Origin of the sequence: Psychrobacter sp. BF1 (assembly GCF_019279065.1) — a bacterium.
In the GTDB taxonomy this organism is placed as follows: Bacteria; Pseudomonadota; Gammaproteobacteria; order Pseudomonadales; family Moraxellaceae; genus Psychrobacter; species Psychrobacter urativorans.
In genome coordinates, this window is sequence record NZ_JAGYWV010000001.1 from 461372 (window position 1) to 576714 (window position 115343).

Here is a 115343-nt window from a genome sequence, read left to right on the forward strand (position 1 = left end):
CCGCTACTTCCTCAAAGCGGCCGCTGACAGCTGAGTCTGAGGTTGCAGCTTGCGCAGACGATGCAAAGGCGACTAATAGCAGCGCTGATAAGGTATTAGTAGCGAATGATAAATGAGGGTGATAAACCTTAGTTAGCAAAGTTATAGGAGCAAACATAAAGTGGGCCTTACAGAACAATGATCAGTCCAGTATTATAGACTAGGCTCATCGGCTAAGCGATTATTTTTACCCACGACATTACGTTTAAACAATCCTTCATCAAATTTGAAGCGCAACCTAAAGTAAGCCCCTTGCTGAGTACTATCATTATAGGCGATATCTTCATCTTCAAAGCCCATCAAGTTATAGCCAAGCGATAACCATAGATTAGTCATAGGGCTATAGCCAACCTCAGCTCCTAGCATATAAGCCCGATCATCGGCTTTTGCATTCCAATAACTACCTGCTTGTACGCCCAGATCCCAACGTTCGCTAAGATCATAAAGACCGCGAGTATAGACAGCATGAGCAGTGTTGTCGCTAGTGATACCGCTAGCCTGATATGCATTATGTTTACCGGCATAGCGCCCAGACAAAGTTAAAGGCTGTGTTGGATGGTAGTTACCGCTCCAAGACCAAACTATAGCGTCTTTTTGATAAGCATTAGTACCGGTTTGGTTATCATCTAAACGATACTCAAGTTTAGCCAGCATATCAAGCTTATTACTATGATAATCACGGTACGCAGCACCCAGTTGAAAGCGATTAACAGTACGCAGTCCTTGAGTATGATCAGCGCGTGAGTAGATGTCTTTAACTAATAAAGTAATATCATCAGTATAGCGGTAAGCTATACCAGCACTGCCTAGTAAGGTGTCGCTAGCATTACCCCAGCGCTTCTCTAATCGACCTGACGCTTTATAGTTTTCTTTAGCAACATACTCAGCGCCGACCCCGACTGCCGTAGCGCTATTATTAGCATCGCCTTCAATAGATACAATACGCTCAAATAAGGTATTTAAGGTTAAACCCGGTTGTAGATACCATTGGTTTTTTAGACCAATAGCTGCTTCTGCCTCACGGGCGCTGATGGCATCACGCATCCGGTACTCACTATAGACTTTTGCGTTTTTGGTATAATTAGCATCAACCCCGACTACAGTACGTTGACGCTCATCACTATCATCAAGCCCATAACTACCAGATAAACTGCTGATTAGGTCATGACGCGCGTATAAGCGACCTAACTTGCCGATAGGGGTCTCGCCACCGATAGAAGTAGCATTATGCCCGCTATTATCAATGTCTTGCTCATATTCTGCAAATACTAAAGCTTGGTTAAACTTAGGCAGTCGCGCTGTTAGACGAGCACGAGCAGTCGTACCTTCGATACCTTCGACATCTTCATCCACCGCACTCAAACGGTTTAGCGCTGATTGATTGATAATACGATCATTGAATAGCCTATTAGTAGTAACGTTAATGGCCTCAGTGGCCTGTTGCAAATGACGTGAGGCGGCAGTAGCGTCTTGCTGGTAATAACGAAAGCCGACTTCAGCAACGATGTTTTTGCTAAGCTGCTGTTCAATACTAGCTAAAACATCTTGGCGACGGGCTTGAGTAGTATGATCTTTGATAAGTACAGCCTCTAATTTTAACGCTGTTTTTTTGTCATTGAGTAGACGAGTCATCTCTACTCCTGATTCAGTACGCCCAGCGCTAAGTGGTGAGGCCGCAGTGACAAAACCTTTATCAGCATCATTGTAATAAGCTTTGGCGCGAGTGTTCTTCTTATCATCATAGGCAAGCTCAATGCGTAAGGCATTGCCTTTAGTATTACTATTGTTTAATGACTTTGTGCTGATTTGCTTGCTTGGTTGATGGCTTATTTTATCGTTTGGTTGATAATTAGGATTATTGAAATTATCAGCAGTTATTTCTGCATTATTATCAATATATGCAGCTTTACTCATCGCATATTCAGCGACTAATTTGAACTTATCGCTGAAGTTAATGATACTGTTAATACTCGCCAGCGCTTCCTTATTAACAGGGTTATCACTGTTGACATAGCTACCACCGATAGCGATTTTACTGGTTAGCTGCTGCTTAGCAGCGACACCGCCAACCCAATATTTCTCGCCCCCTTCATCCACTTCTACGCTGACCCGTAAGTAGATAGGATTACCTTGTAGGTCTTGGCTAGCAATCGGAGATTTGAGATATAAGCTACGACTAATAGGATCAATCTCATAATCTGCAAAGCGAGTTAAAGTTTTACGTAGGATGATGCGACTAGGATTATTGGCGGCGCGAGTGAGCACTGCAATAGTTTCAGAGTTTTCTAAAACTTGCTCAAAGTTATTAGCAAGAGGGTAGGGACCTGAGATACCTAAGCCGCGAATCTCTTTAACACGCTGTGATGATCTAGTCTCAGCAGCAAAAGCTATAACTTGAGTATTAGCATCTTCATACTGAGCTTTGGCACCCGTTAAAGTGCGGTGGTATTGACCAAGCTTAATACCCTCATCACTGTTTATTTGGGTTTTTAGATCGCCATACATAGCAAATGAGCGACCTTTGTCAACGCGCACGTAGAGCTTACTAGTAGATTGAGCATCAAAGCCTTTGGCTGATGAGTCACCATAGACTGGATAATATTCGCCCGGTTGAATATCACGGAATAAACGCTCGCCTTTATTGTCACTGTCATAAGCCAAGGTCAATAGATAGTCACCGCGCACTTTACCTTTGAGGAACAGCGCTGCACGACCGGTCGTCGAATAGTCATCATGAGCAGCCAACTCATGCAGTTGTTTTTCAAACGCGCCTTGAGCGTCAGTGACTTGACTACCGTCAAAGTCTTTTAACGATAGCGCTCCTTCAACGATACCTACTGCTATTAGTGGACGCAGCTTAGCAATGAACTGTAATGGAACTACTAGTTTGCTAGTCCCTGTATCGATAACTAGCTGGCCTTTGCCTGGTACCTTTGGGGCCACAACTGGTATCAGTAGCTCAGCACCAGAGACAATAAACTGGATTCCCGCTTTATCTTTATTACTATCTTTTAGATTAATGTAACCAATATTAGTATCAATAGTAATAAGTGTAGGGGCCAAATAAGGACGACCATCAACCTCTTTTAGACTAATAACAAGCTGGTATTCGCTGATACCATCCGCTTGTACTAACTGCTCTTGGATACGATAGTCGATGGTTTGTAAGCTATCGGGTGTAGTCACTGTAATAGTTTTTTCAGAGATGGTTTTACCGTTAACGTCAGTGGCAACCCCGCGTAGAGTATTAAGGCCATGTTTTAAATCTACTGCATAAAAATCAAAAGCGCTAACGTTTTGCCTTTCTTGCTCAGCCGTTTTACTAATTTGATCGTTTGATACTGCTGCACCATTTGCATAGAGGGTGAATAATGACCCTAAAGGTGCTTGCACTTGGATGGTCTGCTTATAAGTGCTTAACTGCTGATTTTGGCTTAAATTAATAAAAGCAACGTCATTATTATCTACTTGGTTTAGATGCTCTTCTAGCAATTTTGTTGGTGGTTGCACGACTTTATTGACCGTCAGATTGATACGATCAGCGATAGGGTTGGCCATATTATTAACTATCGCTGAGTCACACTTGATACCTCGATCTAGGCTATCGTTTGATTTACAGCCACTAGCATCAATGTGGTCTCTATAATTACGATTATAAATGGGATGTAGATCCAATTTGCTTTTGACTGCTTGCTCGAGTGCATCGTTGCTAGCACCAATGGTTTTTTTGCGAGTTAGTAACTCAGCGTTGAGGCGCTCAGTACTAGTCCTGTTATCAGCAACGATAGCGAAGTCAGCTCGATGCAATTCACCATATTTTAGATCAACAAAGCGGCTGCCAGCATCGCCAGCATTGCGGTTACTCTGTGACACTAGCTCAGTAGTAATAGGGATAGTAGTGCGGTCTACTTTTAGGACATGGGTCTTAGCGCTAACCCCATAGAAATTATATTTACCTTGTGGATCGGTCACTACAAAGTTACCGTTTTCCATATAGATACGTACCCCAGCTACACCGAGCTCGCCAGCGTCTTTTTGTTGGATGCCATCGCGGTTGATATCGTAGTAGACCTTACCGATGATAATAGCGTCAGTATTAGTCACCCCACGCTCAATTTCAATCTTCCACTGGGCTTCTCTTGAAGTGAGTAACTTACTCGTACTCAGCAGACTGTCACGGCCAACAGCGACAGCACGGTTTATACCATCACCGCTTAATGAGGTAGACCCTATTAGCACTCTATAGGTAAAGGTTTTGCTCTCATTGACAGCAAGATCACCTAAACCTAAAACCTGATATTTGCCTTCGCTCTTAAACTCAGTAGTTCGGGCTTGCTTGATATCTACTCGGTTTTTTTTACTGCTCATACGGACACTATTTTCGACATAGTCAAAGCCCCGTGGCAGAGTATCTTTTAGCTGTACATCATAAGCGGTGGTTTTGCCGCTGTTTGTTACTTGAATAGTGTAATTAACATAATCGCCAAACGATGCTGTTCTGACATCGCCTTTTTTAATGACTTGTAGGTTAGGGTTATTATCAATAATGTTAATCTGGCTACTAATATGATCAATACGGATCGGAAAGTCAGTTTCGACATTAGGTAGATCATTAGGGTCAGTGCCGACCTCAGGTGAGATACAAGCGTCCAAAGTAGCGGTTAGCTTATCACCTTGTAAGGTTTGAATAATGTGATCAGTCAAGATAGCATTAGCGTTATTTTCAGTAGCTACTAACCGCTGATACTTGCCAGAGTTTTCACCAGTCTCCAGTGCTTTTAGCGAGTATTTGTCACCAGTTAACGAGGAGGTGATAGTTATCCACGTTTGATCTTGCTTGTTGAGCTGTACATTACATTGTGCATAGCTGGCTTGGATATAAATATCATTGCTAATTTGCGAGGTTTCTTTACTGTCCTCAAATTCAGCGGTAGTGAATTTGATATCAGGAGCTGCTATCTGTGGACTGGTTAACGTCACCCCATATTCGGCTACAGCAGCTTTGATTTGATCGGTATTAGAGGTGGAGCTTAAAGTAGGGTCAGTTTGGCTATCGATGTTGTAACTAGTGTTATCGCTAGCATTGGCAATATTATGGATAATCTGTAAATCAGAATTTAGGGCAAGGTTTGGTACTCCAACTGCCATTGCCATATTTGATTGCATAAGCAACATTGCTAATGACCGCGCAGAAATCTTCCTTATACGCAATGCGATACGCTTAGAAGGGGTCATTATGGGTTGAGTCATTTGGCGCTTATCCACCAAAACAAGAATGGCTGATTGATATGTTTCCGATAATTCATTGGCATTTGAGTCGTTACCAGAGGTTACATCTGCATTGTTTTAGGGTAAGGGGGCTTGCACTTGCTGTGATACTGCAATAACCAATTCGCTAGACTTTACTGGTGGTGAGTAGTATTACCCACTTTATAATCGGCACCAGTTATGTTGTTTATTTTTACCTCTATTATGATCGAGTTGCTGCTAGCAAGCGCCATAGCGCTAGTCATCCTAGTACTGCTGCGATGCTAACAGACAAAAGGCTTGGGTTAAATAGGTTTATTCTTCTATAGAGGTGTAATATTAGGAGTCTAAGATTAGATGAGTGGCTATAGTCAGAAACTAGAAGGTAATAGAATGGGTAAGGGGTTAAGGTATATGGCTGTCAGCTCTTAAACGGCCGTTAGTTATTCAATAATAGTATTCAAAGCCACGGCAGCAGATTTTTGTGCTGGTAATAATTTGATATCCCAACGTAATGTACGATATTCAGAATAAGGAATCTTCATCAGCTTGCTATCCACTTTGCGCAGCAAGGGCATATCAGCATAGTTTTTGCCATCGATACTGGCTTGGGCGCTGGCAGGTGAAGCTTCTCCAGTAAAAGTCATGTTAGCAGGAATAGGTAGTACTACTGTTAAATCCTTGATATCTTTATTAATAATATTGGAGTAAGTGGCTTTATATTGAATAACAGAGCCTTTAGGCGCAGTACTTACAGGCGTGTAAATAACTTTACCGGCATCATTAATTGTTACTTGGTTGGCTGTCAGCTGCATTCTCAAGGCCTGATCAGCATGAGCTGCGCTGAGTAAAAATGCGCAGCCTAAACTGGCGACTAAAGTGTTCTGCAAAGACTTTACGTATGTCATCCGATATTTCCTATGAGATCATTCTATTGAAATAATACTAACTTTATAGTAGCTGCTAGTGAGTTTAAAACTGAAAAACAGATTAGTTTTGAACTCACTGTTAGGGTGTTTTGAACCTTTATAACTAAGCACTGCTGATAGCCAAAATTATTTTAGTTATCGTCACAATCGACAGTAAGACATAGGCATTGGCTAGATACTTTTAAGTTTCGATCGCCTAAAAAATAGTCTCTGTCAGTGCTGTGGTTAAAGGTTGAATGCGCCCTAGGCATAAATGATGGCATTGGCAGGAATTTATTGATTCTTAAAGATCATTTTTACAAAAGATAAACATAAAGTCACTATAAAATAGACAAGCGGTAGCTAGAATTGTTTTGAAGGTAAAAGGGTGGGCGATAGGTAAAAATTTAGTTCAGGCTCTGAGGTATAAAAAACGGTAGACAATAGAGTAATGATCAGTGTCGGTGCCTGATAATATTAAGCTCTAGTATTATCAATTAGTTAAGTTATACCGGTAGTCCATAGATAGCTTGTCAGAGCAATAAGTCTGCCATGTAGACTCAGAGCATTAGTCTGTAAGATATTGGCTCCAATGAAATGTCGCTTAGCAAGGAGGGTTAGTACTTAGCAGGCAAGGGCTTGCTAAATGGCCTTAGACTAAGCCGAAATAGACCTACTATTCATCTGATAAATACTTATCATAATGGTATTTATTCGCAACTATAACTAATGGCGTAAGGATAGTTTATAATAGTGAGCTGCGATATTTTATAGTTTTAGATTTCACTATATAAAGTTAGAGTTTGCCCACGATATGTTATAGTCAACTAACCAAATAAATACTTTGTTAACTGGTGATAACAGTTGGCATTTTTGTTGATTCGCCGACAAGCTTCTACTTTACCGGATCATCAGTTCTCACCAATGATATTAGCTTAGCTCTAAACCCTTTAGATATAGCCCGCTTATATTGCAGATAACAGTATTTAGTTTTATAGTTAGCCTTTATAGTTATGTTAATACAGCTGCTTTTTTATCGCTGTCTCAGCATGGCTACTTATGTCACCTCTAGTTAGACCTATCACTTTTGACAACAAGCACGCTCATATGGCGTGATTTGTTATTTCGTTGGACAATGGGTTGCTTAAATGTAGCAAGGACGTCGCTAAGCCAACTATTGTCTCATCATACTATTCAATAACACCCTGTTATGATGCAGGGAAGATTGATTTAAAAGGATATTTACCGATGAATTATTATAAGGATGCTGACAGCACCGAAACTCAAGAATGGCTGGATGCTTTTGAGTCCGTGATCAAACATGCTGACAAAGATCGTGCTCAATTCTTACTAAAAGCGTTATACAACATGGCGGTGCAAGAAGATCTACCGTTTAACCGTTTGGACACCGCTTACATCAATACTATCGCTGTTGAAGATGAGCCGATGTATCCAGGCGACTTGTCTATCGAGCGTAAAATTCGCGCTTTGATTCGCTACAATGCTCTAGCTATGGTAATGCGTGCCAATAAAAATGATGACGATTTAGGGGGGCACTTAGCGACATTCGCCTCTAGTGCTACTTTGTATGAGACCGGCTTTAACCACTTTTTCCGTGCAGCCAGTGACCACTTTGGCGGCGATATGATCTATTACCAAGGTCATTCAGCACCTGGTATCTATGCCCGTTCTTATTTAGAAGGTCGTTTAACTGAAGAGCAACTGGATAACTTCCGCCGTGAAGTAGGTGGTAAAGGCTTATCTAGCTATCCGCATCCGTACTTGATGCCTGATTACTGGCAGTTCCCGACTGTATCTATGGGTCTAGGCCCGATCATGTCGATCTATCATGCTCATGTACATCGCTATATGGAAAACCGCGGTTTACTCGAAAAAGAAGGTCGTAAAATCTGGACTTTCTTAGGTGATGGCGAAACTGATGAGCCAGAAAGCTTAGGTGCCATCTCGCTGGCCGGTCGTGAAAAGCTGGATAACCTTATTTGGGTAGTTAACTGTAACTTGCAGCGTCTCGATGGTCCAGTACGTGGTAATGGCAAGATCATCCAAGAGCTAGAGTCGGTATTCCGTGGCGCAGGCTGGCGAGTGATTAAAGTTGTTTGGGGCGGTAAGTGGGATAGCTTACTGGCCAATGATCATACTGGTGTATTGAAACATCGTATGGAAGAAGCGGTCGATGGTGAGTATCAGCTGTATGAAGCCCGTACCCCTGAGTTCACTCGCAAAGAGTTCTTTGGTAAATATCCTGAGTTAGAAGAGATGGCTGATGCGCTATCTGATGATGATATCTCACGCTTAAATCGTGGTGGTCATGATCCGATGAAAGTCTATGCCGCTTTTAGTGAAGCTATGAAAACCAAAGGTCAGCCAACGGTTATTTTAGTTAAAACAGTTAAAGGCTATGGTTTATCTACTCAAACTCAAGCAGTTAACAAATCTCATCAAGTTAAGAAGCTTGATCAAGAAGCCTTAATGTATTTCCGTGATCGCTTCGATTTGCCGTTTACTGATGAGCAGTTAGAGACCCTACCGTTTTATCGTCCTGCTGAAGACTCAGCAGAGATGAAATATCTAAAAGGTCGCCGAGAAGCCTTAGGTGGTCATCTACCTAATCGCCGTAGTGGACATATTCCATTGAATATTCCAGATTTGTCTATCTTTGATCGGGTATTGCAAGGTAGTAAAGGCAAAGAGCAGTCGACTACTATGGTCTTCGTACGTCTGCTATCTGCAATGCTAAAAAATAAAGATATCCAAGATCGCGTAGTGCCTATCGTCCCTGATGAAGCGCGCACCTTTGGTCTAGAAGGTATGTTCCGTCAATTGGGCATTTACTCTGCTGTTGGTCAAAAATATACCCCAGAAGATAGTGAAGCTTTGATGGGTTATAAAGAAGCCATCGACGGTCACATGTTAGAAGAAGGCATCAATGAAGCGGGTGCGATGAGTACTTGGATTGCTTTAGCAACCAGCTATTCTGTGAACGCTCTACCTATGATCCCTATGTATATCTACTACTCAATGTTCGGTTTTCAGCGTGTTGGGGATCTTGCTTGGGCGGCAGGCGACTGTCAAGCACAAGGCTTCTTGTTAGGCGCGACCGCTGGTCGTACTACCTTGAACGGTGAAGGCTTACAGCATCAAGATGGTCATTCACAAATCTTGTTCAACGTTGTGCCTAACTGTGTAACTTATGATCCTTGCTTTGGTTATGAGCTAGCAGTAGTAATGCATGATGGCCTGCGCCGGATGTATGGTGAAGGCGAGCGTGTTTATTATTACTTAACCTTAATGAATGAAAACTACGATCAGCCTGCTATGCCAGAGGGTGCTGAAGAAGGTATCAAGCGTGGTATGTACCTATTAGAAGATAATGGCTCAACACAAGTGCAGCTATTAGGTTCTGGGGTTATCTTACGTGAAGTACAAAAAGCGGCGCAGATATTAAAAGATGAGTTCAATATCACCGCCAACGTTTGGAGTGTGACCAGCTTTAACGAGCTGACTCGTGATGGTATGGCTTGTGATGATTACAACCGTCTGCACCCTATGGAAGAAGAAAAAGTTTCGTGGATCACTGAGCAGTTAGCTCCACATGAAGGTATCGTGGTAGCAGCAACTGATTATATGCGCAACTATTCAGAACAAATCCGTGCATGGTTACCTGATAGTCGTCCTTATACGACTTTGGGTACTGACGGCTATGGTCGCTCTGATACTCGTGAGAACCTACGTAGATTTTTCAACGTTGATGCGGCGCATATTGTTGTCGCCACGCTTAAACGTTTGGCCGACGAAGGTGAAGTGGAAATGCGCTTAGTAAAAGATGCCATTTCAAGCTTGGGTATTGATGTAGATCAGCCACCTGCTTGGCAGCAACAGCCTTATTATGACCATTCTCCAGATGCACCAGCACCAGCAGCTGATAATGTGAATCCGACTCCTGTACCTGAGTTTGTCAGTGAAGACGATGACGAAATCTCTAGTGAAGGCCGTGCTGAAGATCAAGCCGATGCCGAGCTATTAAACGATGATGACGTCAAAGAATAAAACCTATAAGACGAACATAAGACAAGGAGAAATAGGATGGAAATTAAAGCCCCCGATTTGGGTGTCGATAGTGCCGAAGTCAGTGAGATTATGGTGCAAGTCGGTGATGTTATTGCAAAGGACGATAATATCGTCTTATTAGAGTCTGATAAAGCATCGGTCGAAGTACCAAGCTCAGCTGCTGGAAAAATCACTAAGATCAATGTTGCTATTGGCGATCAAGTTACTGAAGGCACTGTACTTATTGAGCTTGATGGCGAAGCTGACAATGCTGACAATGCTGACCAACAGGTAAGTACTGAAGAAGCTGAACAAGTGCCTGAAGAAGCGGCAACCAATAAAGCTGATACTGATACCTCTGCTGCTAACGAAAAAACGGATGATGCTAGTGCGGCTACTAAGCCTAGCACTTCAGAGTCCGCAGCTGAAGAAGCGACGGCGACTACTTATGCGCTACCAGATTTAGGTGTTGATGAGGCAGAAGTGTCTGAGATTATGGTCAGCGAAGGTGATATGGTCACTGCTGATCAGTCAATCTTGTTGATTGAATCTGATAAAGCCTCAGTTGAAGTACCTGCGCCAGTAGCCGGTAGAGTTGAGAAGATATTGGTAAAAGCTGGTGACATGGTAGCTAACGGTCAAGACTTTATCGTTATCGTTAGTAGCGCAGCTGGCGCTAGTAATGAGCAAGCTGAAGCCCCCAAGGCTAAAGAAGCTACAACTTCTAAACAGGCTGCCACGCCGGTAGCGCAAACCACAGGGGAACCAAAGCAGGCCGCTGTTAAACCTGCTCCTGTGGTCAATAGCGCGCCTAACAATACCACGGCTAGTAAATTAACAGAAGCTCAAGTAAATGTTAAGTCAGCCGCAGTATATGCAGGTCCTGCGGTACGTAAGCTTGCTCGTCAATTAGGGGTAGATGTCACTCAAGTTAGTGGCAGTGCGCTCAATGACCGTATCTTAAAAGAAGACTTATTTGCCTATGTCAAAAATAGTCTGACTGCTAAGCCAGCCGCTGCAAGCGCTGTTACTGGTAGCGCATCGCGGGCAAGCTTGCCTACACTGCCAGATATGAGCAATGCTGAGATTTGGGGCGAGACTGAAACTCAAGACCTTACCCGTCTTCAGAAAGTTTCGATACCGCAGCTTAATTACAATACCTATCTGCCACAAGTTACCCAGTTTGATCTCTCAGATATCACCGAGACGGAAAAACTACGTGGTGAGCTTAAAGGTGGTATGAAAGCGCAAGGTATTGGCCTGACTATTTTGGCCTTTATTGTCAAAGCAACGGCTTATGCTTTAACTCAGCATCCACGCTTTAACAGTCATTTAAGTGATGACAATACCCAAGTTATTTTGCGTAAGAGCGTGCATATGGGTATTGCGGTAGCTACAGATGATGGTCTAATCGTACCGGTTATTAAGAATGCTCAAGACAAAGGTATCAAGCAGATCGCTATTGAGATTGGTGAGCTGGCTGTAAAAGCTCGCGATAAGAAACTAAGTACTAAAGATCTACAAGGTGCTAGTTTCACTATCTCAAGCCAAGGTATCTTAGGGGGTACGGCTTTTACTCCTTTAGTGAATTGGCCGCAAGTAGCTATCTTAGGCGCATCAGAGGCGACTATGCAGCCGCATTGGAACGCTAGTAAGCAAGCCTTTGAGCCACGTTTAATGTTGCCGCTCTCTTTATCATATGATCATCGTGTCATTAATGGTGCTGATGCTGCAGTATTTACTCGTTATGTGGCGAGTCTGCTGGCTGATCCACGTCGTATCTTGCTATAGAGCGGCTAGCTTTGTTTAACTAAACAAAATATTTTATTAAGAGACTATCTACGGATGGTCTTTTTTTTGGTGTTTGTTTTATCCGTTTAGCGTTAACGGTCCTTGATAGTAGACACAAAGAAGCCAGCTATTATGCTGGCTTCTTTTACTGCGATTGTTAGTAATTAGATCACTATATTAGACCGTATTAGAACTGTTTTACAAAAGCAACGCCATAGACCCAAGGGCTGATATCAATTTGGCCAATATCATTACCATTTAAAGTAGCATCAGTTTTTATGTCCATATAACGGGCATCGATACGGAAAGCTTCAGTAGCAGCAAACGGGATATCAACACCGATATGACCAGCTACACCGACGCTATCGTCAAGATCTAAGTCACCACCAGTAGAAACTCTTTCTTTAAAGAAAGTAGTGTAGTTAACCCCAACACCAACAAATGGTTTTAGGTTCATAGGCATATTATAGCCATCGAAATGATATTGTAGTGACAAAGTAGGTGGTAAGTGTTGAGTTTTACCAGTCAGTTGATTACCCAGATTATCGGTTAAGGTAAAGTCATGATGAAAAGGAATCGCTGCTAATAGTTCGATACCAACGTTATTAGCGATAAAGTACTCACCACTAATCGTTGGACGTACATCACCGTCAACATCAACCGCGTAATCAGTGCCACCGGCATTGACAGTGCCGTTATCACTTTTAGGGTCAACATAGTGGGCACCAGCCGCCACTGACCAAGTACCAGCAGGTACAGCAAAGGCAGTAGTCATAGTAAGTGCAGTAGCAGCGGCTAAAACTAGGGATTGTAGTTTCATCGGATTAAATCCTTAACAAGATAAATGATTTTCAGTAATTATGGATGAGGGATGACATCGGTTACTGAGAGATAGAGTTACTATAAAACACAACTAGTAGCTCATACTTACTATTATACATTAAATCCCTACAAATAGTAATGATTTAAAAACAAGCCATAAATAAAGCTATGAACAACAAACAAGCCCTAAACAATTCTTTAAAGATTATTTTTACAGGTAGCTGCTTATATAATCTAAAACCATAATTTTTCTAACTTCATAAATACTGTAAAATACTTTAGCTAAATCAATGTTTCTAAATTCGTAACCGCTCTTGACTGCATAACGGTTTAGAAAACCAATAAACAAAGGGTAAGTAATATGACTGGATACTGCAGTAACTCCCCTTTACGCTGCAATAACGCCCGCTTGATGCTAATAATGTCTGAGGACGACAATTGTTGTGCTGATTGTGGCTTGTCTTTAATACCTACTAATAATTTGAGCAGCAGCTCCTATAAAGAACAGCAATTTATAGGTATGGGGCTGGTCATCATTGCAGTGCTGTTATTGGTATTGACCTATATTTACTACGCAAATTTTGTATAATTGACAGACGGGTTAGCGCAAATAAACTAACTAACTAACTAGGTAGGGCGTGTTGACTCTCCCAGTTCAGTCGGCGTTCAACTCAACTGCTAGTTACTAGCTATGGATGCAACCGCATATTAGGTAGCATTGAGAGTTGCTAATCAAATTCATCTTGGTATTATGATTAAAACCTAACTTAGGGTCAGCATGTTATTCCAAGCTATAAAGCGTTCGCGGCATTTTGTTTATAATATTCTGCAAAATGATGAACATGACACTTTGTTTAGTCGTTGTGTTGACTACTTTTTAATTTTATTAATTATGACTAATGTAGCGGCAGTCATTGCTGAGTCAGTCGATCAATGGTATTACCCTTACCAACAGTATTTCACTTGGTTTGAGCGCTTTTCTATCGTGGTTTTCTCCGTTGAATATCTATTGCGGTTATGGAGCGTTGCTGAAGCGAAACCTACCAACACCACTTGGCGCCAACGTTGGCAATGGTTAAAGAGCCCATCAGCTTTAATCGATCTAATCGCTATTGCACCAGCATTCTTAACCTTCTTTGTCAGTATCGATTTAAGGTTTTTACGTATACTACGCCTGTTCCGTATTCTCAAGCTTACCCGCTACTTTGCTTCGATGCGCATTTTATTGGTGGTCATTAGCAAAGAGAAGGGGTCTTTCCAAGCAGTTATTTTTATACTCCTGATTATGATAGTCACTGCTTCTAGTGGTATTTATTTAGTGGAGAATCATGCTCAGCCTGAAGAATTTGAATCGATACCTAAAGCTATGTGGTGGGCGGTAGTCACTTTGACTACAGTAGGCTATGGTGATGTGACACCAATCACTAATGCGGGTAAGTTTTTAGGTGCTGTGATTACTATTTTGGGGGTAGGCTTAGCGGCATTACCAGCAGGTATTCTAGCTACTGGTCTCGCCAATGAGCTGGAGCAACGTCGCGATGAGATTGAGCAACAGTTTCGTGAGTTTTTAGTTGATGGTGATTTTGACTTAGTACAGAATCAGACTATGATTGATAAGATACGTCGTGATTTAGGGTTAGATAAAGAACAAGCGCAGGCAATCGTGCTACAAGTACTACGTGAACAGGCGCTTGAGCAACGCGAAAAAGAAGTACGTAAAAAGAATTTCTGTCCTCACTGTGGCGAGGGCTTAGACTAAGTCTTCTGGTCAGCAAGTAGCCGTTAGCAAGTAGCCGTTAGCATGTAGCGGTTAATAGCTTAGAATAAGTAGCTTAAGGAGCTTAAGTAGCCAGGGATAGGATATATAATAAAAAGGGCTAGCTTCTACTCAATAGAAACTAGCCCTTTTGCTTTTCATAGTCTAATAATTTTCATAGTCCAATAATACGGTAGTCTAACTGATTGCTAACAGCTAATTGATCGATAAGCAAAAGTGATTATCTAGCTGATAGTGGTGAGAGCTGCACAGGTAAGGCACGTGCCAGCTCATGAGCGACTTGTTGTGCAGCGTCAGAGAGGTTTTTGGCTGGTAGGGGCAGGTTTTGTAAGGTTAAATGCCAATCCTCTACTTCACGGCGCAAACTGGCTACCCATAAAGTATGACAGTCGGCAGGCAGCTGCTTTAAATTAACTTCAAAAGCACGATTGCCTTCATCATCGCTCAAATGGATTTCGCCAGCATGAACCCTTTTAAAGGCTTGCCCATAATAGGAGTTGGCAATCATGGCAATATTAGTGATATTAGCTGGTATTTTATCCAAATAAAGACGAATTTGTTCTTGGTCTAATGGAGCATCGTACAGCGCTTGCTGACCGCGATCTTTGCCGTTGAGACTATCGCCTTGATGACGTACTGACTGTGCCTCATCACGCAGCTGTTTGAACCATACTAGATCTTTAATAGTGCACTTATCATCATAGAGTACACAAGCAATATCGAGATCTAACGCCCCTTGATTTTGCTTAAAACGTTTCATTTTATCTTTACCCTCAGGCTTAGGCGCAGAGAAGTCAAAATTCAACGAAAAAAACAAAGTTTTGGCAGTCAGACCAAGCGCAGACAAGCTATCTGATAATAAAGGTGAAGGAGTAGGGGTCGTCATAATATTCCTTGCTAAAGCTGATTTATTTTAGTTGCTATTGATTTTACTGAGTATTGATTTTAGTAGGGACTAGTATAGACAGGCATTTTTATAGAGAAGCTTTTAGTGCGCTGTTATTCTAGATCTATATCAGAGACCGCTTGATAAAGTAGTTGGGGCTTGGCGGCTAATAACCCTTTACCGAATCCACGTAACCACCATACTAGCTGCGAGGTCAAATTGACGGTTGCTGTTATCGTCAGCGTATCGTCATCATTCATTGTCACCGTCTGATCATCGCTCAATTTACTTTCAGTCAGACTTCTACCAGCTTTTTGAGTAAAATGCAGCTCAATGGCGCTGTTCTTTCCGTGATCCGGTAACTGGCTAAGTAGAGGGTGGGTAAAGCCCATGCTGCCTGCATCTAAATAGCTATCTAATTGGAAGTTGTCAGGAGTTTTTGCTGCTGTTTCTAACAGCTCAACACTAGCAAAGCGGTGCAGAGCAAAAGTACGAATAATGGCTTCTGAATCATCAGTACGAGTGGCTAATAAGTAAATAATAACTCCGCGCTGTATAATAGCAATAGGATTGAGGGTATATTCGCTAGCTTGTGATTTATTGCTACGGGTATAACAAGCTTGAATCTGCAATTGGTAAAACAGCGCATGATAGATGTTATCTTTACTGTGCAAGTCTATATTCGGGGCAATCAGCGGTTGAGTAGCTGGTTCAATACGTACTCTATCAATCCAAGAATGGGTGACTTTACTGTTTTTGAGTTGTCGCCGCGCCAGATCAAACCAAGGAAATAGCTCATCTAAAATAGCGGGTGGTAATAACTGGGTAAGATTGGCCTCAACCATATTAAAAGCAACCGCTTGTGATAAGTTCATATGCGGTAGGCTCTGCAATGGAGCATCATCACACCAACGCCACCCTTGCGGATTGGCATTATTTTTTTCGATAGGAAAGCGTTTGGCTAAGGCGTTTAGGTCTCTTTGTACGGTGCGCAAACTGATATCAAAACCTGCCAACATAAGCTGCTCATAAACATGAGTAGTGCCTACCCAACGATTGCGCTGCAGCTGCGATAGCACTTGCCATTGACGGGCAGTAGTAGCGGCGCCATGGCGACTGGCAGCATCCTTGCGGCTATCACTATCTTTACTATTATTGGTATTGTCAGCACTAATAGAATTGCTATCTTGCTCAGTCATAAAAAGATTACCTTTATAGATTAATCTGGCTTAGCGCTAGATGATTTTATCAGCGCAGAAAATCTCAGTAGCGTCTAGGCTAGATTACTGACCTTTTAGCTTAAGCGGAAGTATTATCTGCATGGGGCTGTTTAGAGTGCATATCACCCTCATCATTCTCAGCTTTACCGTGGTTTTTTTGATCTAAGTCAACTGCTTTATCTTCAGGTTTTTTTTTAGACTTTTTCTTGTTTTTATCTTTTTTCTTTGCCGCTTTCTTTTTCTTAGACTTTTTATCTTCTAGATCATCGGCATTAGCGTTGGCTTGATTTTCATCCCATAACATCAAGCGCTGCAATACTTTACCAAATAAAGTCTCTTTACGATAGCGGCCTTTTTTGTTCATAGTATCGATAGGCAGTCCAGTCATTAGCGTCAGTGCTTCGCTAAGAGTATTGACCCCATAGACATAGAATTGTCCGGCTGCGACTGCCTCAATAATATCATCACGTAACATCAAGTGCTTGACGTTGGCCATTGGAATCACTACCCCTTGTTGACCAGTTAAGCTTTGCTCACGACAGGCATCGAAGAAGCCGGCGATCTTAGCATTAATGCCGCCAACCGCTTGAACTTCACCTAGCTGGTTCATCGAGCCAGTAATAGCAAAGGCTTGGTTAATAGGGACGTTGGCCAGTGCTGAGAGTAGGGCACAAGCTTCGCTAACCGTAGCGCTGTCACCATCAATATGAGCGTAACTTTGTTCAAAGGCTAAGGAGGCACTAAAGTTCAGCGCATGATGCTGACTGAACAAGGCACGCAGATAGCTAGTCATAATCAGCATACCTTTGGCATGCAAGCTACCGCCCAGTTCGACATCACGCTCGATATCTAAAATATCACCAGTACCAATATTAGGCTGAATCAAGGCGGTCAAACGTGCGGGCATGCCAAATTCGCTATCAGCATAGCTGACTACGGTCAGCGCATTGACTTGTCCGACAGCTCCGCCATCAGTATTTATAAGTTGCTGACCGTTTTTGAGCTCCTGCCAATACAAGTCACGCAAGTATCCTGAGCGCTCATCCATATCAGCGATGGCTTGGATAACATGGCTAGCGGTGACTATCTCCTGATCTTGTAAGCGGGCATGGCGGTTGGACTCATGCAATAGCTTGATGAGACGATCACTATGTAGGCTCAAGCGGTTTTGGTCTTCAGCTTGTAAGCTTAAGTGCTCTAGTAAAGTAGCTTGTGCCTCACTATCAAAAGGGCAAAGGTCAGCATAATCAATAATATCAGCCATTTTAGCCACTAGCGCTAATTCGTGCTCGCTAGTACGGATGACATCATCATGGAAGTCAGCACGAATCTTAAACACCGCATCAAACTCAGGCTCAAGCTCTAATAACTCATAATATAAATCAGCTTCTCCTAACAGGATTACTTTTATATCAAGCTCAATAGGCGATGGTTCTAGCGATAAGCTACCAGTCAATGCCAGAATTTGTTCAAGGCTTGATAGTTTTATTTTACGAGTCTGCAAAGCACGCTTTAGCCCTTGCCAAGCATAAGGATGCTCAAGAACTTGGCTAGCTTCGAGTAATAAATAACCGCCATTAGCACGATGCAAAGCGCCAGCCCGTATCATACTGACATCAGTAATAACCGTCCCTGATTGTGTGACTTGCTCAACATGACCTAATAGATTGAGATGAGTGGGTAAGTTCTCAAAGATAACCGGTACACCCTCATCAGGCTGGTGACTGACCATAACGTTCACGGTATAACGGCTAGGCGTAGCCCCCAATACTGCTGCGACAAATTTCTCATCATCGGCATTAACGATACGCTCAACATGAGTAATCATATCGGCAAGCATCGTTTTTAAATAGTCTATTACTAGTGGCTGAGCCGAAAACTGCTCATAAAGAGGGGTGAATAGAGGCTCAAGAGCACGCTGCGCTATGTCACGATGTAGCGTTTCAATACTAGCGTTGGCTTCATCTTCTAATTGCTCTAAAGTGATAGTCAGCTGGCTAAGACGCTTTTGCATGTGGTTTTTTTGGACGAAGTTATCCAGCTTACTCTCGTAACTTTGCTCAGTTACTGACTCAGCAGTCATGGCATTGTCAGCTGCCGAGCTATCAGACGAAGTTGCTAGCTGGCTAGGATGGACAAAGACTGCTTTATTATCATAAGGTCGAAAGCTCAGGGTTAAGTCATAAGCTTTGCCTTCAGCATTGAGTGCCTCATAAGCTTGGCTTTCTTGCTGCTGGGAGGTATTGTTAATGGCTTCTATTTTACTTTGATAGTGATCACTACGGAAACGTTGATTCAAGCGCTTGCTGGCTTGTTGCCACAAGGTATTGACTTGCTGCTGTAATAGTAGCCCTTGTCCGGTATGCAGTCGTAAGGCCAAAGGCTTACGTGGGTCAGTGAAGTTATGCACATAGACCCAATCATCAGGCGTTGGTGCATCACTAGCAATGCGTTGTAGCAAACGCGTGATAATAGTGCGCTTACCTAAGCCATTCTCACCAGCAGCGAACACATGATAGCCACTAGCATTAATATCTAAAGCTGTCCGTAAGGCTTTAATAGCACGCTGCTGACCAAAACCCACGTCTAGATCATCTGCCGTACGAGTGTCTGTCGGCAGTTGGCTGGGGTCAGTATAGCGTTTTAGATGCTCCTCTGAGATAAAGCAACGGTCATTGACTTCTGCCAAAATAGGATGCGGTAATGACTCAGCTGCCGAACTCACTTCAGCGACTATAGTTTCTGTTATAGCTGTATCATTAGTGAGCCTATCATTAATATCAGTGTTAGCTGATGTTTGGGTCATCGCGGTGTAAGGCTGTTCAATCATAAGCGGTAAACTATCTCAAAATTTGTAAAGCTTAGTAGATAAAGCTTGCGTTGTTAAAGGTTAAAAGTCGTAGCATTAAACATTGAGTAAGTAAAACTACTATAGAGGCTAAAATCAGTAGGTCTACTAGTACGGTTTTTAGCTTGTAAAGAGGATTAAAACCGAATAAATCGTCAATCTAAGCGTAGATAGTATAAGATGTCGGACATTGAGGCAATCTGCAACTATTCAAGGGGCAGCCTGCATGATAAAATAGTCGGTTCACGTGTCAAAACAGGATAACTCGTTGTATGTCAGCTTCTGCTAATGGCGCTATTAAAAGCCCTTTTACACCCTCGAATAATACTACCAATCAAGCAGCGAGTCAGCAGGCCAACATGGCTATCGACACTACTGGGTTTGTAAAAATTGCTGCACAATTGCCTCATTTAGCTGATATATTAGCGCAAGCAATACAGTCGTTGGGTTTGTCATTAGACCATAATCAACAGCGTCAATTGTTATTGTACTTAGACCAGCTACTATTATGGAACAAAGCTTATAATCTGACGGCTATTACTGAGCCTAAAGAGGCCTTAATTAAGCACGTTATCGATTGCTTGGCTATTATAACGCATTTGCCAGCTGGGGCTTTGTTGGATATCGGTACAGGCGCTGGACTACCAGCAGTTATTATTGCTATTTGTCAGCCTGAACGCCAGTGTAGCGCTCTTGATAGCAATCAAAAAAAGATTCGTTTTATTAAGCAAGTCAGTAGTGAGCTTGGTTTACATAATGTACAGCCAATTGCCACACGTATTGAAGCCCATGAAGGACAATATGATGTAGTAACTTCTAGGGCTTTTGCTAGTTTGACTGATTTTGTATTGGCTGCTGAGCTAAAGCTAGCTGCAAGTGGTCATTTATGTGCTATGAAAGGTAAAGCGCCAACTATTGAAGAGTTGCAAGCGTTAGATCAACAGTGGCAAATTGATACGATTAAGTTAACGGTTCCTGGTTTAGATGACAGTCGGCATTTGATTGAACTATTTAAAATAGGCTAGCGTATGCTACTGCCTGTTTAATAGTTCGACTAACCAGCTTTTGCTGATAGCCCGTTTTATAAGCTGTTTTTAACGTTAAAGTTAGGGTGATACTACTAAGTGCGCCGCTGTAGAGCAAGTATACTGCCGAGTAGAATAAACCTATTAATAATAAAACAGGCGCTAGTGATAAGCGCCAAATTAATCAAATTGAGTGAGTGTATGGAAATCATAGCAATTGCCAATCAAAAAGGCGGCGTTGGTAAGACCACAACGGCGGTAAATTTGACGGCCAGTTTGGCGGCCAAGCGCAAGCGTGTACTGCTGATTGACTTAGACCCACAAGGCAATGCAACCTCAGGGACAGGCTTGGACAAGAACGATTTGGAGCTGACTATAGCTGACGTTCTGCTCGATGGGGTTTCCTTGCAGCAAGCCACCGTCAGAAGTCCAGCAGGTTTCGATGTAATCGGTGCCAATCGTGAGCTGGCGGGTATGGATATTACCTTGATGGGGCAGACCAATAGTCACGAATTATTAAAGACAGCTATGCAGGTATTAGTAGCTGATCAACAGCAAGCGCAAAAAAAGGCCTATGATTATATTGTTATGGACTGTGCGCCCAGCTTGAACTTGTTGACTATTAACGCTTTGATTGCTACTGACAGCGTGATTATTCCGATGCAGTGCGAATATTATGCACTAGAAGGTTTAGCCGATCTATCGCAGACTATCGAGCGTTTGACAGAGCTGAACCCACCTCTATATATACGCGGTGTAGTCAGAACCTTATTTGATGCTCGTAACACTTTAGCCAACGATGTTTCTGCTGAGCTACAAGCCCATTTTGGCGATATCATGTACAAAACCCATATCCCAAGAAATATTCGTTTGGCAGAAGCGCCTGCCCATGGCATGCCGATATTGATGTTTGATAAAAGCTCAAAAGGGGCGATGGCCTATCAACAACTGGCAGCAGAAGTGATTAAGCAAAGCCCAAAAAAACCCGCTAAATAACGGATTAAGTGGCGAACATATTTAGCAGTAACTACTGTAGTCATTAGTAAGCCGTTATTAACCAGCAAGCGGCTTTTATTTTAGTATTAAAGGATAGGTAATCATGGCGAAAAAACGAGGTTTGGCTGCCAATCGAGGTCTAGATGCCCTATTGGGATCAATCAAAAAAGAAAAGCAAATCACCGCCTCTGCTTTACGAGATGATAGGGTTGTGCATCATGACCTAGCAGTAGAAGAAACCTTGCCAGCTACAGCATTAAGTGTCTCGTCAGAGGCTATCGACTCTAAGCCTACTAAAGGTAGTAATGGGAGCGCTGAGCAGTCAGCCGTTGATACACTAAGTACTAAAACCGACAGTAAAACTGCAAAGGCGGCTAATCGCACTCGTACAGTACGTAATAGTGGTGCTAATAGTAAAGCTAGCACTCTTAAAGTACGTAGTCAGATTGATACTGGCGCTAGTGAAGATCAGATCAGTCTGATACAGATTGATGTGATGAAGTTGCAAGCAGGGAAATACCAGCCCCGTCGTGATATGAGTGAGACTGCATTGGCAGAACTAGCTTCTTCTATTGAGCAGCATGGGGTGATGCAGCCTATTGTTATTCGACCATTGCTAGCAACTGAAGATAAAAGCACGGCTATAGTTACTCACGAAATTATTGCTGGTGAGCGGCGTTGGCGTGCAGCAAAAATGGCAGGTAAAGCGGTCATTCCAGCGATTGAACGAGCGTTGTCTGATGAGTTAGCTATTGCCTTAGCGTTGATTGAGAATATTCAGCGTGAAGATCTATCGGTGATTGAGCAAGCCGCTGCTCTACAACGTTTCCATACAGAATTCGGCATGAGTCATGCGATGATTGCCGAAGTGGTTGGTAAAGCCCGCACTACAGTATCCAATCTACTACGCCTAAATCAGCTCCATGACACAGTTAAAGACCATTTAGCCAATAGCGCTTTAGATATGGGTCATGCTCGCACGCTATTGGCCCTATCCTCAGAACAACAACCGATTATTGCTCAGAAAATTATTGATGGTGGTATGACCGTTCGTGAAGCTGAAAAATTGGTTAAATCTATTTTACAACCTCCAGTAAAAGCTGATCCTGTGGCGGCAGTAGTAAGCCACGACGCTCAGCGTATGACTCAGCGTTTAACGGATGCGTTGGGAGCTGAAGTTAAGCTTAAACATAAAAAAGATGGTCAAGGTAGCGTAGAGATATTTTTCCATGATCAACAGCAATTAGTGGCTTTGATTGAACAGTTGGCGGCACAGCATTAAGCTTAATGATAGATGTTTTGGCTAACAGATAGCCATCTCATCAAGCCCTAGTAATGGATGTGGCAGGCAAGCTAGGGTTTTTAAGCTTGAATATTTTAAGCTTAAATAGTAGAGCAGTATTAATTATCGGCACTGATGACTGATCATTGATGACTGTTCAACACCGCGTAGCCTTTATATATAATTGATATATGAATAATAGCTGCCGCTAAATATTGTCAATAACCGTTATATTAAAGCAATATAGCGTAAATAGTGGAATGCTACAATCTAGTGCTTTTGCTAACTTTATGTCTTATGGTTTATTGGGTTAATCCTAGGCTATTAGTCATAATTTATTAATTGTATAAGTCACTCGCTATTGCTGTGGTTTGCATTGGACTAACCACCTTATATAAGTGAAAAACTCACAAAACATTATTTAAACTGAGGCTTCTATGAGCCAATCTTTGCAAGCTGATACAATCAAAACCTCTGCTAATAATCCGCAAGAGTCGGAATTACTGCTACCGTCCCCTCCTAAGCATAAAACTCTATTCCGTCTGCTAGCTTATCTAAAGCCTTACTGGTGGGCGCTAGCATTGACGATCATTGGTTTCGCTATCAATGCTGGTACTGAGATTTGGATTGCTAAACTATTACAATACATCACCGACGCCATTAATCAAAATGACCAAGCAAAACAAAATCTGTTTCCGCTGATTATTGTGCTGTTGTTCTTCGTACGGGGTGTGGGTAGCTTTTTGGGTAACTATTATACGGCTCTAGTGTCGCGTAACTTAGTCTATGAGCTGCGCGTGCAAGTATTTAATAAACTTTTGCGCTTACCTAGCTCATTTTATCTAGCCAATCCTTCTGGTACTATTTCCTCTAAACTTATCTTCGACGTCGAGCAAGTTACCGCAGCTAGTACTGACTCAATGAAGACTCTGCTACGTGATGGCTTGACAGTAGTAGCGTTGATTGGCTTTTTGCTATATAGCAACTGGCGTTTAACTCTAATTTTATTTTTAGTGTTACCGCCTATACTATGGCTTATTCGGGTTGCCTCAAAACGCTATTTAACCCTCTCAAAAGATATTCAACAGACAATGGGGGATGTCAGTCATATTACCAATGAGGTCGTCACGGGTTATCAAGTTGTCAAAAATTATGGCGGTCAAGCCTACGAAGCGCAACGTTTCGATAATACTTCTAAGCGCAACTTGCGCCAAGGTATGAAGATAGTGGTGACCAACAGTATCAACACCCCAGCTGTGCAGCTATTAATGGCGATAGCGATGTCGGTGGTGGTATGGTTAGCTTTGCGCCCTGCAGTGATTGATAATATCTCAGCAGGAGAATTCATCTCTTATATTGCTGCTGCAGGGCTACTTAGTAAGCCAGTACGCTCATTAACCGATATCAATCAAAAGCTGCAAAAAGGCCTCGCCGCTGGTGAGTCTATATTTGCGCTACTAGATGAGCCTGAAGAGCAAAACACTGGTGTACTCAGTCCGGTACTTTCTGGTGAGATTAAGCTGGAAAAAGTCAGTTTGGTCTATCCCGATTCAACTGTTGCCTTACAAGATTTCAGCTTAGATATCCGTGCTGGCGAAACCATCGCGTTGGTGGGCCGAAGTGGTGCTGGCAAGTCCTCATTAGTTAATCTATTGACTCGTACCTTGGACACCACTTCAGGGCAGATCACTATGGATGGTATGGCTATTGAAGACATCACTTTGGAGAGCCTGCGCTCACAGATTGCTATGGTCAATCAACAAGTAGTATTATTTAATACTACGGTATTTAATAATATTGCTTATGGTAGTTTGGCCAGTAAGTCGCAAGCTGAGGTAGAACGAGCTGCCAAAGATGCCTTTGCTCATGACTTTATTACTAAGATGCCACAAGGCTATCAAAGTGAAATAGGTGCTGAAGGCCTACAGTTATCTGGTGGTCAGCGTCAGCGCTTATCTATTGCCCGTGCTTTGCTAAAAGACTCACCTATTCTCATATTAGATGAGGCTACTAGTGCTTTGGACAATGAGTCCGAGCATTATATTCAACAAGCCCTCGATAACGTTATGAAAGATCGTACTACTTTAGTGATTGCCCATCGTCTGACTACTATTGAGTCCGCCGATCGCATTGCCGTACTAGATAACGGTAGGATTGTGGAGATTGGTACTCATGACGAGCTATTACAGAATAAGAGTTACTATGCGCAGATGTATGAGCGTGACTTTAAGTAATGGCATAGTTCAGTAGTGAGTTAAGTAATAAACGCTGGCACAGTTAAAGGTTTATAACCATTAAATAGTGCGACAAAATATTAACTGAGCGACCAACCAACTGGATAATTGAGTGAGAGTTAGTAGATGAGTCTGGAGACGGCGATTACTAAGGCATGGCAACGTCAAGCGCTTTGGCTATGGTTACTATTGCCCCTGAGTTGGCTGTATGGTTTGCTGAGTCTAATACGTCGTCAAGGCTATAAGCTTGGCTGGTTGCAAAGCTACCGTGCGCCTATTCCAGTAATGGTAATTGGTAATATTACTGTTGGCGGTAGTGGTAAGACTCCGCTCATTATGGCATTAGTTGATTATCTACAACAGCACAAGCTACGAGTGGGTGTGATCAGTCGTGGCTATGGTGGTGATAGTGATAAGATGCCAGCTCTAGTGACTAGGACTAGCTTGCCAAATGAAGTAGGGGATGAGCCTAGTTTGATCGTCAGTATGACTGGGGTGCCGATGGCGGTATGCCCGAATCGACAGCAAGCCATTGCTACTTTATTGCAAGCGCATCCTGACTTACAGCTAATAATCGCTGATGACGGTTTGCAGCATTATGCCTTGCAGCGAGATATAGAGTGGATAGTAGTCGATGTGGCTCGCGGCTTTGGCAATCAGCAGCTATTACCTACTGGGTTTTTGCGTGAGCCGCTGGCAAGGCTCAATGGGGCGACGGTTATTGAGCATAAAAAGCTCGATAGTGCTGACTCTGAGTTTGCCGCTCATCATCTAACTATGCAGTTGCAGCCGAATACTTTGCGGGCGTTGCGGGGCAGTTCAGTCGCTAATAATTGCAATGAGCAATCTTCTTCGCTGATAATACAGAGTGATGCGCCTGTAGCAGGTAGCACTGTACATGCGGTTAGTGGTATCGGCTATCCGCAGCGATTCTTTGCTACTGCTGAGAGCTTAGGGTTAGTAGTGATCGCTCACCCTTACCCTGACCACTATGACTTTGAGTTGGCAGATTTATTGCAGTATCAGCAGTATCCTATTATTGTCACTAGTAAGGATGCAGTAAAAATAAGCGTGCTATTGGCCGATCAACTGAGTATGCCCGCCTCAACGGTAAGCAAAACTGACATTGAAGCTTTGCTTGCTAGAATTTGGGTATTACCAGTGACTGCTAAGCTATCGGCTAGTTGCTATGATGAGCTACAGCAGCAATTAAATAGTCTGGGGCTGAAGCTATAGTCAGTATTGATCGAAATGCAATGATTTATAATAGCTTGCTGCCACTATCATCATTTCAAAAAACAGATCTCAAAAAAATAGGATTCAATCATGTCGATCGTCTCACCGCCTGCTAAGACTCATATCGTCATTCCTGCGCGCTTTAAAAGTACTCGTCTACCTGGTAAGCCGTTATTAGCTATTCACGGTAAACCAATGATACTTTGGGTCGCTGAAAAAGCAAAAGCGGCAGATTTCGCTGATGACATGTGCATTGCTACTGATGACTTACGTATCGCTGAGGTTTGTCGTGATGCTGGGTTTGAAGTAGTGATGACTCGTAGTGACCATATATCTGGCACCGATCGTTTGGCAGAAGTGGCCGCTATAAAGGGTTGGGCACAGCAAGATATCGTCATCAACATGCAAGGCGATGAGCCTTTAGTACCCCCATCATTGTTGCAGCAAGTCAAAGATTTACTAGTACGAGATGAAGCTAGTGTTATGGCAACTTTGTATGAGCTTATTGAAGATAACGAAACCTTTAGACGACCTTCAGTAGTCAAAGTAGTAAGCGCTACTTACCCTAGTAGCTATCAGTCCGGAAATAGTCCTGATAGTAGTACTAACCTTGCTGAGTGTCAGCGGGCATTGTACTTTAGCCGCGCCCCAATTCCTTGTGATCGTGATAGTGCTTTGGCAGAAAACCTACAAGTAACAGCAGCATCACCACAAAATGCTAAGCGTCATTTAGGCTTATATGCTTATCGAGTCAGCTTACTGCAGCAGTTTGTACATTGGCTACCTACCGCCTTAGAAACCCTAGAGAGCCTAGAGCAACTACGCGTTTTGGAGAATGGGGGCGCAATTGCTATCCAAGCAGCAACCCTCAAGCTGCCAGCAGGAGTAGATACTCAGGAAGATTTAGAACGCTTAAATGCTATGAGTTTAGCTAACTTTAAAGACTATACTGGCCAGTAAATAGCCTAAGTAAATATCTGCTTTATTATCAATACTAGTATTTAAGAACATCACTATAAACATTAATACTAGCCAAAAATGATAGTAGTCAGCGGCGCAATATATTTTGCATTTAGCTAGATTAAAAGAATAAAGGGATATCAAGCGTGGACGAGATTACCGACGACATTTATTTTGCAGAGCTATTACCTTGGCAACACCAATTATGGCAGCAAATAACAGCACGAGTGTTGTCGCCATCATCATCTTTACCACATGCCTTATTAGCGGCTGGCATGCAAGGTATGGGCAAGCGCGCTTTTGTCTGGCGATTAGTGGCTTGGCTATTATGTCGAGAGCGTGATCAACATCCAGCTGGCGCTTGTGGTCATTGTGTCAGTTGCCAGTGGCTCAGATCAGGTACCCATCCAAGCTTACAAGTACTGCCATTAGCGCAAATGCCTATTAGTGTGGCGAGCGCCAACAGCAGTCAAGCCGCTGAGCTGGCAACTAAAACCGGCAAAAAGTCGGCCAAAGCGATTGCTAAAGCTTCCTTCACCATAAAAATTGACGATATTCGTGCCTTGCAACCTTTTATCTATCAAGGTGGGCAGGGTATACGTATTTGTGTCTTAGATTATGCCGAACAGATGACTATTGCTGCTGCTAATGCTCTACTAAAAACCCTTGAGGAACCCCAAGCGCAAGTGCATTTGTTCCTAATCAGTGATACGCCAACTCAGCTGCTACCTACTATTAAGAGTCGGGTGCAGCAGCTGCCATTGCAACAAATAGAAGCTAGCGCTGCCCAGCATTATGTTACCCAAGCTCTAGGTAGCACTATTAACCGTGAAGCTATTGGATCTTCGCAAATAGCGCAGTTATTGCAGTTGGCTAATGGCGCTCCGTTAGCGGCAATAGATTTAGCGCAAGCCGCTTGGTATAGTAAGCGCGCGCTTTGGCTAACCACATGGCAAGCCTTACGTAGTGGCAAACGTAGCGCTATAGCAGCTAGTGATTACTGGCAGAGTCAGCTGGATATAGCTGATTTTATAAAGTTGACTGAAATGATGATATTGGATATTCAGCGGGTCTGTTTAGGGCTAACAAGCAGTCAGCAAGATATAGAGTTGCCAAAAGCTATCACCACTTATCAGCCTAGTGAGGCTGCGCTTGAAGCTATGCTGTACCAACTACAGCAAGTGAAGATAGCTCTACAACAAAATGTGCAAGAAAAATTCGCCTATGATAAGCTGATGCAGCAGTTAGCACAGTTATAAGCTTATCTATGCTAGTTAAGCACAGCAGTAACTAAGTATTTTAATGATTAAGGCTGGTCATAAACCAAGCTTAAACCTATCTTTTATATTAGGAGCTAACGATGGTAATGCCAAGTCGCGGTGGAATTCTTAGTTGTCATATTACAGATATAGCAATGCTGTATGCCAGCTACTTATCTTTTGTAGATAATGGAGCATTATTTGTAGTAAGCGAGCGCATTCAGCAATTGGGTGATGAAGTATTTGTTGCCGTGACACTACCTAATTCTAGTGAGCGGTTGCCGATGAATGGCAAAGTGGTTTGGCTTAATCGTAAGGCTCAGGCCAATCGTCCGGCAGGTTTTGCGGTACAAATAGGCAAAGATGTTAGTGGCCAGAAGATCAAAAACGAAGTTGAGCGTTTGCTGGCCGGTAAACTTGATAGCCAGCAAGCGACTTATACTATGTGATTGCTAATTGCTGACTAGTAGTCCTAGCTATCAGTGCTAAATATTACATAGCTGCTAAATACCAGTTAGTTCCTCAATGTATAAGTTAGTAGGGGCACTATGATTTACAGCTTAGCAGCTATTATTTCTTTTACTTAAATGATGGGAAAATAATAGCTGTTTTATTGGCTAAAAATGCTAATAGCGTGGAGGTACATACATATCATCAGGAATAGGCTCACGATAGTATTCATCATCACGCTTGCGTTCAGGTAGTTGAACTTCATCACGAGGGACATCGTCATAAGGTATCTGCTCTAGTAGATGAGCAATACAATTAAGACGGGCACGTTTTTTATTATTACCCTCGACTACCCACCATGGAGCTTCTGGAATATGGGTACGCTCAAACATAGTCTCCTTAGCTTTAGTATAATCTTCCCAACGCCGACGAGATTGTAAGTCCATCGCTGACAGTTTCCATTGCTTAAGAGGATCATGAATACGACTCATAAAGCGTGAATGTTGCTCATCATCAGTGATCGAAAACCAATACTTGACTAAGCGTATACCTGAACGTACTAGCATGCGCTCAAATTCTGGCACCGACTGAAAAAACTCCTCATACTGTGCATCGGTACAAAAGCCCATCACTCGTTCAACACCTACGCGGTTATACCAGCTGCGATCAAATAATACAATTTCACCGGCCGCTGGTAAATGAGCAACATAACGCTGAAAATACCATTGGGTTTGCTCACGTTCGGTAGGGGCGGGCAAAGCTGCGACTCTACAAACACGTGGGTTTAAGCGCTGAGTGATACGTTTGATAGCACCGCCTTTGCCAGCTGAATCACGTCCTTCAAAGATTACTACAATACGCTCACCGCGATCAACTACCCAATCTTGTAGTTTTATCAGCTCGCGCTGTAGGCGCACTAACTGTTGAAAATAAGTTCGGCGATCAAGCTTTTCTTGTTCAGTCATCACTAACCCATCAAAACGAGAGTCATTTATGTAGTCATCTATCTCGTTTTCGAGCTCTTCATCATAATCATCGATCAAATCCTGATGCATCTTACGGCGTAGCTCATCATCAAAAACTTCCTTATCCATTCGTTCAATAAAGTTATCACATTCAGCGGCGCTTAGTTCGCTAAGCTCTTGTACGGTCAATGATTTTGGATCAATGGATGAGGGTATCTTAGCCATAATAAACTCCTAATAGCGGACTTAGACTTAGTCTATGGTTTTCAGCTCTACTTATATAGTATACCTTCAAAGCTGCTGGGTAATAAGCGCTTGTCTGTTAACGCCTAATTAGTATAACCATCAAGCGATGACAGCTTCAACCGTAGACAAAAAAATACCCTCTAATCAGGCGATTAAAGGGTAAATAACAGTAGGCGAATATTCTATCCTATAAGCTTACTTCTCTAAGATACAAGTAACTCCTTGGCCACCAGCAGCGCAAATTGAGATTAGCGCACGGCCTGAGCCTTTTTGATCAAGTAGCTTAGCAGCAGTGGCTAATATACGACCACCCGTAGCGGCAAAAGGATGTCCGGCAGCAAGTGATGAGCCGTTAACGTTTAGTTTGCTACGGTCTATCGAGCCTAAAGGTGCATCAAGACCTAAGCGCTGTTTACAGAAGCTTTCATCTTCCCAAGCTGCCATAGTAGACAATACTTGTGAGGCAAAGGCTTCATGGATCTCATAGAAGTCAAAATCTTGTAGAGTCAGACCTGCACGCTCAAGCATACGTGGCACTGCATAAGCAGGAGCCATCAATAAACCTTCTTTATCACCAGATTTACCGATGAAATCTACCGCTGCGGTCTCTTGATGAACGATATAAGCTAACGGCTTAAGTCCACGCTCTTTAGCCCAATCTTCATTAGATAATAGTACACAAGAAGCACCATCAGTTAATGGGGTTGAGTTGGCCGCTGTCATAGTTGGATTGGCATTGTTCTTACCAAAGGCTGGCTTCAATTTACCCAGTTTTTCTATAGTTGAATCGGGGCGTAAGTTATTATCACGAGTTAAGCCCTTATAAGGCGTTAATAAATCGTCAAAGAAACCTTCATCGTAAGCACGTGCTAAGTTTTTATGACTGTTAAAGGCTAGCTCATCTTGGTCTTCGCGGCTGATATTCCACTCAAGCGTAGTAATCGCCTGATGGTCGCCCATAGATAGGCCCGTACGTGGCTCACCATTTTGTGGCGCATCGATTAAATCTTTCGGATCAAACTTGCTTAATGCTTGAAGACGTTGCTTCATATTTTTGGCAGAGCCCAGCTTTAATAGGACTTTACGCAAGCCATCACCAATAGCAATAGGAGCATCTGAGGTAGTATCCACACCGCCAGTGATGGCTGAATCGATGATACCCAAAGCAATTTTGTTCGCTGAAGCGAAGGTTGCTTGTACGCCTGTACCACAAGCTTGTGAGATGTCATAAGCAGGTGTTTGTGGATTTAATGCGGTATTTAGGGCGGCTTCGCGAGTCAAGTTAATATCACGGCTAAGCTTAATGACTGCCCCGGCAACTACTTCACCTAATAACTCATCTTGCAAGTTATAACGCTCGATTAAGCCGTTAAAGGCCGCAGTAAGCATATCAGTATTACTAGCCTCTGAATAAGCGCCATTAGAGCGTGCGAAAGGAATACGGTTACCACCTAAGATAGCTACACGATGCTGGCCTGAGACCACTTTTGCAGTGCTTTTCTTAGGGGCAGGGCTCTTAGCAGCCGTACTTTTATCCGTAGCACTTTCCTCAGTAGAACGCTTAGTCGCAGAACTATCAGTAGCGGTAGTTTTTTGTTGCTTGCTATCGTCTTTTTGTTCTGGTTTCGGCTCTGCTTTCTCTGCTGGTTTCGGCTCTTCTTTACTATTGCTAGCTTTTTTTAGTTGTTTGTCATCATTACTGTTACTGTCAGGTTTTGCACTGGCTTTTTTATCAGCATCTACTGTATCAGTGGTTTGACTATCTTTGTCAGTGTCAGCTGCGCTTGATTTCGCTGCTTTATTAACACTCTCAACAGTAGTATTTTGTTCAAGCTCTTTAGCTTCACTGATCAATTGGTCTTTTAGTTTGGCTTTTTTAGCCGCTTGATCACTTTCAGCAGTTTCTTGCACCGGTTTGCCAACAGCATCAACAATATCAGTAGCTTGTTTGAGTTCAGCAATAGAGTCGTAATGGGCGCTATTATCTTTATCCTCAGTTTTTGGGGTAGTAACCGTTTTACTAGCAGTAGCTACGGCCCCTTTTTTTACTACGGTACTGTCGATGACTGGACTGTCTTTTGGGTTACTCATAATAGGTTCCTTAGGTATATAGATATAGTTAATTGTACAAAGTTAAAAATGCAGGCTGTATATCAGGTCATATAAAAAATATATAAAGCTACTAAGTCATGCGCTATGCTTCTAGTTTTATAAAGTAAACAGTAGTATAGATAAGGGCGATAGGCTTAGCATCATAAATCAACTGGTCAACAGTAAGTTGCTAGCATCAAGCCATTAAGTATCCAGTAGGTATCCAATATTTTGCTTTGCATATCATATTATTAATAGTAGACCAAAGATGGCTTGTTAAAAACGTTCATAAGCCAAAATAAACATAATAGTCGGATTAATGGAATAGCAAACGTTGAGCAGCCCTAATAATGGTGAATATTATAGTTGCCTATAATAATAAGTTTTTATCATGCTATTGTAGGTCTTTAGCAAATCGAGTAACGGCTGTAGTGCTGTAAGTAACCATAAATTAACACTGCAAAAAAATGATCCTTAGGAGAGAGTAAAAATATAGCGCTACAGAACTACTCAGTATCTATAACCAAAGTTGCATAATGGCAGTTTTAATAATATATTGTTATCGTTATTCACATAAGCTATAACCTATAGGCTTGATTTTAACACAAGCCTTGCTAAGGTGATGATAAGCTAGTGGGCTATCTTGTATACTGGTTTGTTTACAGATTGCTATAGACAAGGCTGTTTTTTGGACATGTCTAGTAGGGGCGTGTATAGTTGATAAAGTTTAAAACTCACTCACCAGTATTGATTACTCCACAGCTTTATTTAGCAGTAGATGCTGGCAAAAGTTGCATACGCCCCAGTAACCCTAATTAGTAAAAAGTCGTTTATCAAAAAGTTTTACAAATTATTATTATAATTATCTGGGTTTTGTCGCTCTTGTGAAATATAAATTTGCTAAGCTATCTGCTATTAGCCATATAAATTTGTCAGTATTTAACAGAGCCTAACTATCACCTTTATATGTTTAGCCCCTTAATTTTCACCCTTTTGATCTCAACCACAGGATTATGTTATGTCAGACCGTTATGGCAATTTTGTTAAATCGTCTATTGGCAAAAAAGTTGCAAAAAATTTAGGATTACCACTACCAGTAGGTTTAGATAGGTTTGAGAGTGGTCAGCGTTTGGTACGTGGTAGTGCGCTGATTGGTTCAGCTACTGGCGATGATAGTCGTGTCAGCCAAGCTATCGCTCGAATTTTATCAGAGATGCATGTCGAAGTTTTTGTTAATAGCGACGATGGTATTAAAGAGGCGCTTGCTGATGCTGGCATGGAAGCTAAAGCCAGCACTAGTGGTGAAGACAAGTACAAAGTTCTATTATTTGACGCTAGTAATATCAGTAACGCTAGTGAGCTTAAGCAAGTTTATGAATTCTTTCATGCCGTTGCGCGTCGCGTTGAACGTTCAGGACGAGTAGTCATTATCGGTCGTCCGCCAGAAGCTGCCGACGATATCGAAACGGCTTTGGCTCAACGAGCACTTGAAGGTTTTATCAAGTCAGTAGGTAAAGAGTTCAAACGCGGTATTACTGCTCAACTTATCTATGTGGCTCAAGGTGCTGAACAGAATTTAGATTCAACTTTAAGATTCTTTACTTCAGCGCGCTCAGCTTATGTATCAGGTCAAGTGATCCGAGTGGGTAATGGCACCGCTATCGATATCGATTGGACTCAACCGTTAGGCGGCAAGACTATGCTTGTGACTGGTGCCAGTCGTGGTATTGGTGAAGCTATCGCTCGGGTACTAGCTCGTGAAGGAGCACACGTTATTTGTTTAGATGTCCCACAACAACAAGCGGACTTACAAAAAGTAGCCAGCGAGATTAGTGGCTCAACTTTATTGGTTGATATTACTACTGATGATGCTGGAGAGCAGATCGCAGATGCAGCGCAAAAGCGTGGCGGACTGGATGCTATTATCCATAATGCTGGCATCACGCGTGACAAAACTCTAGCCAATATGGATGAGCAAAAGTGGGATATGGTTATTAATATTAATTTGGCTAGTATTGCCAAACTTAATAAATATCTACTTAGCCATGACGTTGTCAATCAAGATGCCCGTATAGTCTGCGTTTCATCAATTTCAGGTATCGCTGGTAACTTAGGTCAGACTAACTACGCTACCTCAAAAGCTGGCGTTATTGGCTTAGTAGATGCTACTGCTAAACAGTTAGCAAGTGGTGATAAAGGTATTACTATTAATGCAGTAGCCCCAGGCTTTATTGAGACTCAAATGACTGAAGTGATTCCTTTTGCTATCCGTGAAGCGGGTCGCCGGATGAACTCTATGAGTCAAGGCGGACTACCAATAGATGTTGCTGAAACTATCGCTTGGTTAGCTTCTCCAGCTTCTGGTGGTCTCAATGGCAATACAGTACGGGTTTGTGGTCAAAGCTTGTTAGGTGCCTAGTCTTACCGCACTTAGCTAAACGCTGCTGAGCCTAGATTTTGAGTAACTGATTGGATTATCATTGCTTAAAATGGCTCTAGTAGTAATAAATACTTACCAAAAATTTGTTAATTAATATTGATAAAGCTGCCTGTGGGTGGCTTTTTTCATATAATTATAATTATAAAGATAAAAATTAATACTATTATAAAGATTAAAAAGCCTTTAGCTTGACTGAGCCTAGTAGGTATTTAGGTTTATTATTGCAAGCTATAAACTACTCGATAGCTGGCCGAACGGCTGTTATTGATGATAGTCATATTTTATTTTAAAGGCTTAGCGAGCGCTTTATAGCTAAGATAATGACTGAGTAATGCGCACTGTAATACGCACGGTCGTACTATAAAACCTAGTATGAAAACTACTATAAAATGCTGTAAAATGAGTACCATAACAGTCTAATTGCCCGCTAATAACTATTGGATAAGCTTTTAACAACTGGTCAGTAACCAGCTGCCCTAAAATTTACTTCGTATTATCTAGGATTAACTTATGTCAGATAAACATTTTGATGCCCTACCAAAAGCGCATACTACTTATGCCAATATTATAAAAAGCTTATTACCTATTGGTAATAGCGGTAAAGTTAGCAAAGATCAATTGCCACAAGCGACTTACTCTGTCGATAACTTACATATTGACCAAAACAACCTTGACGACTACCGCAAGATTTGTGGTTTTATGGACGATGGTAAGATTCCTATTACTTACTTTTCAGTGCTATCCCAAGCCCTGCAGATGAATATGATGGTCAAAGAGCCGTTCCCATTTGCGATGTTAGGCTTAGTTCATGTGGAAAATTTAGTCACTCAGTATCGTAAGATTGGCGAGCGTGAGACGGTTAGCTTATCAGTTACTTTTGATAATCTACGTGACCATGCGCAAGGTCAACAGTTTGATTTTGTCACTACAGTGAAATCGCAAGAAGATGTGATTTGGGAAGGTACTTCTACTTATCTAGCTCGTAGTGATAAAAAGGACAATGCTGGCCTTAAAAGTAAGCCGCGTCCAGTAACCGTCAAGCCGATGGTAGATGAGAAAGGCGTACATAAAATATTTGAAGTTCCTGAAGATATTGGTCGCCGTTATGCGTTTGTGTCAGGTGACTTTAATTTGATTCATTTACATCCTCTATCAGCACGTGCGTTTGGTTTTCCTAAAGCTATCGCTCACGGTATGTGGTCTAAAGCCAAATGCTTGGCGATGATGGGCGAGTTGCCAGAAGCTTGCTCTGCCCAAGTATCCTTTAAGCTACCGATCTTCTTGCCAGCGGAAGTAGAGCTGATCGCTGAACCTATTGCTAAGCTTGAGAGTACTGATGACAGTTGTGTGTTTGGCTTGTACAGTGCCAAAAATGACAAACCCCATCTTGCCGGTCATGTGACTCTAGTGGACGAGAAAAAAGCTTAAATGCTCATATAATCACCTTAGTAGCGCCACAATTGTGTAATCAAACACGGCGCTATTAGCCTTAAATTCCATTAGCCATCATGAAAACTATGATTATGACCCCTGATAATTCTGCCCAAAGCTCAGACTATTCGCCAAGCCAAGATACTGCTGCTAATACCCCAAGTAATACTGAAGCTAAGGTTAACCCTGAGGCTGTTACGAGTACTCTAGCTAATGGTGCCCTTAATAACGAAGACCCTAATAATGATTGGCAAACCAGCAGTCCGCAAACTGCGGATATTAAAACTGACCATTTTGACACGGATAACTCTATCGATCTGGCCTCTATACTGACGCCTTATTATCGTCCTGATGAGCAGACTATCGTTTGCGGGGCGCTTGATGAGGAAAAAGTTCAAGCGTTGGCTAAAGCTGGGGTTGAGCTAGTCGTTAATTTGCAGCCTGATGAGGAGTTAAGCTTTGATGAGGGTGCAGCAGTTACTCAAGCCGGCATGGCTTATGAGCAGTTAGCGATCAATGGTGCTGCTGATCTTAAGCAGCTCAAAATACTAGCCTTTGATAATATCTTGCGTCAGTATCAAGGTAAAAAAATAGCCATGCATTGCAAGTCTGGTGGTAGAGTCGGTGCAGCAACCGCTCTACGTGCTGGCTGGTTGCGTGGTCGTAAGATGGAAACGGCGATGGCAAGAGGCTATAGTCACGGGTTGACGAAAATGCTAGAACGAGAGACTCACGAGCGCTTATTAGTGCCTCGGTAGTAGTTGGCGATAGCGCGTAGTGAATTAGTTATAAAACAGGTGACCTTTGGGTGGCCTGTTTTACTATTAACGGTCCATCGTTAACCGTAATTGATAGCTAGTGCTAACCTTAAAAATATTTCTTCCATACTGCTTAAATACTGCTTCCCTATTGCTTCCCTATTGCTTCAATACTATTTGCACACTATAAGGCCTTGATGATGATCGATAATAAAACTAGCCATAGCAATATTGATAATGACATTAGTACAGTTGCTGAAGCAACTCAGCTCAAAATCGAGAAAGGTTTGCAGCAGTTATTGAATGATCTGCAACTAGATGATGCGCCAGCAGGGGGCGCACTAGCGGTCTATCATGCAGGTAGCTGTATAGCGCAAGCTAGTGTCGGTATGGCCCAACAAAATGTCCCTTGGCAAGCCACTACTTTGGCGTTGAATTTTTCTACTGGCAAAGGAGTACTCGCTACTTTGGCTCATGTTCTAGTCTCACAGCAATTGCTCGACTATGACCAGACGATTGCTAGTTACTGGCCAGCCTTTGCGGTTAATGGCAAAGCTGATATTACCCTACGAAAGCTGATGTCACATCAAGCGGGCTTATTCGCTATTAACACTATCGAGGCGGACATTGCAACTTTGCTTGATTGGGATAAGATGGTTGGCAAAGTTGCTGCCATGGCAATCACTAAGCCTGATAATGCCAAAGCTTATGACAGTGCTTATAGTGCCTTAGTCTATGGCTGGATATTGGGGGCATTGATAGAAAAAGTTACAGATATGAGCTTAGCTGCAGCGCTACGCCATTATTTAACTGAGCCTTTAGGTATAGCAGATAGTTGTTATTTTGGTGTACCAGCCGAGCGAGTGAACGAGGTAGCTAAGTTGGCTAAAGACTTTACAGCTCCTGATAATAGCCTGTCACCGTCACAACCGAGTAGTAAACGCCGTAAACCCACCTTAAGAGCGGATTCTATAGCTACTTTAGCTACTTATCAAAAGTTAGCAAGTTATGGTTGCTGGCAAAGACTAGCAATGGGTGATAAAACGGCCTTAACTTCTAGTCAAATTAATGCTATTTATTTTGATCCTAGTAGTATAAATGCTAGTAACTATAAGTTAGCTTTATTTCCTGCCAGCAAGCAGCCCATCGATTACTATGACCAGCAGACTCTACAAGCAGTTATGCCAGCGGTTAATGGTGTGGCGTCAGCACAGGCGTTAGCGACTATTTATGCCATGCTCGCTAATGATGGTGTCTGGCAAGGCAAAATCCTGATAGATAGTCAAACCTTTGAGCAGCTATCAATAGTACAACAGACAGGTATGGATGCGGTCATGCCAGCTAGGATGAATTGGCGCTTGGGCTATCATCGCTTGTTTAGTGTTTGTAAAAATAGCGTTAGTCATAGCAATAACCCTAACACTATACAACAAGGTTTTGGCCATATGGGTTATAACGGCTCAGTAGCTTGGTGTGAGCCTACTCGACAACTGTCTTTTGCCTTTGTGCATAATTTCGATGTCACTATGCTCAATGACATTAGACAGTTCGCTTTGACGGAAGCAGTATTGGCTTTATTTGATCAATAGCCAGTTAGCCTCATCATTAAACTGCACTATTAAACTTCTTCAATAGTGACAATCAATGGTGAGACTTATTAGGGGTCATTTTTAGTAGCCATGGGGCACTTATGCCATGGATAAATATCGAAGCCAATATGACGATAGAGCATACTATCCATAGTTTAAGTGCATCTTGATCATTGAAATAGCCTTGATTAATAGCGTAAGACAAGTAATACAGAGTACCGATGCCCCGAATACCTAAAGCTGACACAGCATATTTTTCTGTTCGATGCATCTTTAACCCTGATAGGGCAAGGAGGCCAGCTAAGGGACGTATGAGTACTAAAAAAGCAAAACTGACAGCATAGACGCGCCAAGTCAATTCCACTCCAGACTGTAAGCCTTGACCAATCAAGATACCGAAACTTACTAATACTAGAGACATTAGTAAGCCTTCTGACTGCTCGGCAAAGTCATGTAGCTTGTAATGATAGTCATGTTCGCATTCTGAGCGCCGGAAAGTGAACGCTGCTATAAACACCGCTATAAAACCATAGCTGTGGATATATTCCGCCAAGCCATAAGCTAATAACGTAAGGGCAATCACCACATAACCTTGAGATATAGTGGTATTAAGAGTGTGTTTAGAGAACACTAGCTTTGCCAAAATTTTACCCACTATCACACCAACAACGACTCCGGCACCGATTTGCCATAGTACATCGTGGGTAAACCATGACCAAAGCATCTCAGTAGTAAAATCTTGCCCTTGACCGTAGGCCTCGGCTATTTTTATAGCTAAATATACAAAGGGAAAGGCTAAGCCGTCATTGAGACCAGCCTCTGAGGTTAAGGCAAAGCGCGTAGTGTCTTCACCGCCAGTGTTCGGTGGCCCTACTTGAATACTAGAAGCCAATACGGGATCAGTAGGGGCAAGCACTGCTCCTAGTAAGATAGCAGCACCTAAGCTGAGGCCAAAGGCATAGTAACCTAACACTGCCATTGCAAATATACAGATGGGCATAGTGATTAGCAATAAACGTAAGGTAGGCCGCCAGAGCCGCCAAAGTAGCGGAGTATCAATCTTTATACCGGCACCAACTAAAGAGACTAATACTACTATTTCTGTGAGCTTCTCAATAGCTATGCCGTTGTCTATAGGGTCTAAAAATGATAACGAGGTCCACCAGTAACCTACAGCCATACCAAAAACTACTTGCAGCATAGGCAACGAGATAGGCGTGCGCCCGAATATAATAGGAAACAAGGCACCGAACAAGAATGCAATGCCACAGACTAATAAAAGTAAGTTATAGTTGTCGATCATAAGATTTATGAGCACCAGTAGTTTTTATAAAAATTAAAAGTCGCTTATAATGACTGGAAAATATAAGTCGTTTCGCAAATAATCGTTATCATAATAAAAAAAACGTTGTTTTTTGGTATTTTTTTGATGGAAAAGCCAGCATTTAGCTGGCTTTTTAGAGGACGTTTTAAATAGAAATCGTGAGATTAGCGAACAATAACTGTCAGCATTTAGCGCTCAACTTGGCTCACATCACGTACGGCACCAGTATCGGCGCTAGTAGTCATAGCGGCATAAGCACGTAGGGCAGGAGTGACATGGCGATCACGATTAGTAGGCTTCCAAGCAGCGCTACCACGGCTTTCCATCTCGCGACGTCGCTCAGCTAAATCAGCGTCACTCACTTGCATATTGATGGTACGGTTAGGGATATCAATATGGATAGTATCGCCTTCGTGAACCAGTCCAATAGCGCCACCTTCAGCCGCTTCTGGACTAGCATGTCCAATTGATAAGCCTGAAGTACCACCAGAGAAGCGACCATCGGTTAGTAGTGCACACTCTTTTCCTAAGCCTTTGGACTTTAAATAAGTAGTCGGATAGAGCATCTCTTGCATACCTGGACCACCTTTAGGCCCCTCATAACGGATAATAACGACATCTCCAGCGATGATATCATCATTAAGTACGGCGGCTACGGCATCGTCTTGCGATTCAAAAATACGTGCGCGTCCAGTAAAGACTAAGATACTATCATCAACCCCAGCCGTTTTGACCACACAGCCGCGCTCAGCGATATTGCCATACAGTACCGCTAAACCACCATCTTCTGAATAAGCATGCTTGGCACTACGGATACAGCCTGACTCACGGTTCACGTCTAAGTTTGACCATTCTTTTGACTGTGAGAAAGCTTCGGTAGTACGTACGCCACCTGGGGCAGCGATATAACGTGCTCGCGCTTCGAGATTGTCAGGATTCATAATATCCCACTTATCAATCGCTTCTTTCATAGTAGCACTATGAATAGTTGGTATATCAGTGTTAAGTAAATTAGCACGATCTAGCTCTGCTAATAACGCAAACACTCCACCTGCACGATGCACATCTTCCATATGATACTTTTGCGAAGCTGGGGCAACTTTAGCTAAACACGGAACACCACGACTTAAGCGGTCAATATCGTGCATTTTGAAGTCTACTTCTGCTTCATGAGCAGCGGCTAGTAAATGCAGGATAGTATTGGTTGAGCCGCCCATTGCGATATCTAAGGTCATCGCATTTTCGAAAGCCGCTTTTGTAGCAATTGAACGTGGTAGCACTGAATCATCATCTTGCTCATAGCGGCGCTTGGCAAGCGCTACAATAGTGCGACCCGCTTCTAAGAATAGCTCGCGACGAAGTGAGTGAGTCGCCAATAGCGAGCCATTGCCTGGTAATGCTAAACCTAGGGCTTCAGTCAAGCAGTTCATAGAGTTGGCGGTGAACATACCAGAGCAAGAACCGCAAGTAGGACAAGCTGAGGCTTCAATAGCGGCGACATCTTCGTCACTGATGTTATCGTCTGCAGCATCCATCATCGCGTCAACGAGATCCAGTTTACGAATTGCACTAGGGCTACTGTCATCATCATTATTGTGGCTTTTGGCAACAGTGCTGGCTAGAATTTTACCGGCTTCCATAGGGCCACCTGAGATAAATACTACTGGAATATTAAGGCGCAACGCCGCCATTAACATACCGGGGGTAATTTTATCACAGTTAGAAATACAAACTAGCGCATCGGCGCAGTGAGCATTGACCATATATTCTACAGAATCAGCAATCAAGTCGCGACTTGGTAGGGAATACAGCATACCGCTATGACCCATCGCAATACCATCATCGACCGCAATAGTATTAAACTCTTTGGCCACGCCACCAGCGCGCTCAATCTCACGGGCGACTAGTTGACCTAAGTCTTTTAGATGCACGTGACCCGGCACAAACTGGGTAAAAGAGTTGGCAATAGCGATAATTGGCTTACCAAAGTCGCCATCAGTCATGCCAGTGGCGCGCCATAATGCCCGAGCACCTGCCATATTACGGCCGCCGGTAGAGGTTTTTGAGCGATAGTCCATGCGATAGTCCTTACAATTAGTCGAGATTTATTAAAGTGTGCAGCAGTAGGGGGATAGTAATAGTGTGCTTTTTATCAACAGTGAGTACTAGTGAATAATACTAGGTCGCTACCATACCATTAGCTATAGGTAACTGGAAGGTAGCTAAAATAATACGCAGATAATATCAAACAATCAGCACAAAGTGCTACCCAAGCCGCTCTAGAATTGCTGATTCAAACCAAGGTAGCTGTACTTTATCCGCTTCTAATTTAGCGATAATGGTTAAGGCGTGGCTTGCTGGCAAGTAGTGATACTCAGTACTGGGACTGAAAGTCAGAAGTGGCTGATCACTGGCGTTGTGCTCGTCGATGCTGACTAAGGTCTGCTGTTGGTTTTTATACAGTACATCAATACGACCAAAGAACTGCCATTCTTTAAAGGCAGCGATTACTGCCTCAGCGGCGTCTTTGGTATAAAGCTGTTCGGTGGTTTTGCCAGTATTAGTCCAATGCAGACGCACTGCCAGTTGTAACGCTTCACTAAATACCACTAATGAGCCAATAACTTTTACCTGCCAAGGGCTAGCTATTAACTTGCTATCAATACCAATAAAAGTTGCTGCCTCACTGGCAGTCATTGGGGTATTGAACTTGGCAAGTAAGGAGAGAGTTAGTGGATAAGCCTGCTTAATACTGTCATCTAGACTATCATAATGGTATAAAAACAGCATTGGCAAGTCTTGAGTGACCGTCTTTTCGCTGATTTTGCAGTTATGAATACGCCAGTTGAGGGTTTCATCGCTCAAGACTTCAGCCAAAACCATAGTATTGGGGCTAAGGGTTATAGCTGGGCTATCGTCTATAGTAGCCTGCAATGTCTCATCATGAGTGCTACTGCCAGCAATAGCGTTAGTTTTAGAAGCGTCAGTATAATCTGATGATTGAGTTGGCAAAGTAGTCAAATCCATAAGCTTGCTATTATAAATGGTAGGCTACTAATATAACATTTTTTGTCTTCGATCTCGCCAAGAGTTTAGTGTTTTTCGCTCAGCAAAGCTATAGTTTATTGAGCTTTGATGTTTTAGCGGTAAAGTATAAGCTTTCATTATAAAAATAGAATTTAGTTTCTCAAATAAGCGCTTAATCGGCACTGACATAGGCGATTTGTGTTTAAAACAGAAGCGTGCTACTGAGATTGATAGCCTCTGTCTACTCAAACACAGCGAGCAAGAAAAATTAATCCTAGTAGTGCCTTATGGTGTTTCTCTCATTTAGGACTGGCTAATTATGTTTGGACGATAACTTGTACTCAATCCGCCTTTGCTTCACTATATCGTAGAATGTAAACTCTCATCTTAACCCCAATATTCACTAAAGGAGTAAAACAATGAGTCAGGCTAAAGTACAAAACACTTATGACGACAATAACATCTTTGCCAAGATGCTTAATGGTGATATCCCTTGCCATAAGGTCTATGAAGACGATAAAACCCTCGCCTTTATGGATATCATGCCGCAAGCATTAGGTCATGTATTGGTCATTCCTAAGCAAAAAGCAGTTGATTTGTCTGATCTTGAACCTGAGTATGCAGCAGCAGTATTGATGACTTGTAAAAAGGTGATGCAAGCGCAACGTCAAGTTTTTGAGCGTGAAGGTATTATTCAAATGCAGTTAAATGGTGCGCAAGCAGGTCAGACGGTATTTCATTATCACGTGCACCTTATTCCAAACAGTATTCATGAATTAGGGCGTCATGCCACTAAACCTGCGGACCATGTAGAGCTTGCTGAGACCGCCAAGCAGCTTGCAGCTGCCATTGCTGAGTAATAATTATTAAGTAACAAAATGCTGACTAAGCTTTGATTTTATTGCTATTTATTTGATTTTTTACAAATTTTAGTGTTAAATGCCTAGCCTTAAATGCCCTAGGATTTCTAATATATACTGAGGGCGGCGAATAAGTCGCCTTTTTTATTGTTCGCTATAACTAAAGACTATTGTTTCCAGTTACGATTTATTAGTTACGATTTATTAGTTACGATTTATTAGTTATTAGTTATTAGTTATTAGCTTTTAGCAAGTCTGTTAAAGTTATAGAGACCTATATTAAAGATCCGTTCCGAACTTTCACTTCAAAAGTCTGTTTTACGAGACCGTTTTATGAGTAATAAGCTACGCTCTACTATCCTAATGCCTGTGTTTATACCCACAGCAGTGGTAATGGTTTTATTAGTGATTGGCACCTCAGTTAGCCCAGAAGCCGCTAGCGGATTGTTTCAGCAAGTGCTTGAATTTACCACTGAGACTTTCGGTTGGTTCTATATGCTGGCAACGGCGCTATTTTTGATATTTATTGTGGCTTTGGCTTTTTCTCCTTACGGCAATATCAAGCTTGGTCCTGATCATGGCGATGCGCAATATAACTTTATCGAATGGTTTGCCATGTTGTTTTCGGCAGGCTATGGCATAGCGTTACTATTCTATGGGGTGGCGGAGCCAGTGACTCATTTTGCGCTGCCGCCTCTCTCAGAGCCTGAGACTATTGCTGCTGCTAAAGAGGCGATGCAGATTGCGTATTTTCATTGGGGTTTTCATATCTGGGCAATCAATGGGGTAGTAGCCTTGAGCTTAGCTTATTTTGCTTTTCGTCATGGTTTGCCCTTATCGATGCGCTCAACACTCTATCCACTCATTGGCGACAAAATCTATGGTCCCATAGGCCATACCGTCGATGTGTTTGCGATTTTGGGTACTTTATTTGGTTTAGCAACTAGTCTGGGTATTTCAGTCTCGCAGATCAATACGGGTCTAAATTATCTATTACCAAGTATCCCAGTAAATACTACAGTACAAGTTATTGCGATTGCAGTTATTACCGGACTGGCACTAATATCGGTATTAGCAGGAATGGATAAAGGGGTGAAAAGGCTGTCGCTTATCAATATGGCACTGGCAACAGCGTTGATGGCTTTTGTGTTCATCGTTGGTCCGACAATATTTATCTTAAATGCTTTTATGGAAAATACTGGCGGTTATCTTGGTAATATTGTTGAGCGTACTTTTAGCTTGCAGGCCTATCAGCAAGGTGATTGGATCACTAGTTGGACGTTATTTATCTTTGCATGGACGATTTCATGGTCGCCATTCGTAGGTATATTCATCGCCAAAATCAGCCGCGGTCGTACTATTCGTGAGTTTATCGCTGGGGTGATGTTAGTACCAACTTTATTCACCTTCTTTTGGTTCGCAGTATTTGGTGATACAGCGCTCAATATGATTATGGTTCAAGGCTATGATTCCTTAATTACCGAAGTACAGAATAACCAAGCGATTGCCTTATTCAAGCTACTAGAGAATCTACCTTTTACCCAAGTAGTATCTGCGCTAGCCGTAGTGCTTATCATGACCTTTTTTATCACTTCATCTGACTCAGGCTCATTAGTGATCGATTCACTAGCAGCAGGAGGCCGAAGTGATACCCCTGCATGGCAGCGAACGTTTTGGGTGGTAACATTAGGTATTGTTGCTGCGGTACTTTTACTTGCAGGTGGCCTCAAAGCACTACAGACAGCGGCTATCGTCAGTGCGCTACCATTCACTATTATCATCTTAATAGCTATGTTTGGGATGTGGCGGGCACTACGTATTGAGGGTCATCGCAATCAGAGTTTAGCGAATGACAATCATCTGCCACCGCACTTGCTGAAACTGGACTCATGGCGTGAACGTATCGATTACATTACTGAACAGCCAAGCCGTGAGGAAGTATTGAGCTATATTCAAGGCACGGTAATATCAGCAATGACAGAGGTGGCGGAGAAGTTTGCCGAAACGGGGTGGCTACCTGAAGTCAATTATGATGATACTAATAATCGAGCGGTACTAGAGCTACAGCGCGGTGATGATGTAGAGTTCTGGTATGAAGTGCGCTTATCACATCGTGACCAGCCCAATTACTATGCAAAAGACACCAAAAGTGACTTGTCGCAAAAGCACTTTTATCGAGCGCAAGTGTATCTGCGTCGGGGCGCACAAACTTACGATTTGTATGGCTATCAAGCAGAATCGATTATTAATGATATCATTGACCAGTTCGAAAAATACTTGCACTTTTTGAATGAGTCTCCTAACAGCCTGCCATGGCGCATGCAAGTTCACGATGATGATATCACTGTGGAACAAGGTAGCGTTTTTGATAAATAGCTTCTTTTATTAGCTCATTGAGACTGATTAGCTATTGATGCTTAATAGGGGTTTATCTAAGTTGCTGAGGTTAATACCTTGCAATAACAGTAATAACGCTTAAAATAACGGCTTGATTTTCATCAGGATGCAAGTGGTTATTTATGTCTATAGATACTTTAGTGAGTCGGGAAGTTAGGGCTAATGCTGCCGCTTCCCCAGTAATGAATAACCCTCAGCATCCCTTATTGCAGCCATTAATTATAGGTGGCCTGACTATCGAAAACCGTCTAATGGTGGCCCCGATGGCTGGGGTCACTGACAATCCTTTTCGTAAATTGTGCAAATCATTTGGTGCTGGTCATGCAGTCAGTGAAATGATTATCGCCGATACTGCTCTTTATGCGCGCAAAAAGTCGCTTTATCGTGCCAATTTCGATGGTGAGATTGCGCCAATATCAGCGCAAATAGCAGGGGCTGAGCCCGATAAACTGGCCGAAGCTGCTCGTTATCAAATCGATAATGGGGCGCAGATTATCGATATAAATATGGGTTGTCCAGCCAAAAAAGTTTGTCGTAAGCTGGCAGGATCAGCGCTGTTGCAGGATGAAGACTTAGTGGCTAGATTACTCGATACAGCCGTCAATGCCGTCAATGCCCCAGTAACCCTAAAGACTCGTTTAGGGTATGAGAATGGTCGTGAGAATATTTTACGAGTGGCGCGTCGTGCTGAGCAAGCAGGCATCGCTGCTATCGCTATTCATGGGCGTACTCGTGAAGATATGTATAACGGCGAGGCGCGTTATGATTTGATCCGTGAGGTTAAAGAAAGTATCAGTATCCCAGTGATTGCTAATGGTGATATTGATAGCGCGCAAAAGGCCCAACGTGTTTATGAGTTGACGGGTTGCGATGCAGTAATGATCGGACGTGCGGCACAAGGCCAACCGTGGATATTTCGTGATATTGAGCACTACTTGCGCACTGGTGAGAGCTTAGCTGCACCCACGGTTAGTGAAATCAAACAAATCGTCTTAGCTCATTTACAACAGCTCTATGAATTTTATGGTGAATACTCCGGCTGTCGCATTGCTCGCAAGCATATAGCTTGGTATACCACTGGTATTCCTAACTCTAACGCTTTTCGACAAGCGATGTATAGCGAGGAGAGTACGGCTGGACAATTTAGAGCGGTTGAGACCTTTTTGACGGCTTATGAATAACGGCATAATAGACTAACCCTCATTTTGTGATAGTGATAATATATGCTCTTAGCTTTGTAGTAGTCTGGGGTTAGAATCAAGTTACAAGCCACTCCTAGGCATCTAGTGCTTCTGCTAGGTAGGTACGAGGCATTGTTGCTATACTGATATTAAACATTCATGGAACTTGAATAATTAAAAGGGAATTTTTATGGCTACTCCTTCAAAAGCAGCAATCACTAAAGCGGTAAAAGACAAAGTTATTCTCATCACTGGGGCGTCAAGTGGTATCGGTGAACGTACCGCTTTTTTACTTAGCGACTGTGGCGCGCACGTTATCTTATTGGCCCGTACTGAAGAAAAATTAAAAGCTGTCAAAGAGGCTATCGAGGAGCTTGGCGGCAAAGCCAGCTACTATCCTTGTGACTTGACTGATATGGATGACATCGAAACCACCAGTAATAAAATATTAGCAGACTTCGATCATATCGATGTGTTAGTGAATAATGCCGGACGTTCAATCCGTCGTTCAGTTCATGAATCGTTTAGCCGTTTTCATGATTTTGAGCGGACTATGGAAATTAACTATTTTGGCGCCGTCAAAATTATTCTTGGCTTTTTGCCGACTATGATCGCCAGACAATCTGGTCAAATCGTCAACATTTCCTCCATTGGAGTATTAGCAAACAGCCCAAGATTTTCAGCTTATGTGGCCTCAAAAGCCGCGTTGGATGCCTTTAGCCGTTGCTTAGCTGCTGAAGTGAAAGGTCATAATATCAAAGTGACTAATATCTTTATGCCGTTGGTACGTACCCCGATGATTGCCCCTACTAAACTATATCGTTATATGCCAGCGCTTATGCCTGACGAGGCAGCATTAATGGTAGCTCAAGCCATCGTTGATCAACCGCACAGCATAGCTAGTAGCATGGGCAAATTTGCCTCGGCTACCTATTCGCTAATTCCAGCATTCAACGTTAGTGTGCAGTCTATCGGCTATCGTATTTTCCCAAGCTCATCAGCGGCGCAGATTACTGGTATTAAACCCAATCTAGCCCAGCGTGCTTTTGCCAAAATATTACCAGGTGAACATCACTAAGTACTTGTCTATCACTAGCGCTATGGTCATAAAAAAGGATGCTTCGGCATCCTTTTTTTAGCATTATTTTATCTTAAGTCCAGACCAGTCCGTTACTGTTATTAATGAGGCTATTGAGCAAAAATCCGCCATAGAATCCAAAAAATTCCTAGCATGACAATGGCAATAACCAGCAAACGCTTGGCCCAATGAGGTAGTAGAGGTTTTTTATAACCTAAACTGTCGAGCTGACTATCGAGCCCAGCTTGCAGACTCTTAAAGCCTTGTTGGCTTGGTGTGGTCTTGACACAATCTTTAGATAGCGGCTCAAACTCATCTTCAATTTGCTCTGTATCGAAGTTAAGAGCGCTGCTAGGTATGCCTTGTTTATTGGCGATAATGGTTAGTTTCTGTTGTTGTTTGACCTTTAGCTTAGTTTCATAAGCATCGATACGTGCTTTTGCCTCCTCCATGCTTATTTTTTCTTCTGCCGCTAAAGTTTTTATCGCCATCACTAGATTGTTTTTTTCGATCATCATAATGACCGCACGAGGCAGTTTAGCGTTCACTGGTTTGGCACTAGGGTCGGAGTCAAACATAAAAATCCTTATTGATAACAAGCGGTTATTAATGGACAGCTTTAGTGCGATATATAGAGTACAGGCAAAAATATCTTTATATTATAGCAATTTTATAATTAAAAAATGAACGTAAAAAAACCGCATTCATTGATATGACTGCGGTTTTTATAACACTGGTCTCTTACCAACCAAATATTTTACTAGCTAAATCTTTGACTAACTCGCTAGTAGTTCTATTGATCTTAGTAAGTCGCGTCTTATAAATCTTTCCAACGTTGGATAGACTCTTTGATCACTTCTTTAGCTTCGCTCACATCACCCCAAGACTCTACTACCGTAGTGCCTTTTTTCTTTAGATCTTTGTAATGGCTAAAGTGGAAATGTATTTGCTCGATGATTTGTTTTGGCAAATCTTCTAAGCAGTTATAAGCGTTGCCGTTATTGCGATCATCAGCAGGCACAACGACGATTTTGTCATCAACTTCGCCATCATCAACGAACTTCATCACCCCAATAACTTTAGCTTTTAAGAAAATGCCAGTAGTCAGAGGTTGCTCAGTGATGATCAACACATCCAGCTCATCACCATCTTCGTCTAGAGTTTGTGGAATAAAACCATAGTTACAAGGCTTAGCGAATATTTGTGGATCAATACGATCTAGCTCAAATACTGCCAACTCACGATTCCATTCTATTTTATGGCTGCTGCCAGTTGGAATCTCAACGACTACATTAATAATACCGCCGTCAACATCACCTGCGTCCAAAATTTTATTAAAATCTGCCATAAGAGGCTCCTATATTTTTATTGGTTACTGAAGATAAGGTTATCTATTTTTCGTCGTCGACTACACAAAATAGTAAGAATGCAGTAAACAACAAGGGTTATTAATATATCGGGTGCGAGTATAGCAAGTTTGAGTAGGTTTTTCTTGTTATGCTTAAGTCAAAGCAGGCACGATATTATGCAAAATTGGACTCAATAGCTAACTAAGCTATTAACAGGTTATCGTTTATGGGACTTAAAGACCTTATAATAACAAGGTAGCAGACCTTATCTGCTTATAAGTTATGATTATCAGCTATTGCTTCTTATTAGTCATTGTTAGCTGTTATTAGTAGCAAAAAATTATTTTGTACCAATAGCCCGTAGTTCTATCAGCCCGGCATGGCGTTGAGCAATGTTATCAATAAGCTTTTGGGTCACTTGCTCATAGCTCAATGATTTATCGCTTTCATTACTGTTCTTATTAGCACCATTGGCAACAGCGTCATCAATACTATCAGTCATACTAATAAAATCAGCTATTCGTAACATTTGCATGCCAGCATAGCCACAAGGATTGATAGCATTAAACGCTGCTAGATCACAATTGATATTCAGCGCAATGCCGTGATAGCTAAAACCATGCTTGATTTTGAAGCCTAGAGAGGCAATTTTACCGAGCATAATAGTGTTGTCTTTATCAGTATCAGTATCAGGGCCAGCATTACTATATAGATAGACCCCAGGGGCATCGCGGCGAGCATGGGCACTAATAGTATTAGTACTGACAGCCGCATTTGGTTGAGTTGCCTTTAGGCAGTCATTAAGCACATCTTCAATTGCTTGTTCAGCATGAGAGACTAAATGGCGCACACTCCAGTCCAGACTGTGCAAGTCAAATAACCAATAAATCACCAACTGCCCATGCCCATGCCAAGTCACTTGACCCCCGCGATCAGTTTGAATGATAGGGGTGGTTGTGTGCTGCAAGATATGTTCTTTTTTACTCGCTTGTCCTAAAGTATAGACATCATTATGATCGACAATCCATAGCTCGTCAGGACTGCGTAGTCCTTGCTCTTTTTTGACGGCGATACGCTGTAGAGTGCGCGCCAGCATCGCTTCATGAGTAGAGTTGTACTCAGCCGCGCTCAAAGATCTACTGATAAGTGTCTCGCTAATAACCGTATTATTAGCAACAGTGCCATTAATAGCGATGCTCGTAGTCATGGCAAGGTCAACTATGCTGGGGTCAGTAGCTAAAAGGGTAGGTAGGGCTGATGAGGTCATGAGCGTAAGCGTCTTATGATTTTGCTGTGATAATAAATAGCGTGGATTGTGCCACAGATAAGGAGTAATCATTGAGCCTTTAGTTTAGCAGTTTTTAATCCTAGTAGTAGGTCATTGTATTTGTTTTACTTAGGACTGACTATAGAATAAGTCGAGGGTCTATTAGCTAATCATGACGTTGCAGCGAGCGAGCCTGTAGCATTTGTAACTTATGCCAAACCTATCAGTATCCTAAATAGGCTTTTCATTGGCTAATCAATAGGCTACATTAAACGGCATCCCAATAACATTTGTCATGAGTTGAGCATCTTTTACTGCCCTTCTTAATGAATGACTAACCCCATAATATATTGGCTCTATAGTTTATGACCACAAGGATTACTAATGATTGATAATACCCAAAGCACTGACGAGCAACCGCTCAATGACCAAGCTACCAATAGCTCAAATACCAGCAGCCAAGCGGCGACTAAACATAACCCAAGCATTATAGCCAGCATAGATGAGTTGCAAAAGCAGTTTTTACATCTACAAAAATTGAGTCGTAGCCAGCCTATAGTGGAGTGGAGCACTCGCCTCGATCAGCTGGATAACTTAGAGGCGCTACTAAGCGATAATCAAGACAGTTTGGCGCAAGCTATTAGCGCTGATTTTGGTTATCGCAGTACTTCTGAAACCCAGTTCGCTGAACTATTTCCGAGCTTTACCGGTATCAGTCATGCCAAAAAGAATGGCAAATCGTGGATGAAAACGCGCCGAGCTTCTATCTCAGCTTTATATTTGCCCGCTCACAATGAGATTCAACCTCAGCCTTTAGGGGTTGTCGGTATTATAGTGCCTTGGAACTATCCACTATATTTGGCGATTGGGCCGATGATCGATGCTTTGACTGCTGGTAATCGAATAATGGTGAAGATGAGTGAAGCCGCTCCTAAATTTGCCGAAGCTTTTGCTAAAGCAGTGGCTCATTATTTCTCCTCAGATATGGTAAGTGTCGTATTAGGGGAGGTCGATATTGCCGAAGCCTTTAGTAAGCTGCCTTTTGACCATTTACTCTACACCGGCTCTACAGAAGTTGGCAAAAAAATAATGGCGGCCGCTGCACCAAACTTGACACCAGTCACCCTAGAGTTGGGTGGTAAGTCACCAGTGATTGTCTTAGATGACGTCAATCTAGAGTCAGCAGTTAATCGAGTGATGATGGGCAAGACCATCAATGCCGGCCAAACTTGTATAGCCCCTGATTATGTGTTGATTCATCGTAAGTATCATCAGCGCTTTATTGAATTGGCCACTGCTTGGATGCAACAGCACTATCCAAATATCGCCAATAACCAAGATTATAGTTATATCATTAATAAAGAGCAGTTTAACCGAGTACAAGGGTATGTAGCAGGCTTACCTACCGATCAAGTGCACAAGATTACCGATGTTGATGCTAATAATGAAAGTCGATTAATGCCACCACTGATTATCACCGAGCCGGCAGCTGATAGCAAAGTGATGCAGAATGAAATCTTTGCACCAGTATTACCTTTAATGCATTATGAGACCCTAGATGAGGCGATTGAGTTTGTTAATGCTCGTCTACGTCCTTTGGCGTTATATATCTTTGGTAATGATGATCGCAGCATTGAAAAATTACGGACACATACCGTATCAGGAGGCGTCTGCATCAATGAAGTGATTATCCATGTGGCGCAACACGACTTACCCTTTGGTGGGGTTGGTCATTCAGGCATGGGCTCTTATCATGGCAAGGCTGGCTTTGAACGTTTAAGTCATATGAAGCCAGTGTTTGTGCAAGCTAAAATAAACGGTCTGAATCTGTTCTTACCGCCTTATGAGGGATTGTTTAAAAGAGCTATGGGTATATTTCTAAAGTAACCGTGTAAAGTAATGGTCTCTTGAAATAGCTGATATTGCATAACCCTTATTTTGCTAACTGTAAAAGCGCTTATTACCATAGGCGCTTTTTTTGATATTTTTTTAACCACTTGTAATGAATCTTTATAATTTTTGATGAGCTTTTTAGCAAGCAAGTCGGTGCTAATAACATCGGTAGCCAGTTGGTTACCAAATAAAGGTTGGTTATCAACAGCATAAGCAGCTAGAATCCTGAGTAAGAGCTACGATAGTAACTAAAGTGAATATTAATTTTTATCTTTATGTTTAGGCTGCTTTTATTAGGGCGCTTCTATAAGTGCTGCGAGCAGTTATTATTTTTATTAAGCTTTATTTGTTATGGTTCAACAGCTATAGCCTACTAACGCTGACCACCGGAATATCAATAAATAGGATAATTTATGCGTCAATGGATTGCGCTAAGCTTATTATTATTAAGCTCATTACTAATACCACTAACCGCATCAGCAGCAGCGTGTAGCACTCCTATAAAATTTGGTGCTTTGACTTGGGAGAGTGGTCAGTTTACTACTGGCGTGCTCAAGTATATAACTGAGAGTGGTTATGGTTGTCAGATCGAAGAAGTACCTGGAGCCGGGCCAGCGTTAGAGACAGCCTTATCTCAAAATGATATTCAAATCATTGGTGAGCAGTGGGTAGGGCGTTCTCCTATTATGGAAAAAGCTATTGCTGATAATAAAGTGATGGTCATTGGCGATACGCTCAAAGGCGGTGCTACTCAAGGCTGGTATGTGCCGCAGTATGTGATGGATGACAATCCAGGTCTACGCCGTTATCAAGACTTGCCTAAATATAAAGACCTATTTAAAGACCCCGAAGACCCTAGTAAATCACGCTTTATGAATTGTCCCTCTGGCTGGGCTTGTGAGATTTTTAACACTCGTCTGCTGAAGAATACGGGCCTAGACAGCATTTTTAATAATGTTCATCCTGGTACTGGTGCCGCTTTGGATGCAGAGATTGCTTCGGCTTTTGAGCAGCGTAAGCCGTTATTGTTCTACTACTGGCAGCCTACAGGCTTAATCGCTAAATATGACTTCGCTCAGATAGAGTTTCCCGCTCATGATGATGCCTGCTGGCAAGACTTGTTACTGGCCGATGGTAGCTCTGATTGTGTCACTGGTGCGCCAGTATCCCCATTAGCGATTGCTGTCTCTGCGCCTTTTATTAGCGCCAATCCAGAGTTGTCCGCGGTCTATGAAAAAGTACAGTTCACTGCTGATCAGCTCAACGGTGCTATCTTAGCAATGAGCGAGAACAAGCGTAGTGGGGATGAGCAGGCGCTTGAGTTTTTACGTGATAATCCTAATGTCTGGCAAGCTTGGCTGTCTGAAACTGCCGCTAACAAGCTTGCGGGCGAATTGGGCATTAGTCTTAGCGAGGACGGCTCTAATAATACCAGCAGCACCCGTTCGGTTAATTCACCTGCTCCTAATACCTTATTAGGATGGTCATCCACTTTTCCTTCCTGGTCGCTTGAAGGTCCGCTAAACCGCTCCTTGTCCGCAGTGGTCAAAAACTATGGCGATGTTTTTCGCAGTATCAGTCATTTGGCATTAACTTATCTATTATTACCTATTGAGCGCTTATTAACTGTGATTCCGCCTTGGCTAATTATCTTGGCAGTGACGATATTGGCTTGGTTTGGGGTGCGTAAAATATGGTTTGCGCTTGCTTGTGGCGCGGGGTTGTTTTTGATTGGCTCGTTCGGTTTATGGGCAGCTTTGATTGCTACTTTTGCTCTATTGATCGTATCGGTATTAGTGACGGTGGTGATCGGCGTCCCTATTGGTATCGCTATGGCGAGCAGTAATCTACTGCGCAAAATAGTCACCCCAATACTAGATGTGATGCAGACTATGCCCAGCTTCGTATATCTAATACCGGTGCTTATGCTGTTCGGTATTGGTAAAGTCCCAGCGTTATTCGCCACTATTATTTATGCTCTGCCGCCACTGATTCGCTTGACCACTTTGGGTATCACGCAAGTTAATCATGAGATGGTTGAAGCGGGACGCTCGTTTGGTAGCACCCATTGGCAGTTGTTAATTTGGATTAAGTTGCCGCAAGCTTTGCCAAGTATTATGGCTGGTGTCAACCAAGCAGTCATGATGTCATTGGCCATGGTAGTATTGGCCTCTATGATTGGTGCGCCAGGTTTAGGCGAAGATGTATTACAATCGATTCAAACCCTCAATATTGGTCAGGGTCTACAAGCTGGTACCGCTATTGTGATCGTGGCCATTATTATTGACCGCATTACCCAAGCGTTCGGTCAAGGTCGCCGTGCAAGGCAAAAAACCATCGCAGCTGGTCGTCATCATATTGGCTAAGCGCTCGGCTACTACAGGGTAATAGCTAAAATTTGGGTGCCGACACTACTGTCTTAAAGGTTTGCTTAAAAGAGAATAATAATGAATCATATCCAACTAGAGAACATCAGCAAAATCTATAATGCCACGGATAGTCAAGCACAGTCAGCGTTGGCACTATTGGCTGAAGGCATGGATAGCGTAGCAGTCAAAGCTCAGACTGGCTATTCAGTAGGTCTTTATGATATCAATCTGACCATAAAAGCTGGCGAATTGCATTGTATTATGGGCTTGTCAGGTTCGGGGAAATCGACACTTATACGTCATATTAATCGCCTGATCGATCCTACTAGTGGCAAAATATGGGTGGATACGGCTATTAATAGTACAACACCATTAGCCTCGATAAAGACAGAGACGCTGCACACTGCAGAGTCAACTATCAATATTTTGCAGCTCAATGATAAAGAGCTACAGCAGTATCGTCAGCAAACTATCAGTATGGTATTTCAGCATTTTGGTTTGATGCCGCATATGACGGTGCTACAAAACGTCGCTTATGGACTGCGAGTACGTAAGATGAGCGTCAGTGAGCGCCATGAAACTGCTAAGCATTGGCTTAATGAAGTCGGCTTACCTAACTTAGAAAGCAGCTATCCTGATGAATTATCGGGTGGAATGCAGCAACGGGTTGGGCTGGCCCGAGCTTTAGCTACTGATACTCCTATATTGCTCATGGACGAGGCATTCTCTGCACTTGATCCTCTGATTCGCAATCAGCTGCAAGATCAATTGCTTGAGCTACAAGCACGTCTTAATAAAACTATCGTCTTTATTACTCATGATATTGATGAGGCCATTAAAGTGGGGCAGCGTATTAGTATCTTAAATGGAGGGCGGTTGGTACAGACGGGTACTCCTGAAGAGCTACGTCAGCATCCAGCTGATGATTATGTGGCGCAGTTTATGCGTGCTAAGCATTAGCAGGGCTAAACCTGTCTGTTCCTATAATCCTGCACTTTACTAGCTAGAGTGCTGATTCTGACCGCAATGACCTCTGCTAATGGTCAATAGACTAATAGCAGTCGAGCCTAATACTGACTATAAGGGCTGCTAGTTAATAGGTAATAAACAAGCCGCTTTAATAGCTATTTAGTTATTAAAGTGACTGTTTTATTCCCTATTTATTTCTTGTCTAACAGCTGTGTAAACAACAGTATCATTATCTTACTAATTATTAACATTATCTAAATAATAAATAGTTATTGTTAATAAAATCTAATTGTAATTACTCTATAATAACTTTATTATTAGTCTAAAGTTACTGAAGTTCAAACGTATCTCGCCACTCTCCATCACTCTAAAGTCTAGCTCTGAGCCTATTTATTATTAGCTCAGCAATTATTTCGTTATAGTCGGCTTTTTATGGTAGCTTGCTTTAATTTTTCCTAAGATAGACTTAGTATTGATTAGCGGCATTTGCAACTATTATTTTAAGCCTGTATTTATCAGTAGTATGGCCTCTATTAACTGGCTCTTATTAACTAATGTCGTCACATAGCCAATATCGCTGTATAGACAGCGCCTTTGAGTAAGTTTGATTATCAATGAATATAATAAAATAGACAGTATACTATCTCTCGTAAACAGGACCTCTTATGCTCAATAATAATACTCCCAGAGACCATGATAATGGCTCAGCGACAAGCTCAAAGCCATCAGGTTGGTTAAAGAACGTTAGCGCCTTTGGGGTGACTAGTGTATTAAGTGCGGGATTATTGATAGCATGCGGTCAGATGAGCAATGCTGAAAATGGCACTAGCACTAGCAAAAAAATCAATAATCAAAACAGCGGCGTAACTAACTCACGCGATATGTTGCCGTCAGATATGCTAAAGCAAATACAAGCTTTACCGCAGCTGACTAAAGGCCTAGGTAAGAATGGCGCAGCAGTTATAGATCCAAATAAGCCTACATTAGTAAAATTTTGGGCCAGTTGGTGTCCACTATGTTTAGGCACGCTTGCTGAGACTGAACAGTGGCGCACTGATCCAAAGTTCGCTAACCTAAATGTAGTGACTGTCGCTAGTCCCGGCCAGCTTAATGAAAAAGCCTCTGGTGAATTTGAAAAGTGGTATGCTGGCGTGCAAGGTGATTATCCAAAATTACCAGTATTAGTCGATGCTTCTGGTGGGCTAATCACTAAGCTTGGCGTACAAGTGTATCCGAGTTGGGCTATATTGGATAAAAAAGGCAATCTAGTACATTTAGTAAAAGGCAATATGACTGCTGAACAAGCTTATGCCTTAGCTCAGAATGCAGGTAATGATTTCGCTGAACTAAAAGCGGGTAACGCTAAACCTGTGGCAACGCAAGCGCTAGACAACAATAGTAAGATTGAAACTATTAAGCAAAAAGATGGTGTTTATTACAATGATAAAGGCAAGGCGATTAACACTCGCTCAATCTACTTGGCTGGCGGTTGCTTCTGGGGCGTTGAAGCCTATATGGAGCGTGTTGAAGGGGTTGTTGATGCAGTCTCAGGCTATGCTAATGGCGATGACAAGCAGCCGAACCCAAGTTACGAGCAAGTTATTCGTGGTTCAGGGCATACTGAGGCGGTAAAAGTCACTTATGATGCGGATAAAACCGATCTTGATACTATCTTAAAGTACTACTTCCGAGTGATTGATCCTACTAGCCTTAACAAGCAAGGCAACGATCGTGGCGTCCAATATCGCTCAGGTATATACTATACTGATAGTAAGGATAAAGCCGTAGTAGACGCAGCGGTTGCCAAGCTACAAGATAAATATGAGCAAAAAATAGTAGTTGAGCATGAGTCGTTAGATAACTTTTACTTGGCTGAGATGTATCATCAAGATTACTTGGCCAAAAATCCTAATGGCTATTGCCATGTCGATTTAAGCTTGGCTGATGATAAGCCTGCCGGTACGGCCACTACTAAGCTTGCTCCGGTTAACACCGTAGCAGAGACCTTGGCAGCTAAGCGTTATGCTGGCTTTGATAAGAATGCGCTGACGAAAGAGCAGTATAATATTACCCAAGATGCCGGAACAGAGCGTGCCTTTAGTCATGAATATGACAATCTATTTGCACCAGGGATTTATGTTGATGTAGTCAGCGGTGAGCCGTTATTCTTGTCAACAGATAAGTACAACTCTCAATGTGGCTGGCCAAGCTTTACTAAACCTATCGATATGCAAGTGATCACTCAGCATGATGATATGGCTTATAATATGGTGCGTACAGAAATCCGCTCACGAGTCGCTGATTCCCATCTAGGCCATGTATTCCCTGATGGACCAAAAGACCGTGGCGGCTTGCGTTATTGTATTAACGGCGGGGCCTTACAGTTTATTCCAGTAGCCGTTATGCCCCAGTCAGGTTACGGCCCACTAGTCAAATTAGTGAAGTAGTAACAGTAGTTAATATTGTCTATTAGTACTGTTATACATAAGCATCATTTAATCTAAAAAAAGACGTTAAGGATAAGCTTAGCGTCTTTTTTTATGAGTTATCTTTGTTAGTGGCCTCATTAAAAACATGCTAATTGTCATTATTAAAGGCTATTGAAGGGTATTAAAAGCTGTTATCAAACGTAGGCTTTTTGCTGTTATGGGGCGCGAATATCACAAACAATACCAAACTTAGTTATACTAAGCACTTTATTGATTTATTGATAATGCAGCGGCAGTTAAGATTAGCCCCTATGCAATTCTATATTGCTTATGGTTATGATTTACTCGTAAGATAATATTGTTATCGTCTCTTTGTACAGTTTTATATTTATTTAAGGTTATTGCATGAGCATCACTTCTACCCCTATTACTTATGCCCCTATCATCACCTCATTGCTCGATAATGATTTATATAAATTTACTATGTTGCAAGCGATGCTGCATCAGTTCCCGCAAACTCACGGCGTCTATAAGTTCCGTTGCCGTAATAATAGTGATGCTGCTTATCCATTAGCGACTATCAAAGAAGCGCTTGAACAGCAATTGGATAGTTTATGTGAATTACGTTTTTTGCCAGATGAGTTGGATTACTTGCGTAGCTTGCGCTTTATGCGCTCAGATTTTGTCGATTATTTAGAATTATTCAAATTAAAACGCCGATTTATTACCGTCAGCACTGATAGTAAAGGTCGGCTGTTCATCGATATTGAAGGACCGATGATTCAAGCGATGTTCTTTGAAGTTTTTGTATTGGCTATCGTCAATGAGCTATATTTCAATGCTCTATCAGATCCTAGGGTTATTGAGGAAGGACAGCGAAGATTAGAGGCTAAAGTTGCGCTATTACATCATTATGCTAAGCAGCAGGCCGCTAATCCAAAGGTAGATGCACCTCCCTTTATAGTGGCAGATTTCGGTACTCGCCGCCGCTTTAGTAAGCAGTGGCAAGCGCATGTGGTTGAGACTTTGCATCTAGCTGAGCCAAGTATCGTCAGTGGCACCTCTAATGTACTACTCGCTAAGAATTTAGAGATGACACCGATAGGCACGATGGCGCATGAATTTATGCAGGCATTTCAGGCTCTAGATGTGCGCCTGCGCGACTCACAAAAGGCTGCTCTTGAAGCTTGGGTTCATGAGTATCGTGGTGATCTAGGGATCGCACTGACCGATGTGGTGGGCATGGATGCCTTCTTACGTGATTTTGATTTGTATTTTGCCAAGCTATTCGATGGCTTACGCCATGATAGTGGCGACCCTTATATCTGGGGTGATAAAGCCGTTGCTCATTATAAAAAACTAAAAATAGATCCAAAGACTAAAATCTTAACTTTTAGCGATGGCTTAGATTTTGATAAGGCTTGGCAGCTGCATCAATACTTTAAGGAGCAGATCAAGACCAGCTTTGGTATTGGTACCAACTTGACTAATGATGTGGGCCTAACGCCCCTAAATATAGTGCTAAAGCTAGTTGAATGTAATGGTCAGCCGGTCGCTAAACTGTCTGATAGTCCAGGCAAAACGATGATCAATAACGATACTTATCTAGCCTATTTACGTCAAGTATTTGAGGTCGATGAATTGAAGTAAGTGAGTGGTTCACACTCTGCAATTCAAAATACCGCCGCCTATAGACTATTTAATTCATTGCTAATCATCAGTGCTAGTAATAGTTTGTTCTTCAGCAAATGCGGCATTTAATGCTTGCTGTACAGCATTGATACGGGTCTCACAGACTCTATAAGCAGCGATAGACTCTTCAACAGTAGTCATCAAGTTATCGATATCGGGTTCTTCTTGTTGCTGCAGTTCGGCAGCATTAGTTTTTAGAATATCATAAGCCGCCTTAAAGGTCTTTGGGGCGGCTTTTTTACGTTTGCGAGTAGCGGGTTTAGCGATTTCAGTAGTCATAACAGATCCTAATATTTAGTTAATAGTTAATAGTGGTTTCTATTGCTAAGATACGCGCCGTTGCTTTACCGTCTTTTATAATAATGTTGATAGTCTGCTCCGCATGTAGCTGCGCACTGCTGGTTAGGGTCTGCTGCCCTGATTGGCTAGTGAGCATAGCGTAGCCTTGCTTGAGGACACGTGCAGGTCGATGTAACAGCACAATATCAAGTAAATGGGCGCTATGGCGTTGTGCTTGTAGAGTCTGCTGCTGAGCTGTTTGGATAATAGTTTTTTTATAATCACTGCTATCAAGGTGAGCAGTCGTCAGCTGTTGATAAGCGGCCGTTTGTATTTGGTTTCGCCACTCAGCGCTTAAGCGTTCGGCTTGTTTGACTTGGCGCTGCGCACTCTGTTGAATACTACGCCAAGCATAGTCACTGTCTTTTTGTAGTGCGGTTAGCTGACCCACGGTTTGCGATTGTAGCTGACTCAGTTGACGTATGGCTTGTTGTTCAGCGCTCTTGAGCTGACGTTGTGCTGCTTGCTTGATTTGCGCTTTATAATGCAAAGTTTGGCTGACTAGATTCGCTAGATGAGCACTAATAGCCGCTATGACTTTTGAGGGGGTATCAAAGCTGCTGTGCGCCACTTCATCTAAGATGACTTTGTCACGCTCATGACCAATACCTACCCATACTGGCACTGGCTGCTCGGCAACTATAGCCGCCAGCTCATAATCATTAAGATAAGCCAAATCACCGACGGCGCCACCGCCACGAATGATAACTAATAAATCAGGTAAGCGCTGGTAGCTAGTATAGAATTGTTGCTGGGCACTGACGATCGCTTGGCGTATCTCGGCAGGGGCGTTATTACCTTGGAACGTAGCATTATGATAATGAAAATGACAAGCCCCAGTGCTGGCGAGTCGATCAGCATCAGCTTGAAAGTCGCCAAGTCCAGCCGCCTTTTCGGGGGCGATAACGATCACGTGCTCAATATCAAAAGGTTTTGGCAGCTGCTTATTGAGAGTCATCAGTCCCTCACCAGTTAAGCGATCGACCATTTGTGCATACTGGCGTGCCAAATCACCGAGAGTGTAACTGGGATCGATATCCTCAATAGTAAGAGCGAAGCCATATTGCGCATGAAAACTGGCCGAGACTTTTAGCAGTACAGTCAAGTCGCGATTGAGAGGCATACCCGTTGCTCGTTCAAACTTCGCTAAAACGCGCGTCGCCTTAAAGCGCCATAGATTACCACGACAGCTAGCGACTACTTTACCGTCATCGTCTTTTTCTGCTAGCTCAAAATAGTAGTGACCGCCTTTAGTCGATAGATTGCGAATCTCCGCTTTGACCCATACCCGATGTTCAAAGGTTTGTTTAATCACCATCTCTACCGCTGCTAAATAGTCGCTGAGGCGCAGCACGGTATCTTCAAGGCTGTTTTCTAGACTATGTTCCTGCTCAGCAAGCTCAGCTTCTAAAGTGGCCAAGTCTTTAGCGGGTACTATTACTTTGTTACGAGTGATACTATCAAGCGATATAAGTTTGGGTTTGCGCATAATATTAGACCAGATAGACATTAGCGTTAAGGCTTTAGAGTAATAGCTTAGCGTAAAAGTAGGCTGACAAAAAGACTATTCATAAAAAAGCCAATAAACCTATTGTAAAATAGAGTTATTGGCCAGTTGTTTTATAGAGTTACTAGTCGCTTATTGGCAGCGGAAATTGATAGTGTATTCGTAGTCATCATTACGTGATAGATCCGGTGAGGCTTTACCTAATACTGAACCAACAACAGAGCCAACTTGTCCAAGCAATCGTCCAGCACGCTCATCTAAGATACCGTTATATTTAACTTTATCTTCAACGATGACGACTTGTTTACTGCGACAAGTCTTGCCGGCGCTATCGATAGCATTTTGTTGCGCTTTGACTTTAGTAACCCCCATTCCTGTGGTCTCAAAAGTAGAATTAGCCCGTTGGATTACTGGTGATGAAGGCGTACTTTGACAGGCGCTCAATAGCAATGCGGCGGCTAGGCTTGACGTTAGTGCTAAGGTTTTAGTAGCTTTTTTACTACTGATAGCTTTATTGGAATAAGTATTCATGGGTCATATCCTATAGATGGCACAAAATGAGATAAAGTTATACGAAAAACAAGATGAATGTAGCCGATTTGTGTCCTTAAGGTCTAGAGGGCAATTGTGTTCGGTGTTACGCTTGTGTTGCCTATGCTTAAGCAATCTGGTCAAAGCGTTGCTTTAACCATTGGCACGATGACTGAAGCGTAGCAGTATCAGTAAATTAATAGCAGCACTGGGTGTTTATGTTTTTTACATCCTAATTATCAACAATATAAATAGTAAATGACTTGAAATATAAACTATTTCTAGGATAATTGACCCTATATTCCTAACCCGTAGTCATACCTATGCTCTTAATTCCTTCTCCTGCTGGCGTGTTAGAAGTCGATGCGCTCTGGCAAAACGACAATCCTAATGATGCTAGCACTGACACTGTGGCTTTATTATGTCATCCGAACCCTTTATTTGAAGGCACGATGAATAATAAAGTAGTGACGACTATGTACCGCTTTGCTCGTGATAGTGGCATGCATGTGGTGCGCTTTAACTTTCGCGGTGTGGGTCAATCTACTGGCGAGCATGATTATGCAGATGGCGAAGTGCTGGATGCTATGACCGTGCTACAATGGCTGGCAGGACAAACCAATGCCCGTAGATTATGGTTAGGTGGCTTTTCTTTTGGTGGTTACGTGACGGCGCGAGTCGCTGAGCAGGTGTTGATGTCGGCACACGTTTGGGGTCTAAGCGACTTTGAAATAGCCAACGTGGCGCTGATCTCTCCTTCAATAGAGAAAAACGCTAGTGATGATATCAGCTTGCCTATTGATAAAACTTTTGAGATTTATGGCAGTGCTGATGAGGTGATTGACCCTGTTAATATGCAAGCCTTTGCGGAACATTTAGGGATAGCCGTTAGTGTAGTAGACGGAGCGGGGCACTTTTTTCACGGTCGTTTGTCGGAGCTGAAAAAGTTGCTAGCTGAGCATAGTAGTAATTAGTTACTACTAGTTAAAATATTAGCTTTGATGAGTATGTATTTATAGCAGCCTAGTATAAGTTTGGGTGCTAAGCTTAAGCCGTGTTAACCTAAAGAATGGGTGTATAAATAGTATTATTACTATCTGAGGCTCAAAACCGGCCCAGATCATTCTGATAAAGTAGCCGTGACTATACTCAGTGCAACACTCAGTGTAAAAGTCATAAGTTAGTAGCGGCTATTGGTATCAACACATTATTTTGTTATTTATTTTGTCTAATGATGAGTCGCATTATGAGTCTATCTCCATTGCAGCGTTACGAGCAAGCCATTGAAAAAGATGGATTTACTAAAGACGAGCAGCAGTACCTTGCTATGAGTTATCTCGATGATTTGTATAATCAGCTCAATGAAAGTGCTGGGCAAAAGAAAAGCTTTTTTAGCTTTTTAAAAGCTAAACCTGCTGCGCCAAAAGGCTTGTATATGTGGGGTGGTGTAGGACGTGGTAAAACTTGGATGATGGATATGTTCTATGATTCCTTGCTTATCGATCGCAAAATGCGTCAGCACTTCCACCACTTTATGCAACGTGTGCATAAAGAGCTTAATCTGATTCATGGGGAAGCGGATCCATTAGAAAAAGTGGCTGATATCATCTATAAAGAAGCGGTAGTGATCTGCTTCGATGAGTTTTTTGTCTCCAACGTCTCTGATGCTATGATCTTGGGCGATTTATTTACCATGTTATTTAATCGCGGCGTAACCTTAGTAGCCACATCAAACATCGAGCCATCAGGATTGTATAAAGATGGCTTACATCGTGATCGCTTTATGCCGGCGATTGCTGAGGTTGAAACTAATACCACCGTGATGAATATCGATGCGGGTATAGACTATCGGTTACGAGTGCTACAGCAAGCTGAGTTATATAAATCACCGATGACGCGAGAAAACCATAACTGGTTGGCCAACCGTTTTGCTAGTCTATCGGCTAATATTAAGATTAGTAGTGAGCCTATCGAGGTCAATGGACGGGAGATCAAAATAAATGCCCGTACTGAAACTATTCTGTTTTGTGATTTTCGTCATCTGTGTATGCAACCACGTTCAGCGGCAGATTTTATTGAGATTGCCAATCGTTATAGTACCGTGCTAGTCAATGCGGTACCGGCCTTGACCGACGACTTACGTGATCCTACCCGCCGGTTTATTTATATGGTGGATGAGTTTTATGATCGGCGAGTAAAGCTATTGATTCGAGCCGAGCAGTCTATTCTTGACTTATATCAAGGAGAAAAACTGGCTTTTGAGATTGAACGTACGCGCTCGCGCTTGCTTGAGATGCAGTCAGAGGACTATCTAAAAATGAAGCATCGTCTTGATGATGTCGCTTAAGCGAACAAAGCATCGAGCTATTGTTACCGTAATAGGTAAGGATAGTCAGCAAAAGCCATACAAAAACTAGCAATTTTTGTATGGCTTTATTGTTTAATTAAGACAGAATAACTATCAACAAATAATAATGACTAATTAAAAATTAAAGCTAAGGATAAATAATGAGCATAGTTGAAATCAAAAATATTGATGACATTGAAAATAGTAAAGATAAGTCAAATAAAATTGAAGTAACCAATCAGGATGTAGGTGAAAACCAAGGGAATGATATTGACCTTATTGAATGGATTAATTCTAGACGCAGTATTGGTAACTTAGATACTCCTGCACCGACTCACCAGCAAATTCGAGCTGCTGTAGGCTGCGCTGCCACTGCTCCTGACCATAAAAAACTACGCCCATGGCGGTTTATCGTTACAGAAGGGGATGCTCGCCTTGAGCTGGGTCGCGCCTTAGTCACTGCTGCGCAACATAAAGCGGCCATAGATGGTGAAGAGTTATCTGAGAAAACATTGCATAAAACCGCTAACTTACCACTACGAGCACCAATGATTATTACGGTCGTCACCCATATGCACGAACACAAAAAAGTGCCAGCCTTCGAGCAAATGCTTAGCGCTGGTTCGGCAGTACAGAACTTAATCTTAGCGTTAAAGTCGCAAGGATTTAGTACGGTATGGCGTACTGGGTTATTGTGCAATGAGCCTGCGGTAAAGGCTTACTTTGGCGTTGGTGCCGACGATTATGTCACCGCTTTTGTCTACACTGGTACTAGTCCTGTCGATAAACATTTGCGCAAGCCTATCGATATAGAGCCTTTACTACGTTTTGAATCTTAGGCTTGGTTGGCAGTTTATCTTTTGCAAGTTCAGATTAAAGCGTTAATATAAAGCTATACCTTTGTATGGCAATTCTATAAGCTGCATAAATAACATCAGATGATCGGATAATGGGATATGACAAGCTCTAGTAAAAAAAATACCTCCAAACAACTAACGGCTAGCCAAGATGCTAATGCTAATGAGATTAATAGTATCGATACCGATACTGATGTTAGTGACGATAACACTAGTGGCAGTACTGAAAAACAAGGTGGCTTGCTGGCTAGCATTATTGAGCGTGCTACGAAGTCAGGGCGAGGGCGCAAAAAGCTGGTCCCAAGCAAAGTAGAAGCAGCAGTAGCCAAAAACATGGCAGAAATCCATAAGAGCCCAACACAATTACGTTTAGCGTTTTTGGGTGGCGGTAGTTTTGGTACGGCTATGGCAAACTTAGCCGCGCGCAATGGCTGTGACACTACGCTTTGGGTAAGAGATAAGCGCATCGTAAAATCTATGGCTAAGCTGCGCATGAATAAAAAGTATCTCCCTGGATTTAAGTTAGATGACCGCCTCAAGTTTAATCATGACTTAGCCGCTGCCGTCAAAGACAAAGACATTATATTCCTTGCGGTGCCAAGTTCAGCCTTTCGCGAGACGCTAAAGAATATCGCCCCGTATATTACTGGTCAATCGATCGTATCGCTGACTAAAGGTATGGAAAAAGATACCTTTGCGATGATGAGTGATATCATCAAAGAAGAGTTACCAGAAGTGAACTTTGGGGTAATGTCAGGGCCGAACTTGGCTATTGAAATCATGAAGAATATGCCTTCAGCGACTGTCATTGCTAGTCATTCAGAACCCCTACGTCATGCGGTACAAGCCGCTTTACACAGTGCTTTTTTTCGGGTGTTTGCTAGTGATGATATACGGGGTGTGGAACTAGGCGGCGCGCTCAAAAATATCTATGCTATTGCTATGGGCATGGCTGCCGCTTACGATGTCGGTGAGAATACTAAAGCGATGTTATTGACTCGAGCACTGGCAGAAATGAGTCGCTTTGGGGTAGAGGAAGGCGCTAATCCGTTGACTTTTTTAGGACTGTCCGGTGTTGGCGATCTATACGCTACTTGTAGCTCTGAGTTGAGCCGTAATTATCGAATAGGTAATATGCTTGGTCGTGGTATGAATATTGATGCTGCGGTCAAAAAACTGGGCCAAACTGCTGAAGGGGTCAATACTATTCAGCAAGTGCATGAAAAGGCCAGTAAGCAAGGTATTTATATGCCTATTACTCATGCTTTATATGCGGTTATTTATGAAGACAAAGCAGCCTTAGGGGTGGCTTTACACCTCATGGAAGCAGGCTTTCGTAGTGACGTAGAGTTCGTCATGGCGCATGATCACAGCAATGCTGCGCTTAGCGCACAAATGCAAGCAGCTGCACAAGATAATAATGACGATGATGCTGATGATAAATAGCCGTAAATGCTAAAGTGTTAAATGTTGGCAAGTGATATAGAAGGAAAGTTATGAAGATTATATTGATGCGTCATGGTCAAGCAGAGGATGAAACTCGTCCTGATAGTGCGCGCCAATTGACTGATTTTGGTCAGCAACAAGCGGCACAAACAGCTGAGTATATTACCGCCAACTATACGCCAGATTATCTAGTGGTCAGTCCTTACACTAGAGCCCAGCAAACGTTGGCGCAGTTACAGTCACGCGCTATCGATGTGCCAGTAAAAATCCAGAACAATATTACTCCCGCTGATGATGCGCATACTGCTTTGGCGGCACTGGCTACTATTGACGCTGAGTGCTTAGTAGTAGTCTGCCATATGTCTATTGTGGCTTATATCGCCAGCTTGCTGACCGGCGATAGTCCAGAGAGTTTCTCTTTGGCAGAGGCACGAATCTTCGAGATGGAGTTTGTTATGACTGGCATGGCCACAGAGAGTGATCGATTCGTTCCTATGCAACCTTGAGCCGCCTTAATCAGTCATAACTAGCAATAATAAGTCATAGCTAATGATAATAAGTGGCTTTGATTGATAAAGTGCGTTGATAGGGTTAAGATTATAAAGACGTTGTTTATGACAGATTTATAGACAAAATTCGATGCGCATAGCGTACCCTACACCGGATGTTTTGATAAATTGATTTAAGGATGCGCTTGGTGTTACACGTATGGTTAAGAGCGCAGCACAGTCCGCTTGCTGTTTGGCATGAGGTAACTAGTCAATGGCAAACGCTTGAGGGCTGGCAGCAACTGCAGGATTACGTTGGTTATAACGGTTATAAGACCAATAGCAGCAAGACCTTGTGCTTATATTTTCCTACTAGCCATATGCTACAAGTCGATACGGCGTTAAACCCCACGCAGCTTAAGCAGTTGGGCAATACTGGCAAACAGTACTTGTTTGAAGAAACTTCGTTAACGCCGATAGAGCAGTTAGTATTACGGCAGACCACTCAAGCTAATCTGTCTTATCTTTATGCCTTGGCTCAGCACGACATTGAAGCTTGGCAACAAAGCGCCACTCTTGCCGACTTATCTATTGGTGCCTTATTACCAGACTTTTTATTATTGCCGACGCCAGAAGAGGGTGCCGGACAGCAAGTAGTGCTTTATCAAGACCGCTTTACCACTTTATTGCGACAAGCTGACTATCAAGGCGTAGCCGTTAGCTATTTGCCATTAATATTTGATCGATTAGCGCATTTAAGCGAAGTTTGTACTCTGTCGGCTATTGAGCCTGACAGCGAGGCAGGTAATAACGCTACTAATAACGCTACTAACCACTCTGTTGCAAGCTCAGTTGATCCTAACAGCGCTATGCCGATCATTGATAGTGATAGCCCAACTGAACTAGTGAACACCGACTTGCCGTTAGCGCTGTCTACTATGGGCAACGATAATTCCAATGTGTCAGCTGAGACCGCCCAGCTTATTGCTGAACAGCAGCTATTGTTAACCCCACTAGCAGCCAAGCCTAAACCTGTCGAGCACCCTCAACGTCATACCCTTAATTTTTTTACTAAATCGTCAGATGCTAAACTTTCACCGTATTTACGAGTAGCGCTTATGGTGGCTTTATCAGCGCTAGTACTACAAATCGCCACTGATGGTGTACAGTGGTATCGCTATGATGCGGCCGCTACCGCTACTCAGCAAACGATTGGCACCCAGTATCAAGCTTGGTTTCCTCAAGAGCGTCTAAATCCACGTACTAAACTTGAAACTCAGCTGCGCCCGAAATTACGCACTGATACGCAAGCGTCTTCCTCTATGGCGGCTTTGGCACGGATATCGCCCCTTATCAAGCAATCATCATTACAGGCGCAATCTCTGAGTATACAGCCGACAGCTTTGAGTTTTACCTTGCTAGCGCCCGATCGTAATAGCTTAGATCAGTTCGCCGCTACTTTGAATGAACAAGGATTAAATGCTAATTTAGAGCGGATCAGTAGCAATGAGCAGGGACAATTTAGTGGTCAAATTACTGTCAATATAGTGGATAACTCAGCCAATGAGTCTCTAGCTACTCCAGCCACAGCAGGCAATGCTACTGCCTCTTGATGGGGGCCTCAAACTAGCCGTTGTTAAAAGCGCTAGGCAAGAGCTGCCCCCTAGAGTAAAAGTTATGACTATTAAAAGGGCATTGGCTAAGATTTATGATTTATAAATAACTATTTGAAAAAGTGTTAATAGTCTTTACTATCATTCACTAGGCTAGGTGATGAGTGTTTTACTGCGTCGCACTAAAAGGAGTATGCCAGTGGCAAGCAATTGGTCAACACGTTTAAGTCTTCAGCAGGATCTGCTATGGTCACGCTGGCAAGCGCTATCAAGCCGTGATCAGCTGGCCTTGAGTATTTTAATGGTGTTTTTGATCTTATTTGTTGGCGGTTATGGCGGCTATACGGTTCATCAAGCCGCTAAAGCCAGTAAAGAGGACTATCAACAACAAGTCACAGATTATTTTTGGTTGCGCTCGCAAGCTGCGAATATAGACAGTACGGCACTAGCAGCGCTCGACAGCCAAAATGATAGCAGTGCTCAGCCACCCGCTAGTAGAGTTAATACTTTATTAAATGATTCGGGGATCGATAATGCACAAGTAGTAGCGGCGGGCGACAAAGTGCAATTAAGTTTCACTAATGACAGTCAAGCGCTAGTGAGTGCAGCGTTAGCTAAGCTTGAGCAACAAGGATTACAGTTCAACCAATTAACTATGCAGCAAGATCTGGCCAGCAAACAGATTCAGGTGCAAGCGACAGTCTCTTTTTAGTGCTGATCTTGAAAGTAGCAACATCAATCGCAATACAACTAAATTGTCATACAACCACAATTGGTCCTTGTAGATAATAATAAAAAGCTATTAGTTATAAAAAGCCCTCAAGGGTAAAACTAATTAGTGATTGCCGCTGACTATTAAACCTTGCTATTGAAACTTACTATGAAACTTTACTAGGGATGTTCGCTATGAACAATAATTCTGATCCTCATCTTGATCGTCGACCGGATACTAACGTTGAGCTCAATGCTGAGCACACCCCAGCCTATAATGATTCTTTTATAAGATCGCAACCCACCCATGACTTGTCGCAACAACCCGGCTCTAATCTGACTGATAGCCAACAACGCTCGTTGGTTGGTTATAATCATATTACTTATCTACTGTACATACTGAGCTACTTTACAGCTGGTCTATTGTGGATTGTACCTATAGTAATGAACTATATTAAGCGCCATGATGCTGATAATACTTGGCTTGCCACACATTTTGATTGGCAGATCAAGACTTTTTGGTACAGCATCTTCTGGTTTATTATTGGTAGTGTCATGGTGTTATCAGCCTTTGGGGTGCTAGGCGTTGGTATGTTGGCTGAAAGCAATAACATGGCTTTTGGATCATTTTTTATAGCAGGCCTAGGATTATTTATCATTGGCATCGCTTTTATTTGGCACTTGTATCGTATTATACGTGGTTGGATAGCCCTTACTGATAACCGTCCTATTCCTTAATACCCCATAGCACCTCTTATCTATAAACGAATGGATGATCAGCCGATGCTGATTGACAATGCTGAGCATGAAACTTTAGTCTTCGTTCTGTTTAGCTGATATAATCGCTGCGATTATAGTTATGCATCAAATATTATTTGTCTTGTCTTTTTTTAATTAGGTTAACTGTTGCTATGTCCTACGTTCTATTACGCCCGCTGTTATTCAAGATGGATCCTGAAAACGCTCATGATATTACGCTATCCTTATTGGATAAGGCTCATCGAGCACGGACTTTGGGCTTGATCTATGGCCAACATATGCAGCCGACCACTTGTATGGGCTTACAGTTTTCCAATCCAGTAGGGTTGGCAGCCGGGTTAGATAAAAACGGCGACTATATCGATGCACTTGCTGAGCTCGGCTTTGGTTTTATTGAAGTAGGTACAGTGACGCCAAAACCTCAGTTAGGTAACGATAAGCCACGTATGTTTCGAATAAAACAGGCGAACGCTATTATTAACCGGATGGGTTTTAATAATCATGGCGTTGATTATCTGATTGAAAAAGTTAAACAGTGCAAATATAAAGGCAATATAGGTATTAATATTGGCAAGAATGCTAGTACTCCTGTAGAGCAAGCGGCAGATGACTACGTCTATTGTCTAGAGCGTGTCTATCCTCATGCTTCCTATATTACGGTGAATATTTCCTCGCCAAATACTGAAAATCTGCGTGATTTACAAAGCGGTGAAGCACTGACTCATCTGTTAGAGCGTATAAAAAACCGCCATAGCCAACTGGCTACAGAGTATGGCTTCTATGTACCGCTAGTATTAAAAGTAGCCCCTGACTTAGAGCCGTTACAAGTCGACTATATCTCGCAACAACTATTAGATTTTGAGATTGACGGTCTGATCGCTACTAATACCACCTTAAGCCGGGTAGGGGTTGAAGATCTACGTGATGGTGATCAAATGGGCGGTCTATCTGGGCGTCCAGTCAGTCACATTAGTACCCAGATATTAAGACAATTCTCGGATCAATTAGAAGGTAAAGTAGCACTAATCGGTGTCGGTGGTATCGATAGCGGTGAAAAAGCGGTGAAAAAAATCACTGCAGGTGCTGAGTTAGTACAGCTTTATACTGGTTTGATATACCGAGGTCCGGGTCTAGTACAGTCTTGTATTCAAGCTATTGGCGGTTATTATGATGCGTTGGAAACCGAGTTATCCTAATGCTCAGTCAAGGCAATAACACAATAAGGCGGTGGTTATGAGTGGCATAGATATTATCATTGCCGTAGTAGTGCTAATTGGTTTATGGCGCGGTTTTCAGGTAGGGTTAATAAAAACAGCGGTCGGTTTGGCTGGCTGGTTTATTGCTTTGATCGCCGCCACTCGTTTAGCAAGCTCGGTTGCCCCTCAGTTATCAGCGATAGTGCAAAACCCAGTTTTACAAACAGCCTTAGCATTTTTAATAGTAGTCATTGTCATTTTGACAGTGATGCACTCGCTAGCCTTTATATTCTCAAGTGCGCTGAAAACTTTGCGTTTAGGCATAGTCGATAAGATGGCAGGCGGTGTATTAGGCGCCGCAAAAAACGTGTTAGTCATCTTAGTTATACTAAGTATTAGCGCCCCATTATTAGTACAAACGCCGCAGTGGCAAGCTTCAGTTATAGCCCCTGAACTATTGCCTTATGCTCCTATAGGTAAGGCTTTAGCTGCTGATGTATTAGGGGCTGCTTGGGATCAAATCAACCAATCCTAAGCCCTAATCAGTAAGCGATTCAACTGTCACTACTTTGTGATCAAATTGACAATCACCTCATTACTACTATTTGTTTAATAACAGGATATATCTATGTGTGGAGTCGTTGGAGTTGCAGCTCATGAGCCAGTCAACCAAATTCTTTATGATGCGTTAACTATGCTACAGCATCGCGGTCAAGATGCGGCAGGTATCGTAACTTTGCAAGATGGACGACTATATCTGCGTAAAGAAAATGGTATGGTTCGCGATGTGTTTATGAACCGTCATATGCTTAAGCTAGTGGGTAAGTTCGGTATTGGTCACGTGCGTTATCCGACTGCGGGGACTTCAAGTAGTGCTGAGGCCCAGCCCTTCTATGTCAACTCTCCTTATGGTATTACTCTGGCGCACAATGGTAACCTGACTAACGCTGAGAGTCTGGCTAAGTCGCTGTATATTGAAGATCGTCGCCATCTTAATACGGATTCAGACTCTGAAGTTTTGCTAAATGTATTTGCTCATGAAATGCAAAGTTTAGGCAAAACCCATGCAACGGCTGAAGATATTTTTTCTGCGGTAAAAGAAGTTTATGGTCGTGTTGAAGGGGCTTATGCGGTAGTAGCACTGATTACCGGTCATGGTCTATTAGCGTTTCGTGATCCTAATGGTATCCGACCTTTGATATTTGGTGAGCGTATAGCCGCTAATGGGGGTACTGAGTATATGGTTGCCTCAGAGTCAGTAGCGTTATCAAGCTCAGGATTTAAGATTGTTCGTGACGTTAAACCTGGTGAGGCGATCTTTATTGACCTTAATCATCAGTTGCATACTCATCAATGCGTAGAGCCAAAAGAGTACACGCCATGTATCTTTGAGTATGTGTACTTTGCACGTCCTGACTCTATTATGGATAATATTTCGGTCTATAAATCACGCTTACGTATGGGTGAGAAGTTAGGACAAAAAATCCTTAAAGAGTGGGGTGAGGATCACGATATCGATGTGGTCATTCCTATTCCTGATACTTCACGTACTTCAGCGATGGAACTGGCGCTGATGATGAATATTAAGTATCGTGAAGGCTTTATGAAAAACCGCTATATTGGCCGCACTTTTATTATGCCCGGTCAGCAGCAACGCAAAAAGTCAGTACGACAAAAGCTCAGTGCAGTACCGTTAGAGTTCAAAGGTAAAAACGTGTTATTAGTGGATGATTCTATCGTGCGTGGAACCACTTGTCATGAAATCATTCAAATGGCACGCGATGCTGGTGCACGCAAAGTATTCTTTGCTAGTGCAGCGCCTCCAGTGATATATCCTAATGTCTATGGCATAGATATGCCAGTGCGTAGTGAGCTTATTGCTGCGGGTCATACTGTGGAGGAAGTACGCGAGATCATCGGTGCTGATCGCTTGATTTTCCAAGATTTAGACGACTTAATCGATGCGGTAAAAGACACTAAGCATAGTAAAGTTGAAGGCTTCGATTGTGCGGTATTTAACGGCTGCTATATCACTGGTCAGATTAATGAAGCTTATCTTGACCATTTACAAGAACAGCGTAGCGAAAGCGCTAAAACTAGTAAAAAAGGTATGCAAATAGTTGCCGATACCTCAGTAGACATGATGGGAGTAGCTGAGCTGTAAAACTTAAGCTTTAAAATTTAATTGTTAAGTTTTAATGATTAAGTCTCAATGATTAGCTTTTATTAGCAGTTATAACAAAAAGGCTGGATTCGATATGAATCCAGCCTTTTTATTTGTGCTGCTGTTAGCTTAAAAAACGATCAAATAACCACAGCAAACCATTTAGAGCAGCGATACCAACTACCATACTAACTAGCAATTGACGGCTGATATGATAGATTAATAGCACTAAAGCCAGTGCTCCTATTTGCGCTAAGACTAAATGCAGTTGCGCACTATTTATGGCTGTAGCTAGGCTTAAATCTTGGTAGCTAATACTAGTTAGAACTAACAATACTAAGACGGATAACGGTAGACTCTCATTGAGTCGATGCAGCCAAGGCTGATCCATCAACTTTTGCGGGATTAACGCTGGAACAGCCCTAGTAATAAAAGTGACTGCTGCCATCGCTAGGGTTGCCGCTATTAAATAACTACTAGTCATTAGCCTCTCCAAGGGTTTTATTGAGCCAATAACCACGTGCCAATATTAGCAGCATACAAATCATGATAGCGACTAGTAATAGCCAGTTACTAGTGAATAGCGAGGCAACCACTAAGCCGATGACCGCGATACCGATAGGGAAGTAGCGTTTGATAGTTTGAAACTGCTCATAAGCCAAAATGACAAACAAACAAACTAAGGCAAAATCTAAATGCGGTACTAGATCATCAAGAGCACTGCCTATCAGCACCCCAACGATGCTTGCTAGCACCCACCAGCTTTGATTAAATAAGCTTATTGGTAATATCAGCGCATGCCGAGACTCAGCAGGTAAGCTTGTCATTACTGAAAAAGTCTCATCGGTTAAGGCAAACAAACAGTAGGCTTTAGCCAGTCTATTAGTGGGCAAATACTTTAACATGGGTACCCCATAGAATATATGGCGCAGATTGATGGCGGCGATATTAGTGGCGATACTACCTATAGGTAAGCCTGCGCTTAGCATCGGTAAGCAAGCATACTGTGCAGCGCCAGCATACAGAATGATACTGAGCATAATAGTGGCCCAGATAGGCACGCCTGCGACTTGAGCTAGTACCCCAAACGCGATACCAGCTGGTAAGTAACCCATAGCTACAGGAACGCTTTTTTTAAAACCTGCAGCCCATTGATAACTGGGCTGCGCTTGAGAATAAGTATCCACAGAATGTCCTAAGTGCTAATAATTTTATAAACAGTATGCTTCACTAAAAAACCAATCATGATTATCAATTGCTCGTTAGGCTGGTAGCCCGCTAGCTGTGGCTTGTTATTTTTACGGCTTATTTTACCGCTTAGTTTTAGTGCTTTATTTTTAATAGCCATAGCTTAAATTGCTACTTAAATTACAACTTAAAGGGCTACCTAATTTATCTATAAGTCAGGCTGCAAAATCTCATAATTACCTGATCGTTGGGCGCGATATAGATACACTCCAAGTACTAGCATACGTAGTATTAGTATGCACCAGACGCTTAGCCAAATACCAGCCATAGCGTACTGCTGATACAGCAGCCAGCTAATAGGGAAGAAGATAGCGGCCCATATTAACGCTGCATTGCGGATCACACTGCCAGCCGTTAAACCAAAGAATATTCCATCAAGCCAGTAAGCCCCTACACCTATTATCGGTAATAATATGGCATAATTTTTATAAGTATTTGCTAAAGTTAGGACTGGCTCAATATTAGTCATTAACTCCAAATACATCGGTGTAAAAAGCCACCAAATTAGACTGAGAACTATTGCCAATCCATAGCTGACTATACCAGTACGTTTGACGATAATACTAAAGCGTTGCCAATCACGTCGTCCTGCCGCTTGACCAGTTAGAGTCTCACCCGATACCGCTACACCATCTAAGGCAAAAGCTGAAATACTTAGTATCTGCAATAAGATGGCATTGGCTGCTAGTACTAAATCGCCACTTTGTGCCGATAAGCGAGTGACCCAAGCAAAGCTCAAGGTCAGTATTAAGGTGCGAATAAAGATATCTTTATTTAACGAAAATAGCCTAAGCATCTTAGACTTAGTAAAGTGCTCTGGATCAATGGTAAATAGCTGTTGCCAGCTTATTTTCAGGTTTTTTCTGCTAAGCCATAGCGCTAATAGTATCCCTGACCAAAAGGCTATAGCAGTTCCTAAAGCCACACCTGCTATACCCATCTGCATTACGTAAACAAAGAACAAGGTCAAAATAATGTTAGCGACAGCAATAAACCCTTGCTGATAGAGCATGTAGCGAGTTTTACCTTGCCCTGCAAACCAGCCAATAAAAGCAAAGTTCATCAGCTCAGCTATTACTCCCCAAAAACGCACATCTAGATAAGTTTTTGCAGCTAGAGCACTGTCTGGGTTAGCCGATAAGGCCCGTAAACCTAAGTCAATTAGCCAAGGCTTGGCAAGCAATAATACGCCGCCAATAATAAAAGCTAATAGCAACGCTCGTTGTAGTATAGCCAATAGAGGAGAAGGGGTAATCGCAGTGCTATTGCCAGCACTAGAAGCTAGATGATGGTTATCAGCCATTTGCCCCAACGCTTGAGCAGATAGGCCAGAGGAGGCATATTGCAAGAAGTTAAAACTTACTAATAACAACGACAGTAATTGAATAGCCAGACCCATACCAGCAAGCTTTGCCGCATCATCCATATTACCGACAATAGCAGTATCAATAACGCTTTGTAGCGGCATAGCCAAGTTAGCAAGCATAACTGGCACGGCAATACTGATAATATGCCGATAGCGAGTATCTATAGGGGCTAATGTGGGTGATACTGGAATAGAGGACATAGAAGAATCACTTAGATAAAAACATAAAATAGACGGCCTATTATCTTATTTTGAGCATCGATGATAGTGCGACTTGATAAGTAATTGCTGTTGCACAAGTGCTGCTAATAATGACTATTTAAACTGTTATTGAATGCATAATAAAAACAGTTACTCTAACAGCTGTTAGTTGAAATATTGTTAAAATAAACTCTATTAAAAAGACAAAAGCACCTATAAGTTAGGTGCTTTTATCAATGTCGGTTATGAAGAGCTAATGATTGATGACTAGTGATTGGCAAGTAGCAATCAATAATCAATAACGCTTAGCTCTAGACACTCAAGAAACAATATCTAGTCTTGTTCGAACATTTTTGGATCATTGAAGTTTACGATCTCTTCTTCGAACTCAGGCTTTACTTTTACTATGAAGTCATCACGTGATAGACCCATCGCCAATGGAATAGAGCTGGAGATATAAGTAGAAGAGTAAGTACCCGCTATTAACCCTATAAATAGAGCTACTGAGAACCAGTATAGACCATCACCACCTAAGAACAACATAGCTAATACTACTAGCAGTACAGTTGAGATAGTCATAATGGTACGGCGTAGAGTCTCAGTCAATGATAGATCGACCGTCTGACGTGGAGTCATACCTCGGACGCGGCGGAAGTTCTCACGAATACGGTCATAGACGACAATAGTATCATTCAATGAATAACCAATCAGTGCCAAAATAGCCGCTAACACTGTTAGGTCAAACGGAAAACCGAACAGCGCAAACACACCAATCGTGACCACAGCATCATGAAATAGCGATATCACAGCCCCAAGTGCCAGTTTGAACTGAAAGCGCAAAGCCACGTAACCCAGCATACTAAGTAAAGCTAACGCTAAAGCCATAATGGAATTTAGATAAATCTCATTACCTACTTGACTACCAATAATATTAACATTATTGATTTCAACATTGTTATTTGGCAATGCTAAGGCTTTTTCGAGATTGGTATTGAGTCCACTAACATCGTCCGACTGAGGCGGTAAGCGAATCAACAGCTCATCACGTGTCCCTAAGTACTGCACTACCGCATCGTCAAAGCCGTTGTCAGCCAATGCGTTTACTACGGTGGCTTGTTCAACAGGCTGCTGATATTTTATGTCAGCTGATACGCCGCCAGTGAAGTCAAGACCGAAGTTTAGGCCGTTGACTGCAATAGCAATAATACTAGCAATAACCAATATTATCGATAGAATCGCCATCGGCTTTTCTATACTCATAAAGGGAATGATACGCTGATCACCAAGGGATTTGATACCGCCCTCAGCATTAGCCGCTTCAAGCTCAGCGGTGCTATCTCTAGCTTCAATAGGATCGTAATTAGTATCAGTACTAGCTACTGATGACGATGCTGTCAGCGCTTGTCTAGATTTTTCACCACGAGTTTTGCTAGTAGCAGACTTGGCATTGGTTTGATCTACTGTTTTACTAGTCGATTTATTGGTTTGGGTGTTGCTACCCTTACCATCACGACGCGGGTTATTACGACGGCGACGTGTTTTTTCACTAGGATTGCCATTATTGCCGTCTGGACCACCACCTGAACTGTTTGAAGTCGGTGTGTTTTCTTTACTGGTGGGATTATTACTTTCAATCGCCATGTGTTTCTCCTAACCGATGCTCAAACGTTTGAGTGATTTACGCTTACCATAAGCAAGTTGTACTAATGCGCGCGTGACCAAAATAGCAGTGAATAGCGAGCTGATGATACCTATAGCTAATGTAATCGCAAAACCTTTGATCGGACCGGTACCGATGGCAAATAGAATAAAAGCAACTATTAAGGTAGTGACGTTGGCATCAAAAATACTACTAAAAGCACGATCGAAGCCGGCACTAATAGCACTCTTTGGCCGGACGCCGTTGGCTAGCTCTTCTCGTATGCGCTCAAAGATCAGCACGTTGGCATCAACCGCCATACCTATAGTCAATACAATACCGGCAATACCAGGCAAGGTTAGTGACGAGCCTAAAATAGACATAATTGAAATAATAATTATCACGTTCACTGCCAAAGCAAGATTGGCGATGACCCCAAACAAGCGATAGAAGATAATCATAAAGGCAAATACAAGCAAGTAACCTACTTGCGTTGAGAATAAGCCTTTATCAATATTTTCTTGCCCTAACGAGGGACCAATAGTACGCTCTTCAACGAAATACATAGGCGCTGCAAGTGCACCTGAGCGTAACAGTAGTGCTAGCTCTGCAGCTTCAGCACTGCTATCGAGACCAGTAATACGGAATGAAGACCCTAGTACCGCTTGAATATTAGCACGATTGATTACTTTAGTTTCAGAGTAAGGGGTACGTATTTCAGTCAACTCACCCGTTGTAGGGTTTTCTTCATAAGTGATTCTTTGCTTATTTTCAATAAACAATACCGCCATTTGATCGCCAACAGCCGTACGAGTGGCATTCTGCATCAGCTTACCACCAGCACTATCCAAGGTGATACTGACTTCAGGCTGACCGCTTTCTGGATCGATATTGGTCTGTGCATCCGTGACCTTTTCACCAGTAACAATAGCTTTACGCTCTAATAGTACTGGAGGACCATCGAGGGTCTCAAAAGGAAACGCTTCAGTGCCTGCAGGAGCAATACCACCAGTGAAGTTTTCACTGCCTTTAGCAACCATTCTGAATTCAAGATTAGCGGTACGACCTAGTACACGCTTAGCTTCTGCAGGATCTTGAATACCAGGCAGCTCAACAACGATACGGCTGGAGCCTTGTGACTGTACTAAAGCTTCAGAAACGCCAAGCTCGCTGATTCGGTTACGTAGAGTATTCAGGTTTTGATTGACCGCATAGCTATTGATCTCATCTAGCTTAGCATCGTTATAGGCCATTATTAGGGATGGACCTTGCTCATCGATAGACGATTGCAAGTTAAAGTCATTACCCATCGCTGCTTGTAGAATATTCTGAGCACGATTACGAGTATCAGTATCAGCAAAATGCAAAGCGATACTTCGCTTTTCAGTTTTGATACCTTTTATAGCCACACGTTCAGCACGCAAGCTACTACGTGCATCACGACTAGCACTACTCAGACGCTGTTTAATCGCTTCATCCATGTCTACTTCTAAGACAAAACGTACTCCGCCACGCAAATCCAAGCCCAGTTTCATCGGTTTAGCACCGATATCACGCAGCCATTGCGGTGTTGTTTGCGCTGAGTTTAAGGCGACCACATAGTCATCACCTAAGTTCTGAATTAAAACCTCTTTGGCTTTTAGCTGAGTAACAGAGTTATCGAGACGTAATAGCGCACTATTACCCTCAAAGCTACCGCCTTTGTAGCTTATATTAGCTTCATCGAGCAGACTTTGAGACTGAGTCAACACACTTTCAGACAGCTGTGTCCCAGCTGCAGCACTAGTAATTTGTACTGCTGGCTCATCAGGATAAAGATTAGGCGCTGCATAAAGACCAGCGACTATAAGCACGAGAATAATGACGAAGTATTTCCAAGCAGGATATTGCATAATCACTTCTTTATGTTAATAAAATATTGGCGATGCGGGCCACAAGTAAGCACAAAATGACCGTAAGTAATGAACGGTCATTTTATAGGATTATATAAGAGCAGGCTAATACAGTAATAAAGTTTCTAGATAGTCAGCGTTGTCGACACAAGTTAAACGCTTTCAATAGTGCCTTTAGGCAATACTGAGATGACCGAAGCACGTTGTACTTTAATATCAGTATTGTTATTCAAACTAACGATAGCATAATCGCCTTCTAGCGTTTTGATACGACCCATTAGTCCACCAGCGAAAATAATCTCGCTACCGACAGTAAGGGCAGTAACCATAGCGCGATGCTCTTTAGTACGTTTAGATTGGGGACGAATCACCAAAAAGTAAAAGATAGCAAAAAAGGCTACAGGAAGTAAGATTTGACCGAATATCGAAGCGCCGCCAGCAGTTTCAGCAGCGTGGGCTGACTGGATAAAAAAGCTCATAAATTCTCTCAGTGAGTTGCAGATAACAATAAAATTAGACGCATAGTAACAAAAATTCTTCCACTTGGTAACTGTTAATCATAAGCTGAGGGTATATTTATACGCTAAGACAGACAGTTTTGAAAGATATTGACAGGCAATTTGACTTAGATATAAGGATTAGTCGTTCTATACGCAACAGTGAAAGTGAAACTTGAAAAAATAAAATTCAGATAAAATGACAAATTATTGTGAAAGCACAACATCAATGCTACTATCAGAACGTTAAAATGGTCTATATTGAACGATAATAGTAGATTGTTTAATCCTTTTTAAGTCCTCTTAATATTCAGGTTACCTACCTTGTTGCCCATTTTTTTGTTTGTACCTCGTTTATGTCGTCAGCGCGCTCATAGTGAACCCGCGTCCGCGAAACCTCCCCCAACGACGCTTGCCTATTTAGGCAACTATTCATATCAGCATAGCGGCAAGTATAGTTATCTTAGGCTTTTTAGTAAGCCCTTAACTATAGTTGCGCTGTTGTTGTTATCGCTATTGTTGCTGTTCCCTTATCCGGCTTTTGCTGCCGAAGCCCTCGCTTAACCAAGCACTAGCAACGTCATGCTGCTCATAGGCTTTATCAGTATGGCGATAGGCTTGTCTTTTGTCTGTTCAATGGCCGAGTCTGTTTTGCTTAGCATGACTCCGTCATACATTGCAGATGTACAAGAGAGCAATCCCAAAAAAGCTAAAATGCTCAAACGCTTAAAACAAGATAGTGTTGATCAGTCTTTGGCCGCTATCCTAACTTTAAATACGATTGCCAACACTTTGGGCTCTATTGGTGCTGGTGCGCAAGCCACTATCGTATTCGGTAGTGCTTGGTTTGGCTTGTTTTCAGCTTTAATGACTCTGGCTATTTTGACCTTTTCTGAAATCATACCCAAAACTTTAGGGACGGTCTATTGGCGGCAGTTAAGCGGATTAGTAGCTTATTTTGTCCGCGGTATTATCATCTTACTGTATCCGATTATTTGGTTATCTGAGCGTTTAACTAAACTTTTGGTTGGTGGCAAAGATACCAATGTGTTTAGTCGTCGTGAGTTCGCCGCTTTAACTAGCATAGGGGAAGAGGCTGGCCAAATCGATCCGTTAGAGGCCCGCATTATTCGTAACTTGCTAGCCTTTGGGGCGATAAAAGTCGAAGATATTATGACTCCACGTTCGGTTATGCTAGCGTTTGAGCAAAGCAAAACAGTCGCTGAAGTGATGGCGGATCGACCAAAACTAACTTTTTCTCGCTTACCTATATATGAAGGTGACTTGGACAACATAACTGGTTTTGTGTTAAAAACAGACATGCTACTGGCAAAAGTAAATCATGCCGTACACAAGCCTTTAACTCAGTTTCAACGTGAAATTAGCTTTGTATTCTCCAAGATGAAACTTTTTGATCTGCTCGAATTGATGTTAAAGAACCGTATTCACATTGCCATTACCGTAGGCGAGTATGGTGAAGTCAAAGGCTTGGTTACTTTAGAGGATGTGTTTGAGACTCTATTGGGCTTAGAGATTGTCGATGAGATTGATCGGGTTGAGGATATGCAGGCGCTAGCACGACAGATGATGGACAGACGAGTAGAGCGCTTAGGTATGAAGCTTAGTGATGATGAAGATTATAATAATTAAGCCTATTACTATTTATCTTACAAGCAATTAAATATACAGCTGCTAATAGACTAATGCTAAGGTTATAGCGGCTAGTCTATAGGCATTTATTTCAAAATGTTACAGTAGTTATAGCTATGACCTATCAATAGTCATCTAGGGCGTTACATGAGTGTTAGAAATTAGTGATAGGCTAAAACAATAATGACTTAAGGCCTACTCAACTGACTGCAAGTCTCTAGTATTTAGCAATAGAAGTTTATAAAAATCCGTTCCATTGCTCGCTATTAGTTAGTAATAACAGTTAGTTTAATAATAAAATTTTATAAGCTCACAACGATACCAATTGATTTTAACGACCTATCAATAGTTAATATTACTATTATCGCTAAGGATTACGATGCAAAATATATGGGTAAAACGATTGCTGACGGTGATAGTCAGAGGTACGAGCATTGCTGCAGTAGCAGCGGTAGCTAGTGCGTTCTCTGTTAGTGTGCAAGCGGCAACTATGAATGAAAGCTTAGTACAGAATTATTCTGCGGCTATGAAAGCGGCAGCTAATAGTAAAAACCTCAGTCAAGTATCACGTCTAGTCTCTGATGATGCGCTTATTTCTTTATCTAGAAAGGGCAAGTCTACTAGCTTGGATAAAGAGGCTTATTTAAGACTGTTACAGACTGGATGGAATCAAACTTCAAATTACCGCTACGAGATCAGTATCAATAATATAGTGATTACTGGAGAACAAGCCAAAGCTAACGTGACGACTACTGAGAGCTGGGTTAAAGATGGCCAGAGTGTATCTTTCGTTACTAATTCACGAGTGACCTTAACGGTTGCTACCGGTAATGCGGTACTGCTACGAGCTGTATCACAAGTCACTATTGATTAGAACGATAGCTATTAAAATAAAAAGGGTTCAAATATAAAGTGGCTTAGTTATGCTAGTGCTGATCAGCTGAGCAATACTAAAGTGACCTTATATTGATTTGTAGTAATAGATTTATACTAACAGGTGTTGAAGCGCAATAAGTAGACGCTGCTGTGGTCGACTGCTCAATACCATTATTATAAATCTTCTACGCTCCTTATGCTCCTAATGAGCGTTATCATTTTTTAAATATCTTTAAGATAGCTATGGTTTTTGCTTCGCTTTGCATACTATACTGTTAACACTATACATACTGTCAATTATTAATATCGGTACTCATACTAGCTGCTAGGAAACGCCAATTATCATGTCTAATGTGTTCGTAAAATCTCGCTCATTTATCGCTCTGCCTTTGACGCTCGCGGTATCAACGCTACTTATCAGCGCTTGTAGTAATACTTCAGCAGTCAAAAATACTGGTGCTACTAATTCATCGCCAGTCATTACTAAGCGTCCTGCTAATCAAACAGCAGCTACTACTCAGCCAAATATCAATGCTGGTGGTGACTATTCAACTGCTTATTTAGATGCGGAAAGCTTAGATGAGTTAGCGGATTTGCTTGAAGCCAGTGATATGACAATGGTTGAAGGTAACAAGCTTGCCATTCAGCAGTACGGTGATTTGTGGGGTCGCTTGCGAGCTGGTTATCGCATGAATAGCGGCAATCCGGTCTATAATCAACGTATTGAAGGTCAAAAGGGTTGGTTTACTAGCCGACAAGACTATCTAAATCGTCTAACGGCACGGGCAAGTCGCTATCTTTATCATACGGTACGTGAAGCTGAGCGCCGTAATATTCCAACTGAACTGGCTCTGTTGCCAGTCATCGAAAGCTCCTATGATCCAGGTGGTACTAGTAGCGCTGCAGCCGCAGGGTTATGGCAGTTCATTCCTAGTACGGGTCGTATCTATGGTCTAAACCAGAGCAGCACCTATGATGGTCGCCGTGACGTTATCGAATCTACACGTGCCGCTTATGACTTTTTGACGGCGCTACATAATCAGTTTGGCAGTTGGGAGCTAGCCTTAGCCGCTTATAATGCGGGTCCAGGACGCATACAAAAAGCCATTGATGCCAATAGAGCGCAAGGCTTACCTACCGATTATTGGTCGCTTAGATTACCGACTGAGACCATGAACTATGTGCCACGCTTCTTGGCGGTTGCTGAGATTGTCGCCAATCCAGAAAAGTTTGGGGTTTATCTCCCAGCTATCGCTAACCGTCAGCATTTCCGTAGTGTGCCTGCTAACTATGGTGTCAGTCTGGCTGAAGTTGCCCAAGTGACAGGCGTGAGTTACGATGAGCTTGAAAGACTCAATACGGCATTAACGTCTTCGCGCATTGATTCATCAGGTCCACAGCGGATCATTATTCCTAATGATGTCGATGTCAATATTGATGCCAAGCTTAGTAGCTTAAGAGGCAATGGCAGTAGTAATGTGATCGCTGCTACGACTACTTTTAATAATAGTAGCCCAACCACTAGCTCAACGCCTAGCACTCCTAATTATAACAGTAAGCCCTATCCTAGCTCTTCATTGCCTGCGACTGGTGGCGGCTTAGCGGCATATGCGTCTAGCGCCAGTGTGCCGCAGCAAACCACTAGCTATATCACACCGACACCGAATCCGACTAGTAGCTCTGTTTATGGTAATAATACCTCGTTTAATACTGAGCCTCCTATTACTAGTAGAGAGACTAACAAAATCAATGCTGAGCTTAAGAGCAGTAATAGTTTGCCCACCACTTCAGCACAGATTACTCGCAACAACACTATTACTCAAGAGCCGCCACTGAGTAAAGAAGAGCGTGACTTTATCGCCCAGCAGATTCAAATGCAGACTCCTGAGCAGCGTGATATTGTTAGCTCCATCGATGGTAATATTAAGTTATCAGCGATACAGACGCAGCAGTCTATATTAGAAGCTAGTGGTAAAGAGAAGAAACTAAGCTTCCCAACCAAAGCGGCAAGCAAACCAAAACCACAAGGTCAACGTACTACTTATACAGTAAAACGTGGTGATACCTTATCTAACATTGCTAGCCGAGCAGGGGTTAGCTGGCGTGATATTACCGAGTGGAACCAGATAGATGCTAATACAAATCTATTATCCGGTAGTACTTTATATCTATACAACGCTAAAACTATCGCCCCTATTAGTGATACGAGTAGCAGTGCTGCCAGCCAGCCTGACAGCTACGTAGTACAAAGTGGTGACACCCTGATCGGTACTGCCAATCGCTTTGGTTTGTCGGTTACTCAGCTGGCCACTTATAATAATCTAAGCAGCCGTGCTGACTTACTAAGAGGTCAGAAACTTTGGTTAATTCCTGGCAAAGTGACGCCTCCAATCAGTACTCCTGCGGCGCCATCGACTAAGCCTAGCAAGGCTAATGTAGCGACCAAAAATTATAAAGTAAAACCAGGTGACGGCCTTATTGCTCTGGCTCGCCAGTTCAATATCTCTACCGAAGCCTTAGCTAGCTTGAATAATATTGGCACTACAGACTCATTGTATGTCGGTCAAACCTTAAAAATTCCTGCAAACGCTAATACTAATGTAAGTAGTGCCAGTAGCAGTAGCAGCTCGGCAAATACTAGCAGCAGCTCAAGTTCAGCAGCTACTAGCAAATATACTGTCAAATCTGGCGATACTTTGATTGGCATCGCTAATAGTATTGGCGTTAGTGCTGAGCAAGTCGCAGCAGTTAACAGCAGCTTCGATGCCAACGCTCGCTTGCAACGTGGACAGACTATCAAAGTGCCGGCTTCTAAAGCGCAAGTTGATAATAAGTTAAACGATAAGCCAATCAGCTATAAAATCCAATCAGGTGATACGTTGACTGGGGTTGCCAAACGCTATAACATCGGCGTTAGTGACTTAGCATCAGCCAATGGCTTGACGACGACTTCAAACTTGATACTAGGTCGCAGTATTACTATTCCTGCTGGTGGCAGTAGTAGCTCTGCCAGTACTAGCAGCAGCTCTAATAGTAGCGCCAGTAGTAGCGCTGCTAGTAGTAATAGTAGCTCAAGTAATAGCGGCAAAAAGTTAGGCAATACTGAAAACTACAAAGTACAACCTGGTGACGGCTTAATTGCTTTAGCGGGTCGCTTTAAAGTATCAGTTGAAGATCTAGCGGCTACTAATGGCCTAGCGGTTAATGCGCAACTGCAACGTGGGCAAACTATCAAAGTACCTAAACTGACAGTTAGCTATACCGTCGGTTCTGGTGACAACTTAATTAGCTTAGCTCGTAAATATGGGGTATCGACCCAAGAGCTTGCTGATATGAACAAAATACCAGCGAATACGATGATACAACGTGGTCAACGCTTGACTGTACCCAATCGTTAAAAGTTAATTTAAGCGCTGAACTAAAAATCTAGTGACAAAAAAGCTGCTCTTATCTATAAGGGCAGCTTTTTTATGGGCAGTTTTTAATTATTGCAGGTTTTATTTATTGACAGTTTTACTTGTTAACGGTTCTTAAGTAGCCGTAGTTTTGATAGTTTCTAAATAGCTTCTGATATTACTGACATAGTGCATAGCTTGTTCATAACGACTATTTGTCGCTTTGTTCTCAGATAAATAGGCATAGACATTGGCCCAGCTCTTATCATCGATATCTTGTGCACGCAACTCGCTTTGAATACGTTTGACAGCATTGGGACCCATATTATAGCCAGCGAGGGCAAACCAAACCCGATCACTTTTGGGCACATCAGTAAAATCAGACTTCATTTCTTCTAAGTAACGAGCACCGCCACCGATACTTTGATAAGGATCAATACGATCAGCAACGCCCATAGCTTTTGCGGTGCTATTAGTTAGCATCATAATACCGCGCACCCCAGTCGGTGAAACAGCATTAGCGTCTAAATGCGACTCTTGATAACCCATAGCGACTAGTAACTCCCAGTCGTGATTGTACTGCTGAGCTTGCTGTTTAAATGATGACTGGTAGTCAGGGAGCTTTTCGGTCAAAGTCTGTTGAAAATGTTGCTGGCTATAAGCATCTTTTAATAAATCTTGATTATAAAATGAGGCTAGCTTTTGAGTATTATCAAGCTTGATACTGTCACATAAAAAGTTACTGGCTTTTTGCGACAATGGATCATCAGAATTTTTGAATGACCAATTAACTTTAGGGTTTAGGCCATTTTTAGTTAAGCTAGTATCATAACCACAGCTGACATTGATTGAGGGTAGGGCCAACTCATTTCTAAGCTCAGTGCTAGCCGTAGTCAAAGCCATGTCAGCAGTACCTGATTTTAACGCTTTTAAAGCATCTTGTTCATTAGCATAAGCTTTTAGCGTAATAGTGACCCCCAGCTCATCGGCATAGCTACGTACTAAGTCGTAGCCAAAACCATGTTGGAAACCATCAGTAGCGAAATAAGTGCTATCGCCAGGCACAGCAGCAATAGTCAAAGTCTTATCTATCATGACATGGTCATAAGTAGAGACTTGATTATTCATCGTTGTCAGACTTTCAGCAGGCAAGGACAGCAAGGCAATACTAGTGACTTGCATGATCTTTTTAGTTTTAGAAAAACGGCTTGGCGGAATGAAAGGAACGAAAGGAACGAAGTTACTTTTAGTGTTAAGTTCACGCTTGGCTGGACGCAGTAAATAACCAATACGGCGTTTAGCACTTTGCGCAGATACTTTGACACGATAAGTAATACGCTGCATAGAGGTCTCCTAATTTTAGCCATCCTGCTCACCCTAAACAGATATTCAACTTATTGAGCTTATTATAAATGCCCAGTTGAACGACGCTGTTAAACAGTAGACCACTCCTCAATCGACTTTAAGGCCATTGAATCAATGAATGTAGTACTATTTGGTAATATAAAAGCCACTACTAGTTAATAATAACTATCAGACAGCTGTATATTACTTAGGTAAGGTCATGAATAAATTATTGAAACAAAGATCTAGGCAATAATATCGATTTACTATCATTAATGACTAAAATCGAATTCGTTGTCCGGCTACTGACCAGTAATGGCGGTAACTTTTAACAAGATATTTATCATAAGATGCTTAAAAGTCAAAAACATTAAGGTTTGAGCAGGGTGATCTTGTCCAGAATTGCTTTAAGTTGGCTATTAAAACCTCTATAGTGCCTGCTAATAATGTAGTTAACGCTCAACTAGGTACAGGCAACTATAAAAGATTATAAAAACTAACAGGGCAATTGCAACATCAGGTGTATAGAAATGGTCGCTGTTAAAATTGACTTTATTTCTATAGTTATAGGGCTATGCCACTGTTGAAATTACTGTTAAAAATAACAGTTAACCACCCAGCCCTAGAGCCCCTGATGCTATAACCGGAAGCTACCATTGATGAAAAGTTTCATGACAAAACAGTCTCTTACTATCTCTTTGTATGCGGTCTATATAATTATCATTCAAGTAGGGTTAACAAAACAGTGAAAAATCTTAACCATTAGGCAGGATTATCTATATCGACAAATGTCACCGTTAGCTTGAACTGCTCAGCGATTAACTCACCCAAAGCCTGAATACCGCCACGTTCGGTAGCATGATGACCACAAGCAAAATAATCTAGCCCTAATTCACGCGCGCTATGCGTGGTTCTCTCAGATATCTCTCCTGATAGATAAGCATCGCAACCCATAATAGCGGCTTGCTCAATCATATCTTGCGCGCCGCCTGTGCATAGGCCGATACGTTTGATTTTTTTATTAGTTGTACTGTCTAATAAGCTTTGATTATCAGTAAAACTATAGTCACTGGAGATATATAGTGGTACCCGTCCTAACACTTGGCTAATAGTTGCCGCTAAATCTTCTGCACTCTGTGCTGCACAAGTAGCGATGTTACCGACTGGATGAGACTCATGCGGATACAATGGGCCGCTGATGGTCAGGCCTAGCATTTCAGCAAGTTTGGCATTGTTACCTATTAGCGGATGGGCATCGAGAGGCAAATGATAGGCGATTAACGAAATACCATTCTGCATGAGCTTACGAATACGTTGGCCTTTGATACCAACGATAGCCTCAGGCTCACCTTTCCAAAAATAACCATGGTGTACCATGATAGCATCAGCTTTTGCAGCGATAGCGGCATCGATTAGCGCCTCACAAGCGGTAACCCCGGTGATAATAGTTTTGATAGGCTGACCTGCGTCAACTTGTAACCCATTAGGAGCATAGTCTTTAAAGGCGGCGCTCGATAAATACTCATCACAAAACTGCACTAAGGCTTGCGCGGTTACTGATTGAGATGCTGATTGAGATGCTGATTGAGATGCTGGCTGGTTTTCTGAGCTAGTTGCAGAGTTTTTATAGGGCATGACGGTTCCTTGGGCTTAATTTTATTACGGAGATTTTAGCACAATTATAAAACCCTCGAGTTAACAGCAAAATCTAGCAGCGAGACTGCTGCTAACGAGTAAGCTGTAAGGGTTAGTAGAAAAATAATAGACAAATACACTAACTGAAAAGGTACACGATGCGTGACTCTTTTATGCCAATGCCAGTTATAATTTGCATAGGTGGCAATGTATCACGGTATACGCTTATTGGCGTTCAACGCATAGCAACTGTTAGTATTTATTCATATAACTTTATAGAGGTCATTTATGTCGTCATTGCCTAATACCAAGAATAAGGCTTCTTTTTGGAAGTGGTTACCTTGGATGTTATTGCTAATCATGATCGCTGGTTTTATTTGGTTATTCATGAGTATGAAGAGCGCATCGAATGCTACTTGGGAACCGCCTAGAACTACTGCTGCTGAGCAACAAGCCTCGGCTCCTGTTGCGGCAGATAATACCTCAGCACCTATCTCTTCGTATCATAATGCGGTTGCCCGTGCTTCACAGTCGGTAGTCAATATTTATACTACCCAAACCGTGGCTGAGCATCCTTATATAGATGATCCTGTGATGCGCCAGTATTTCGAAGATAACAATCAGCAAGATCAAGGCTCCACTAACTTAGGTTCAGGAGTCATCGTCTCAAAGGATGGTTATATCGTCACTAACGCCCATGTAGTCGAAAAAGCCGATGAGATTACAGTTGCCTTTAGTGATGGTCGTAAGAGTCGTGCCAAGGTTATCGGTACTGATCCCGATAGTGATTTGGCGGTTATTAAAGTGGAGATGACGGGACTGACGCCTTTAGGTTTTCGCGAGTCCCCCATTCAGGTTGGCGATTTAGCACTGGCTATTGGTAATCCATTTGGGGTAGGTCAGACCGTCACCCAAGGTATTATTTCAGCGACTGGTCGTACTGGTCTAGGAGTTAATAAGTTTGAGGACTTTATCCAGACCGATGCTGCGATCAATCCAGGTAACTCAGGGGGAGCCCTAGTCGATGCTAATGGCGAGCTAGTTGGTATCAATACAGTTATCTTCTCACGCTCTGGTGGCTCGATGGGTATAGGTTTTGCTATTCCAACTGCTTTAGTTGAGCAAGTGATGAATGCGCTGATCAAAGATGGTCGTGTTAGCCGTGGTTGGTTGGGCATCGAGATTCAATCACAATTACGTGATCCTACGCAACTTGAAACCTCAACTGGGGTTGAAGTGCTTAAAGTTATTCCACAAGGTCCTGCGGATAAAAGCGGTCTAAAAGTGGGCGATATCATCTTGACTATTGATGGTGTTGAGATGACTGATGCTAATAGTCTTATTCAATATGTGGCACGCAAACCCCCTAATACTACATTGGATACGCAGATTTTACGTAATGGTAAAAATGCCCAAGTCGATGTGTTATTAACAGAACGTCCAGCGCAACAAGTGGTGGAAGTGCCAATAGTCATCAATGAGGGTCTGAGTGGACAGCCTAACTATCATGGCGAGTCAGCGAATAGACCTATGATGTCAAAAGAAGAGCGTGACCGAATGCGTGAAGAGCTGTTAAAGCTATTTGAACAAGACGCTGTCGCTCAGTAATATTAAGCTAGTAGTAGCCATAAAAAACGCGCTGCCTTTAATAAGACAGCGCGTTTTTTATGGCTAGGGTTTTTGCGGTAGTGATTAAAGTCTAGTAGCAGTTTGCCTGATTTTATTCATCAATTAATTCATGATTAATATAGATAACCCCTTGTACTCGGCAGCAGCAGGGCAGTATCTCGTTGTCTTCAATCATTGCCAAAGGCACAAACGGATAGTCAATCGGATGTGAGCTGGCAATACGCCGTACTCGGCAGCTGCCACAGTAGCCTTCTCGGCACTGAAAGCTGACATCGTGCCCCGTACGCAGCAAGCCATCTAGCAGGCTCTCATCGTCATGCAAGTAAAACTGCCGCTTACTAGTCATCACCCATGTCATAACGAATCCTGCATACTAAAAAGGAGTAAATAAAGTATCTTTTATACTGCAATTATAAAGCTCAGTTCTATAGCTATAGTGCATAAATAGATTCTATATCTTTGCGATAAAGCCTGATTTTATAATCAAGCTTTATAGCTGACGGTTATCGCTGATTTTCACTGTTGAGGCTTATCGTTGCCTTTTACAATTGAGCCTTATAACTCAATCTTATAACTCAGTCTTATAATTCAAAGTCATCAAAATCACTGTTAGATAAGTCTGAATCAATCTGACCTACTAAGTAAGAGCTAATCTCTGTCTCTTGTGGCGCCACTTGCACATTATCAGAAGATAACCAAGTATTGATCCAAGGGATAGGATTAGATTTCGATTTCGGGAACGCTGATGGCAAGCCGACTGCTTCCATACGCAAGTTAGTAATGTATTCGATATATTGGCAAAGAATATCTCTATTGAGACCGATCATTGAGCCATCTTTAAACAGATAACCTGCCCATTCTTTTTCTTGCTCAGCGGCTTTACGGAAGATCTCGATACCTTGCTCATGACACTCAGCGGCAATCTCTACCATCTCTGGGTCATCTCGGCCATTACGCATTAAGTTTAGGATATGCTGAGTACCAGTCAAGTGCAGCGCTTCATCACGAGCGATTAGCTTGATAATCTTGGCATTACCTTCCATCAGCTTACGCTCAGCAAAAGCAAACGAGCAAGCAAATGAGACATAAAAACGTATAGCCTCTAAAACATTAACCGCCATGATACAAAGATATAGCTGTTTTTTGAGCGATCTAAGATCCACAGTAACAGTCTGGCCATTAACATTATGGGTACCGGCACCATACAAGCTATAAAGCTGCGAGTTACGATACAGCTCATCATAATACTGGGCAATATCAGAGGCACGCTCAAGAATATGCTCGTTTTTCATAATATCATCGAACACTAAGCTTGGGTCATTGACGATATTACGAATAATATGAGTATAGCTGCGCGAGTGAATAGTCTCGCTAAAAGACCAAGTCTCAATCCAAGTCTCAAGCTCTGGAATCGATACTAGTGGCAATAACACGATATTCGGGCTACGACCTTGGATGGAGTCGAGTAGGGTTTGGTACTTTAGATTACTCAAAAATATATGCTGCTCGTGCGAGGACAAGTTGCCAAAGTCCATACGATCTTTTGAGACATCGACTTCTTCTGGACGCCAAAAGAAGGACAGTTGCTTTTCGATCAACTGCTCAAAGATAGGGTGCTTTTGTTGGTCATAGCGAGCGATATTGACTGGCTGGCCGAAGAACATAGGCTCTTTCATAGCATCATTTGGCGTTTGATTAAAGATTGAGTAAGTCATGAGGTTGGCCTTTGTTTTTATACGTTTAGTAGGTGTTATAGGCTGTGGTTTTAGCCCAGCAAAAATAAAATTTTGGTTATACTATTATAGATCGTCTAATGTTACTCGAGTAGGTGTTTGCTCGTCATTCATTCGCAGTTCAACTATTTTACCCAGCTCTATATCATCTTGTTCCTCAGAAATATCTACTGCACTCAATATATTTGTCTGTTCATGAATTTCGTAGCTCATCACAACTTCCATTTTTCATTGATCTTGACTATTTTGCAAAAACAACTATAAATTCTCCAAAGATATCTGCTCTGGCACTTGTTCATTATTCATATAAGCTTTGAGCATTTCGCTTAACTCACCATCATCGAATGACTCTAATTCATCGATATTATTCTTGCGCAGCGTATCTACTGCTGCTGGTTTTTGCAGCTCTTTTTTGCCCGATTTTTTTACGGGTTTTTTCGCTTGTCTCGGCGCTGATTTTATAGGGTCTTGGTTTAAGCTTAACTGCTGACGTACTTCTTCGATATCAACAACCACTTCCACTATGCGTGAGTGCCCATCATTTAAATCTGAAAATACGTTAGGGATAAACAAACCACCGTCTTTGATGATTGCGGTATAGTGCACGTCTATGACCTCCGTCGTTTTCGTTGTTGGTATGTCTTTTAATTATAAAAGCTTAAATTCAGTGGTTAAATATTATAAAACTTCAGCAGCTAATCCCGCCTACCGCTTGTATCTGCCTAGCCGCTGGCGTGCAGTCTATGGTGTCTGGTCGCATTCCTGTTGCCTCGATACTACGCCCAGTCACAGCCTGCAACGCCATCAGCGTTGGCAGGATACCGCTACAGTCAGGGCTAAACGACCTTGTCGTAGCAAGGTTGGTCTTTCTTAATAACTTTGCATGTAAGCTTGGTTTATAGGGTGCTTTTTAAGCACCATTAAACTCAACTTTCAGACTATTGGTGCGTGGAATGCACCCTACAAAACATTAACTTTTCATATTATCGGTTTAAACTGTTGGGGGTCGCAAGCTCCGCCCGACCTACGCCCTTTTCAGATTATTCTTTGTTCAATCTACCTTTCGGCTATTGCTTTGCAAGGCGCACCTTACAAAAGCTATAACGTTTTTATATAACTGGGCTCTTGACCATTCCAACCACAATTCAAACAAACACCGTTTTTAAAATCATGAATACAGTTTGGGTAGCTATAAAGCTTATGGGCGCAATTTGCACATAAACCCATCATCTTTGAGCCGTCTGCAAAGTAGGGTGACTCACATTCTTCACACACGTTTTTTGCTCTAGTCATAATTAATTTATAAATTATAAAGTTTGTTGTAGGCTGGGTTTTTAACCCAGCTTCTAGGCTTTGCAACATCATGATGCTGGGTTAAAAACCCAGCCTACAGGTAATCGCTGTAGCATTACTTATTTTTCTGAGCAAACCTGCTGTTTAGGCTTCGTTTGCATAGCTTATCTATATTATCGGTGCGTGGAACGCACCCTACAAAACATCCGCTTTCCATGTTTATACGTAGGTTGGTGTCGAGGAACGAGACCCAACAGATTATTTATTTAAAGCTATTGTATATCGCAAATTTTGCCAAACCTATGGTAGCTCAATGAGCCAACCATTATCATTCGCAAGCTTTTCAATGACATCAAAACAAGAAAATTTCTCAAAATCTTGACCTATATCTGCTTTAATGGCTTCAAGAAAAACTGTAATGTGTTGCCATGTTAAATAACTTACAAAGTTATTATCATCACTATTAATATCGAATGAACCTTTAAAAAGTATCGGTGGAACGTAGCGCTTACAATCGCTTGGTGATTCATTAACTACTTCCATAAATATGCAGTAATTTTTATCATCTGTTGCTATGAAATTTAATTCTAGCGAACCACCATCTCGATAAATCACTGAGCTAGCAGCGCCTTTATATTCTACTGGTAATGGTGCTTGCATCTTTTAACCTAAACATTGACCGTTCCAACCACATTTTATACCACTTTTATCTTTGAAGTCATGACTACAGTTTGGATAACCATAAAGCTTATGAGCGCAGTTTGGACATAAATTCGTCATCTTTGAGCTGTCTGCAAAGTAGGGTGACTCACATTCTTCACACACTTTTTTTGCTCTAGTCATAATTAATCTGTAAGTTATGAAGTTTGTTGTAGGCTGGGTTTTTAACCCAGCTTCTAGGCTTTGCAACATCATGATGCTGGGTTAAAAACCCAGCCTACAGGTAATCGCTGTAGCATTACTTATTTTTCTAAGCAAACCTGCTGTTTAGGCTTCGTTTGCATGGCTTATCTATATTATCGGTGCGTGGAACGCACCCTACAAAACATCTGCTTTCTATGTTTATGCGTAGGTTGGTGTCGAGGAACGAGACCCAACAAGTTATCAAACTCAATCGTTGGGTGTCGCAAACTCCAGCCAACCTACGTGCTAGTAGTAATTTACTTCTTTAAACTATTTGGCATACTATCAAAAGCAAAAGTAGTAAGTGTTCTAGATGGCTTTGGATCAGCGCTATTGGCACAAATAGTAGTTAAAGGCTTGGCTGTAACATTACCTTCTAATGAAGTAGTTCTATCAGTATTTTTTGGACTAGCGTCCATACCAGGCGGTGTTGGATTTCTTGTAGTCATCTTTTTACCTTATAATATGTATGAAAAATAGCAACATGAGTGAAGTGAATAAAAAAAAGGTAGATTTCTCTATATTGTGCGAAACGTTTTTTAGATATTTTTGCTTTTCTATTACAGATTGAGAAATAGCCTCTATAGCTTCTTGATAACATTCTATCAGTCTGTATTTATATACTACTGAAGTGTACTCGCCAGTAAGTGATAACTTTTCTAAAATATTAGGCATCCTTCTAATTTCAGTTAAGTTAAGACACCCTAGCAAAGATTGAAAAAGTTTAAAACTATAATAAATACCAATGCTCAAAGTAATTAAAAAAGCTATCGATAGTAAATTTATTATTCCTAAGTTTTCATACTTGAAATTAAGACTATCTATAAATGAGCTAGATAAAGAAGTGAAAACGCCTAAAAAAACGATTGAAACTACTATTAAATACTTATTAGCTTTTTCATCTACGTTTCTTATTCTACTAAGACTTAATAAGTACTCTTCTTTAAGTATGTTTATACTTACATCGTATTTAGCTTCCCAATCATCAGAATCTACGATTTGGTTGTCAGTTTCATGAGAAGCTGGGCTAGATAGAAAATAGTCAAATAGCTTGATTTTATTACGCATCTATATCTTACAAGCGCCACCAGCACAATCATCTTCCATATCCGCTTGGGCGTCGTTGGCACCATCACGAGTGTTGTGATAATACAAAGTTTTTACGCCTAGCTTATACGCTGTCAACAAGTCTTGTAGGAGCACTTTCATCGGCACACGACCGCCCTCAAAATGCGTGGGATCATAATTAGTATTGGCTGAGATACTTTGGTCAACGAACTTTTGCATAATAGCGACTAATTTTAGATAGCCATCATTGTTAGGCATTTGCCATAGTAGCTCGTACTGACTACCTAGCTTCTCGATCTCAGGCACCACTTGCTTGAGGATGCCATCTTTCGACGCCTTAATCGACACTAAGCCGCGTGGTGGCTCGATGCCATTAGTAGCGTTGGCAATCTGACTAGAAGTCTCAGACGGCATCAAGGCAGTCAAAGTCGAGTTGCGCAGACCATGAGTAGTGATCTCGGTACGCAGGGTTTCCCAATCAAGATGCAATGGCTCCTGACAGATTTTGTCCAGATCCTTTTTATACGTATCGATCGGTAAGATACCTTGCGAATAAGTGGTCTCATTAAAAGCTGGGCAAGCGCCTTGCTCTTTGGCCAATTTATTAGAGGCTTTTAAGAGATAGAATTGCAACGCTTCAAAGGTTTGATGGGTCAGACCAAGCGCACTACCATCTGAATAGCGTACGCCATTCTTAGCAAGGTAATAGGCATAGTTAATAACGCCAACACCGAGCGTACGGCGACGCATACTGCCGTTCTCAGCAGCTTTGACCGGATAGTCTTGATAATCAAGTAGGGCATCAAGAGCACGGACGATCAGCTCAGCTGGCTCTTCGATATCGCTGACATGCTCAACTTTGCCTAAGTTAACCGCTGATAGAGTACACAGGGCAATCTCGCCTGCTTCGTCATTGATGTTGTCGAGTGGCTTAGTCGGTAGCGCAATCTCCATACATAGATTGGACTGGCGAATAGGCGCAACAGTGGGGTCAAACGGGCTATGAGTATTGCAATGATCGACGTTTTGAATGTAGATACGACCAGTGCTGGCACGCTCTTGCATCATTAAGCTGAACAGTTCCGTCGCTGGAATCTTACGCTGACGAATAGACTCATCATTCTCATACTTAGTATATAGCTCTTCAAACTTATCTTGATCTTCAAAGAACGCATCGTACAAGCCCGGAGTATCGCCCGGTGAGAAGATAGTGATGTCTTGGCCTTTGATTAGGCGAGTGTACATAGTCTTGTTTAGCTGTACGCCATAATCCATGTGACGGACACGGTTGTCCTCAACGCCACGGTTATTCTTCAGGACTAATAGCGACTCAACTTCTAGATGCCATAACGGATAGAATAGGGTAGCTGCACCGCCACGTACGCCGCCTTGTGAGCAACATTTTACCGCAGTTTGGAACAGCTTGTAAAAAGGTACACAGCCAGTATGTTGAGCTTCGCCGCCACGGATAGGGCTACCAAGGGCACGAATACGGCCAGCATTGATGCCGATACCAGCGCGCTGCGAGACATAGCGTACGATGGCGCTAGTAGTGGCGTTGATAGAGTCAAGGCTGTCACCACATTCAATCAGTACGCAGGAGCTAAACTGACGTGATGGGGTGCGCACACCAGACATAATCGGCGTAGGTAGCGAGATCTTAAACTGTGAAGTGGCATCATAAAAACGCTTCACATAGTCCATACGCTCAGCTTTATCGTAGCTAGCGAACAGACACATACCTACTAGCACATACAAGAATTGCGGGCTCTCATATACAGTCTTAGTGACGCGATCTTGCACTAAGTATTTACCAGCCATTTGCTCAACAGCAGCATAAGCCAAATTCATATCACGCCAGTGATCGATGTAGTCATTAAGCTCATCGAACTCTTCACGGCTATAATCAGCTAGAATATGGGCATCATATTTACCAGCATCAGTTAAGGTTTTGACTTGGTCATATAAATGCGGTGGGGTAAATTTGTTATAAGCGATTTTGCGCAGATGGAAGATAGCCAAACGTGCGGCTAGATACTGATAATCAGGAGTAGATTCTGATATCAAGTCAGCAGCAGACTTAATAATAGTCTCATGGATATCACGAGTCTTGATACCTTCATAAAACTGAATATGCGACTTTAGCTCAACTTGTGATACCGACACATTATCTAACTTGTGAGCTGCCCACTCGATAACTTTATGGATTTTATCTAAATCAATAGGCTCTAAACGTCCATCGCGTTTGGTCACTTGAATCTGGTCGATATGTGTCATGCTACCCTCGTAAATAATTGCTTATATTATTCGCCAAGCGGTTAAGTCCGCGAAGCGTTTATTATCAAATGAATAATCAAACTACTAATAATCAAACTACTAATAATCAACAGCTTAGCTGAGCTTTTTAAGGCAAAAACAGGCTACTGCTCACTATAGTGATAAAAATCACTGAGCACTACATATAGCGTGTTTATTAGTAGGTAGGCACAATATAGCGGGAAAATTTTGAAAATACTAGGTTGATTTTATATGTATTATATGTTGCGAGTAGAGCCGATTGGCTGGTTTTTGCTCTAAAGAACGATGGGGCAAGGGCTAGGCAGAATTAACAAAATATTAAAATAATTTATAAAAAATAGATTGGGTTTTGCTTTATTGAGCTTGGCATATTTGTCAAGAATAATAGTGATTATTATAGCGATAATAAGCCTAAAATTAGCGGAGCCGATTGTAGCGCAAATCATAAAAAATCGCCACCCATAAGAGTGACGATAGTGATGCTAAAAAGTTATTTCTATATTTTGCCAATGTCTTATTTCACTAATAGCTTTGCAGCTTATACCACCATGCGTACGGTTTTTGCCTCATCAAGAGCAGCATAAAGGCTGTTAACTTGCTCGGCAGTAGTCAAATACAGATTGACACGGGCAGAGTGAAAACGACCGGTTTTTGAAGGTTTAACTTCGATAGAAGCTAGATCAAAATCGGGGAACTGGCTACCTAAAATTAGCTTTATTTCATTTAGTAAGCTCTCATGCTCACCTTCATGACCGATAATGCTCATCGGATAATCCATTGGGAAGTCCCATAATTCTGGGTTCTGGATATCCGTTTTTTTGCCTTTTAAGTTATCGGTACTGTTCTCTAATTCGGCTATATTGAGCTCTTTTTTAGTGGTTTGTTGCTTATCACTCATTGGGTAATCCTTATGGCTAATTTCAGTTTTAATTTCATTTTTAAATAAGATTTTAATGCGACTTCTCAAGGTAATGCACTATAGTAAAATTTTTTGCGTGACACCTTTAATAGGTGAAAACAGCAGCCACAAAAAAGCTGAGAGCGACTCAGTCTTTCGATGTATTTAACTTTTTGTTGGGCATGACTAATGATAGTAGCGGTTGTATGCATGGTTTATAGTGGCAGTTAAGCGGTTATTCAAGGGCTGTAAGGGTAAAGGCAATAGGCCGTTACCGTAAAGCACCGGTTAATTTTATCTACCTAAAGGCTAGCCATGTTTGCACCACTTAAGCTAGGCTCTTGGCATTAACAGAGATAGGCTTGCAAAAAAAGTCAGCAGTTAGCTACTTTTTAGAAGCACAGATAGCCACATAGTCGCCACGGTCATAACCTGTAAGCACTTCTTGTACTGTATCGTTGGCGTACATAGGGTGAGTGACTAAAGTCTGCGCATACTGAAAGTCGACGAAGCCATTGATTTGCATAAGGGCGATTTTTTCATCAGAGGTGCGCCAGTTGGCCGATTTAACCAACTCGATCGGATAAGGGTCGGCGGGTGCTATATGCTCAAGCAGTGGATGTTGCCAAGTGCCTAATGAGCTGGCCAAGTTGTATAAGCTGGCAAAGCCACTCTCCTTTGGTACATCGATGAGCGCCAGCTTACCGCCACGCTTTAAGGCAGCAAAAGCTTTTTTAATACACAAGTCTAAATCAGTAATGTAGCTGACACTGCCATTGAACATAATGATATCGAACTTATTGGCCTCAATCTCACAAGTTTCCGCAGGCCTAACATCGACTTTAATACCGCGTTTTTCAGCGACTTCTGCCATATCTTTTGAAGGCTCGATGCCGTGCTTGATATGGATGTCATAGTCCTTCGCCAACAGCATCTCAAACAAGCCACTACCACAGCCAACAGATAAGATTTCACTGTGCTTATCCAAAAAATGGGCGACTAATTTTAACTCGCTAGTAAGTAAATTCTGGTTATCAAAAAACCAGCTGTCGTAGGCGCTTGCATGTTCATCGAATGCAGCCATGATAGTAATACTCCAAAAGGTTTATAGTGATGGGTTGATAAGTCAATGCGTTGATACGTTAATTAATTAAGTCCGATCTAAAGCCATCTGCCAAAAATTAACTTCCATCCGTGAGGCGGTGTTAAATAACTGTTGAAATTTGTCTGCTTGCGAGGGGCTTGCTTGGGCTAATAACTGATTAATATAAGCCTCGTTTTGGGCGGTGATCGCCTGAAAGTCATCGCTAGCAAAGACATCAATCCACAATTGGTAAGGATTATTGGCAATAAAACCTTGAGCTTTAAGGCGTTTACCGATTTCGCCATAGCCCATCAAGCAAGGGGCGATAGCGGCATACAGCTCAGCCAGGGAGCCTGACATAGCGGCATCTAACAGATAGCGGCTATAAGCGATAGTGGCTACCGATTCAGCCGTGTTTTCTACCTCTTCTACTTTTATGCCCCACTGCTTACAAAAATCTAAATACATACCTATTTCCATATCTAGCATAGTGTTAATGCCTGCTTGCCCGATACGCATTTGGGCTAGCGTATCGCTTTTATAAACGCTTAAAGCCATTACCCGAGTGTAGTGCAACAAATATAAATAATCTTGCACTAAGTAGTGGCGAAAGCTGTCAGGATCGAGAGTACCTGCAGCGAGCTGATTGACGAAGTCATGCTCAACGTAACTGTCCCAAGTCGGGCAGTTATAACGTAAGGTTTGATAGTTCATAAGATTAAGAGGTCCATAAAAAGTGTAAAGCTATTGTCGATAGCAATTAACAATTAGCAATCAGTCATCAGTGAGCCTAGAAGTATAAAATAGTGACAAAGTTATTAGCTTAGGCTGCAATAAGCACAAATAAGTAGCACAAGCAAAATAGTAACGGGCAGTAAAATAAGCGCTAAGCAGGCAATGAGTAAGCAATGAGCAGCCAAAAACAGCCACAAAAAAACCTCAGCCGTTTATAGTGAATAAACGACTAAGGTTTTAGTAAAAGGTATGGAGTAAAGAGTCACGCTTGTTTCCTACGTCAGTGTTAACTGCATCAGGTTCGCGGGTAATTCTCAGCAATGGTTATCATAGTGCCACTAGAGCCAAAATAGGCTCTAAAAGGGACATCTGATAGCCAAAGCACCCCGACAAGGTTGGTTGGTTTTTTTAAGCTAAATATCTAAGTTAAACGCTGGTTGATTAACCCATTGGTCTCTATGATAGACGAACTCAGCCATCATAAGCAAGCCATACTCAGAGTTAACTGTACCTATCTAGCAGACACAAAAAAGCTGAGACTTAGCTCAGCTTTTTTGTGATTAACCAGGACTGTTTAAGCGACTGGTCTAAAGATTAGTCATTTTCAAGGAACGAGCGTAAATGCTCAGAACGTGAAGGATGACGCAATTTACGTAGTGCTTTGGCTTCAATCTGACGAATACGTTCACGAGTAACATCGAACTGCTTACCGACTTCCTCAAGAGTATGATCCGTTGGCATATCGATACCGAAACGCATTTTTAGCACGCGTGCTTCACGTTCAGTTAAGTTACTCAATACATCACGAGTCGCTTCACGTAGACCTGCTGAAGTCGCATCATCAACTGGGCTGGAGATAGTTTGATCTTCAATGAAATCGCCTAAATGCGAGTCTTCATCATCACCGATTGGCGTCTCCATAGAGATAGGCTCTTTGGCAATCTTCAGTACTTTACGTACTTTGACTTCGTCCATCTCTAAACGTTCGCCTAATTCCTCAGGCGTCGGCTCACGGCCCATCTCTTGCAACAGCTGGCGAGAGACACGGTTGATCTTATTAATAGTCTCAATCATGTGTACTGGAATACGAATAGTACGCGCCTGATCAGCGATAGAGCGGGTTATTGCCTGACGAATCCACCAAGTGGCATAAGTCGAGAACTTGTAACCACGACGATATTCAAATTTATCAACCGCTTTCATCAGACCGATATTACCTTCTTGAATAAGATCCAAGAACTGTAGGCCACGGTTAGTATATTTTTTGGCGATAGAGATAACTAGACGTAAGTTAGCTTCTACCATCTCTTTTTTGGCGCGGCGAGCTTTAGCTTCACCGATAGCCATACGACGAGCGACGTCCTTCATATCGTGAATTTCCATGTCGAGCTTTTGCTCGTAATCACGGATTTTACGTTGTAGAAGAATAACATCGTCAGTTACTTTTTCTAGAGTCTCAGCGAATGCAGGCTTACCTTTAAGACGTTCAGTCAACCAATCGACGTTAGCCTCATTACTAGGGAAAGTCTTACGGAACTCTTCACGTGGCATACGCCCACGACGAATCACTAAGCGCATGATTTGACGTTCTTGTTTACGCACATCATCATAAACGTCATGCATAATAGCCATAACTTGATCAGACATACGGTTATTAAGCTTGAGCATCATAAAGCGTACAGCCAGCTGCTCGTAGGCTTCGTTAGCTTGGACGCTGCCACGACCAAAATCAAGCAAGGCTTGCTTGGCCGTCATGAATAAGCCTTCGATCTCTTCTAAACGAATACGTACTTCTTCTGGATCGATACCGCTGGTTTCTTCTTCTTCGCTCTCGTCTTCTACGTCATCAGCATCGTCTTCGTCATCATCTTTATCAGCCTTGGCTTTAACCTTAGCTTTGACAACTGGCATTTTCTCTTTCTCTTTTTCTCTTTCTCGCTCTTCTTTAACACGCTCTTTTTCTAGCTTGGCAGCGGCTATATCTTCTTCGGTTTCAGGATCTAAGAAGCCCGTAATGACGTCAGAGAGTTTTTTATCACCTTCTAAGACGCGCTGATATTCATCGAGGACATACTGGACAGTACCAGGCCAATATGACATGGCATGCTGGACGTCACGAATACCTTCTTCGATACGCTTGGCAATAGCGATCTCGCCTTCACGAGTCAATAGATCAACTGTGCCCATCTCACGCATGTACATACGTACAGGGTCAGTAGTACGACCTGGATCAGTCTCAACCGCTGCCAATACTGCTGCTGCTTCATCAGCTGCTGATTCATCGTCACTCGAATCATCGTTCATCAAGATATCGTCGTCATCAGGTGCAGACTCAAATATCTTAATACCGACATCAGTCAGCATCTGTACAATATCTTCGATTTGATCACTTTCAGTGATAGAGTCGGGTAGCTGGTCATTAACCTCAGCATAAGTTAAATAGCCTTGCTCTTTACCCATTTGGATTAAGGTGGCTAGCTGAGATGTGGACTTAGAAACTGACTTATCGTTCATAAATACTCACTTTTGCGTCGGACATTTTCGCAATACGATAAGCTAATTTTGGCTTCGACCAATGAATCTAGTGAATCGATCATAGCTAAGCACAGTAATTATAAATAATTATCGATAATAACGAAAATGAGTTGATATGAATAAAAAACTCAAAATACTACAATAATAAAACCCAAAAAGCAGGTAACGAGTAAAAGATGGCAAAACAGCCGCAACGCTTTAACTAATGTCCTATTTCACTATTACTCACCAGTCAAGCATAGCGTCTTTTATGGAGTAAAAAGGTCAATCCAAAACCCCTTTTCACCATTAAATAGTAACGCTACTAATATAGCGACGGCGTAGTTTAACACAGACCCTAGTATTCAAACATAAGCTAGTGCATTTACTATCCGCTAGTAGCACAGACATTATCAGCCATAATCATAAACAATGGGGACAAGCGGGTTGCTTTTAAAGGCCTGACGTCTGCTTTGACTGATTAAGCGCTAAAAATTCATTAAATAATGACCATTTGCGCTGACTGCTCTGCTTGCTGCTCACGCAACCAATCATTTAAGCGCTGGGTCTGTTTGCGTACGATCGCCAGTTTGACATGATCGGGGTTTTTGATCAGCTCTTGCATCTTTTTTTGTAGGTGTAGTTTGAGCAGCTGCATCACTAGATTCTCAATCAGCTCATCTAAGCTCAATACATTGCGCGCACTTAAAGTTTTATAAAAAGCGCCCCAACTTCGGCTCAAGGATAATTGAGTCATCGGCTTGAGATTAGATAAAATAAAATGTGCTGCTGCATTAGCATCACTTGGCAAATAGTTTAAGCAGCGCTTGATAGTGCTAACCATATCCAGTAGGGCGGCGTCCTGCAAATCCTCCCATGCCAGCGCTCGAAAGGCATCAGTAGCTGCTCTTTTTTGAATGTGGGCTGGGAACTGTAATCGATCAATACCGGCCTGCTGCCAAATCATGACAATAGGATCATCGACTAAGGCGCTAGGCTGAAACAAAAAGCACAATTGTAATTGTTGACTGATGGTCATATCACCATCGAAGTCTAGCAAGGCATCTTTGGCCTCGATATTTTGACTGCGCTTGCCACCCAGCTTTTGATAGATATCGTTATTGAGCAAATAGCGAAAACTACTGCCTTTTGGCAATAGCGTAGTCAAAGTGCGTACTTGTGACATCAGCTTAGCTTTACCTTCTGCTAAGCTCAAGTCATAGCGCTCGCTCAGATAAGCAAAGATATACTGCGATAACGGCATGGCATTGGCGATCTGCTCACGCATAGCCTCAGCCCCTTGACTACTAATAAAAGTATCAGGGTCATGATTATTCGGTAAGCTTAAAAACCGCAGTTCTTTATCGTCCCCAAGGACGGGCAGGGCAATCTCCAGAGTACGCCAAGCCGCCTTTTGACCAGCACTATCGCCATCGAAGCTTAAGGTTAAGGTTGGGTTAAGAGTCAATAGACGAGCGATTTGGCTCTCATTAATAGCTGTACCCATAGAGGCAATCGCCCCATAGATACCAGCTTGATAAAGGGCGATCACATCCATGTAGCCTTCGACTACTAGCCAATGGTCTGCACGCTGCTGGCGAGACTCATAATAGCCATAGAGTACATGCTGCTTATGAAATACTGGCGAGTCAGAGGAGTTGATATATTTAGGCTTAACTTCATCATCGAGTGCCCGTCCAGCAAAGCCAATGATTCGGCCCTGATTATCACGGATAGGGAAGATAACCCGATCACGCAGTAGGTCATAGTCGCGTCCTGAATCTGAGCTACGCACTAAGCCTAAGGCCTTGAGACCAGCGATATCTTGCGGAAACTCATGCTCTAGATGCTGCCAACCAAAAGGCGCGTAACCTAAGCCAAAAGTGTCTAAACTCTGCTCAGTGACGCCGCGAGTCATAAAGTAATGTTTAGCGTGCGGATGAGTATTTAGATTACGTTGGTAAAACTGCTGGATCTGTATCAGTAGCTCGTATAAGTTGCCGTCTTTTTCACTATTATCATCGGCGCTCGACACTACAAATGAGTCATCGCTCAACCAGGTAGGTGCAGAGCCTTGCTGTGCAGCTGAAAGGTAGTCAGCAGGATGATAGTCGTTGTGATCATAAGCGCTACTGCCGTAATCTGGGTTGCCGTACGGCTCATTACTGTACTGCTCATTACCGTACTCCATATCACCAGCATTGCTGTAGTCGATATCTGAGTAAGGAATATAGGGCGTTACGCTCAGCTCATTAGCGTTGTGCTCATAAGTAGGGTGGCCAGTATCACTATCGTCAGGCTGGCCACTTCGCTGTTGAATATTATCACTATAGTTAGCAGTACTAGACTTAGACGACGACTTAGTAGAAGGTACGGGCGCTGTTCTAGGATTAGAGCTAGGCTGTGGCGAGTTATACGCTGGCTGGCTGGCTGATCTATTAATGGGTTTGGCTGTGCTACGCCGATAACTAACGTTTTGTTGATCTTCTTCAGGTATTTCTATCCCCGTCTGCTTGGATAGCTCTTTAACCGCTTCCATAAACGTCAGGTTTTCGTAGTCACGCAAAAAGCTAATAGCATTACCACCAACGCTACAGCCAAAGCAATGATAAATGTTCTTTTGCGGATTAACATAAAACGAAGGCGACTTCTCACCATGAAACGGACAACAGCCTTTATACTCGCTACCCGCACGTTTAAGCGTGGTATGACGACCAATAATACTGATAAGATCAGCTTGGCTACTGAGTTGTTCGAGGATATGGTTGGGGATACTCATGAGAGAAATATTTTACCCTAAGACTGCATAATTAAATTTTATTACGAATATTTTATTCTAGGATAGTAGCTACCCTATCATAAATAGAACAGCAAAAGGGCTCAGCCAAAGCTCAAAAAGTAAGGCCAACATAGTCGTTGACCTTACTTTTATGATTTATCCTAATACCAATACCAATACCAATACCAGTAACTATTTACTAGTATTGTGACAGCGACTTATCTTTCATTATTAGTATTAGGGGTATTGTTTGGATTCAGCTGAATACGATCGCGGCCACTGTCATTAGGCATAGTAGTGAGGCGAGTCGGATTGGTATTTAGCGGATCGACAGCAGCTTCTATAGCAGCAGCGCTAGCACTACCTTGTCCAGAAACCTGTTCAGTAGCACTTTCAGGCAGACCTAAACCGATATTGACTCCACCACGTCGAGTTGGCAAAGTGCCAATACCCGATGCAGAAGCGTTGGCGCTAGGCAATTGTAGCTGTGCCGCGTCAAGGACGATTTGGGTTTTGGTAGCACCGCTATACTGACCGTCAGCGTTGGACTTATCCATCATGCTGGCCCGACCCAATTGACCGAAGGTTAGCTTGTTCAACCATGAGCGATCGGCTCTAGTATCGAGCTTGACTTGTCCATTGCTAGTCAGCATATTTGGATAGTTAATCTGTAGCAGCGTGCGATATTGTTCAGCTAGATCATTCAACCCTAATTGCTTATTGCTATAAGCTAGGATAGCGATAGCATTTGGTACTGACTCGCTAAGAGGATAATATTGGAAAGCCCACTTAGCACGGTTAGCGGCGGCGACATAAGCCTCACGTTTAATATACCAATTGGCGGCCGTCAATTCACTCTCAGCGAATTGATTATAAATAAAAGTCATGCGTTGAGCGGCGTCAGGAGCATAAGGGCTGTTAGGGTATTTATTAACAAGCTCTTGGAAGTTGGCAAAAGCAATACGCAAGTAAGCAGTATCACGCTCAGCTTGGTTAGTTTTGAACAGCTTAATGCCTTCAGATGAGCCTTGCATGTTAGCCACACCACGTACGTAATAAGCGTAGCTGACTTGTGGGTTTGAGGGATAAAGGCTTATAAAACGCTCAGCACTAGAGGCTGCCGTCTCGTAATTGCCCGCAGCAAATTGCGCATACATGATATCAAGCAGCGATTGCTCGGCATATTGGCCAGTAGGATAAAAGGTACGTAGACTGTTCAGATCTTCAATCGCTTGAGTATAGCGACCTTTATCAATCTGATCGACAGCATCACGATAGTAGGCTTGCTCAGTTTTTTCGGCGGTTTCAACCGCATCGACATTTTTGCCAGTCAGATTCTTAAAAGTCTGACAGCCCACTAAGTTCACGCTTAATGCTAGCAAGGTTACTGATGATAATTTGATAAAGGTGTTCCCTACAGGACGCATACTTCTCTCCGCACAAAATGCATAACAGCAGCAATGCCATCATACTTATAACAGGTTAATGATAAAAAGGCAGCCCTAGCCAAGTACCGTAAAGTCGTCTGCAAAACAATGGATAAAGCCATCTGCAAATAACGGGACATGACTTATGCTAACGCTAGCAACAAAATCTTGCTTACTTTATAGAATAATAGTGGTGTAGTCTATTTTTTCATGGTTTATTTTAGTCAGTTGCATACAGCTTGATGGTCTACTGTCTTTATTTGACAGCCTTTAGTTTGAGCAATAAACCGAGTAACAGAGCACAATAATCTTGCTAGTTTAGCACGAGCGACGATAATGGGCGATGAAGAATCCAATCCACGCTGTTAAATATACAGTAAATTACCACGATGTTATATTGTAGAGAGTTAATAGCGTGCTAATAAGGACTACATAATTGCGCAATCATTACTAGGGTAGCTCAAGCATTAGCGGCGGTTGAGCGGTCAAAAATAACAGATAACTCACAGTGGCTATAGGGCTTGAGCATTTGCCATGCTACACTAGCCAATAACTAAACCGGCTTTTTGTTTCGGCTATTGCCTATGGGCTAGATAGTCAGATAATTATCTATATTTTTCATAAAGTCCACTATCGTGGCTTTACTATGTATGAATTTGCTATGAATGATAATGCTATGAATAATAATCCAGCGCTAGATGACCAACGAGTTGCAAAAGATTTGTTAGCTACTGATGAGCTATCTGATAATAATGCTAGTGACGAGCTTGACGATGGGGTGGCGGTAGACTTCGATGAGGAAAACGCTGAGCTACTTGACGATGATGAGTTGCTCGATGATGAAGACGAAGATCAAGATGAAGAAAGCAGCTATAGTGATGAGCCGCGCGTAGCGGGTCAGCCGATACCAGAAGTGATTAACGTCACTCATATCGTTGCAGAAAACGAAGCAGGCTTACGTATTGATAAAGTGGCTTCACTGATATTTACCGACTTTTCGCGGGCGCAACTGCAAGGTTGGATTGCTGATGGCAGTTTATTACATAATGGTAAAGTGCAAAAATCAAAGCAACGAGTAAAACCTAATGATGTTTTACACTTATCGACTACTCTACAGCAGCACGGTGAAGATCAGCCAGAAAACATCGATATCGAAGTGGTTTATGAAGATGAGGCGGTATTAGTCATTAATAAACCAGTTGGCATGGTAGTGCATCCTGGGGCAGGCAATCAGACCGGTACGCTAGTCAACGCCTTGCTTTATCACTATCCGCAGCAACATCATTTGCCACGTGCTGGACTAGTCCATCGTATCGATAAGGATACTTCGGGGCTACTACTGATAGGCAAAACTAAGCCGGCACAAATGGCATTGATGGCGCAATTAAAAGATAAATCAGTTTATCGTCATTATCAGTGTGTAGTAGCTGGTGATCAAGCCAGCTTGATGCGTCACCGTCGTATCGATGCCCCTATTGGTCGCCATCGTAATCAGCGTACTAAGATGACCGTGATGACCGCAGGGCGTGAGGCGGTAACCCATTTATTAGAAGTCACTGCTCTTAATGATAACTATACTTTGTTAGATGTGGGTCTTGAGACTGGCCGTACCCATCAGATTCGGGTGCATTTAAGCCATATTACTTATCCTATAGTCGGTGATCGGGTTTATGGCGGTCGTCGCCAGTTACGCTCAGGGCTGACAGACAAGCAGCGTGAAACTATTAGTAACTTCCCACGTCAAGCTTTGCATGCTTATGCTTTAGGGTTTGTACATCCAACCACTGGTGAAGATATTGAAGTCACTACCCCTATTCCTGAAGATATGCAGCAGCTAATCGCTGTACTAAGCGAAGGTTACTTTCCTGAATAAAAATCGCTAAATAAGCTGTTTATAAAAAGGCGGGCCATAACAGATGATCGATAAGTTGCCTATTAGTGTTTATCCTGATAATAGTCAGGTAGTTAAGCCAGCTCCTATCGCTGTGCTGGCTCGGCTCGATGATATTATAGTATTGCAAACGGCCGCTTTTAGTAAAGCGAGCTTATCATCGGATGCGGTTGCAGCTACGGCTACAATTTCTGATGCTGATGCTGATGCTGGCAATAATAGCAACGCCATCGATGATGCTAATAGCTTGGATGCTAAAAACGATCAGCATATGCTCGCAGAAGGTCAGAACAGCTATGCGGCGCTAAATCTAGGTCTACACGTACAAGATAACGCTGAGCAAGTACTGCAAAACCGTATGCGGTTATTGAGCGCTATTAATGGACAGCTAGCGAGCACACATCAGCCTATCAAAGCTTTGCACTGGGTTAATCAAGTGCATGGTGAGCAAGTCCACGATATTGATGCCACTATGCTGACTATGCAACCGGTGGATGCTGATGCTATGGTCAGTTACCAAGACAATATTGGCTTAGCCATTATGACTGCCGACTGTGTGCCTATCGTGCTATATCAGCCTACTACTGCACAGATAGCGGCTATTCATGCTGGCTGGCAAGGGCTGGCTTGTGGGGTTATAAAAGCTACAGCTAAAAGCTTTGATCTGAGCGCACCGATTATGGCTTGGATTGGGGTCTGTATTAGTCAACAGCATTACCAAGTTAATGCAGAAGTAGCAGAGCGTTTATTGACCGGCTGTGTCGATAATCGGTTATTAGCGCCAGAGGCTATCGACAATTTTCAGTCTTGGTTCTGCAAGTCTGTTGAGACTGAGACTAATACTGATACTGACGCTAACAACTGGGCGGGTAAGCTAAACCTTGATTTACCGAAGATTGCCGCCGCTCAGCTACAGTTATTAAATATTAGTGTCGCCAATGAGTTGCCAGTTGCCTGTAGTTATGATGACAGTCGCTATTACTCTTATCGGCGTCAAACTCATAGACAACAACCAGCAACGGGACGCATGGCGTTGATTATTGCTCGCAGTGACCCAATAAAAAGCTAGCTGCTGCCAAAACAGTGAGCGTTAATTATTGTAGCACTGAGTTTTTGCTAACAGACATCATCAATTTATTATTAGAGTTTGTATGAATACATCTATAGAGCCCCCTTTAGTCCCTCCTAACAACACGATATCCATAGCGGTTATTTACCATAGTAACTATGGTCATACTAAAAGGGTTGCTGAAGCTATAGTGACGGGTGCACGCCAGCAGCTACCAGAGTTGCAAGTGAAAGCAGTAGATGTTCATGAGGTCGACTGGGATTTTGTAGACCAGGCGGACTTATTAGTATTCGGAAGTGCAGTCTATATGGGTAGTGTGCCCGCCGGTTTTAAGACTTTTATGGATGAGACCTCAAAGCGTTGGTACAATCGTGAGTGGGAAGGGAAGTGGGCGGCAGGCTTTGCCAACTCAGGTGGTTTAAGCGGTGATAAGCTGGCGGTATTACAGCAGATCTGTCTTTATACTATGCAGCACGGTATGAACTGGATAGGCTTACCCTTGATGCCTACAGGTCACAAGGAGCATGATCTAAATCGACTATCTAGTTTCTTAGGCTTGATGACTCAGTCAGGAGATGCTTCTCCTGCAGAAACCCCATGTAAAGGCGATATCGATACCGCTATTTGGTTTGGCGATCATTTAGCCAAGACTATTATCAAGCATAAGCCAGCAGCTACTAACAGTTAGCATAATCAAAGTAATGTAGCGAGTCAGTGTTTATAACTAGTCGGTCAAGCGCAGTGTTATCAGCAGGTTTTATAACTAAATTTTGCAACTGTGTTTATTAGGTAAGAGCTTTGAATAAGCGCTTCAACCACATTCTATAAATAATTTTTACTAGCATCAAAGGGCAGATATCTTAATAGATATCTGCCCTTTTTAGTGCTGGTGAATTTAGCCCTAACTTTAAAAGCTGCCAAGCTTTAGCAACTAGCTATTTGGCACTATCGTAAGCAATAACAGGAATAGGACTGGCGCCAAGCTGTAGGTTTTGACAGCCATTTAACCCTGTTGCTAGCACTAATAGCCCAGTGAGCATCAATATTTTCATATAATTTTTAACCTAGGATAGCTAAGCAATAAAAGAGGTATAAATGTAGATAGAAGTCAGCAATGAAGCGGCAGATTTGCTAATTAGCCACTGTTTGTTAAGGAGTGTCGATAACTTAATGCCATTATAGCTTTGCAGCTAGGGTTAACTGGCTGTCTATTCTATTGCTATCAAAATCTCATAATTCGCCCATACTACTGTAGTGATTATGTACAAGCTATAATCGCCATACCGCTAGCAATGACTGGATACTGTGCAAGATTACTTAATAAGTAGCGGTTAAAGTTTAGCTGAGTTAATAGATTACGCTGCTTAGTAGCTGTTTTTAATTAGCTTTATTAATAAGTTATCGATACAGCAGTATTCGATAACATTAATGTTGCTAAAATTACTTAATTAATCAATATTTTTACTTTTGTAAAATAATAGAACAAGTAGGTTATTATTCTAGCAATATTAGCGAAATAGTTCTAAATTGTCAGCTATTAGAGTAACGCTAATGCTCTGTGACTACTGCTTAGGATAAACCATCTCAAGCAGGGTCATCCCCAGCATTTATAAGTAGTTGTAACATGACAATTGCAAAATATTGAAGATAATTAAAATGCCAGCAATTTACTTAGGTTGCCAGCTATAAGAGGAAATTATGAAGCCACTTTCTATGATGTTGTCGATGCTGACCATCGCTATCATCTCCAGTGCTGCCATGGCTGATGTCGCTACCTCACCAGTTGTTATTGCTAACACTAACAGTGTCGCTCATGCCAGCGGCCTACCAGAAGCAAGCAGCCTGCCCAATGTCAAACCAACTAACAGCGACTTAGTCAATCGTGGCGCTTATATTGCGCGCGCTGCTGACTGTATGGCCTGTCACGGCGAAGATTATACTGGCGGCTCACCGATTGCCACTCCTATGGGTGATATCTATTCTACTAATATCACGCCATCCAAACGTTATGGTATCGGTAAATATACCGAAAAAGATTTAAAAAATGCTCTGCAAAAAGGTCGTACCCCTAAGCATATGCTATATCCTGCCATGCCATATCCTTCTTACAATGGCATGACTGATGAAGACATCAATGCTCTGTTTGCGTATTTACAGACTGTACCAGCATTCGATGAAGCGCCTGAGCACAAAACTAGCCTGCCATTCCCGTTTAATTTTCGCACCTTAATGTTAGGGTGGAATGCTATTAATATTCCTTCTTCACATAAGCGCGAAGGTTTAACTGAGCCTCAAAAACGTGGCGAATATTTAGTCAATAATTTAGAGCATTGTGGCACTTGTCATACACCGCGTAACAGTACTATGGGCTTTAATAAGGGCATGTACTTATCGGGTGCCCCTTTGGGTAACTGGTATGCCCCTAATATCACTCCTGACAACGACAGTGGTATTGGTAGTTGGACTGAGCATGACATTGTCACTTATTTGCGTACGGGTAAGCTTGATAAGCGTGCTTATGCTGGCGGACCTATGGCCGAGGCAGTGGCACACAGTACCCGTTATCTAAAAGACGAAGATTTAAACTCTATAGCTTCTTATCTAAAAGCTGTACCGGCGATCGCTACTGAAAACAAGATCACTGCTGTAGATATCTCAAAGCTACCAAATCCAGTCAGCCAGTCAATCACTCATGACCTTATTGCGCAAAAAGACCATCTAAAACAAGCCAAGGTTAAGGTAGATGGTAACTCTGCAGAAGGCTTATACCTTGCTGCTTGTGCTAGCTGTCATGGGGTCAATGGATACGCTCAGCCCGATGCAGGTTATGCACCTATCGTGGGCCTAACTAGTCTGCGCCGTGAGCAGCCTAATGCCATTATTAATGTGATCGCACATGGGGTTAAAGGCGGTACTAATACTAGCCCGAGTATGCCAGGATTCTCAGAAGATTTGAGCAGCGCACAAATAGCCGATATTACTAACTATGTACGCGTCAACTTTGGTGGTTTGCCTAGTAGTTATGTCAGTGCTGATGATGTTGATCGGGTGGCGACTGCGGAGCCTGAGCAACCTTTTTTAATCAAATATGCCGGCTTTTTAGCGATTATAGGTATGGTCGTAACGTTGATAGTCATTGCTTTTATTATTCGCACTATGATCCGCTCACGCCGTCGTACTTAGCTACAAGGTGTAGGTTTTTGCTTTAAAAAACTTAGCCTACCGTATTAATTTTAAAGATAGCTATAACAAAATTAGGGTTAATGACTAGGGAGTAGAGAGTAGGGTATTTATTTACGATTGACTATTATTTTGAGTGACAGCGAAGATCTAGCCCTCCTCAATAGTAATCGTACTACTAAATATTGCCTACCGTCATACTAGTTATCCCATAAGGATAAGATTATGAAAGATATGCTTCAATCACCCACCCGGCGCCAACTATTGTCAATGATTGGTAAGACTGCTGGCGCAACGGCAATGTACCAAGCAATGACTACTTTGGGTTTTGCCTCAGAGTCTAGTTTTAAACAGAGTATGGAATTATCAGGTGCTCCTGCTGGCGCTAGTATTATTATTCTCGGGGCTGGTCTTGCTGGACTCACTGCCGCTTATGAGCTACGTAAAGCGGGTTATAGCGTCAAGGTATTAGAGTACCAAAATCGTGGTGGCGGTCGTAGCTGGTCTGTTAATGGTGGTGAGAGCTACACTGAGCTTGGTGGCGAAACGGTAACTTGTGATTTTGAAGAGGGTAATTATCTCAATGGTGGACCTTGGCGTCTGCCGAGCCATCACTATGCCGTTATGAGCTACTGCAAAAAATTCGGCGTGGCGATGGAACCTTTTATCCAAGATAACTCTAGAGCCTATTTGCATCGTACTAACCACTTTAATGGGGTACCGCAGCGTTTAGGGGAT

At 42.4% G+C, this 115343-nt stretch carries 85 protein-coding genes and 1 riboswitch (2 of these 86 running past the window's edge); of the genes, 45 read left to right on the plus strand and 40 right to left on the minus strand.

The features are described 5' to 3' along the window. The 3 genes from KZA12_RS01885 to KZA12_RS01895 all read right to left on the minus strand — a co-directional run. On the minus strand, window positions 1-157 hold the 5' portion of the coding sequence (locus tag KZA12_RS01885; protein WP_256932774.1) for a hypothetical protein. It extends 680 nt beyond the left edge of the window; 157 of the gene's 837 nt are visible here — the first part of the coding sequence; its start codon is at window positions 155-157; its stop codon lies beyond the left edge, outside the window. A gap of 35 nt (window positions 158-192) precedes the next feature. After that, window positions 193-5289, minus strand: a complete 5097-nt coding sequence (locus tag KZA12_RS01890; RefSeq protein WP_218689006.1) for an SdrD B-like domain-containing protein — start codon at window positions 5287-5289, stop codon at window positions 193-195. 440 nt (window positions 5290-5729) lie between these two features. Further along, the gene (locus tag KZA12_RS01895) at window positions 5730-6194 is read right to left on the minus strand and encodes a hypothetical protein (RefSeq protein WP_201622247.1); all 465 of its coding nucleotides are present in this window, start codon (window positions 6192-6194) and stop codon (window positions 5730-5732) included. A gap of 1248 nt (window positions 6195-7442) precedes the next feature. Between KZA12_RS01895 and aceE the strand changes: the two genes are divergently transcribed. Next, on the plus strand, window positions 7443-10262 hold the full coding sequence (aceE, locus tag KZA12_RS01900) for a pyruvate dehydrogenase (acetyl-transferring), homodimeric type (protein WP_201622246.1): 2820 nt from the start codon (window positions 7443-7445) through the stop codon (window positions 10260-10262). A gap of 36 nt (window positions 10263-10298) precedes the next feature. Further along, on the plus strand, window positions 10299-12053 hold the full coding sequence (locus KZA12_RS01905) for a 2-oxo acid dehydrogenase subunit E2 (RefSeq protein WP_218689007.1): 1755 nt from the start codon (window positions 10299-10301) through the stop codon (window positions 12051-12053). Window positions 12054-12240: 187 nt separating this feature from the next. On the opposite strand, the gene KZA12_RS01910 is transcribed toward KZA12_RS01905, so the two are convergent. Then, a complete protein-coding gene (locus tag KZA12_RS01910; RefSeq protein WP_201622232.1) occupies window positions 12241-12873 on the minus strand; it encodes an OmpW family protein in 633 nt (210 codons plus the stop codon). Window positions 12874-13653: 780 nt separating this feature from the next. Between KZA12_RS01910 and KZA12_RS01915 the strand changes: the two genes are divergently transcribed. After that, the gene (locus KZA12_RS01915; RefSeq protein ID WP_218689008.1) at window positions 13654-14634 is read left to right on the plus strand and encodes an ion transporter; all 981 of its coding nucleotides are present in this window, start codon (window positions 13654-13656) and stop codon (window positions 14632-14634) included. 238 nt (window positions 14635-14872) lie between these two features. Here KZA12_RS01915 and KZA12_RS01920 read toward each other — a convergent pair whose 3' ends face one another. The 3 genes from KZA12_RS01920 to KZA12_RS01930 form a co-directional block, all read right to left on the minus strand. Further along, entirely contained in the window at window positions 14873-15538 is a 666-nt protein-coding gene (locus KZA12_RS01920) for a TerD family protein (protein WP_218689009.1), read from the minus strand. A 113-nt stretch (window positions 15539-15651) separates the two neighbouring features. Then, window positions 15652-16737 (minus strand): YafY family protein, encoded by a 1086-nt coding sequence (locus tag KZA12_RS01925; protein WP_218689010.1) that lies wholly within the window; start codon window positions 16735-16737, stop codon window positions 15652-15654. Between the two features lie 100 nt (window positions 16738-16837). Beyond that, complete coding sequence (locus tag KZA12_RS01930) at window positions 16838-19588, minus strand: ATP-binding protein (protein WP_256932775.1); 2751 nt, start codon at window positions 19586-19588, stop codon at window positions 16838-16840. Between the two features lie 377 nt (window positions 19589-19965). Between KZA12_RS01930 and rsmG the strand changes: the two genes are divergently transcribed. The 8 genes from rsmG (at window position 19966) to KZA12_RS01970 (ending at window position 29047) form a co-directional block, all read left to right on the plus strand. Next, window positions 19966-20631, plus strand: coding sequence for a 16S rRNA (guanine(527)-N(7))-methyltransferase RsmG (gene rsmG / locus KZA12_RS01935; protein WP_218689169.1), 666 nt, complete (start codon window positions 19966-19968; stop codon window positions 20629-20631). A gap of 201 nt (window positions 20632-20832) precedes the next feature. Then, window positions 20833-21627, plus strand: a complete 795-nt coding sequence (locus tag KZA12_RS01940; RefSeq protein WP_201622227.1) for a ParA family protein — start codon at window positions 20833-20835, stop codon at window positions 21625-21627. A gap of 103 nt (window positions 21628-21730) precedes the next feature. Then, window positions 21731-22909, plus strand: coding sequence for a ParB/RepB/Spo0J family partition protein (locus KZA12_RS01945; protein WP_218689011.1), 1179 nt, complete (start codon window positions 21731-21733; stop codon window positions 22907-22909). A gap of 437 nt (window positions 22910-23346) precedes the next feature. After that, on the plus strand, window positions 23347-25143 hold the full coding sequence (gene msbA, locus KZA12_RS01950) for a lipid A export permease/ATP-binding protein MsbA (RefSeq protein ID WP_218689012.1): 1797 nt from the start codon (window positions 23347-23349) through the stop codon (window positions 25141-25143). 126 nt (window positions 25144-25269) lie between these two features. Beyond that, a complete protein-coding gene (lpxK, locus tag KZA12_RS01955) occupies window positions 25270-26379 on the plus strand; it encodes a tetraacyldisaccharide 4'-kinase (RefSeq protein ID WP_218689013.1) in 1110 nt (369 codons plus the stop codon). Window positions 26380-26469: 90 nt separating this feature from the next. Beyond that, window positions 26470-27339 (plus strand): 3-deoxy-manno-octulosonate cytidylyltransferase, encoded by an 870-nt coding sequence (gene kdsB / locus KZA12_RS01960; RefSeq protein WP_218689014.1) that lies wholly within the window; start codon window positions 26470-26472, stop codon window positions 27337-27339. A 137-nt stretch (window positions 27340-27476) separates the two neighbouring features. Beyond that, window positions 27477-28598 (plus strand): DNA polymerase III subunit delta', encoded by a 1122-nt coding sequence (locus tag KZA12_RS01965; RefSeq protein WP_373416569.1) that lies wholly within the window; start codon window positions 27477-27479, stop codon window positions 28596-28598. A 101-nt stretch (window positions 28599-28699) separates the two neighbouring features. Further along, window positions 28700-29047 carry a PilZ domain-containing protein gene (locus KZA12_RS01970; protein WP_201622222.1) on the plus strand — a complete coding sequence of 116 codons (348 nt, stop codon included), beginning with the start codon at window positions 28700-28702 and terminating at the stop codon, window positions 29045-29047. Between the two features lie 177 nt (window positions 29048-29224). Here the strand turns inward: KZA12_RS01970 and ppk2 are convergent, their stop codons facing one another. Together ppk2 and KZA12_RS01980 are read right to left on the minus strand one after the other, a co-directional pair. Next, window positions 29225-30238 (minus strand): polyphosphate kinase 2, encoded by a 1014-nt coding sequence (ppk2, locus tag KZA12_RS01975; RefSeq protein WP_256932777.1) that lies wholly within the window; start codon window positions 30236-30238, stop codon window positions 29225-29227. Between the two features lie 216 nt (window positions 30239-30454). Further along, window positions 30455-32350, minus strand: a complete 1896-nt coding sequence (locus KZA12_RS01980) for an acetyl-CoA C-acetyltransferase (protein ID WP_256932778.1) — start codon at window positions 32348-32350, stop codon at window positions 30455-30457. Window positions 32351-33368: 1018 nt separating this feature from the next. Here KZA12_RS01980 and KZA12_RS01985 point away from each other — a divergent pair. The 4 genes from KZA12_RS01985 to KZA12_RS02000 all read left to right on the plus strand — a co-directional run bounded on the left by KZA12_RS01985 (window position 33369) and on the right by KZA12_RS02000 (window position 38568). Continuing rightward, window positions 33369-34769: a 3-oxoacyl-ACP reductase gene (locus KZA12_RS01985; protein ID WP_201622221.1), complete on the plus strand. Its 1401-nt coding sequence runs from the start codon at window positions 33369-33371 to the stop codon at window positions 34767-34769. 531 nt (window positions 34770-35300) lie between these two features. Further along, a complete protein-coding gene (locus KZA12_RS01990; protein ID WP_216580719.1) occupies window positions 35301-36218 on the plus strand; it encodes a MaoC/PaaZ C-terminal domain-containing protein in 918 nt (305 codons plus the stop codon). 80 nt (window positions 36219-36298) lie between these two features. After that, window positions 36299-36979 (plus strand): beta-lactamase hydrolase domain-containing protein, encoded by a 681-nt coding sequence (locus tag KZA12_RS01995; RefSeq protein WP_256932779.1) that lies wholly within the window; start codon window positions 36299-36301, stop codon window positions 36977-36979. Window positions 36980-37179: 200 nt separating this feature from the next. Beyond that, window positions 37180-38568: a serine hydrolase gene (locus KZA12_RS02000; protein WP_373416560.1), complete on the plus strand. Its 1389-nt coding sequence runs from the start codon at window positions 37180-37182 to the stop codon at window positions 38566-38568. A gap of 52 nt (window positions 38569-38620) precedes the next feature. On the opposite strand, the gene KZA12_RS02005 is transcribed toward KZA12_RS02000, so the two are convergent. From KZA12_RS02005 to KZA12_RS02020, 3 genes are all read right to left on the minus strand, one after another. Beyond that, window positions 38621-39871 (minus strand): sodium:proton antiporter, encoded by a 1251-nt coding sequence (locus KZA12_RS02005; RefSeq protein ID WP_201622218.1) that lies wholly within the window; start codon window positions 39869-39871, stop codon window positions 38621-38623. Between the two features lie 209 nt (window positions 39872-40080). Beyond that, window positions 40081-41970: a dihydroxy-acid dehydratase gene (ilvD, locus tag KZA12_RS02015; RefSeq protein ID WP_218689016.1), complete on the minus strand. Its 1890-nt coding sequence runs from the start codon at window positions 41968-41970 to the stop codon at window positions 40081-40083. A gap of 187 nt (window positions 41971-42157) precedes the next feature. Next, window positions 42158-42919 (minus strand): hypothetical protein, encoded by a 762-nt coding sequence (locus KZA12_RS02020; protein WP_218689017.1) that lies wholly within the window; start codon window positions 42917-42919, stop codon window positions 42158-42160. A gap of 419 nt (window positions 42920-43338) precedes the next feature. Here KZA12_RS02020 and KZA12_RS02025 point away from each other — a divergent pair, with 419 nt between their 5' ends. The 4 genes from KZA12_RS02025 to KZA12_RS02040 all read left to right on the plus strand — a co-directional run bounded on the left by KZA12_RS02025 (window position 43339) and on the right by KZA12_RS02040 (window position 48435). After that, a complete protein-coding gene (locus KZA12_RS02025) occupies window positions 43339-43779 on the plus strand; it encodes an HIT family protein (protein ID WP_201622215.1) in 441 nt (146 codons plus the stop codon). Between the two features lie 333 nt (window positions 43780-44112). Then, entirely contained in the window at window positions 44113-46155 is a 2043-nt protein-coding gene (locus tag KZA12_RS02030; RefSeq protein WP_218689018.1) for a BCCT family transporter, read from the plus strand. 203 nt (window positions 46156-46358) lie between these two features. Further along, window positions 46359-47357 (plus strand): tRNA dihydrouridine synthase DusB, encoded by a 999-nt coding sequence (gene dusB, locus KZA12_RS02035; protein WP_216583060.1) that lies wholly within the window; start codon window positions 46359-46361, stop codon window positions 47355-47357. A 190-nt stretch (window positions 47358-47547) separates the two neighbouring features. Beyond that, the gene (locus KZA12_RS02040; protein ID WP_201622213.1) at window positions 47548-48435 is read left to right on the plus strand and encodes an SDR family NAD(P)-dependent oxidoreductase; all 888 of its coding nucleotides are present in this window, start codon (window positions 47548-47550) and stop codon (window positions 48433-48435) included. 110 nt (window positions 48436-48545) lie between these two features. Here the strand turns inward: KZA12_RS02040 and KZA12_RS02045 are convergent, their stop codons facing one another. The 3 genes from KZA12_RS02045 to lipB all read right to left on the minus strand — a co-directional run bounded on the left by KZA12_RS02045 (window position 48546) and on the right by lipB (window position 50991). Continuing rightward, window positions 48546-49013, minus strand: a complete 468-nt coding sequence (locus tag KZA12_RS02045; RefSeq protein ID WP_218689019.1) for a hypothetical protein — start codon at window positions 49011-49013, stop codon at window positions 48546-48548. 239 nt (window positions 49014-49252) lie between these two features. After that, entirely contained in the window at window positions 49253-49783 is a 531-nt protein-coding gene (locus tag KZA12_RS02050) for an inorganic diphosphatase (RefSeq protein ID WP_201622211.1), read from the minus strand. Between the two features lie 341 nt (window positions 49784-50124). Further along, window positions 50125-50991 (minus strand): lipoyl(octanoyl) transferase LipB, encoded by an 867-nt coding sequence (gene lipB / locus KZA12_RS02055; RefSeq protein ID WP_218689172.1) that lies wholly within the window; start codon window positions 50989-50991, stop codon window positions 50125-50127. 444 nt (window positions 50992-51435) lie between these two features. Here lipB and KZA12_RS02060 point away from each other — a divergent pair, with 444 nt between their 5' ends. The 5 genes from KZA12_RS02060 (at window position 51436) to pncB (ending at window position 60361) form a co-directional block, all read left to right on the plus strand. Continuing rightward, window positions 51436-52938 (plus strand): coniferyl aldehyde dehydrogenase, encoded by a 1503-nt coding sequence (locus KZA12_RS02060; protein WP_218689020.1) that lies wholly within the window; start codon window positions 51436-51438, stop codon window positions 52936-52938. A gap of 419 nt (window positions 52939-53357) precedes the next feature. Beyond that, complete coding sequence (locus tag KZA12_RS02065; protein WP_218689021.1) at window positions 53358-55310, plus strand: glycine betaine ABC transporter substrate-binding protein; 1953 nt, start codon at window positions 53358-53360, stop codon at window positions 55308-55310. An 81-nt stretch (window positions 55311-55391) separates the two neighbouring features. After that, the gene (locus tag KZA12_RS02070; protein WP_218689022.1) at window positions 55392-56273 is read left to right on the plus strand and encodes an ATP-binding cassette domain-containing protein; all 882 of its coding nucleotides are present in this window, start codon (window positions 55392-55394) and stop codon (window positions 56271-56273) included. A 674-nt stretch (window positions 56274-56947) separates the two neighbouring features. Then, a complete protein-coding gene (gene msrAB / locus KZA12_RS02075; protein WP_218689023.1) occupies window positions 56948-58729 on the plus strand; it encodes a bifunctional peptide-methionine (S)-S-oxide reductase MsrA/peptide-methionine (R)-S-oxide reductase MsrB in 1782 nt (593 codons plus the stop codon). Window positions 58730-59116: 387 nt separating this feature from the next. Continuing rightward, window positions 59117-60361, plus strand: coding sequence for a nicotinate phosphoribosyltransferase (pncB, locus tag KZA12_RS02080; protein WP_218689024.1), 1245 nt, complete (start codon window positions 59117-59119; stop codon window positions 60359-60361). A 60-nt stretch (window positions 60362-60421) separates the two neighbouring features. On the opposite strand, the gene xseB is transcribed toward pncB, so the two are convergent. The 3 genes from xseB to KZA12_RS02095 form a co-directional block, all read right to left on the minus strand. Continuing rightward, window positions 60422-60682: an exodeoxyribonuclease VII small subunit gene (xseB, locus tag KZA12_RS02085; RefSeq protein ID WP_218689025.1), complete on the minus strand. Its 261-nt coding sequence runs from the start codon at window positions 60680-60682 to the stop codon at window positions 60422-60424. A 19-nt stretch (window positions 60683-60701) separates the two neighbouring features. After that, window positions 60702-62231 carry an exodeoxyribonuclease VII large subunit gene (xseA, locus tag KZA12_RS02090; protein ID WP_218689026.1) on the minus strand — a complete coding sequence of 510 codons (1530 nt, stop codon included), beginning with the start codon at window positions 62229-62231 and terminating at the stop codon, window positions 60702-60704. Window positions 62232-62381: 150 nt separating this feature from the next. Next, window positions 62382-62780, minus strand: a complete 399-nt coding sequence (locus KZA12_RS02095) for a hypothetical protein (protein WP_201622203.1) — start codon at window positions 62778-62780, stop codon at window positions 62382-62384. A gap of 323 nt (window positions 62781-63103) precedes the next feature. On the opposite strand from KZA12_RS02095, the gene KZA12_RS02100 reads away from it, so the two are divergent. The 11 genes from KZA12_RS02100 to purF all read left to right on the plus strand — a co-directional run bounded on the left by KZA12_RS02100 (window position 63104) and on the right by purF (window position 74361). Further along, window positions 63104-63754, plus strand: coding sequence for an alpha/beta hydrolase (locus KZA12_RS02100; protein ID WP_218689027.1), 651 nt, complete (start codon window positions 63104-63106; stop codon window positions 63752-63754). 272 nt (window positions 63755-64026) lie between these two features. Beyond that, window positions 64027-65127, plus strand: coding sequence for a cell division protein ZapE (zapE, locus tag KZA12_RS02105; RefSeq protein WP_201622201.1), 1101 nt, complete (start codon window positions 64027-64029; stop codon window positions 65125-65127). 161 nt (window positions 65128-65288) lie between these two features. Further along, window positions 65289-65966 carry a nitroreductase family protein gene (locus KZA12_RS02110; protein WP_218689028.1) on the plus strand — a complete coding sequence of 226 codons (678 nt, stop codon included), beginning with the start codon at window positions 65289-65291 and terminating at the stop codon, window positions 65964-65966. 117 nt (window positions 65967-66083) lie between these two features. After that, window positions 66084-67430: an NAD(P)H-dependent glycerol-3-phosphate dehydrogenase gene (locus tag KZA12_RS02115; protein WP_218689029.1), complete on the plus strand. Its 1347-nt coding sequence runs from the start codon at window positions 66084-66086 to the stop codon at window positions 67428-67430. A 50-nt stretch (window positions 67431-67480) separates the two neighbouring features. Beyond that, complete coding sequence (gene sixA, locus KZA12_RS02120) at window positions 67481-67936, plus strand: phosphohistidine phosphatase SixA (RefSeq protein ID WP_201622198.1); 456 nt, start codon at window positions 67481-67483, stop codon at window positions 67934-67936. Between the two features lie 191 nt (window positions 67937-68127). Then, window positions 68128-69531 carry a type II secretion system protein GspL gene (gene gspL, locus KZA12_RS02125; RefSeq protein ID WP_218689030.1) on the plus strand — a complete coding sequence of 468 codons (1404 nt, stop codon included), beginning with the start codon at window positions 68128-68130 and terminating at the stop codon, window positions 69529-69531. A gap of 160 nt (window positions 69532-69691) precedes the next feature. After that, window positions 69692-70243 (plus strand): type II secretion system protein GspM, encoded by a 552-nt coding sequence (gene gspM / locus KZA12_RS02130; protein ID WP_218689031.1) that lies wholly within the window; start codon window positions 69692-69694, stop codon window positions 70241-70243. 194 nt (window positions 70244-70437) lie between these two features. Continuing rightward, the gene (locus KZA12_RS02135) at window positions 70438-70980 is read left to right on the plus strand and encodes a hypothetical protein (RefSeq protein ID WP_256932781.1); all 543 of its coding nucleotides are present in this window, start codon (window positions 70438-70440) and stop codon (window positions 70978-70980) included. A gap of 173 nt (window positions 70981-71153) precedes the next feature. Beyond that, the gene (locus tag KZA12_RS02140) at window positions 71154-72197 is read left to right on the plus strand and encodes a quinone-dependent dihydroorotate dehydrogenase (RefSeq protein ID WP_201622195.1); all 1044 of its coding nucleotides are present in this window, start codon (window positions 71154-71156) and stop codon (window positions 72195-72197) included. Between the two features lie 37 nt (window positions 72198-72234). Next, on the plus strand, window positions 72235-72732 hold the full coding sequence (locus KZA12_RS02145) for a CvpA family protein (protein WP_201622194.1): 498 nt from the start codon (window positions 72235-72237) through the stop codon (window positions 72730-72732). A 93-nt stretch (window positions 72733-72825) separates the two neighbouring features. Next, entirely contained in the window at window positions 72826-74361 is a 1536-nt protein-coding gene (gene purF, locus KZA12_RS02150; protein WP_201622193.1) for an amidophosphoribosyltransferase, read from the plus strand. Window positions 74362-74485: 124 nt separating this feature from the next. Here purF and KZA12_RS02155 read toward each other — a convergent pair whose 3' ends face one another. The 6 genes from KZA12_RS02155 to yajC all read right to left on the minus strand — a co-directional run bounded on the left by KZA12_RS02155 (window position 74486) and on the right by yajC (window position 81186). Further along, window positions 74486-74845 (minus strand): AzlD domain-containing protein, encoded by a 360-nt coding sequence (locus tag KZA12_RS02155; RefSeq protein ID WP_218689032.1) that lies wholly within the window; start codon window positions 74843-74845, stop codon window positions 74486-74488. Then, window positions 74838-75476 (minus strand): AzlC family ABC transporter permease, encoded by a 639-nt coding sequence (locus KZA12_RS02160; protein ID WP_218689174.1) that lies wholly within the window; start codon window positions 75474-75476, stop codon window positions 74838-74840. The genes KZA12_RS02155 and KZA12_RS02160 overlap by 8 nt, the downstream gene beginning before the upstream one ends. Before the next feature lie 281 nt (window positions 75477-75757). Continuing rightward, window positions 75758-77176, minus strand: coding sequence for an MATE family efflux transporter (locus KZA12_RS02165; protein ID WP_201622191.1), 1419 nt, complete (start codon window positions 77174-77176; stop codon window positions 75758-75760). A gap of 333 nt (window positions 77177-77509) precedes the next feature. Further along, a complete protein-coding gene (gene secF, locus KZA12_RS02170; RefSeq protein ID WP_201622190.1) occupies window positions 77510-78817 on the minus strand; it encodes a protein translocase subunit SecF in 1308 nt (435 codons plus the stop codon). Between the two features lie 9 nt (window positions 78818-78826). Beyond that, on the minus strand, window positions 78827-80707 hold the full coding sequence (gene secD, locus KZA12_RS02175) for a protein translocase subunit SecD (protein WP_218689033.1): 1881 nt from the start codon (window positions 80705-80707) through the stop codon (window positions 78827-78829). 152 nt (window positions 80708-80859) lie between these two features. Then, the gene (yajC, locus tag KZA12_RS02180; protein WP_201622188.1) at window positions 80860-81186 is read right to left on the minus strand and encodes a preprotein translocase subunit YajC; all 327 of its coding nucleotides are present in this window, start codon (window positions 81184-81186) and stop codon (window positions 80860-80862) included. A gap of 624 nt (window positions 81187-81810) precedes the next feature. Here yajC and KZA12_RS02185 point away from each other — a divergent pair. The 3 genes from KZA12_RS02185 (at window position 81811) to KZA12_RS15015 (ending at window position 87128) form a co-directional block, all read left to right on the plus strand. After that, the gene (locus KZA12_RS02185) at window positions 81811-82854 is read left to right on the plus strand and encodes a CNNM domain-containing protein (RefSeq protein WP_218689034.1); all 1044 of its coding nucleotides are present in this window, start codon (window positions 81811-81813) and stop codon (window positions 82852-82854) included. Between the two features lie 379 nt (window positions 82855-83233). Further along, window positions 83234-83728 (plus strand): hypothetical protein, encoded by a 495-nt coding sequence (locus KZA12_RS02190; RefSeq protein WP_201622187.1) that lies wholly within the window; start codon window positions 83234-83236, stop codon window positions 83726-83728. A gap of 346 nt (window positions 83729-84074) precedes the next feature. Next, entirely contained in the window at window positions 84075-87128 is a 3054-nt protein-coding gene (locus KZA12_RS15015) for a LysM peptidoglycan-binding domain-containing protein (RefSeq protein WP_218689035.1), read from the plus strand. A 132-nt stretch (window positions 87129-87260) separates the two neighbouring features. Here KZA12_RS15015 and KZA12_RS02200 read toward each other — a convergent pair whose 3' ends face one another. Both KZA12_RS02200 and KZA12_RS02205 read right to left on the minus strand, forming a co-directional pair. Beyond that, entirely contained in the window at window positions 87261-88469 is a 1209-nt protein-coding gene (locus KZA12_RS02200; protein WP_218689036.1) for a transglycosylase SLT domain-containing protein, read from the minus strand. Between the two features lie 762 nt (window positions 88470-89231). Next, the gene (locus tag KZA12_RS02205; protein WP_218689037.1) at window positions 89232-90104 is read right to left on the minus strand and encodes a Nif3-like dinuclear metal center hexameric protein; all 873 of its coding nucleotides are present in this window, start codon (window positions 90102-90104) and stop codon (window positions 89232-89234) included. A 288-nt stretch (window positions 90105-90392) separates the two neighbouring features. Between KZA12_RS02205 and KZA12_RS02210 the strand changes: the two genes are divergently transcribed. Further along, the gene (locus KZA12_RS02210; protein ID WP_201623774.1) at window positions 90393-91712 is read left to right on the plus strand and encodes a S1C family serine protease; all 1320 of its coding nucleotides are present in this window, start codon (window positions 90393-90395) and stop codon (window positions 91710-91712) included. Between the two features lie 112 nt (window positions 91713-91824). Here the strand turns inward: KZA12_RS02210 and yfaE are convergent, their stop codons facing one another. The 4 genes from yfaE to KZA12_RS02230 form a co-directional block, all read right to left on the minus strand. Beyond that, window positions 91825-92091 carry a class I ribonucleotide reductase maintenance protein YfaE gene (gene yfaE / locus KZA12_RS02215; RefSeq protein ID WP_218689038.1) on the minus strand — a complete coding sequence of 89 codons (267 nt, stop codon included), beginning with the start codon at window positions 92089-92091 and terminating at the stop codon, window positions 91825-91827. A 223-nt stretch (window positions 92092-92314) separates the two neighbouring features. Beyond that, window positions 92315-93448, minus strand: coding sequence for a class Ia ribonucleoside-diphosphate reductase subunit beta (gene nrdB / locus KZA12_RS02220; protein ID WP_218689039.1), 1134 nt, complete (start codon window positions 93446-93448; stop codon window positions 92315-92317). 84 nt (window positions 93449-93532) lie between these two features. Beyond that, window positions 93533-93679, minus strand: coding sequence for a hypothetical protein (locus KZA12_RS02225; RefSeq protein WP_218689040.1), 147 nt, complete (start codon window positions 93677-93679; stop codon window positions 93533-93535). Between the two features lie 45 nt (window positions 93680-93724). Next, window positions 93725-94072: a hypothetical protein gene (locus KZA12_RS02230; RefSeq protein ID WP_218689041.1), complete on the minus strand. Its 348-nt coding sequence runs from the start codon at window positions 94070-94072 to the stop codon at window positions 93725-93727. A 4-nt stretch (window positions 94073-94076) separates the two neighbouring features. Between KZA12_RS02230 and KZA12_RS02235 the strand changes: the two genes are divergently transcribed. Further along, window positions 94077-94340 (plus strand): hypothetical protein, encoded by a 264-nt coding sequence (locus KZA12_RS02235; protein ID WP_218689042.1) that lies wholly within the window; start codon window positions 94077-94079, stop codon window positions 94338-94340. Window positions 94341-95059: 719 nt separating this feature from the next. Here the strand turns inward: KZA12_RS02235 and KZA12_RS02240 are convergent. The 10 genes from KZA12_RS02240 to KZA12_RS02285 all read right to left on the minus strand — a co-directional run bounded on the left by KZA12_RS02240 (window position 95060) and on the right by KZA12_RS02285 (window position 108465). Beyond that, window positions 95060-95419 carry a hypothetical protein gene (locus tag KZA12_RS02240; RefSeq protein WP_218689043.1) on the minus strand — a complete coding sequence of 120 codons (360 nt, stop codon included), beginning with the start codon at window positions 95417-95419 and terminating at the stop codon, window positions 95060-95062. Between the two features lie 500 nt (window positions 95420-95919). Beyond that, window positions 95920-96111 carry a hypothetical protein gene (locus tag KZA12_RS02245; RefSeq protein WP_218689044.1) on the minus strand — a complete coding sequence of 64 codons (192 nt, stop codon included), beginning with the start codon at window positions 96109-96111 and terminating at the stop codon, window positions 95920-95922. A gap of 4 nt (window positions 96112-96115) precedes the next feature. Beyond that, window positions 96116-96730 (minus strand): hypothetical protein, encoded by a 615-nt coding sequence (locus tag KZA12_RS02250; protein WP_218689045.1) that lies wholly within the window; start codon window positions 96728-96730, stop codon window positions 96116-96118. Continuing rightward, on the minus strand, window positions 96731-99007 hold the full coding sequence (nrdA, locus tag KZA12_RS02255; RefSeq protein ID WP_218689046.1) for a class 1a ribonucleoside-diphosphate reductase subunit alpha: 2277 nt from the start codon (window positions 99005-99007) through the stop codon (window positions 96731-96733). Window positions 99008-99566: 559 nt separating this feature from the next. After that, on the minus strand, window positions 99567-99926 hold the full coding sequence (locus KZA12_RS02260) for a YbeD family protein (RefSeq protein ID WP_227677302.1): 360 nt from the start codon (window positions 99924-99926) through the stop codon (window positions 99567-99569). A gap of 385 nt (window positions 99927-100311) precedes the next feature. Beyond that, the gene (locus KZA12_RS02265) at window positions 100312-101010 is read right to left on the minus strand and encodes a class I SAM-dependent methyltransferase (RefSeq protein WP_218689047.1); all 699 of its coding nucleotides are present in this window, start codon (window positions 101008-101010) and stop codon (window positions 100312-100314) included. A gap of 66 nt (window positions 101011-101076) precedes the next feature. Beyond that, window positions 101077-101724, minus strand: coding sequence for a thiaminase II (gene tenA, locus KZA12_RS02270; RefSeq protein ID WP_218689048.1), 648 nt, complete (start codon window positions 101722-101724; stop codon window positions 101077-101079). Window positions 101725-102000: 276 nt separating this feature from the next. Further along, window positions 102001-102144: riboswitch (TPP riboswitch) on the minus strand. 195 nt (window positions 102145-102339) lie between these two features. Then, window positions 102340-104259: an RNA polymerase sigma factor RpoD gene (gene rpoD, locus KZA12_RS02275; RefSeq protein ID WP_201623764.1), complete on the minus strand. Its 1920-nt coding sequence runs from the start codon at window positions 104257-104259 to the stop codon at window positions 102340-102342. Between the two features lie 499 nt (window positions 104260-104758). After that, the gene (locus tag KZA12_RS02280; protein WP_218689049.1) at window positions 104759-107038 is read right to left on the minus strand and encodes a DNA primase; all 2280 of its coding nucleotides are present in this window, start codon (window positions 107036-107038) and stop codon (window positions 104759-104761) included. Between the two features lie 218 nt (window positions 107039-107256). Then, window positions 107257-108465: an outer membrane protein assembly factor BamD gene (locus KZA12_RS02285; protein WP_218689050.1), complete on the minus strand. Its 1209-nt coding sequence runs from the start codon at window positions 108463-108465 to the stop codon at window positions 107257-107259. Between the two features lie 676 nt (window positions 108466-109141). Between KZA12_RS02285 and KZA12_RS02290 the strand changes: the two genes are divergently transcribed. The 5 genes from KZA12_RS02290 to KZA12_RS02310 all read left to right on the plus strand — a co-directional run. Further along, on the plus strand, window positions 109142-110338 hold the full coding sequence (locus tag KZA12_RS02290; RefSeq protein ID WP_373416570.1) for an RluA family pseudouridine synthase: 1197 nt from the start codon (window positions 109142-109144) through the stop codon (window positions 110336-110338). Between the two features lie 43 nt (window positions 110339-110381). Then, the gene (locus tag KZA12_RS02295) at window positions 110382-111425 is read left to right on the plus strand and encodes a polyphenol oxidase family protein (RefSeq protein WP_218689052.1); all 1044 of its coding nucleotides are present in this window, start codon (window positions 110382-110384) and stop codon (window positions 111423-111425) included. A gap of 82 nt (window positions 111426-111507) precedes the next feature. Next, entirely contained in the window at window positions 111508-112113 is a 606-nt protein-coding gene (locus tag KZA12_RS02300; RefSeq protein WP_218689053.1) for a flavodoxin family protein, read from the plus strand. A 1010-nt stretch (window positions 112114-113123) separates the two neighbouring features. After that, the gene (locus KZA12_RS02305) at window positions 113124-114608 is read left to right on the plus strand and encodes a cytochrome c (protein WP_218689054.1); all 1485 of its coding nucleotides are present in this window, start codon (window positions 113124-113126) and stop codon (window positions 114606-114608) included. A gap of 222 nt (window positions 114609-114830) precedes the next feature. Then, a protein-coding gene (locus KZA12_RS02310) for a flavin monoamine oxidase family protein (protein ID WP_218689055.1) crosses the window boundary here: on the plus strand, window positions 114831-115343 show its 5' end (the start). The gene runs 1083 nt beyond the window's last position; only the first 513 of its 1596 coding nucleotides appear in the window; it begins with the start codon at window positions 114831-114833; its stop codon lies off the right edge, out of view.

Excerpts from the sequence above, each read along its gene's own strand:
- KZA12_RS01910 (WP_201622232.1), bottom strand. The coding sequence starts at position 12,873 with ATGAAACTACAATCCCTAGTTTTAGCCGCTGCTACTGCACTTACTATG.
- KZA12_RS01990 (WP_216580719.1), top strand. The coding sequence starts at position 35,301 with ATGTCAGATAAACATTTTGATGCCCTACCAAAAGCGCATACTACTTAT.
- KZA12_RS02155 (WP_218689032.1), bottom strand. The coding sequence starts at position 74,845 with ATGACTAGTAGTTATTTAATAGCGGCAACCCTAGCGATGGCAGCAGTC.
- KZA12_RS02190 (WP_201622187.1), top strand. The coding sequence starts at position 83,234 with ATGCAAAATATATGGGTAAAACGATTGCTGACGGTGATAGTCAGAGGT.
- tenA (WP_218689048.1), bottom strand. The coding sequence starts at position 101,724 with ATGAACTATCAAACCTTACGTTATAACTGCCCGACTTGGGACAGTTAC.
- ilvD (WP_218689016.1), bottom strand. The coding sequence starts at position 41,970 with ATGGACTATCGCTCAAAAACCTCTACCGGCGGCCGTAATATGGCAGGT.
- KZA12_RS01970 (WP_201622222.1), top strand. The coding sequence starts at position 28,700 with ATGGTAATGCCAAGTCGCGGTGGAATTCTTAGTTGTCATATTACAGAT.
- KZA12_RS02265 (WP_218689047.1), bottom strand. The coding sequence starts at position 101,010 with ATGGCTGCATTCGATGAACATGCAAGCGCCTACGACAGCTGGTTTTTT.
- ppk2 (WP_256932777.1), bottom strand. The coding sequence starts at position 30,238 with ATGGCTAAGATACCCTCATCCATTGATCCAAAATCATTGACCGTACAA.
- lpxK (WP_218689013.1), top strand. The coding sequence starts at position 25,270 with ATGAGTCTGGAGACGGCGATTACTAAGGCATGGCAACGTCAAGCGCTT.
- aceE (WP_201622246.1), top strand. The coding sequence starts at position 7,443 with ATGAATTATTATAAGGATGCTGACAGCACCGAAACTCAAGAATGGCTG.
- KZA12_RS02045 (WP_218689019.1), bottom strand. The coding sequence starts at position 49,013 with ATGTTTGACTCCGACCCTAGTGCCAAACCAGTGAACGCTAAACTGCCT.
- KZA12_RS01905 (WP_218689007.1), top strand. The coding sequence starts at position 10,299 with ATGGAAATTAAAGCCCCCGATTTGGGTGTCGATAGTGCCGAAGTCAGT.
- KZA12_RS02100 (WP_218689027.1), top strand. The coding sequence starts at position 63,104 with ATGCTCTTAATTCCTTCTCCTGCTGGCGTGTTAGAAGTCGATGCGCTC.
- zapE (WP_201622201.1), top strand. The coding sequence starts at position 64,027 with ATGAGTCTATCTCCATTGCAGCGTTACGAGCAAGCCATTGAAAAAGAT.
- KZA12_RS02300 (WP_218689053.1), top strand. The coding sequence starts at position 111,508 with ATGAATACATCTATAGAGCCCCCTTTAGTCCCTCCTAACAACACGATA.
- KZA12_RS02290 (WP_373416570.1), top strand. The coding sequence starts at position 109,142 with ATGAATAATAATCCAGCGCTAGATGACCAACGAGTTGCAAAAGATTTG.
- lipB (WP_218689172.1), bottom strand. The coding sequence starts at position 50,991 with ATGACTACGAGCATCGCTATTAATGGCACTGTTGCTAATAATACGGTT.
- KZA12_RS02305 (WP_218689054.1), top strand. The coding sequence starts at position 113,124 with ATGAAGCCACTTTCTATGATGTTGTCGATGCTGACCATCGCTATCATC.
- KZA12_RS01925 (WP_218689010.1), bottom strand. The coding sequence starts at position 16,737 with ATGACTGAGCAAGATAGCAATTCTATTAGTGCTGACAATACCAATAAT.
- KZA12_RS02060 (WP_218689020.1), top strand. The coding sequence starts at position 51,436 with ATGATTGATAATACCCAAAGCACTGACGAGCAACCGCTCAATGACCAA.
- KZA12_RS02245 (WP_218689044.1), bottom strand. The coding sequence starts at position 96,111 with ATGACTACAAGAAATCCAACACCGCCTGGTATGGACGCTAGTCCAAAA.
- KZA12_RS02040 (WP_201622213.1), top strand. The coding sequence starts at position 47,548 with ATGGCTACTCCTTCAAAAGCAGCAATCACTAAAGCGGTAAAAGACAAA.
- KZA12_RS02030 (WP_218689018.1), top strand. The coding sequence starts at position 44,113 with ATGAGTAATAAGCTACGCTCTACTATCCTAATGCCTGTGTTTATACCC.
- KZA12_RS02065 (WP_218689021.1), top strand. The coding sequence starts at position 53,358 with ATGCGTCAATGGATTGCGCTAAGCTTATTATTATTAAGCTCATTACTA.
- yfaE (WP_218689038.1), bottom strand. The coding sequence starts at position 92,091 with ATGACATGGGTGATGACTAGTAAGCGGCAGTTTTACTTGCATGACGAT.
- kdsB (WP_218689014.1), top strand. The coding sequence starts at position 26,470 with ATGTCGATCGTCTCACCGCCTGCTAAGACTCATATCGTCATTCCTGCG.
- nrdA (WP_218689046.1), bottom strand. The coding sequence starts at position 99,007 with ATGACACATATCGACCAGATTCAAGTGACCAAACGCGATGGACGTTTA.
- dusB (WP_216583060.1), top strand. The coding sequence starts at position 46,359 with ATGAATAACCCTCAGCATCCCTTATTGCAGCCATTAATTATAGGTGGC.
- KZA12_RS02285 (WP_218689050.1), bottom strand. The coding sequence starts at position 108,465 with ATGCGTCCTGTAGGGAACACCTTTATCAAATTATCATCAGTAACCTTG.
- KZA12_RS02240 (WP_218689043.1), bottom strand. The coding sequence starts at position 95,419 with ATGCAAGCACCATTACCAGTAGAATATAAAGGCGCTGCTAGCTCAGTG.
- KZA12_RS02140 (WP_201622195.1), top strand. The coding sequence starts at position 71,154 with ATGTCCTACGTTCTATTACGCCCGCTGTTATTCAAGATGGATCCTGAA.
- KZA12_RS01985 (WP_201622221.1), top strand. The coding sequence starts at position 33,369 with ATGTCAGACCGTTATGGCAATTTTGTTAAATCGTCTATTGGCAAAAAA.
- KZA12_RS02135 (WP_256932781.1), top strand. The coding sequence starts at position 70,438 with ATGAACAATAATTCTGATCCTCATCTTGATCGTCGACCGGATACTAAC.
- KZA12_RS02210 (WP_201623774.1), top strand. The coding sequence starts at position 90,393 with ATGTCGTCATTGCCTAATACCAAGAATAAGGCTTCTTTTTGGAAGTGG.
- KZA12_RS02160 (WP_218689174.1), bottom strand. The coding sequence starts at position 75,476 with ATGGGTTACTTACCAGCTGGTATCGCGTTTGGGGTACTAGCTCAAGTC.
- xseA (WP_218689026.1), bottom strand. The coding sequence starts at position 62,231 with ATGCGCAAACCCAAACTTATATCGCTTGATAGTATCACTCGTAACAAA.
- KZA12_RS02165 (WP_201622191.1), bottom strand. The coding sequence starts at position 77,176 with ATGTCCTCTATTCCAGTATCACCCACATTAGCCCCTATAGATACTCGC.
- KZA12_RS02115 (WP_218689029.1), top strand. The coding sequence starts at position 66,084 with ATGACAAGCTCTAGTAAAAAAAATACCTCCAAACAACTAACGGCTAGC.
- msbA (WP_218689012.1), top strand. The coding sequence starts at position 23,347 with ATGAGCCAATCTTTGCAAGCTGATACAATCAAAACCTCTGCTAATAAT.
- purF (WP_201622193.1), top strand. The coding sequence starts at position 72,826 with ATGTGTGGAGTCGTTGGAGTTGCAGCTCATGAGCCAGTCAACCAAATT.
- KZA12_RS02280 (WP_218689049.1), bottom strand. The coding sequence starts at position 107,038 with ATGAGTATCCCCAACCATATCCTCGAACAACTCAGTAGCCAAGCTGAT.
- KZA12_RS02000 (WP_373416560.1), top strand. The coding sequence starts at position 37,180 with ATGATCGATAATAAAACTAGCCATAGCAATATTGATAATGACATTAGT.
- rsmG (WP_218689169.1), top strand. The coding sequence starts at position 19,966 with ATGGCTATCGACACTACTGGGTTTGTAAAAATTGCTGCACAATTGCCT.
- KZA12_RS01930 (WP_256932775.1), bottom strand. The coding sequence starts at position 19,588 with ATGATTGAACAGCCTTACACCGCGATGACCCAAACATCAGCTAACACT.
- xseB (WP_218689025.1), bottom strand. The coding sequence starts at position 60,682 with ATGACTACTGAAATCGCTAAACCCGCTACTCGCAAACGTAAAAAAGCC.
- secD (WP_218689033.1), bottom strand. The coding sequence starts at position 80,707 with ATGCAATATCCTGCTTGGAAATACTTCGTCATTATTCTCGTGCTTATA.
- sixA (WP_201622198.1), top strand. The coding sequence starts at position 67,481 with ATGAAGATTATATTGATGCGTCATGGTCAAGCAGAGGATGAAACTCGT.
- gspM (WP_218689031.1), top strand. The coding sequence starts at position 69,692 with ATGAGTGTTTTACTGCGTCGCACTAAAAGGAGTATGCCAGTGGCAAGC.
- KZA12_RS02200 (WP_218689036.1), bottom strand. The coding sequence starts at position 88,469 with ATGCAGCGTATTACTTATCGTGTCAAAGTATCTGCGCAAAGTGCTAAA.
- KZA12_RS15015 (WP_218689035.1), top strand. The coding sequence starts at position 84,075 with ATGTCTAATGTGTTCGTAAAATCTCGCTCATTTATCGCTCTGCCTTTG.
- KZA12_RS01940 (WP_201622227.1), top strand. The coding sequence starts at position 20,833 with ATGGAAATCATAGCAATTGCCAATCAAAAAGGCGGCGTTGGTAAGACC.
- KZA12_RS01980 (WP_256932778.1), bottom strand. The coding sequence starts at position 32,350 with ATGAGTAACCCAAAAGACAGTCCAGTCATCGACAGTACCGTAGTAAAA.
- KZA12_RS02025 (WP_201622215.1), top strand. The coding sequence starts at position 43,339 with ATGAGTCAGGCTAAAGTACAAAACACTTATGACGACAATAACATCTTT.
- rpoD (WP_201623764.1), bottom strand. The coding sequence starts at position 104,259 with ATGAACGATAAGTCAGTTTCTAAGTCCACATCTCAGCTAGCCACCTTA.
- secF (WP_201622190.1), bottom strand. The coding sequence starts at position 78,817 with ATGGCGATTGAAAGTAATAATCCCACCAGTAAAGAAAACACACCGACT.
- KZA12_RS02250 (WP_218689045.1), bottom strand. The coding sequence starts at position 96,730 with ATGCGTAATAAAATCAAGCTATTTGACTATTTTCTATCTAGCCCAGCT.
- yajC (WP_201622188.1), bottom strand. The coding sequence starts at position 81,186 with ATGAGCTTTTTTATCCAGTCAGCCCACGCTGCTGAAACTGCTGGCGGC.
- KZA12_RS01895 (WP_201622247.1), bottom strand. The coding sequence starts at position 6,194 with ATGACATACGTAAAGTCTTTGCAGAACACTTTAGTCGCCAGTTTAGGC.
- KZA12_RS02020 (WP_218689017.1), bottom strand. The coding sequence starts at position 42,919 with ATGGATTTGACTACTTTGCCAACTCAATCATCAGATTATACTGACGCT.
- nrdB (WP_218689039.1), bottom strand. The coding sequence starts at position 93,448 with ATGACTTACTCAATCTTTAATCAAACGCCAAATGATGCTATGAAAGAG.
- KZA12_RS01920 (WP_218689009.1), bottom strand. The coding sequence starts at position 15,538 with ATGACGACCCCTACTCCTTCACCTTTATTATCAGATAGCTTGTCTGCG.
- KZA12_RS02050 (WP_201622211.1), bottom strand. The coding sequence starts at position 49,783 with ATGGCAGATTTTAATAAAATTTTGGACGCAGGTGATGTTGACGGCGGT.
- KZA12_RS02235 (WP_218689042.1), top strand. The coding sequence starts at position 94,077 with ATGACCTCCGTCGTTTTCGTTGTTGGTATGTCTTTTAATTATAAAAGC.
- KZA12_RS02005 (WP_201622218.1), bottom strand. The coding sequence starts at position 39,871 with ATGATCGACAACTATAACTTACTTTTATTAGTCTGTGGCATTGCATTC.
- KZA12_RS01915 (WP_218689008.1), top strand. The coding sequence starts at position 13,654 with ATGTTATTCCAAGCTATAAAGCGTTCGCGGCATTTTGTTTATAATATT.
- KZA12_RS02110 (WP_218689028.1), top strand. The coding sequence starts at position 65,289 with ATGAGCATAGTTGAAATCAAAAATATTGATGACATTGAAAATAGTAAA.
- KZA12_RS01995 (WP_256932779.1), top strand. The coding sequence starts at position 36,299 with ATGAAAACTATGATTATGACCCCTGATAATTCTGCCCAAAGCTCAGAC.
- KZA12_RS02205 (WP_218689037.1), bottom strand. The coding sequence starts at position 90,104 with ATGCCCTATAAAAACTCTGCAACTAGCTCAGAAAACCAGCCAGCATCT.
- pncB (WP_218689024.1), top strand. The coding sequence starts at position 59,117 with ATGAGCATCACTTCTACCCCTATTACTTATGCCCCTATCATCACCTCA.
- KZA12_RS02145 (WP_201622194.1), top strand. The coding sequence starts at position 72,235 with ATGAGTGGCATAGATATTATCATTGCCGTAGTAGTGCTAATTGGTTTA.
- msrAB (WP_218689023.1), top strand. The coding sequence starts at position 56,948 with ATGCTCAATAATAATACTCCCAGAGACCATGATAATGGCTCAGCGACA.
- KZA12_RS02185 (WP_218689034.1), top strand. The coding sequence starts at position 81,811 with ATGGCGATAGGCTTGTCTTTTGTCTGTTCAATGGCCGAGTCTGTTTTG.
- KZA12_RS02295 (WP_218689052.1), top strand. The coding sequence starts at position 110,382 with ATGATCGATAAGTTGCCTATTAGTGTTTATCCTGATAATAGTCAGGTA.
- KZA12_RS02095 (WP_201622203.1), bottom strand. The coding sequence starts at position 62,780 with ATGAATACTTATTCCAATAAAGCTATCAGTAGTAAAAAAGCTACTAAA.
- KZA12_RS02225 (WP_218689040.1), bottom strand. The coding sequence starts at position 93,679 with ATGAGCTACGAAATTCATGAACAGACAAATATATTGAGTGCAGTAGAT.
- KZA12_RS02260 (WP_227677302.1), bottom strand. The coding sequence starts at position 99,926 with ATGAGTGATAAGCAACAAACCACTAAAAAAGAGCTCAATATAGCCGAA.
- KZA12_RS02070 (WP_218689022.1), top strand. The coding sequence starts at position 55,392 with ATGAATCATATCCAACTAGAGAACATCAGCAAAATCTATAATGCCACG.
- KZA12_RS01945 (WP_218689011.1), top strand. The coding sequence starts at position 21,731 with ATGGCGAAAAAACGAGGTTTGGCTGCCAATCGAGGTCTAGATGCCCTA.
- KZA12_RS01890 (WP_218689006.1), bottom strand. The coding sequence starts at position 5,289 with ATGACTCAACCCATAATGACCCCTTCTAAGCGTATCGCATTGCGTATA.